We start from the raw sequence: 115,343 nt of genomic DNA on the forward strand, positions 1-115,343 counted from the left end.
AAGGAACCCGTATTCTGTCATACTCCTCGATGAAGTGGAAAAAGCACATCCGGAAGTTTTCAATATCCTTCTGCAAATGCTGGATGATGGACGGGTGACTGATTCTCAGGGCAGAGTGGTCGACTTTAAGAATACCGTGATCATCATGACATCCAATATTGGTTCACATCATTTGCTTGACCGGCCGGATGGCGGTGAAGAAATCTCTTCTGAAACGAGGGATCTAGTGATGGCCCAATTGCGCAGCCATTTCCGCCCGGAATTCCTGAATCGGGTAGATGAAATCATTTTATTCAAGCCTTTAGCGTTGAAGGAAATCAAAATGATTGTCGGAAAGTTAGTGAAGATTTTGCAAGGAAGGCTCGCTGACCAGCAGATCCAGCTGACAATCACGGATGAAGCAAAGGAATTTTTAGCTGAACATGGATTTGATCCGGTTTACGGTGCAAGACCGCTGAAGCGATTTATCCAGAGAAGTGTCGAAACCAAGCTTGCCAGAGAAATCATTGCAGGCAGGATCAAAGAGAAGAGCCAGGTGGAAATTGGCGTCAACGAGGGAGATATCTCATTAAGTGTTATATAATGAATATCTATTTTAATTGATGTTGATTTCATAGTGTTTGGAATATAAACGGAATAACTTCGCTTAAGTTTGCAACGATCTTTATTTTCTTAAAAATAAGGGTCGTTTTTCCGTTTATTTCATCCAAATCGTTGGATTTTGTCTTATTTTAAGCAGTTAACCGGAATATCTCCGCTTATTTCTGCTCAATTAGCGACTCTATATACAATAGCCGGAAATTTTCCGCTTATGAATTCATCCCTACACGAAAATCAAAATGAAAAAAGTCATCCGGCTGGATGACTTTTTTATGTACATTAATGTTGGTGGTTTTCTTCACCATTTGGAAGTACAGCAGGAAACACAAGGAGAATGATTGTTGACACAACTGCCAGGATCGCACTTTGAGCTAAGTCCAGTCCAACGCCGATCATCGCGCCGGCTACGTAATTTAGCATGAGAACCAGGAGGAATGTCCAGAGCAATGTCCAGAAATATTTCACAATTTTCACCTCTTACATTATTAAATCTTTTCTCATCTTACCACAAGCCATCTAAATTATAAATGAATTTCACATAAATTGAAAAGCGTTTTCACAGAACACTTTCTTTTTCTAAAACCTGGTAATATTATATTTGAAGATATGTTGCAGATTGTAGTAAAGAGGAGGGATTAATCCAGAAATTTGGGCAAATCCCCTTTCATTTCCTGTTAAATAACATACAGTAATATGAATAATCTTTAGGGAAAGGGGATGGTAAGATGGAGAGCCGGAACTTTAAACTGGATACCGAATGGAATGTTATCCATTATCCTGAAAGGCCAAATGGTTTCGGTATCCTGACGATTGGTGACGAAAGGCACTTTGTGAACGACAGCAGCAGCTTCTGGAAACAGAATGAAGGTAAACGTTCATTACTGAACATATGGAAAAAAGAAGGGTATACGGTCTTCTATTCAAATTTATATGGAAGGCATTGGGGAAGTGAGAAGGCTGTCGATTTAACGATGAGACTGTGCAGCCATATCGTCCGAAATGAAATTTTGAATCCCTCTTTCCATGTCGTTGCAGAAGGAATGGGCGCACTTGTAGCCTTGAAACTTTTAGCACATAGTGATTTTAAAATCAGAAGCCTGATCTTAATCAACCCAATCCTCTCTTTAAGTAAGCATCTGGAGCAGGAAAAGGAGAATAAGTTTTTTTATAAAAAGCTTGTCGCTGAACTTGAAGCGGCTTATGAAACAGATATTAGCAAACTACTTGAGAGCCTGGACGAAATCTCTTCCAGTCCTGCCTTCAAGAAGGAAACATCGGTCAAAATCATCCATGTATTATCAGGAAACAGAGCCTACAAGCAGTCAAGCATCCTTAATGAACTTTCTGCTGAATGGGAGAAAGATGGCCTTCCGGTAACCGTAAGCTATGTACTTCCAGAAAAAAAGCTCCAAGTAGGAAGCCAAATCGTACATTTTTTTACAAAATATGAGCAAGTCCTATAACTCCCTGCAAATATTTTCACTTTTAGATTCATAGGATACAAGAGAGTATTTTCAGGGAGGCATATAAAATGGAAAGGGCAACGATTCTCGGAATATATGATTTTATAGGTTATAGCTTGTGCCGGTATTTGCTTGATGAAGGTGTTGAGATAAATGGAGTCGATACCGAAGGAAATAGAAAGGATTCTTTTACTGAGGAAAAACGCTTGGAAATCGGCAGGAATGCCAATTTCCTTGAAATCAGTCTGGAAGAATGGGATGCAGAGCAAGCAGAAGGCATTTTGTTTGTGACTTTGTTTGAATCCTTGCAGAGGCGACAAAATACGGATGGTATTTACGAAGTACTCCTTAGTGAATTAGAAAATCGGAATTTGAAAAAGCTGCCGACAGTCGTCATATTGCCGGCATATTTTGCTCAGGAAAAAGCAGAATTGAGAGAGGCAAGAGTGAACTCTTTGATTTACAGCCGTGATTCCAATCTTCTCGCACTCTATTTGCCGACCATTTATGGTCCTTGGCAGCCGGAAGAATGCTTTTTTCAGCAAGTAATGTCTCGGTCCTTATATGAAAATAAGGAGATTCCTGATATCGGGCCAAGGGAATGGACGCATGATTGCCTGTATATAGATGATGCTGTAAAAATGATAAAGGAACTGGCTGAGTCAGGACTTCAAGGACAATATATACTATCTAGCGGAGAACAGGATCGATGGTTTAAGTGTGCAGAAGAGCTGCTGGGCAGTGGTGCTGGATTCCTTAGAAATAAGGCTGCAGCACCTGCAATCAAAAATTCCATCAAGGTCAGCACAGTAGGACAAAATGAGCAGATCAGCAAGGGGTTAAGCAGGCAAAAGGAGCAATTTAACCGGATACAGGACAGCAAGGGATAGGGAATTTCAATAAATGACTTTTCAAAGTAATACTCCAAAGAGTAAAATGGTAAAAGATTCTTTTAATCGGTTCCATTTTAATGTAGCGGGCACTGAAAATGAAAGAGTTTTGCACAGTGGCGCATAAAGGAGATGCATCGGATGCTGAAACGTTTCGGGCTAATATTGTTAAGCCTTCTTTTGCTTGGGGGATGCGGACAACCTCTTTCCACGGACAAGGTGGAGAAAGTAGGCCTCTTGGTGCCTGAAACTATTAATGATCAGGTGTGGGGGACGAAAGGGTATCGGGGACTTCTGCAAATCCAATCCAGTCTGGGAGTGGATGTCTTTTTCAAAGAAGGGATGAATTCTCAGGAAGCCGTTGAGGCTGCAGTGGGGGAGTTCGACCGGCAGGGAGTTAACCTTATATATGGGCATGGAAATGAATACGCTGCCTTTTTCAATAAGATTTCAAGTAAATATCCTGACATTCATTTCATTAGTTTTAACGGAGATGCCAGGGCGAAAAACACAACAAGCCTAAATTTCAAGGCATATGCTATGGGCTTTTTTGGCGGAATGGTCGCCAGCCATATGTCTGAAACGGGTAAGGTCGGAATCATTGCAGCGTATGAATGGCAGCCAGAAGTGGAAGGCTTCTATGATGGTGCGATCTTTGAAAATAAGGATATGAAAGTAGACATTCGCCTTGTTGGCCACTGGGATGACCAAGAAAAGGCACTCGATGTCCTGGACGATGTATTGGATAATGGAGCTGATGTCATTTACCCTGCTGGAGATGGGTATAATGTACCTGTCATTGAAAAGGTGAAGGACCGAGGCTTATACGTGATCGGCTATATTTCCGACCAATCGGATTTCGGGGAGTCCACGGTATTAACGAGTACTGTCCAGCATGTTGATGACTTGTATGAACTGACAGCCGAGAAGTTCAACAATGGGGAGCTTAAGTCTGGAAACCTGTCATTCGACTTCCAGGACGGTGTAATCTCCCTTGGCAAATTCAGTCCTAAAGTCGACTCTAAATTCAGGGAGAGAATAGGAACTTATATTAATTCTTATAAAGAAACCGGTAAATTGCCTAACCAGTAAATAACGTTCAAAGGAGACAATAGACATGCAAACTAATGACAAAACAATGGAGTTCATGCAAATTGCCATGAAATACCTTCCGGAAGCACAGCAAAAACTTCAGGAGGCAGGCATTGAGTTGACAATGGATAACCTGCAGCCGTTTTTCACGCTTTTCACGAATGTAATGAACGAAGCATATGAGCTTGGAAAAGCGGATGCTGCAAAAGAATAGCATACACAGTAAAAGCTGAGGCCTGCCCTCAGCTTTTATTTTTTTCAATGAAGTGGTCAAACAAAGGTCTCACTTTTCCCATGAGGGGTTTGAGCTCGCGGGCTGAAGTGATCAACGTATCTACATGATGCATCACTTCATCTAAATCAATTTTCCCCAAATACTTATTAATCAGAAAGTCATTGTTGACATTTTCCTCAACTTCTTCTATTTCTCTTGACCGGCCGAACATGAAATGGTCGAAATGATCATATCCCTGTTCCCGTTGATCGGAACTCTCATCATGATCCCTCCTGAGCTTAAAACCAAAGAGGTCTCGGGTTCTTTCATCCTCCATCTTCATTCCCACCTTTCTCTATTTCTCTATTTTTTGACACTTTTAATTGTGAAAATTTTTTATGAGTGATTTGAGCAACTGGTTAGAACTGGCTAATTTTAGATCGCTTCAGGTCATCAAAAGCTGACCAGGAAGCATTGTTCTTCCCTATCAGTTTATGATTGATCTGGCCACATGGACTAGGGCATGTGCGGAAATCTAATTTTTAAGTTGCAGAGGAAGAGCAGTTTCTGATAAAATTAGTACCAAGTCATAATAATTGATAATAAATTTAGCTAAATAGACAGAATCCAAGATAAAAGGAGATGGATCCCATGAATGCAGGGATAACTGGGGTTGGGCGGTACTTGCCGGAGGAAGTTGTAACAAACCTTGATCTGGAAAAAAAGATGGATACTTCGGATGAGTGGATCCGGACAAGAACAGGGATTGAAGAAAGAAGAATTGCTGGCGACGATATGGATACATCGGATTTAGCCTATCGTGCTGCTGTCGAAGCCATCAGCAATGCGGGGATTTCAGCAGAGGACCTTGACTTGATTTTAGTGGCGACTGTTACACCTGATCAGCCTTTCCCAACAGTATCGTGCATGCTCCAGGACCAGTTGGGTGCAAAAAAAGCTGCCGCAATGGATTTGAGTGCTGCATGCGCCGGGTTTATGTATGGAATGGTTACAGCCAAACAATTTATTGAGGCGGGCACTTATAAGTATGTTTTAATAGTAGGTGTAGAAAAGCTTTCCAAAATTACGGATTGGAATGACCGTAACACAGCAGTGCTGTTTGGTGATGGAGCCGGAGCGGTTGTCATGGGGCCTGTTTCCGAGAACAGAGGAGTGCTCTCTTTTGAACTGGGGTCTGATGGTTCCGGAGGAAAGCACTTATATCAGGATGATTATATCGTCATGAACGGTCGGGAAGTCTTTAAATTTGCGGTTAGGCAAATGGGGGAAAGCAGTATCAATGTACTTGAAAAAGCCGGTCTCTCAAAAGAAGATGTTGATTTCCTGATTCCCCACCAGGCAAATATCAGGATTATGGAAGCTTCTCGCCAGCGGCTTGAGCTGCCGGTAGAAAAAATGTCAAAGACCGTCCATAAATACGGAAATACATCTGCTGCGTCGATTCCAATCTCGCTTTTTGAGGAATTGGAAGCAGGAAAGATAAAAGATGGAGATGTCGTAGTAATGGTTGGCTTTGGCGGCGGATTGACATGGGGCGCGATCGCCATGCGATGGGGTAAATAAACTGATTATCATATGAACTCTATATAAATTAACAGTACGAATAAAGGAGATGCAATAATGATGGAGAAACGCAGAGTTGTTGTTACAGGGATCGGGGCTGTTACGCCTCTTGGAAATGACGCAGGAACTACCTGGAATAATATCATTGAAGGAGTATCAGGAATCGGTCCGATCACTAGATTGAATGCAGATGACTTCCCTGCAAAAGTGGCGGCAGAAGTAAAAGAATTCAATGTTGAGAACTTTTTAGACAGAAAAGATGCCAGGAAGATGGACCGATTTACTCATTATGCGGTGGCGGCTTCATTGATGGCTGTGAAAGATTCAGGCCTTGAGATCACAGACGAAAATGCTCCTCGTGTCGGTGTATGGATCGGATCAGGAATCGGCGGGATGGAGACATTCGAGCAGCAGCACGAAACGTTCATGAACAGAGGATACCGCAGGGTCAGTCCTTTCTTCGTGCCGATGATGATTCCTGATATGGCAACAGGACAGGTTTCCATCACTCTTGGGGCAAGAGGATTTAATTCTTGTACGGTCACAGCATGTGCAACTGGAACCAACTCTATCGGCGATGCATTTAAGGTCATCCAGCGCGGTGATGCAGACGTTATGGTTACTGGTGGCGCAGAAGCACCAATTACGAAGATGTCTTTCGCAGGTTTCTGTGCAAATACTGCTCTTTCTACGAACCAGGATCCGCAAAAAGCGAGCAGGCCTTTCGACAAAGATCGAGATGGGTTTGTAATGGGTGAGGGAGCTGGAATCGTTGTCCTTGAAGATTTAGAGCACGCATTGGCGCGTGGAGCTAAAATCTATGCTGAAATCGTGGGTTATGGCGCAACTGGTGATGCATACCACATTACCGCTCCAGCACCTGAAGGAGAAGGCGGCGCAAGAGCTATGAAAATGGCCCTTGACGATGCAGGCCTTGCACCAGAAGAAGTTGGGTATATCAATGCACACGGAACAAGCACTGAATATAATGATAAATTCGAAACAATGGCCATCAAGACAGTATTTGGCGAGCATGCATACAAGCTTGCAGTAAGCTCAACCAAATCGATGACAGGCCACTTACTTGGTGCAGCAGGCGGAATCGAAGCGATTTTCACAATCCTCGCTTTGAAAGAAGGAATCTTGCCGCCAACAATCAATCTGGATACACCGGACCCAGATTGTGACCTCGATTATGTGCCGAACGCAGCGCGCAAGCAAGAGGTTAATGCAGCAATCAGCAACTCACTGGGCTTCGGCGGCCACAACGCCACAATTGCTTTCAGAAAATACGAAGTATAATAAGCTTCGAGGTGAGCTCCTCGAAATATTAAAGCAGAAACCCTGATTAATTGGGTTTCTGCTTTTTTATTTAGCAGGCAGGGCATATGGCATTGCCCGAAAATGATCCAGCAATCAAGTTTCGGTAAAAGGAACCCTTCCATAGTCCCCATTTCATTTGACTGTCCATGTGTCCCTCCTCTATAAACTGGATTAAAGCCCCCGAGACTAAACGGAAGAAATACCTAAATCTATTTTCCTGAAAAAGTATTTTTCGTTCAAAATACATATTATTAACAAACGTCCACGGAATATTCTCTTAAAAAAAGTAATGAAAGTGTAATAAAAGAACAGTGTTTCTAATAATTAATAATTATCAGAATCTTCACCTGAGCAGAAAATCATTTCTTTTTATATCAATTCAATTGGATAGGCGGTGTGCAAGAATCGTGACAGCCTTATTGGAGCTAAAGAATCTTAAAACCTATTTTAAAAGGAAAAAGACAGTGATTCCAGCAGTAGATGGAGTGGACCTTGTCATCAATAAAGGGGAAACTGTCGCACTGGTTGGTGAGTCGGGGTCTGGAAAGAGTATTACTTCTCTATCAATCATGCGATTGATTCCCAGTCCACCCGGGGAAATTGTGGACGGGCAGATTCAATTTGATGGCCGGGATCTTGTCAAGGCAAGTGAGGAGGAAATGTGCAGGATTCGCGGCAATGATATTTCGATGATTTTTCAGGAGCCGATGACATCGCTGAATCCTGTGCTTACCATTGGGGAACAGATCACGGAGGTACTGACATACCACCAGGGACTCAATCAGGTGATGGCAAAGAAAAAGGCAATTGAGATGCTTGAACTCGTTGGTTTTTCCCGTGCGAAGGAGATCATCAATGATTATCCACATCGTCTTTCTGGAGGGATGCGGCAGCGAGTGATGATTGCGATGGCGATGAGCTGCAACCCGAAGCTTTTGATTGCAGATGAGCCGACAACAGCATTGGATGTGACCATCCAGGCGCAAATCCTCGACTTGATGAAGGACTTGAGTACGAAATTCAATACATCCATTCTGATTATCACACATGATCTCGGAGTGGTGTCTGAAGTTGCTGACCGAGTCGTCGTCATGTATGCAGGCCAGGTCGTGGAAGAAGCGATGGTGGAGGATTTATTTGAAAATCCCCTCCATCCTTACACGAATGGCCTTATGGGTTCAATTCCATCAATAGACGAGGATCATGAACGGCTTGCCTCCATTGAAGGAAATGTTCCTTCACCCGAGAATTTGCCAAAAGGCTGCCGTTTTGCACCACGATGCCCACATGCTTTTGACCGCTGTTTCAATGAAGCTCCGAGTCTTCTGAGGAAATACAGTACCAGGTCTGTAAGGTGCTTTTTACATGATGGCAAGGAGGTGGAAAAATGATCTCAACAAGTGAATCACCGGAAAATAAAACAATGGAAAATAGCTCTGGAATCTTGCTTGAACTACAGGATTTAAAGAAGCACTTTCCTATCAAATCCGGATTGCTGCAAAAGACAGTTGGTCATATAAAAGCAGTTGATGGAATAAATTTGAAGGTGAATAAGGGAGAAACATTGGGAATCGTCGGAGAATCTGGCTGCGGTAAATCGACTGTCGGAAGAACCATCATCCGACTCTATGAACCTACTGATGGAAAAGTCATCTTCAATGGCAAGGATATCTCCCATCTTTCTGAAAGCGATCTGCGAAAGGATGTACGCAAAAATATCCAGATGATTTTCCAGGATCCTTTTGCTTCCCTCAATCCGAGGAAGACTTTGAGATCGATCATCAGGGAGCCCCTTGATACTCATCATATCTACAGAGGTAAAGAGAGGGACGAACGTGTCGAGAGTCTATTGGAAAAGGTAGGCCTTAATGCTTCTTTTATCAACCGTTATCCACACGAATTTTCCGGAGGACAGCGGCAGAGAATTGGGATAGCCCGGACGCTGGCATTGAATCCGGAAATGATCATAGCAGATGAAGCAGTATCAGCACTGGATGTCTCGATTCAGGCACAAATCATTAATTTGATGGAGGACCTTCAGGAAGAATTCGGTCTTACTTATATCTTTATCTCTCATGACCTGAGTGTTGTCAGGCATATAAGCGACAGAGTAGGGGTTATGTACCTCGGGAAAATGATGGAGCTTGCCTCCAAGAATGAGCTCTATGCGGAACCGCTGCATCCTTATACTCAAGCATTGCTTTCTGCTGTGCCGATTCCAAGAAAGAAAGGTGTCATGAAACGGGAGCGGATCATCCTGAAAGGGGAGCTTCCAAGTCCGTCAAATCCACCCAAAGGGTGTGTATTCCATACAAGGTGCCCTGCTGCATATGACCTTTGCAAACAAGTGAATCCTGACTTTAAAGAAGTCAAGAGCAATCATTTTGTCGCCTGCCATCTATATACATAGGGCGGCTGCAGGATTTGAAGGGAGGAGATAGAAACACCTTTCTGCTTGTCTAGAATACTAGTAAAAAATTTAAGGGGGAAAAAATGTGAAATTAAGAAAAGCTTCCTGGTTGTTAATTAGTCTTACCCTGATCCTGTCGATCTTCCTTACAGCATGTACAGGAAATCAAGCTGAGGATCCAAAAGAAACTCCTGGAGATGATGGCAAGAAAGAAGAAGAACAGGCTTCAGGTCCGCAGCAGGGCGGGGATTTGATCATTGGTTCCACTGGAGCGCCTACCGTTTTCAACCCGCTTTATTCAACAGATACATCTAGCTCTGATATTGAAGGCTTCATTTATGACAGCCTTGTATCATCGGATACCGAGTTCAATCCGACAATGAGCATGGCGGAGTCAATTGATATTTCTGAGGATGGGCTGACATTCACAGCCAAATTGAAAAAGGGAATCAAATGGCATGATGGAGAAGAGTTCACTGCAGATGACGTGGTATTCACATTCAGCATTCCAAAAGATCCAGATTATAATGGTGAGCGCGGATCTGCCTTTGAAGCAATGGAATCTGTTACAAAAGTAGATGATTATACTGTCGAGTTCAAGCTGAGCAAGAAGGATGCTTCCTTCTATCCAGTTTCGTTAAGCTACTATATCCTGCCTGAGCATATCCTTAAGGATGTTCCAGTTGCCGAGCTTGGGGAGCATGAATTCAATACGAAGAGTCCGATTGGGACTGGTCCATTCAAATTCGTTGAATGGAAAGACGGAGAGTATGTAAAAGTAGAAGCATTCGATGATTACTTCAAAGGCCGCCCATACCTGGATACACTAACGTATAAAATTGTACCTGACATGGATGCCATGATTGCACAGATCCAGGCTGGCGATATCCACTTTGCAGCCGGAGTTCCGGGGACAGATATTGAAACGGTCAAATCATTCCCTGGTGTAAAGGTTGAATCGGGTCTAGCACTTTCGTACACATATTTGGGATACAACCAGAAAAATGAGCTGTTCAAAGACAAGAAAGTCCGTCAGGCAATCACTCACGCAATTGACAGGGAAGCAATCGTCAGCTCTGTCATGAACGGAGACGGAAAAGTGGCGCATGTTCCGGAAAGTCCACTATCGTTTGCCTACAATGATGATGTTCCTAAATTTGAATTCGACGTTGAAAAAGCAAAGTCATTACTGGCTGAGGCTGGCTGGAAGGATTCAGATGGTGACGGAATCCTAGACAAGGACGGCAAGAAGTTCTCATTTACGGTAAAAACAAACCAGGGCAACAAAGTAAGGGAAGATATTGTCGTCGTCCTTCAGGAGCAATTGAAGGAAGTCGGAATCGAAGCGAAGCCTGAAATCGTTGAATGGAGCGCGTTCATCGAGCAAATCTCGGCTCCAAACTGGAATTATGACGCCCTTGTCCTTGGCTGGAGCTTGTCTACATTCCCGGATCAGTATGATATTTTCCATACAAGCCAGATGGAAGAAGGCTTGAACTTCGTCTGGTACTCCAATCCGGAGGCAGATAAGCTGATGGAAGAAGCGAAGCAGATTCTTGATCAGGATGAGTATAAAGAAGCATATGCCGACATTTATAAGATGCTGGCAGAAGACCAGCCGTACACTTTCCTTTACTATCCAAATGTCCACAGGGTCATGCCGGCTAATCTCGAAGGCTATGTATTCCATGCGAAGGATGATTTCTTTGAAATCTCCAAGTGGTGGCTGAAACAATAGGATCAGAATGGGAGGGAAGGGAGAATCCCTTCCCTTTCATATTTTCAGTTTTGAGAAAGATAAATTTTCACTTTGAGAATTGTCCAGCTCCTGCGCCTAGCCCCTCGAGACGCATGTCTAGTGTCGCCTCCTAGAAACTCCGAAACTTCAACTCCGCCGGCAGAAGCAAAAAGCGCTTCTTTGTCGGAGTCTCCAGTTTCTGCGTTTCTGTTCAGTCGGCTATACTTTTCGATTTCGGTCCGCCCAATGAAGTCAAAGAACGACTTCACCGGTCGGCCCTCCAGCGCTTGTCGGGACTGACCAAGGCGCATGCGCTTTTCTTATTATCTCTTATTTTTTAAAGGAGAATTGCCATGCTATCTTATATCATTCGCCGAATACTGATGGCCATTCCTTTGCTGCTGGGCATTACCATCGTATCTTTTGCCATCATGAAGCTGGCCCCCGGAGATCCGGCCAGCTTGATGATGGATCCGACGATCAGCCCTGAGGACAAGGCCCGGTTCATGGAAAGGTACGGTCTCAATGATCCGATCCATATCCAGTATTTAAAATGGCTGGGAGCGATGCTGCAAGGGGACTTTGGAACTTCATTGATCCGTAAAGGAGTTCCAGTAATCGAAATGATCATGAACAGGATGCCGAATACTATTTTATTGATGGTTGTTTCGACAGTGCTGGCCTTGTTGATTTCGATTCCATTTGGTGTCATATCGGCTACAAGACCCTATTCAAAGCTTGACTATTCAGTAACCGTTACTTCGTTTCTCGGAGTTGCAACACCAAACTTCTTCCTGGGCTTGATCCTGATCATGGTTTTTGCCGTCCAGAATAACTGGTTCCCGACAGGAGGGGTGGCAACACTGAATGCCCCGTTCAGTCTCTGGGACAGGATCCATCATTTGATCATGCCGGCATTCGTTCTGGCTGCCGCAGACATGGCAGGACTCACGAGGTATACAAGATCGAGCATGATGGAAGTGATCAAGCAGGATTATATGAGGACAGCGAGGGCTAAAGGCTTTAAGGAGAACAAAGTCATCTATAAGCATGGCCTTCGAAATGGACTGATTCCAGTCATCACGATTTTTGGACTGATGATTCCTTCCTTCATTGGCGGGGCCGTCATTGTTGAAAAAATCTTTACTTGGCCAGGGATTGGTTTGTTATTCGTGGATTCTGCGTTCCAGCGCGATTATCCGGTACTGATGGGATTGACTGTCATCTCGGCAGTATTCGTCGTCATCGGAAACTTGATCGCGGACATCCTGTACGCAATATTTGATCCAAGGATCGAGTATTAAAGGGGAGGTAAACATGGCAAAAACAAATCTAGCCGGAAATCAATCTGGCAGCCTTGAATTGCATGGTGTCAACACCTCGCATGACACAATGCTTGGGATCATTGTCAGGAAATTTGCGAAAAATAAACTTGCCGTATTTGGCGGCATTTTCCTGATTATCATCATAACTGCAGCTCTGTTAGCGCCAGTGATTGCCCCATACTCACCTTCCAAGCAGAACCTGCTTTTAAAATTGCAGCCGCCGAACAGTGAGCATTGGCTTGGGACGGACAGGTTTGGCAGGGATGTATTTTCAAGGCTTTTATATGGAGCAAGGATTTCATTATTGGTCGGATTCGCATCGGTTCTGGGCTCCATTACGATTGGCACCTTCCTTGGAGCTGTAGCGGGCTATGTTGGCGGGATTGTTGATGCGATAATTATGAGGTTTGTCGATATCATTCTATCGATTCCATCCATTTTCTTATTGATCACTTTGGTCACGATCTTCAAGCCGGGCGTTGATAAGCTGATTCTGATTTTCGCGCTCCTGGGATGGACAACTACTGCACGACTTGTCAGAGGTGAATTCCTCTCACTAAGGTCGAGAGAATTTGTCCTTGCATCCAAAACGATAGGCACGAAGACGCCTACGATTATTTTCTCTCATATCTTGCCAAACGCGATGGGCCCAATCATCGTATCCGCTACACTGGCAGTAGGCTATGTCATCCTGGCAGAATCAGGATTGAGCTATTTGGGACTGGGAATACAGCCGCCGCACGCAAGCTGGGGAAATATGCTTCAGGATGCACAAAATTTTACGATTCTCTTGAAATCATGGTGGTATCCACTGGCCCCAGGATTGATGATCCTGCTGACTGTCATTTGTTTCAACTTTGTCGGGGATGGACTGAGGGATGCTCTTGACCCGAAGATTAACGAATAAAATTTGGTCTCAGTTTGAGCATGATAGAAAACCTATACAATCAGTGAAAAGCCAGGGTTCTCTCTGGCTTTTATCTTATGTTGGGAAAATTTCTTGGTGTGAAAGACGCTTCCGAACCATTGGCTGCTATTTTCATAAAATGAGTGTAAAAAAGGAAGTCAGTGGAGGGAATGCAATGTGATTGTGAGGACAGACAAATGGCTTGAATCTGATTTTGATAATACAAAGAAGATGTGTGAAAAACTGCTTGACCATTTTCACGGAGCCGATGATCCAAAAAAAGTCTACTCTTATTTAAAGAACTTTGGCATGTACAAGCCGGATCGCAAAAACAAAAGAATTTTCGAGGAGCTGAAAACGGAAGCATACTGGAATCGGATAGGGGTGATTTTTAATAAATACAAACGAAAATGGAATGGACCGGATATTCCGATTTTCATTTTTCCAATGGATCAATCGAATGCCAGGTTAATGAGGGAAGGGAAAGGGAAATCTGGCCTATCCTTCATAGATAAAATGTTCCTCTTTCTGACCCCGATCGATGATGAGAAAGAGCTGGAGGCATTGTTTGTACATGAATACCACCATGTATGCAGGATGAAGGCACAAAAGAAAAACCCTGAAGAATATACTCTTCTCGATTCAATGATCTTAGAGGGCTTAGCTGAGCATACTGTTGCCGAAAATTGCGGTGAAACTTATACAGGGGACTGGAGCAGGCGATATTCGACAAAAAAACTGGCTGATTCTTGGGAAAAAGATATTGAAAACAAGCTTTCAATTACAAGGAAAGACCGTGAACATGATGAAATTCTGTTTGGATTAGGCAGCAGGCCGAGGCTCCTAGGCTATGCGATTGGCTATGAATTAGTAAAACAATATAAACAACATAGAAATTTTACTGAAAAAGCATCATTTAAGATTCCTTCATCTGAATTTACAAAGTTAATAAAATTTTTATAATTTTTAGATATTAAAAAACCCAGTAACCACGGGTTTTTTTGTTGTGTTAGAAAAATTATAAATTTCCCAATTGAAAAAAAAAGTATTGCAAATGTAATAAAACTGTAATAACATTTTATTAAAATATATCGAATTTGCAGAATATTTTATTATTTAAAATGTGAGAAGGTGTCCAAATGAGCAACTATTCAATACATAATGAAGCACCTTTGCTGGAAGTCAAGAACCTTGAGACAGCATTTAATATCGATGGCGAATTTCACAACGCTGTTGACAAGGTAAGCTTTGCTGTCAAACCAAGGCAGATTGTCGGGGTTGTTGGCGAATCAGGGTGCGGGAAATCAGTTATGAGCTTATCGGTCATGCAGCTCCTTCCAAAAGGGGTTGGAAAGATTCGTGGTGGCGAGATTGTTTTCGAAGGAGTTCATCTCGAACAGCTATCCGAAAAGGAAATGAATAAAATCCGCGGACGTGACATTTCAATGATCTTCCAGGAGCCGATGACATCGATGAATCCAGTTTTTACAATAGGATTCCAGCTGCAGGAAGTATTGTTTAACCACACGAAAATCTCTAAAGCCGAAGCAAGGCAGAAAAGCATCGCGCTATTGAAAAGCGTAGGCATTTCTCGTCCTGAGAAAATCGTAGATGAGTATCCGCATCAGCTATCCGGTGGTATGAGACAGAGGGTCATGATTGCGATGGCAATTGCAAACCAGCCGAAGCTTCTTATTGCGGACGAGCCTACAACAGCATTGGATGTAACAGTCCAAGCCCAGATTCTTGACTTGCTTAAGAGTATCCAGGAAGTAAATGATATGTCCGTCATCATGATCACGCATGATCTTGGCGTTGTTGCAGAGATGTGCGATGAAGTCATCGTTATGTATGCAGGCCGGATTGTAGAACGTGCTGATGTTGACACACTTTTCTATAACCCGAAGCATCCTTACACAGAATTGATGATGGGTGCCATTCCTAAGATGGATGAGGATAAAGAAGAATTAAGCTCGATCAAGGGAATCGTCCCGTCGCTAAAAAATATGCCTGCAACTGGCTGCCGTTTCGCAAACCGTTGTCCGAAAGCAATGCCAGAGTGTACAAGTATCACTCCACAGCTTGGAGAAGTCGAGCAAGGACATGAAGTGGCGTGCATTCTATATGAAGCAAGTATGCCAAAAGAAGGGGTTAAGGCATAATGAGCAATACAACTTTAACAGAAAAAGAGAATTTGCTGGAAATTAAGAATCTGAAAACCTATTACCCTGTCAAAGGCGGATTCTTCCGCCGCACAGTTGGGAATGTCAAAGCTGTCGATGATATTTCATTCGAAATCAAAAAGGGTGAAACATTAGGTCTCGTAGGAGAATCAGGCTGCGGCAAATCAACAACTGGTAGAACAATCATCAGATTGTTGAATGCGACAGATGGGGAAATCATTTTTGAAGGCAAGGATATCACTAAGTTAAGAGGCAAGACACTTCAGTCGATTCGCCAGGATATCCAGATGGTCTTCCAGGATCCTTACGCTTCACTTAACCCGATGCAAATGGTCGGTGACATTGTCTCTGAACCTATCCGGAACTTCAAGAATGCTAGTATGAAAGACTTGAAAAATGAAGTGATGGATTTATTAACAAAAGTTGGTCTTCCTGAAGATGCTTACTATAAATATGCCCATGAATTCTCGGGCGGACAGAGACAAAGGATTGGCATTGCCAGAGCGCTTGCGTTGAGACCTAAGCTGATCATAGCTGATGAGCCGGTATCGGCCCTTGACGTATCCGTCCAATCCCAGGTTCTTAATTTATTGAAAGAGCTTCAGAAGGAATTTGACTTAACTTTCTTATTCATCGCTCATGACCTTAGTGTCGTTAAGCATATGAGTGACCGGATCGGCGTAATGTATCTCGGCAATATGGTTGAAATTGCCGATCGCAACAGCATGTATGCTGAGCCGCTCCACCCATATACCCAGGCTTTGATTTCAGCCATTCCAATGCCGGATCCGCGCAGGAAGAAGGAAAGGATCGTACTCGAAGGGGATGTGCCAAGTCCATTGAATCCTCCAACAGGGTGCCCATTCCATCCGCGCTGCCCAGCTGCGATGGCAGAGTGTTCTCAAGTGAAGCCAGCTTTAAAGGAGGTGAAGCCAGGACACCGAGTTGCTTGCCACCTTTACTAGGGCAATAATTTTTGCAAAAAAATACAATAAAAAAACGGGGGGAAAACCATGAAGAAACCATTGCTTTGGCTAGCTATGCTAGTACTGGTTTTATCAACATTCCTTGCTGCGTGCAGCGGAGGAGACAAAGAGAAGACAACAGCTGATCCAAAAGAGGACGACAAAGACAACGCAGCAGAAGAAACAGGACCGCAAGATGGCGGTACATTGACTTACGCTTTAAGCTCTGAGTTCAAAGGCCTTTTGAACTGGAACTTCTACGATGCTGACGGAGACGATGACATCATCGCATTCTTCGACGATGCATTGATCGACTATGATGAGAACCTTAAGGCTGAGCCAAACATCGCTAGCTGGACTACTGATGACAACAAGGTTTTCACTTTCACTTTTGAAAAAGGCGTAAAATGGCACAATGGCGAAGAATTGACAGTTAATGACTGGGTATTCGCTCTTGAAACAATCGCTACTCTTGGTGGAGAACACCAACGCTGGTCTAACGTAAACACAATCGAAGGTGCAAAGGACTTCAACGAAGGAAAGACTGACAAGATCGCTGGTCTTGAAGTTGTTGATGACTATACTTTGAAAATCACTTTTGACAAAGCTCGCGTAAACAACCTTGAGAATGTTTGGGCTTACCCGCTTTCTCGCAAGGAATTTGAAGGAATCGATCCTAAGGATATGGCTGCTTCTGAGCAGGTTCGCACTAAGCCTGTAGGAACTGGTCCATTCAAAGTTGCAAAAGTTATCCCTGGTGAATCAGTAGAGCTTGTTAAAAACGAAAACTACTGGAAAGGTGCTCCGCACTTAGACAAGATCGTTGTTAAAGTTATCGATTCTTCACTTACTACTGGAGAACTTAAGAATGGAACTCTTGACATGACTCCATTCCACCCAACAGTTCTTCCTGAAATCGAAGCACTTGATAACGTTGAAGTTGTGAAATTCCCTGGCTTATCATACTACTACATCGGTTTCAAACTTGGTAAATACGATGGCAAGAAAAACGTAATGGACAAAGATAAGTATGCAAGCAAAGAATTGCGCCAAGCTATGCTTTTCGCAATCAACCGCGAAGAGTGGGTAGATGCGTTCTTCAGTGGATTAGGAAAGCCACTTAACCGTCCTATCCCAACTTCACACTGGATTGCTGCACCTAATGAAGATATGCCGATCCAATATGAATACAACCCAGAAAAAGCGAAAGAAATCCTTGATAAAGCTGGATATGTTGATAAAGACGGAGATGGATTCCGTGAAGATCCAAAGGGAGAAAAGTTCACTGTTAAGTTCTCTCACTATGCAACTGGAAACCCAACTTTCGAAGCACGTGCAAAAGCTATGACTCAGTATTGGGAAGAAGTTGGCTTGAAGTCTGAGCTTCAAATGACAGATGTTAACCTTTACTATGATCAGCTTGAAAAAGATGACCCAGCTCTAGAAGTATTCTATGGCGGATGGGGAACTGGTGCAGATCCGGATCCACTACCACTTTGGGGTATTGAATCTGTATGGAACTACCCACGTTGGGTAAACGAAGATGCTCAAAAGCTTCTTGAAGACGCTGTTGACCTTGAAGTAGTTGGAACTGACGCTGAAAAGCGTGCAAAATTGTATTCTGACTGGCAGAAGATCTTCAACGAAGAAGTACCTGCACTTCCAATCCTTGAACTAGAAGAAGTTATGGCTGTTGCTAAGCGCGTTCAAGGCGTCAAGTACGACGTTTCTGGTTCTAACTCACCTCATGAATGGTGGATCAAGCAATAATCATTAGGTACCACCTATTCAGTTAAGGAGAATGCATATGCTTAAATACAGTTTACGACGCATACTCGGCATGATTCCTATGCTTTTCCTTATCTCTATTGTAGTGTTTTCCCTGGCGAAACTTATGCCAGGGGACTCACTCAGTGGGGAGATCGATCCGAACAATACGGATCCGGCATACATAGAGGAGATGCGCGAGAAGCTCGGTTATAATGACCCAGTACACATTCAATATTTCACATGGATCACAAATTTCATGCAGGGAGACTTCGGTAAATCAACCCGTTATAAAATCCCGGCAAGTGAAATCATTGGCGAACGTCTGCCAAATACAATATTTTTAGGCTTTTCAAGTATTCTAATAACTTATGTTTTAGCGTTTATCATGGGTATTTATGCCGGAAGGAAGCCATATACACTTGGCGATAACGTCATAGGTACCGCCAACTATATTGGATTGGCCCTCCCTTCATTCGTTGCAGGGGTGTTCGCCATCTATTTCTTCTCATTTAATTTAGGCTGGTTCCCTTCAAACGGTTCTGTTGATATTTCAACGACAGAAGGTACAGCTGCATATTGGTTAAGCCGAATTCATCACGTTTTCTTACCAGCACTTGTATTAGGTTTATTGAGTACCGCAAGCTATACGCAATTCCTGCGTAATGACATTATAGAAAACAGCCGTAAGGATTTTGTAAGGACGGCACGTGCTAAAGGCACACCTGAAAAAAAGATTTACAATCAGCACATCTTACGTAATTCAATTATTCCACTGATTACATTCCTTGGATTCGATATCGTTGCATTGGTCGGTGGAGCAATCATCACCGAAACAATCTTTACCTATCCTGGTATCGGTCAATTATTCTTGAACTCTGTCAGCCAGAGAGACTATCCAGTCCTTATGACACTGACAATGATGTTCTCATTCTTGACATTGTTTGGAAACCTGGTTGCAGACATACTATACGGAATCGTAGACCCAAGGATCAGGCTTGATTAAGGAGGATGGCTATGGAAGTTTCTACAGCAAATAATACACAGATTAACCTGAAGCCGGAAAAAGGCTTGTCTCCTTGGGCCATTGCTCGCAGAAAGTTTATTAAAAACAAACTGGCGATGACAAGCTTGATCTTTTTGATCTTCGTAACCGTTGTTTCTTTCCTGGCTCCATATATTACTACCATTGATATTACGAAAATCAATATTGGTTCAATGTCACTTAAGCCATCTGCTGAACACTGGCTTGGAACAGACAAAAATGGACGTGACGTTTTCACGAGATTATTATACGGCGGAAGGGTATCTCTTTTAGTCGGAATTAGCTGTACATTATTCGTTATCTTTTTCGGAACAATTGTAGGGTCAATCGCAGGATACTTCGGAGGAATCGTGGATAGCATGCTCATGCGTTTTACTGATTTCGTTCTGAACTTCCCATTCCTGGTTTTCGTAATCGTATTGGCTACAATTTTCCATGGTAAAGTCAATGGTCTTGTCATCCTGATCATGGTTATCAGCTTGCTGAGCTGGGGCGGGGTAGCAAGGATTGTCCGAAGCAAGATTTTAGCGGAGAAGGAGAACGAATATATCCTTGCTGCAATCTCAATCGGATGTTCACCATTTAAAGTCATCACAAAGCATTTACTACCTAACGTTCTTTCAACAATCATCGTACAAGCAACAATCTTGTTCGCTTCCATGATTGTCGCTGAAACAGGACTAAGCTTCTTGGGATTCGGTGTACCATCCGAAATTCCATCATGGGGTAACATGCTTGCATTCGCAAATGAACCAGACGTATTACAAGGAAAGCCGTGGATCTGGATTCCACCAGCACTTGCTATCACACTAACGATTTTGTCCATCAACTTCGTAGGTGAAGGCCTAAAAGATGCACTGAATCCAAGATCACGCCGTTAAAAAATCTACCATACAAAGGTAGATTTTTTATTTTGCCTATTTTTCGATTTGAGTGCACCTGTTCGGACAAAATGACAGGTCTGAGCGCTCAAAATGTCTGAAGTGGGATTAACTTCGGACAAAATAGCAAGCCCGACGGCCGGAAAATGTCCGAAGTAGCTCCCTAGCAATAAACTAAACAAATCTGTTCAACCTATACTGAATGAATTTAAGTCCTTTTTGAGTACTTCCTAACCAACTTCCTTCATATAAATGATAAAAAATGGACAGGCCGGGGTGAGGTATGTGAGTGATGTGAATAGTTGTTTTAAAGCGAGTAAATTTTATGATTTTTAGGCTTTTTGTTTTGACGATTGGATTTGGCTTGGCGGTTTCTGGTGGGATCAGCGCAATCGCCTATTTAAATATGCTGACAGCGGGCCATGGGTTGGATGAGTATCTTTCCTTTATATCTCGGAGAGTAGAGTGCTATTTCCTTCCAGCAGGAATCGGGATCATTTGGTTAAGCATTTATTGGCCCCATAATGATGATATAAATTGATCTTCCTTTTAAGGAATATTTTTACTAAGTGCTGCCCATACTGATGGACAAACAGTTTCTTGAAGTGAGGGGTTAATAATCATGTTGTATCTTCATGATGTCTGGGTAAACTGGTTCGAAGGGGAAGAGAATGGCTATAATGTCTGCCATTTCCACGAATGGCGGAAGGACGATGGCGTTGAGCTGCTTGACCAGGTGCCGCTTCTGAAAATTGACCATTTGTTATTTAATTACATTGAGAATGATTTATCAGAGCTGCCTCAACAGCTTCTGGATGACATTTACCGTAAGGCCTATTTGCGGAAGAATCATGAACGGACTCAGCTTGATTACTGCTTCGTCGTATCAGATGGAACGGGAATCCTGGCTGTCGACACGATCGGCTATAATATTCCCATTCGAAAAAGCCGGCTCATCCCTCGTCAGGAGCAGCTAGTGTACGAAATGATTGAAAATCAGGATACGATTCAATACGGGTTCAATGATCAAAGTGCATTAAAAGATTTCCATATCCTATCACCTTCTCCCGAATTAATGAGTGGATTGACCCGGAAGGAAAGACAGTTAAAGCAATTATTGTTCATGGCCATGGATCAGCTGAATTCTTCAAAAAATGTAGCTGAAGTCCGATACTGGTTCACTGAATGGAAGCCTGAATTATATGAAGAAATTCAGCGTCGCTCATTCGAAGATGTATGGGAGCAGTTATATGAAGAAACTAAGTTTGGCTGGTCAGATAAGCACGAGAAATTTTGCGAAAACATCATCAAAGGACAGGCCTTTTTCGAAAAACTTTGGGAAATGGAGCACGGACCAAAAGTAAATTGACAAAGCATTTGTATTTGCTTGACTAAAAACGGAGCTGACCTTGTGTCAGCTCCGTTTATTATTATCTGCGTTTACGGCCAAGGCCCATCGCATTTTCCATTTTCTTAAGCATTTTGTTCGCGACGTGGTTTGCTTTTTCAGCACCACGATCAAGAATTTCATCCAGTTCAGCAGAATCGATCAGCTCGTAGTATTTTTTCTGGATTGGTTCGATGACATCGACAACAACCTTAGCAAGGTCACCTTTGAAATCTCCGTACCCTTTACCCTCATAGTCTTTTTCAATTTCCGCAATTTCTTTACCGGTTAAGATAGAATAGATGGATAAGAGGTTTGAAATGCCTGGCTTGTTCTCTTTATCATATTTTACGATGCCTTCAGAGTCGGTTACTGCACTTTTGATTTTCTTTTCGATTTGCTTTGGTTCGTCAAGCATGGAGATGAAAGCCTTGCTGTTAGGGTCCGACTTGCTCATTTTTTTCAGTGAATCCTGTAAGGACATAACTCTTGCTCCGACCTTAGCGATGCGCACCTCTGGAATCGTAAAAATGTCATTGAATTTCTTATTGAAACGTTCAGCTAGATCTCTTGTCAGCTCTAAATGCTGCTTCTGGTCTTCGCCAACTGGTACGAGATTCGTACTATATAGAAGGATATCTGCTGCCATAAGCGGGGGATAGGTTAAAAGACCGGCTGAGACAGCTTCTTTCCCGGTGGATTTATCCTTGAATTGCGTCATCCTTTCAAGCTCGCCTATATAAGCAACGCACTGCATCATCCATCCTGCCTGAGCATGTGCCGGCACTTCCGACTGGATGAATAAAGTTACTTTCTCAGGATCAATTCCTGATGCGATATACAAGGCTGCAAGGCTTTTGATATTCTTGCGAAGCTGCAAGCGGTCCTGCGGTACGGTAATTGCATGTTGATCAACGATACAGAAATAACAATTATATTCTTCCTGAAGTTCTGTGAATTGCTTCATTGCACCGATGTAATTGCCAAGTGTGATGGTGCCGCTTGGCTGGATTCCTGAAAATATAGTTTCCATGATAAATTCCTCCTACGAATATATAGTCTATTCTACTGTCTGTAATCTATAAGATTTACCACAAACAGTCGAAAAAGAACACAAAAAAGACCATTCGCCCCTAATATATAGGGACGAATGGTCCGTGTTGCCACCCTAATTACTCACGAATGAGTCACTCTGCCCATGCCGATGCAGCATGGATTCCTTTAACGCAGGATTACGCCTGGATCTACTATAGTGTTCGAACCAGAAGCTCAAAAGTCCATTCCATCTGCCAGGCTGTTTGTTCCCACCAACCACAAACTCTCTGAAAGCCTTGAACAGATGTACTACTCTTCATCATTGCTCTTTTTGGATTAGATTTATTAACAATGATTATAAGCAAATCCTCAAGGATAAGCAAGGCACCATCAGAATTTTATAAATAATAAACGTACAATGTTGCAAGCATCACGATAAAGTCAAGCAACCCCACCAAAAACAGGGGGTTTGCATTTATGGTCACGAGTTCTGATAATGGCGTCATTTCAGTAAAGGACTTTTTTTTCTCTTCTTTTCCGGCAAATACAGTCCGGAAAGAATATGAAATAGCGTCGAAGAAACCTGAGTTAACTGTAAAGACTATAAGCGAAGTAAAAAGCAGGATGCTAGCAATGTAAAAAGAGATATTTACATAACTGAGCAAGGTAATGCTCTGTTGATAGACAAGTGATAGGATCAAAACCAATAATTGTGAAATGAAAAAACCAAAAAAAATTTTCCCAAATCTATTACGCATTTTTCTAATTCTCCCTTATATTGTTATTTCGTAAAAGTAATTTTGTGTATAACTCCTCGAAAAAAAGCAAATATTACAATATGTTACACGGTGGATTTTGCTTAATAAAGGCTTATAAGTCACCATTATAACACAATGCAAGGAGGAAATTTATTACTATTGTTTCAAAGTTGTAAATTTTTCGCGTAAAAATATTGAACATTTAATTTAATCTATGTATAATAGGGAATGTAAAAAGTTTTCAGAAAACAATAATAAAGAGGGGGCATATCCTTGAAAAAGTCAAAATTTTCATTTCTATTGATTTTGACTCTAGTATTCTCGTTAATCCTGTCTGCATGTAGCGGCGGCGATGACAATGCTGGAGACGAAAAGCCAGAAGATGGCGAAGGCACAACTGGCGAAACTGCTAACGTACCACAAGAATTAAGAATGTTGGATTCTTCTGCGATCCCAACAATGGACACAGTTCTTGCTGAAGGTTCTACAAGTTTCACTTACATAAACAACGTAGGTGAAGGTCTTTACCGCCTTGACCAGAACCACAAGCCAGTTCCTGCACTTGCAGATGGCGAGCCAGAAATCAGTGATGATAACCTGGTTTACACTTTCAAACTAATTGATTCAGAATGGTCTAACGGCGAGCCTGTAACAGCTCACGATTTCGTTTTTGCTTGGCAGCGCGCTATCGACCCTAAGACTGCTTCTCCATATGGTCCATACATGATGGGTGGCAAAATTAAGGGTGCTGAAGCGATCACTGAAGCTGGTTCTAAGGAAGAACCTTACGATGTAACTACACTTGGCGTTAAGGCTATTGACGACAAGACTCTAGAAGTAACTCTTGAAAAGCCAATCGCTTACTGGCAAGACCTTTTCGCTTTCCCAACATTCTATCCTCAAAACCAGAAGTTTGTTGAAGAGAAAGGCGATGCTTACGCAAGCAATGCTGAAAACTTACTTTACAACGGTCCATTCGTAATGGAAACTTGGGAAAGTACTGACGCTGAAGAGTGGGTACTAACTAAGAACCCTAACTACCACAATGCTGACCAAGTTAAACTTGAAAAGATCACTGTAAACGTGGTTAAAGATTCTAACTCTGCTGTAAACGCATTTGAAGCAGGCGAAACAGATATGACTGGATTGCTTTCTTCTGACCTTGTACCTGCATACGAAGGCGACGAGCGCATGCTTAGCTGGATGGAAGCAACTGTATTCTGGATCAAGATGAACCAGAAGAACGAAGCGCTTGCTAACGTTAATATCCGTAAAGCAATCGCAATGGGCTTCAACAAAGAAGACCTTGCAGCTAGCATCCTGAACAACGGTTCTGTTGCTGCTAACTACTTTGTACCAAAAGATTTCGTAACTCTTGATGGTGAAGATTTCCGTGAAAAGCACGGCGACCTGATTGTATTCAATGCTGAAGAAGCTAAGAAATATTGGGAAGCTGGTCTTAAGGAACTTGGCGTAGATAAGTTAGAACTTCGCTACCTTGGTGGAGACACTGAAGCAGCTAAGAAGACTGACGCTTACATCAAGAACCAGTTGGAAACAAACCTTCCTGGTTTGACAATCAATCTTGAAAGTGTTCCTTTCGCAATTCGTCTAGAGCGTGACAACGCTATGGATTATGATCTTCAATTTGCTGGATGGGGTCCTGACTACGGTAACGCATTGTCGTTCACTGACCTTTGGATCACTGACGGTGGAAGCAACAGAATGGGTTACTCAAACGAGAAGTACGATCAGTTGATCAAGGATGCTCAAGGCAAACTTGCTACTGACGAAAAAGCTCAATGGGAAGCACAGCAAGAAGCTGAAAGAATCATGCTTGAAGAAGATGCTGGTCTAGCGCCTGTTTATCAGCGTGCAGCTAACATCCTGCTTAACCCTAATGTAAAAGGGCTTGCAATCTACAACTACGGTCCTGACTACTCATTCCAGTGGGTAACAATCGAAGGCGAAGAATAATAACTGAAGCAATTTCTTATTTCAGAGTGTAATAATTCTGAGGATAGAAAGAGAGTATATCTAGATATACTCTCTTTTTCCCTGTAGAGCAATTGTCGAATAATAGGGAAAATTGAAATTAAATAGGAGGTGCACCCATATGGCAAAATACCTGTTAAAAAGGGTACTTTATATGCTTTTGACTCTTTTCATCATTGCGTCCCTAACATTTTTCTTAATGAAAATCATCCCTGGTACGCCTTTTGCTAGTGCGAACAAATTGAGCCCGGCACAATTGGAAATCATGAAGGCGAAATATGGTCTTGACGAGCCGGTACCTGTGCAGTATGCCAAGTATATTGGAAACCTGCTGCAAGGGGATTTAGGGGTTTCCTTTCAATTCAATAACAGGTCTGTTACAGATATGATTGTTGGCCGTCTTGGCCCTTCCGCTCAGCTTGGTGCACAAGCAATGATTTTAGGTACGATTCTCGGGATCTTACTCGGAATATTTGCGGCACTAAGACAAAATACATGGGTCGACTATAGCTCAACATTTATAGCGGTATTAGGTAAATCCATTCCAAACTTCGTGTTCGCTGGATTACTTCAATATTATATAGGGGTAAAACTGGGCTGGTTCCCGGTACTTTTCTGGCGAGGGTTTGAGTACACAATCCTTCCAACCATAGCTCTGTCCATGCTGCCAATCGCTATCGCTGCCCGATTCATGAGAACGGAAATGATCGAGGTTTTAGGTTCTGACTATATCATGCTGGCAAAAGCTAAAGGTGCGAGTTTCTTTGAAATTGCCTTTAAACATGCTTTAAGGAACGCTCTAATTCCTTTGGTAACAGTTTTAGGACCTTTGGCAATCTCATTGATGACGGGTTCACTAGTAATTGAAAAGATTTTCGCGATTCCTGGTCTTGGGGAGCAGTTCGTAGCTTCTATTACACTTAATGATTACCCTGTTATCATGGGAACAACCATTTTATTTGCTGCATTATTTGTATTTATCATCCTTGTTGTGGATATTCTTTATGGAATTATCGATCCACGCATCAGGCTGTCTGGAGGTAATAAGTAATGGCTGACTTTGAAACGCAAATTCCAAAAGATCGTTTTAGGCCGGCGGAAATCGATACGGCCAAGAGCGAGGAAATTAATAAGCCAAGCTTAACCTTCTGGCAGGATGCTTGGATGCGTGTCCGCAAAAATAAGGGTGCGCTTGTAAGTTTGATCGTTATGGCACTATTGATCATCATGGCATTCCTTGGACCGGTGATCAGTGGCAAGGAATTCGACACACAAAATGTAAGGCATAACAATTTGCCGCCTAAAATCCAGGGATTGGAAAATATCAGCTGGCTTCCTTTTGACGGAGTGAAGGTAAATAAAGCTGGAAAAGAAATCGATATGTATGAAGTCAAAAAAGTAGACGAATATTATTGGTTTGGTACTGATACTTTAGGACGCGACTTATTCACACGTGTCTGGAAGGGTACGCAAATCTCCTTGTATATTGCGCTTTTGGCTGCAGTCATTGATATGATAATTGGCGTTGCTTATGGCGCTGTATCCGGTTATTTCGGCGGAAGGTTGGATAACGTGATGCAGAGGATTACCGAAATCCTAGTAGGTATTCCGACGATGATTGTTGTTATCTTAATGATCCTTGTGTTGAAGCCTGGTATTATATCAATCACTGTTGCCTTGACGATTACAGGGTGGGTAGGAATGGCCCGTGTGGTACGTGCCCAGACGCTGAAGCTTAAGGAACAGGAATTTGTACTCGCTTCTAAAACCCTTGGAAACAGCGATGGCAAAATCATCTCCAAACACTTATTGCCAAACCTTGCTGGTGTCATTATTATCAATACAATGTTCACGATTCCTAATGCGGTATTCTTTGAAGCGTTCCTAAGCTTTATTGGACTTGGTCTTCAGGATCCATATGCATCACTCGGTACATTAATTGATGAAGGTTTTAAAGTGCTAAGATTGCACCCTCATGAGATGATAATTCCAGCTATTATCATCAGTACCATCATGATTACGTTCAATATGCTGGCAGACGGATTGCGCGATGCGCTTGATCCGAAAATGCGCGATTAAGGGGCAGGTGAATGTATTATGGAAAATATTTTAGAAGTTAAAGATTTAAATATCTCCTTCCATACATTCGCGGGCGAAGTTAAAGCGATCCGCGGTGTGAACTTTGAACTGAAAAAGGGAGAAACCCTTGCGATAGTTGGCGAGTCGGGATCAGGTAAATCAGTAACGACTAAAGCAATCATGAAATTGTTGCCTCCTGGCAATTCTGAAATCAAGCAAGGTGAAATTTTGTTTGAAGGCAAAGACTTAGCTAAGTTGAGCGACAAACAAATGCAGAAAATACGTGGTCAGGACATTTCGATGATTTTCCAGGATCCTATGACTTCTTTGAATCCAACAATGACAGTTGGAAAGCAGATCATGGAACCATTGATCAAGCATCAAAATATGAGTAGATCTTCAGCAAGTGAACGTGCAGTACAGCTTTTAAAGCTTGTCGGTATTCCTAAACCTGAGTTGCGAATTAAACAATACCCGCACCAATTCTCTGGTGGTATGAGACAAAGGGTGGTTATCGCGATTGCGCTTGCATGCAATCCGAAGGTTCTAATTGCGGATGAGCCTACAACTGCGTTGGATGTAACGATTCAGGCACAAATATTGGAATTAATGAAAGATTTGCAGAAAAAAATCGATACTTCCATCATTTTCATCACCCATGACCTTGGGGTTGTGGCAAACGTAGCTGACCGTGTAGCAGTTATGTATGGTGGTAAGATTGTCGAAATCGGAACGGTTGATGAAGTTTTCTATAACCCGCAGCATCCATACACTTGGGGATTGATTAGTTCGATGCCAAGCCTTGATGCGAAAGAAGAGGAACTTTACGCAATTCCTGGTACACCGCCAAACTTATTGCATCCGCCAAAAGGAGATGCTTTTGCACCTCGTAATGAATATGCAATGCAAATCGACTTAGAAGAACAGCCTCCAATGTTCAAAGTGTCTGATACACATTATGCTGCTACATGGCTGTTGCATCCAGATGCTCCTAAGGTAGAACCGCCGGAAGCTGTGAAGAGCAGAATGCGCAAATTCATGGGCACTAAATAACTGTAGGAGGAGGACTGGCTGATGGAAAATAGAGAAAAACTTCTTGAAATAAAGAATCTCAAGCAATACTTCAATATGGGTCAACCCAATGAAGTAAGAGCGATTGACGGAATTACTTTTGATATCTTTAAAGGAGAAACTCTTGGATTGGTTGGAGAATCAGGATGTGGTAAATCCACAACTGGCCGAACAATCATCAGGCTTTATGAAGCGACAGATGGAGACGTCCTTTACAAGGGTGAAAACGTACATGGCAAGAAGAGCAAAAAAGATTTAAAGAAGTTCAACAGAAGTATGCAAATGATTTTCCAGGATCCTTATGCTTCCTTGAATCCAAGGATGAAAGTTTCGGATGTTATTGCTGAGGGCATCGATATTCATGGCCTGGCGAAGAGTAAGCAAGAAAGAATGGAAATGGTATATGAACTGCTTGAAACAGTTGGTTTAAACAGAGAACACGCCAACCGTTATCCACATGAGTTCTCAGGTGGACAGAGGCAGCGTATCGGCATTGCACGTGCACTTGCTGTGCAGCCGGAATTTATTATCGCAGACGAACCAATTTCCGCTCTAGATGTTTCCATCCAGGCACAGGTTGTCAACCTGATGAAGAAACTGCAGCGTGAAAAAGGTTTAACATACTTGTTTATCGCACATGATCTTTCGATGGTAAAATATATTAGTGACCGAATTGGTGTAATGTACTTCGGAAAGCTAGTTGAGTTAACTACTGCTGAAGAATTGTACAAGAATCCACTTCACCCTTACACACAATCATTGTTATCAGCGATTCCGCTTCCAGATCCAGAATCTGAGCGCACACGCAGAAGAAAAACTTATGATCCGAATGTACATCAATATGCAGACGGTGAAGAAGTGAAGATGCGCGAAGTGGTACCAGGGCACTATGTCTATTGCTCTGAGAAGGAACTGAAGCAATATCAGCAACAACATGTGAAATAATCTTAACGATCTCTTATTTTGAGATCGTTTTTTTTTTCTTTTTGAAGGGGTAAGAGGTAAAGATCATGCCACGGAAATAAATTCCATATAAAAAATTCACACAATAATATCTAAATCTGTCGAAAGTGGGTAAAATAGACTTATAGATTCATAATATATAAAAATAGCTACTATTTGAGTGGTCGTATGTTTTGAAAGGAGAGGTGTTTGTGCAGTTAAGAAAAATCGCAGCAGCAGCACTATTGGCTGCCTCTTTTTCGCAAGCAGGGGGTACAGTGTTTGCAGAATCGAAAGCGCATGAAACAGAAAGGTTACCGGTCAGGGAGCATCAATCATTGGTCAGGGAGATTCCTGAGCAGATGCCAAGGTTTAAATTTGATTCAGGATACTCTTTTGAATATCCAGATGCTGTAAGAGGAATCTATGTTACTGGAAACTCAGCCGGAGGTGAGAGGTTTAATACTCTGACCAAACTTGTTGATGACACGGACTTAAATGCAATGGTCATTGATATTAAAGAAGACCATGGATATCTTACATATAAACCAGATGAGGATTCCCCTTTTAAAGATATTGGAAAGCCTTATATCAAAGATCCTGAAAAACTATTGAAAACGTTGGAAGAGAAACAAATTTACCCAATTGCAAGAATAGTTGTTTTCAAAGATACAGCTCTGGCAAACAAAAAGCCGGAGTGGTCATACAAGGATGGAAACCAAGTCTGGAAAAATGGCAGAGGTGAATCATTCGTCAATCCATTCGTGAAAGAAGTTTGGGATTATAATGTTCAAATTGCCATCGAGGCGGCAAAAATGGGATTCCAGGAAATCCAATTTGACTATGTTCGTTTTCCAGAGGGATTTGAAAAGAGAGATGCTGAGCTTCAATATTCAATGGGTGACTATAAAGATGTAGAAATGGATAATGTGCAAAAGCGGGTGAAAGCAGTGACCGATTTTGTAGCCTATGCTAGAAAGGAATTAAAGCCATACGATGTTAAAGTATCGGTTGATATCTTTGGTTATACGGCAACCCTTCCTGAAGCTCCGGGAATTGGCCAGAACTTCTCAAAAATATCAGAAAATGTTGATGTCATTTCTTCAATGATTTATCCGAGCCATTGGACTTCTTATTTCGGAATTGCCAAGCCTGACACAGAGCCATACCGTCTGGTTGAAGAATATGCAAAAATGGAAAAACAAAAACTTGCGGAGTTACAGAGCCCACCTTTATCACGTCCATGGCTCCAGGACTTTACAGCATCTTGGTTAGGTAGCGGTAATTACATTGTTTACGGAAAAAAGGAAGTCGAAGATCAAATCAGAGCATTGAAAGATCAGGGAATCAACGAATATTTATTATGGAACGCCAGCAACAGATACTCACCTAACGTTGATTACACCCCGTAAAACAAAAAAAGCCTGGAATGATTAGTTTATCATTCCAGGCTTTTTCATATCATTAGATAATCAATATGAAAATACGTTATAATAACAGATGGGATTAGGATTACTTCTTGCTGCCGCCGACATTTTTCCAGCCAGTTTGCAGACTTGTTGATTGATCGACGAATTCATTTCTTTTATTTCCACTAAAGAATCTGGTTCCTACGCCATTAGTAATGACACCAATTGTCGCGGTGATACCCACAATCAGTAAAGCAACGATAGTTAAATCCATTATGTAACCGCCCATGATAAACCTCCACCTTTTTTTTCACAAAATCGTGATCGTGATTTTGTGATAAATATAATTCATGATCCCCGTACATCTTTATTTTAAAAGAATTGTTCGTGTATTAAAAGCACTTTATAAAGAAAAAATAATACAAGTATTACGATCATGGTTATATAAGAAAAGCTGGGTGCTTATCGGGATGGAATAAAATCAAAAAGGAGATAAGCAATGCATTGGTATGAGAAACTAAATCAGTATTTCCCAATTGAGGAAATGAAATCAAAAGAGCATATGGAAACACTGCTAAAGGAAAGACCAGAGATTTACCATAAGGATGAAGGCCCAGGGCATGTTCTCATGTATGTTGAGACAGATGATTTTGTATTCATTGATTACCTTTTCGTGTCGAAGACGACTCGAGGCCAAGGACTTGGCCATAAATTAATCGAGAAGCTGAAGGAGAAGGCCAAGCCAATTATCCTCGAGGTTGAACCTGTTAATTATGAGGATACTGATACTGAAAAACGCCTGCGTTTTTATAAGAGGGAAGGCTTTGAGCATGCTCGTACGATTGGGTACAGACGCCGGTCGCTCGCTACGAAAGAAATCAATGAGATGGAAATCCTATACTGGTCACCGGACGAAGCGTCAGAGGATTTGGTTTATGAGGCAATGAAGAAAACCTATAATATGATTCATACTTATAAAGACGAAAAGTTTTATGGTGAATCATACCAGCCCGTTGAAGAAGTTTTGACTGTAGAAGACGAACGGGATGATTTACTACAAGATATCTAAGACACTAGCGCAGCCATTGTTTCTACATGGTTGCGTTTTCATTTTTGTGGAATTAATTGAGAATAAAACTTTTTTAAAAAAGTAGGTTTAACCCTGATGTGGCCGGGTAAATATAATTAAATTAGTAAAATGAAAACTAGACGGACACAACTGGCCGGAATTGTACGAATATTTATATAGATTGTACGTAGAAGGTGATGAAAAATATAATTTTCTTGAAACTTTTTTCTATTTCGTTCGTTATATATAGAGAAGAGTAAAAATAACCTTACATAACTACCCGGAATAATTTATCAAAAGGGATACCTTTTATTAAGTCATTGGTGTATAATAATCAATATGAATTATAAAATTAAACTTATTATTATTTAAGAAATGAAAGTTCATTTGAAGCAAATAATATATAAGTAAATCTAAGGGAGTGTGAATTACCAATGGTCACTTTATACACTTCACCAAGTTGTACCTCTTGCAGAAAGGCCAAGTCATGGCTGGAAGAACATGAAATTTCATATACTGAAAGAAACATATTCTCAGAGCCTTTATCTATTGATGAAATAAAGGAAATTCTACGTATGACCGAAGATGGAACGGATGAGATCATTTCTACTCGTTCTAAGACCTTCCAAAAGCTAGATGTGAACCTGGAAACAATGCCTTTACAGGAACTGTTTGAGGTGATCAAGGAAAACCCTGGCTTGCTTCGCCGGCCGATCATCATTGATGAGAAACGCCTGCAAGTTGGATACAATGAAGATGAGATCAGACGATTCCTTCCGCGTAAAGTCCGTACTTTCCAGTTACGAGAAGCTCAGCGTTTAGTAAATTAAACATAATATTTCATAAGGCTCCCATCATTTGGGGGCTTTTATTTGTTTTATGCAAGATAATATTTTCTGCTCGCCTGAACATGCAGGCAAATTGAAATTCAGCCATTTTTCTGTTAAAATGTAAAGAATACTTTAAATTAGTTGTGTTAAATTCCCATTTAAAGTTTGAATCGTCTGCTTGCTTTGCTTGGATCTAAAGGGATGAAAATCCTGTGCTTTAGTCAGCGCACTTGGCGTAATCCCCGCAGCATCCTCAACAGTAAGGCTATTCAGTCGATATCATTCATTAGCCTTTTATAAAAATGGGTGTATATTTTGTTTCCCAAATGGCTTAATATAACATAAAATAAAAGTACAAGATTGTATATTCATTTACACAGTCCCCTTTGTAAATCAAGGTGATTCAGACTTATTTATTAGGGGTATTGATAAAGACTAACTGCTTTTTTTGGGGGTATTTAGTCCCTTCAAATCTTTGCCTGGAAGGGAGAGAAAGCGAATGGAAATTGAGCGTATCAATGAGAATACGGTTAAGTTTTATATTTCATATATGGACATAGAGGAGCGCGGGTTTGACCGGGAAGAAATATGGTATAACCGTGATCGCAGCGAAGAACTATTCTGGGAAATGATGGATGAAGTCCATGCCGAGGAAGAGTTTGCTGTTGAAGGTCCTTTATGGATTCAGGTTCAGGCCCTGGAAAAAGGCCTGGAGGTACTGGTGACAAAGGCACAGCTTTCTAAAGATGGTCCCAAGTTTGAACTGCCGCTTCCAAATGACAAGCTAAAGGATTTGCCTGTTGATGAACGAATTGAGGAATTGCTTGACCATCAATTCAATCCAAAAGGAATTGAGGATGATGATTCGGCATTCGATGACGATTTAGAATTCCTTCTTTATTTCAAGGATTTCGAAGATGTCATAGCCCTTTCAAAAAGGCCAGGGATTGACAGTGTGAAAACCAGCTTATACAGCTATGAAGATAAGTATTATTTGTACATTGAATTTCCTGAGCAGGTTTTTGAAGATGAAGAGGAAATTGACAATATTCTAAGTGTCCTTCTAGAGTACGGTCAGGAATCGACAGTTACGGTTCACCGTTTAGATGAATACGGTAACAAGATTATCGGAGAAGATGTATTTAGTGTTATACGAAAACATTTTTCATGAGAGCAGGCCGATTTCAGAGATGGAATCGGCTTTTTTGATATAATTTTTTATGTATGAATCCCTTTACTTAATAGAAACGTATATATATCTATAGCTCCTAACCTTCGTTACGGGAAAAATCCAGAGAGAGAAAACAGGTGGTAACAATGAAGAACACTGTGCGGATCTTAACGTTTTTATTTATACTTGCTGGCATCTATTATTTGTTTTATGAAAAGCTTGACACGGTTTATCTTGGATATATCAGTATTTTTATGTCACTCACCGTGATTTTTATCAGCTTTGTAATATTCCTTGAGAATCGTCATCCAGCCCAGACACTGACCTGGATTGTCGTTCTTGGCGGTTTTCCGGTCGTTGGTTTTATTTTTTATTTATTATTCGGCAGGAATCATCGGAAGGAAAAAATGTTTCGCCGCAAATACTTTCTTGATAAACAAGCTTTTTCGAGGATAGAAGGGGACAGTGAAAGAGCAAACAAAGCAAGGATGCTGGAAATGGAGGAAGACCATCGCCGGTTATTCAATCTTGCCCAAAAGCTAGGTAACAGCCCTATCTCATTTGCAACTTCGACACAAGTCCTGACAAATGGAGACGAAACCTTTAGCCATATACTTGAAGAACTGAAAAAGGCAACCCACCATATTCACATGGAATATTACATTGTCCGCGATGATGAGATTGGAGAAGAAATTAAGGAGGTATTGATCAGTAAAGCAAGAAAAGGAGTAAAGGTCCGGTTTCTTTTCGATTCTGTTGGATCCTGGAAGCTTTCGAAAAAGTATATTGCTGACTTGAGTGAAGCGGGGGTAGAAGTGGTTGAATTCGGACCTGTCCGCCTGCCGTTCCTTAACAGTAAATTCAACTTCAGGAATCATAGGAAGATCATCGTCATAGATGGGACTGTCGGTTTTGTGGGAGGCTTGAATATCGGTGATGAATACCTTGGCAGGGACGAGGGATTCGGGTTTTGGAGAGATACTCATTTAATGGCGAAAGGAGAAGCGGTGCGGAGCCTGCAGTTGATTTTCCTTCAAGATTGGTATTACATGACGAATAATAGCTTTTTGACATCGGATTATCTATCTCCAGCATTGCAGGCGAACACTCATGGCGGGGTACAGATGATTGCTGGGGGACCGGATAATGAATGGAGTGTCATCAAAAATATCTTCTTTTCAATGATTTCCTCTGCCGATAAGTCTGTTTGGATCGCCTCACCATACTTCATCCCTGATGAAGACATTTTCAGTGCGATTAAAGTTGCCGCTCTCAGTGGCCTGGATGTCAGGCTATTAGTGCCGAAGCGACCAGATAAAAAAATCGTGTTCTTCGCATCGAGGTCGTACTTTCCAGAACTGCTCGAAGCTGGGGTGAAAATATATGAATATGAAAAAGGCTTCATGCACAGCAAAATCGTCATTGTTGACGGAGAGCTCGCTTCCATCGGAACTTCGAACATGGATATGAGAAGCTTCCACTTGAATTTCGAGGTCAATGCCTTTCTGTACAAAACGAGCAGCACGGTGAAGCTTGTAAAAGAATTTGAAAATGACATTCTCGATTCATCAGAGATTGTCATTGATGACTTCAATAAACGCCATATCGGCTACAGGCTTCTGGAATCGACATCTCGGCTACTGTCGCCAATGCTTTAAAACCTGGATCAAGTATCCGGGTTTTTCTTTTTTGTATAGGAAGTTATTCGATTTCGGTCCTGTCAATGAAGTCAAAGAACGACTTCACTGGCAGGTCCTCCAGCGCTTGTCGGGGCTGAACGAGGAACTTGCGCTTTTTGTACTTTGTGAACGTTTTATAAATCTTTTTATAGTAAAAAGGTTTTACCTCGGCTGCCTCGAATATTTCACAGTGGAAGGAGGCGCAAAGAATGTGCTAGTAGCAAATAAGAGCAATGGTGATCGATTATCCCTGGGTGAAAAGTGGCAAAAAAAAGATTTAATAGGCATCCGGTCAAGCGAGAAGTTTCACTGTCCGGAGTGCGGTGAAGAAGTCATCATGAAGTTGGGAAGCAAGAAGAGTTGGCATTTTTCACATTTGGCAGGGGGCAGCTGCGAATATGAGTATGATCGAGAATCTGAATATCATCGATCAGGCAAGCTGGCTCTTTATAACTGGCTAAAGAAACAAGGAATCAATGCAGTGTTAGAGAGTTATGATCCCTTAATGAAGCAAAAACCGGACATTGCCTTTGAATTCCAAAATCAAAAATATGCAATTGAATTCCAATGTTCAGTCATACCTGCTGAGATATTTGAGAAGAGAACAAAAACGTATTTCGGTCATGGGGTAATCCCGATTTGGATTGCTGCCGAGACCCTGATTAAACGGAAGACGAAGAATGTTGTAGGTTTGAATAACTTTCTCTATCTTTTCTTTCGTCTGCATCGGCACAATTGGAATATCCCGGCTTTTTGCCCGATTTCAGGACAATTCATCAACCTTCATGGAGCTATTCCAATTTCCTCAAGAAAAACCATCACTAGTCTTGAAGTGAAGTCTCTTAATCAATCTTCCATTCAGCACCTCATTAGTCCCGCTGCAGAAAGGTTTGCATTTATGAAAGCATGGCAAACAGAGAATCGAAAGTTGAAATCACAGTATCTGCGATCGCCTGGAGCAAGGAAAAACCGATTTCTAAAAGAGTTGTACCGTAACCGTTTGAGCCTTCTCTCTCTTCCTCCAGTTTTCGGTCTTCCAGTACACTCAAGCCCCTATATTGAAACCCCATCTTTCATCTGGCAAACCTATCTTTACCTTGATGTTTTTCGTTATTTTAAAAGAGGAGATATCATCTATTATTCGAGGATTCGTGAGGCTTTTGCCAATCGGGTCGAAAAGGGCGATATCAAGCTCAGGCAGCTCCCAGTTGCCGCCCACAGAGATGTCTGGCACACCCTTGCAGAATATGTTTTTCTTTTAACCAAACTATCGTATCTGGATAAGATTGACTCTGGTACAGTGAGGGTAGTAAAGGATATTGTGATGGCCGCTTCAATCGAAGACCAACTGAAGGCTGAAGCAGAATTTTTTGCTGAACATCAAAATAAAATTGGCCATTTGATTTTTAACTTAACATGAAAATGGGAAAGGAGGCGTAAAATAAGGAAGTTAAGAATGAGAATGTAGATACAAAAAAACTTTTCTGCTTCTTAAAATTAATGAAGGAATTAAGAATCCGTTAGCGAATATGTTACTAGAAAAGTTTTTCGAATTCCGAAATTGTTGTAAGGAGGATCCATATGTCAAATGAATCTGCAGTAAAGAAATTGCCAGCAAGAGACGAGGTTTCCACAGAGAATACGTGGAGACTTGAGGATATTTTCGCAGTTGATGAGCAATGGGAACAAGAATTCAATGAAGTGAAGGGCTTGATTCCTTCTGTCCAGGAGTATCAGGGCAAGCTAGGCGATAGCGCGGACCAACTATATAATGCACTACAGTTGCAGGATAAAATGCTTGAGCGTCTCGGAAGACTCTATACATACGCGCATATGCGCTATGACCAGGACACAACCAATTCCTTTTACCAAGGGATGGATGACCGTATCAAGAATCTTTATTCTCAAGCAGCAAGCGCGCTTGCCTTCATCGTACCAGAAATCCTCGCTGTGGATGAAGAGAAGATCAAGGGCTTTTTGAATGAAAAAGAAGAATTGAAGCTTTATGAGCATGCATTGGAGGAAATCAACCTTCAGCGCCCGCATATTCTTTCCGCTGAAGAGGAAGCACTTCTGGCTCAGGCTTCTGAGGTGATGAGCTCACCTTCAAATACATTTGGAATGCTGAACAATGCCGATCTCGAATTTCCTTCCATTAAGGATGAGAACGGAGAAGATGTGGAAATCACGCACGGCCGTTACATCAGGTTCCTGGAAAGCGAGGATCGCAGGGTTCGTGAGGATGCTTTCAAAGCTGTGTATAAAACATATGGCAGCTTTAAGAATACTTTTGCCAGCACATTGAGCGGCAATATCAAAAAGGATAACTTCAATGCAAGGATCCGCAAATATGACTCTGCGAGACATGCTGCGCTTGCTGCGAACAATATCCCTGAAAGTGTCTATGAAAACCTCGTGAATACGGTGAATGACAATCTGCATCTCCTTCACAGATATGTTAAGCTTCGCAGGAAGGTATTAGGCCTCGAGAAGCTTCATATGTATGATCTGTACACACCGCTTGTCAAGGATGTGAAGATGGAGATTCCTTATGGAGAAGCAAAGGAATATGTCCTAAAAGGTTTGGCACCTCTTGGCGATGAATATAACAATATCCTTCAAGAAGGATTCGAAAACCGCTGGGTGGATGTGTATGAGAACAAAGGGAAGCGCAGCGGAGCCTATTCATCAGGAGCTTATGGTACAAATCCATATATTTTGATGAACTGGCAGGACAATGTAAATAATTTGTTTACGCTAGCACATGAATTCGGACATTCCGTACACAGCTACTACACAAGAAAATCCCAGCCGTATCCTTACGGTAATTACTCAATTTTCGTTGCTGAAGTGGCTTCAACTTGCAACGAAGCATTATTGAATGACTATATGCTAAAAACCATCGATGATGAGCAGAAGCGTCTGTATCTATTGAATCATTACCTCGAAGGCTTCCGTGGAACAGTATTCAGACAAACGATGTTTGCTGAATTTGAACATATGATCCACCAAAAAGCCCAGAATAACGAGGCACTGACAGCTGATTCACTGACAAAGGATTACTACGAGCTAAACAAAAAGTATTTTGGTGAAGAGGATATCATGATTGATGAAGAAATCGGTCTTGAATGGTCAAGAATCCCACACTTCTACTACAATTACTATGTTTATCAGTATGCGACTGGCTTCAGTGCAGCAACGGCGCTCAGCAAACAGATCCTTGAAGAAGGCCAGCCGGCTGTTGACCGCTATATTGACTTCCTGAAATCAGGCAGCTCGGATTATCCAATCGAAGTATTGAAAAAGGCAGGCGTCGATATGACAAGTGCAAAACCAATACAGGAAGCATTGAAGGTCTTTGAAGAAAAGTTAAACGAAATGGAAGCATTGCTTTCATAAATAATGAAACCGGCCGCTCAGTTTATCGCGGCCGGTTTTTTTGATAAGGTCGAATTAAGTATACTGATGAAATTAGCTCGTAGATCTTGAAGGCAGATAGTTAAAAACCTTTGAACTTTTTACGGTTATTTAAATATATCAGTAAAATAAATAAAGACAGAAACAAGATAGGGGAAGTAAGATAAATGGGTAAGAGATGCATTAATCCAAGTATATGAAGAACAAATGAAAAAAGTATGAACAGAGCCATAAAAGAAAGTCCTAGTTTATCCAATTTAATCACTCCGAATCGCTTTATATTTCATTTATATGCGTACGCTCGGGCATTCATGAACTGTATTTGACAATATTGTGAAATAACACACAAGGTTATTGTGATAAAGAGCCAGGATGTGATATATTTATGGCGTGAAGTTGATCACAAGCAAACATTTACCCCTTTGTTTGACCGTGAAAAATTTCTCCCATCCCCTTTGTTCGTATAAAATAGAGAAGAGGCCTTGCAGTTGGAGAGCTGCAAGGCCTTTTTCTGTTCAAATCCTGTGAATCTAGGTAAAAGAATAGGGGGAAATATATATACACCAATTTGGAGCCGTACATCCGCGTTTTGTTATATAACCGTTCACTACTTACAACATATCAGCGGATTTTTAAATATATCGACCACATTATGAATTATATCAGCGGATTTTTAAATATATCGACCACATTCCAAATTAATCGATCCAACCATCTTTTCTAGAGCAATTCCCAAACAAAAGGAAAGCCTATACAAGGCTCAATTAAAAAAACCGTGCAAATGCACGGTCATCCTTCTTGGTAGCGCCAGAAAACCCCGTATTTAGCAGGGATTTGTTCGACTCTTTGTTTTAGCATCAATTTCTTCAATTCCTTCTCGGCCTGTTGGACGGTCATGTCATAGACAACAGCTACTTCCTTCGAGGCGACCATCTTATATTGCTTCAGGAATTGTTCAAGCATCGGCGGCTGTGCACGCTCTGGCTTTTCCTGAAGCATTTCTTCAAGAATCTGTACGTACACCTCATAAGGGTAAAGACCAGTAATCTTGATTCCCTCTTCCTCGACATTAGCATTAAAAAAGACGAAAGTCGGGATTTCCTGGACATCCATTTCATTCGTTATTTTTAAATCGCACTGAAATGCTTTTGCAGCGGTTTCAGAATGAATGTCGGTGACAAATTCCTCTACGTCTAAACCGACGCTTCTAGCGCAACTTTTTAACACCTCGAAGTTAGACACATTCTGTTTTTCAAGAAAAAGGACCTCCTGAAGCTTACGCAGGAATCGAATGCCTTTCTTTCTCCCCTGAAGTTCAGCTGACTTTATCGCAATCGAAGCTAAATATGGGGATGACACGGGGTTTTCAAACCACAAAGATCCGTCACAGGACATACCCGTTCTGCTAGCTGTTTTTTCCCAAAGATCAGCAATCGTTTCATAGCGTTTTTTCCTGCTCATGTTCAGGGTGGCCAGTTTGCCGCTTAATACATGTCGAATGGAAAAATACCTGCCATATTCGATTTGAAGTTTCTTGATGATAGGTTCAAGTGCCCAGCATTCTGGACAGAGCGGATCGACAAATATATAAATTTCAATAGGTTTTTTATCCAGGCTGTGGCAAAACTCTGATGGGTCATAGCTTAAAAGGTTTTCCCGACTCAGTTTCATAGGTTATCACCAGTTTCATCGTCTGGTGTATTAATCATATGCTGGGCGGTCAGGTAAAGTCTTGCGTAAAAGTCCTCCCTCACAGGTCCTTCAAGTCCTACGTCATCCATGGCCTCCGTCATGCAGGCGAGCCAGGCTGTCGCTCTGGTCGGCGTAATTTCGAACGGCAAATGGCGTGCACGGAGCATGGGGTGCCCATGTTCATTGGTATATAAGGGTGGTCCTCCTAAGTATTGAGTTAAGAACTGCTTTTGCTTTCGAGCAGTTTCCGTTAAATCATCAGGGAATATAGGAGCAAGATCAGGATGCATTCCAACTCGGTGGTAAAAAGCATCGACCAGCCGGTGAAGTGTCCTTTCGCCAATGGCTTCGAATGGTAAGGTCTTATTCTCAACCATATTGATAAACTCCTTTAAAATAGATTTTGAAATTTCATTCAGCTTTGATAGTTATGCTATTTATTGTAGCAATGCTAAATTTATATCTCAAACAAATCGTCTTGAATTTTGTAAAAACGGATTTTTTATTGATTGCTTTACTAATTTACACAAAAAGACCGCCTGTTACCACTAACAGACGGTCTAAACTAATGGGAATATTATCCTTTTAAAGCTTCCTTTTATCCGTAAAAGACATCCGTGACGTTCCTAACATAGTTTTGCGTCTCTTTGAATGGCGGGATTCCGCCATATTTATCTACATTTCCGGGTCCGGCATTATAAGCTGCAAGTGCAAGCTCCAGATTATCATCATACCTGTCGAGCATCTGACGAAGATATTTACTTCCAGCAATTATATTTTCCGATGGATCAAATACATTTTTAACTCCAAGACCCCTGGCTGTCGCAGGCATTAATTGCATCAGTCCTGAAGCACCGGCATGGCTGATGGCATTTGGATTGAAATTGGATTCCTTTTGAATGACGGATTTGATGAGCTTGGCTGGAATATTGAACATAGAAGCAGCCTGATCAATTATGCCGTCGAAATCCGCTTTGTTTTTACCTGCCACTTTAGACAGTTGGAATGGAGGAAGCATCTGTGCAATGTTTTGTTTTGGGAAATTGTTAACCGCAGTTTGCGCATTGTCAAATAACTCTTCCAACCTTGTGGCTGTAGCACCAAGAGAGTCGCTTTGATTCATAAGGATGCCGGAAAGCATTTCTTGAAAAAGTCCGTTTCCTGATTGGTTTGTTGGCTGGTTGAAGTTTTGGAGCGCTTGCAATTCAAGCATGACTTTTATCTGGTTAACATTCATCATGATTCTCCTGCCTGGTTCTTTTCTTGTAACAGATTATATTTTTTAGCGTAAAATCTTTTAATTTTATTATCGGTCGGCTTGAGTGAGATTTTTAGTTCTTCGAGTAATTTGGAGAAAACCTTATAACCTTCAGATTCATTCGTCACTTCATATTCTAGCTCATAATCTTCTGTATTTAAATAGTAACTATGGTCCAAAACAAGTAATCCATCTTTATACTCAACCTCAGCCCGCACGGTTGTCAGCGATCCAAAGTAGTTCAGGGAGCTTGAGCTATGCATAAGTTTTGAAACTGCGTGTTTTACTTCACCTTCAGGAAGCTCTCCAGAGGACAAAGCCTTCTGAGCCTGGCTGGCCGTCAAAATCTGGTTTGTTTCCAGCAACCCTTGTTCAGCTGGCTGCTTTAATGTCAATTCAAAACTTGATCCTTTTTCTCTGATCCTTAAGGCAGAACCTTTGTCCTTCAAGGCGAAGGTGTTTGTATCAAAATAATGGTTGATTTGTTTTTTGAATTGCTCTGGCTCTATATTGAAGTGTATCCTAAGTACTTGGAATTCATCTTGAGTCAGCATGTTCTTGAATTCTATTTCAATATTCTGGCTCACATTTCTCCGCCCTTTCCAGTATGTTGTCCTTATTATCTCTTTAAATCGGGTATGCTTCAATCCTTAGTAGAAAATGGTTCGTTATGATAAAATAAAAAAGATTATGGAGGTTGAAAAAATGAGCCAAAGAATTTTAATTACCGACGCGAAAATTGAAAATAATGAATTACATCTCACAGCGAACATAGAGACTGATCTTGCGGCTTTTGCTCCAACAGGGCAAATGCTCGTCGATTCCGATCAATTATCATTTGTTTATATTGTTGATCAAGAAGAAGGATACCGATACGTTACCATTCCTGAAGGCACATGGAGTGTTATTCAGAATGGTATCCAGGCAGGACTTGAAACGTTTTTAACGAATAAGAACGGAAAACTAAAACTGGATGGCTTCCAAAGTGAAATGGAATATTTGATTGAGAATATAACCGGAAACAGCAATTACGGAGAGGAAATGGTTGCGAAAGTGGAACAGGTATTTGCCGCACCCTCGGCTTAGGCTTTCGTGAATAGAACCGGATGAGGTGACTGAAGTGAAACACTGGGATCAATTTTTAGAACCCTATAAGCATGCTGTTGAAGAATTAAAGGTAAAGCTTAAGGGAATCAGGAGCCAGTATGAGCTCCATTCCGACCATTCCCCGATTGAATTCGTCACGGGAAGGGTAAAGCCCATTGCAAGCATACTGGATAAAGCCCATCAAAAAGGAATTTCACTTGATAAGCTTGACTCAGAAATGCAGGATATTGCCGGCCTTAGAATCATGTGCCAGTTTGTAGATGACATCAAGACAGTTGTGGAACTACTGAGAATCCGGAATGATTTTGAGATTGTTGAAGAAAGGGATTACATATCACATAAAAAAGCGAGCGGCTATCGCTCCTATCATGTGGTAATCCGCTATCCTGTCCAGACGATCCGCGGCGAAAGAAAGATACTGGCAGAAATCCAAATCAGGACATTGGCTATGAATTTCTGGGCGACAGTAGAACATTCACTTAATTATAAATATAAGGGGCTTTTTCCGGAGGATATAAAGATCAGGCTGCAGCGCGCAGCAGAAGCCGCATTCCGGCTCGATGAAGAAATGTCGACCATCCGAGGGGAAATTCAGGATGCACAAGCATTTTTTACACGAAAAAAAGAAATGCAACAGGATGGGAAGAATAGTTAAAATCCGAAATGCAGGGGTGTTTGATACATGAAATTTGCGATCACTTCAAAAGGGGATTCCCGGTCCAATACGTTGATGCATAAGATGAAGACGTATCTTTTGGACTTTGATCTACAATATGATGAAGATCAGCCGGATATTTGCATCTCGGTAGGAGGGGATGGCACTCTTTTATATGCCTTCCATCGATATAGCAGCAGGCTGGACAAAACAGCATTCATTGGAGTACATACCGGACACCTGGGCTTTTATGCCGATTGGGTCCCTGAAGAAATCGAAAAACTTGTCATCGCTGTGGCCAAAACGCCATACCAGGTGATTGAATACCCATTGCTGGAGGTTATCATCAGGTACCAGCATGGCGGGAGGGAAACAAGGTATCTAGCCCTGAATGAATCGACCGTCAAATCTGTTGAAGGCACCCTGGTCATGGATGTTGAAATCAGAGGGCAGCATTTTGAACGCTTCCGTGGAGACGGGTTATGCGTATCCACACCCTCAGGGAGTACAGCCTACAATAAAGCTTTGGGCGGAGCCATCCTGCATCCTTCATTAAGGGCAATCCAGGTTGCGGAAATGGCCTCCATCAATAACCGTGTATTCCGGACAGTGGGATCACCGCTGATTCTTCCTGATCACCATACCTGTACATTAAAACCGGTGAATAGGCCAGATTTCCAGGTAACGGTTGACCATTTGACACTTCTGCACAAAGACGTGAAATCGATTCAATTCCGCGTAGCCGATGAGAAAATCCGCTTCGCCCGTTTCCGCCCGTTCCCATTCTGGAAAAGGGTGCATGATTCCTTTATCTCTGATAGTGATTAAGAGGTTTTGGAGATAGGAACCTTATTGGACGTTAAAAACCGAGATTTTATGGACATTTTGAGGGTGATGCCGGTCCAAAATGTCTAAGAAGTAGTGTTTTATAGACATTTCGAGGTAGATGAACTCCCAAAATGTCTAAGAACTGGTGTTTTATGGACATTTCGAGGTTGATGAACTCCCAAAATGTCTAAGAACTGGTGTTTTATGGACATTTCGAGGTGGATGACGGTCCAAAATGTCTAAGAAGTAGTGTTTTATAGACATTTCGAGGTGGATGACGGTCCAAAATGTCTAAGAAGTAGTGTTTTATAGACATTTTGAGGTTAATGAACTCCCAAAATGTCTAAGAACTGGTGTTTTATGGACATTTCGAGGTGGGTGACGGTTCAAAATGTCTAAGAAGTGTGGTTTTATAGACATTTCGAGGTGGATGAACTCCCAAAATGTCTAAGAACTGGTGTTTTATGGACATTTCGAGGTAGTTGGACGTGCAAAATGTCTAAGAAGTAGTGTTTTATAGACATTTCGAGGTTGATGATGGTACAAAATGTCTAAGAAGTAGGCTTTTATAGACATTTCGAGGTGGATGAACTCCCAAAATGTCTAAGAACCTCCTTTTTGAATAATATCTTTAGATAGCTGAGCAACTCCGATTTTGTAGGAAGGTTTCAGAGCTGTTTTATCAATAAAGTAATCAAGCAAGTTAGTACTAATGAATGTAAACGACAGGAGCCGCTGATATGGCAAAAAACTTCACACTTGAATTCACAGCCGCACAAGCTGATCAGGGGATGATGTTAAGGGAATACCTCAAAGAGAAGGAAATTTCAAAATCTGCTCTGACAGACATCAAGTTCAAGGGTGGTTTTATTTCGGTGAATGGCCAAGAAGTGACTGTCAGGTATATTTTGCAATCCGCTGATGTTGTCAAAATTGAATTCCCTCCCGAAATCCCATCTGAGAGGATGAAGGGGGAGGAATTACCGCTTTCAATTGTGTATGAGGATGAATACTTGCTGGTAATCAACAAACCTCCGGGTATGAATACGATTCCTTCCCGGGAGCATCCGATCGGCAGCCTGGCGAGCGGACTGATCGGATATTATGAGAGAAATGGTATTTCCGCTACGACCCATATTGTTACCAGGCTCGACAGGGACACTTCCGGACTCGTTCTGATTGCCAAACATAGTCATGTTCATCATTTATTCAGTAAGCAGCAGCGTTCGGGTGATGTGAAACGGACATATGAAGCTTTTGCTGTAGGGGATGTTGTAAAGGATGAAGGGATGATTGAAGCGCCAATCGCAAGGAAGCCAGACAGCATCATTGAACGGGTAGTGCATCCAGAAGGACAATATGCCTGTACTTTGTTTGAGGTAATCAAACGATATCGAGAGTTCACTCATATGAACATCAGGCTAAAAACAGGCAGAACCCATCAAATCAGGGTTCATATGAGTTACCTTGGCCATCCGCTGATAGGTGATACTTTGTATGGCGGCAACAAAGACTTAATGCAAAGGCAAGCCTTGCATTGCAGGGAACTTACCTTTATCCACCCGTTTTTACATAAACCAATGCATTTTACAGCAAATCTTCCCAACGATATGGAAGAAGTGCTTAATGAAGGCAAGTCGTGCTAAGCACGATTTGCCTTTTTACATTTCTCTCAAATATTTCATCAGATATTTCCGTGAAAAAATCAAATCATAAGGAAGTAATGAATGAAATATGAAGGAGGAAACACCACTTGAACATATATAAACATGGAAAAGTAATGGCAGTATCCGCTGTCATGTTATTAGGGCTTGCAGCATGCAACAATAATGATGAAGCGATGGATTTACGTGACAACAGAATGACCACCCTGGGGAATAACCAGGAAAGCTATTGGGATAACGATGCAAATAGAATCAAGCAGCAAAGGCGAAGAGCAGAAATCAATACAGCAAAAAGAAATACAAATGATCAAAAGCTTAATCAAAAAGGCGGAAATGCAACGAGTGAAATCATGCAAACGCCTGATGGATTTATTACGATAGACCCGAACTCTTATAGTACGGGCATACCGAGCTCTGATTTTCCACACACACAAATGAATGGACAAGGAAGACTTACATTAACAGAAGGGCAACGAGCTGATCTGGATAAAATGCTGGCCGAATTGCAGCGCCGTACAGGTGTTGAACTCCCGCAATTGAATAGGGGAGGAATTCCTGCACCAAAACAAGGAGCAGCACCGACACCACAAGAAAGGGCAATTCCAGCTCCTGGACAAGGAGCAGCACCGGCACCACAAGAAAGGGCAACTCCAGCTCCTGAACAAGAAGCAGCACCGGCACCACAGGAAAGAGCAACTCCAGCCCCAGAACAAGGAGCAGCACCGGCACCACAGGAAAGAGCAACTCCAGTCCCAGAACAAGGAGCAGCACCGGCACCACAGGAAAGAACAGCCCCAGCTCCGCAAAAAGAAGCTGCACCAGCTCCAGAGCAAAAAGCAACACCGTCTGGTACCGAGCTCAGTGCGTTTGAAGCAAAAGTCATTGATCTGACCAACGAACAGCGCAGAAAAAATGGTTTGCCAAATCTGCAGCCCGATACAGCATTAAGCAATGTAGCACAGGAAAAATCCAATGATATGCAGGCAAAGAATTATTTTTCACATACGAGTCCTACTTATGGTTCACCGTTCGATATGATGAGGGACTTTGGGGTATCATACAACTCAGCTGGTGAGAACATCGCGATGGGCCAGCAGAGTGCAGAAGAAGTCGTGAACGCATGGATGAATAGTGAAGGCCATAGGAAAAATATTTTAAGTCCTAACTACACGCATATTGGAGTTGGGCATACAACACAGGGGAACTACTGGACACAAATGTTTATTGGAAAATAAAGCTGAAAAAGCTAACCATCGTATGTATGGTTAGCTTTTTCAATATGGGGTATTATTTTATCTCCCTGAATTTTTCCGGAACAAATGGCAGGGTGGATGGAACGGATACGAGTTCCATCTCTGGATACCGCAAGGCTGTCAAATTACCGCCAAACACAGCTCCTGTATCGATATTATAAGTATTATTGAGAACTCTTGGCTCTCTAACGGGTGTATGCCCATAAACAACGGCTGCTTTTCCTTGATAGTTCTTTGCCCAATCACGGCGGACAGGAGTCCCATCCGGATTGCTTTGCCCTGTGATGTCGCCATAGAGGACAAATGTTTTTACTTTAGAGTTATCTTTCCCTATATAATCTTCACGGATCCCCGCGTGTGCTATCACAAGGCGCCCCTGATCGAGGACATGGTATAGAGGTGCAGATTCATATAACCTGAGGAATTTTTCACGGAAATCATTCTTCACCTCTGGATTCATCGACATATATTCCGAAACAGTTGTCTCAAGTCCATGAGTCGTCTGGACTTTATTTCCTAACAGGTAGCGGTACAATTTATTGCAATGGTTTCCGGGAACATAAAAAGCAGATTTTTTATTTACAACTAAATCCCAAACCAGCTTTGCAGTTCTTATGGATTCTGGTCCGCGGTCAGTCAGATCACCGACAAAAGCAAGGTGACGGCCTTCAGGATGAACAGGAAGGCCAGTGCTCCAGTCGTATCCCATTTTTTTAGTGAGTTCTTCAAATTCAACAAAACAGCCATGGATATCCCCAATAATATCGAGGTACATATGGATTCCTCCTTAATTGTTCGTCTTCACCTCCGGAAAAAAAGACAATTTTACTTCAAAAAAGGGAATGTTAAGAAAAAAGACATACTAAATAATCCTGCATCTCACATATGTTGCCCAATTAATTTTAAATGAAAAAGAGTAGATAAAAGACAAAGAATTTAATAAATGCTAGTATAATGAAATGTACATAAAGGAAAGGGGGTAAGGTGTATGTCTGAAGAACGTCAAGAATCAGCATCTAGACAGCAAATCAATACTGAACTGCTGATGGAAGCACTTTACTCTGAAAAAATTGATGATTTCCGTGCGGAATTTTTAGACTTGCATCCATATGACCAGGCCGAATTTTTCAGTGAGCTTGATGATGAGGATCGTGCGAAAGTATATAATTTCCTTTCACCAGAAGAGATGGCCGACCTATTCGAGAACCTGGAAGCCGATGAAGAGGATTTTAAAGATGTATTGGCCCAGATGAATCCTAATTACGCGGCTGATATGCTTTCAAATATGTATGCGGATGACGCTGTGGATGTATTGAATGAACTTGATAAAGATCAGGTTGCCAGTTATTTGACGATCATGGACGAAGAGGCAGCACAGGAAATCAAGGACTTGCTGCATTATGAAGAATACACAGCCGGAAGTATCATGACAACAGAATTCATTGCGATTTCTGCCAATCAAACGGTGAGATCGGCCATGTATATCCTGAAAAAAGAAGCGCCTCAAGCTGAGACGATCTATTATATTTTCGTTATTGATGAAGATAAAAGGCTCGCTGGTGTTATATCTTTGAGAGACCTGATTGTGGCGGATGATGAAACGATGATTGCAGAGGTCATGAATGATCGCGTTGTATCCGTGTCTGTTGGAGAGGATCAGGAGGAAGTCGCCCGGATGATGAGAGATTATAATTTCCTTGCTCTTCCTGTCGTGGACTTCCAAAATCATCTTCTAGGAATCATAACGGTTGATGACATCATCGACGTAATGGAAGAAGAGGCTTCTGATGATTACTCAAAGCTGGCAGGTATCGCAGATCTTGATACCGTGGACCGAAATCCGTTAACCGCTGCCAAGAAACGTCTGCCATGGCTCATCATTTTGCTTTTTTTAGGCATGTTCACGGCAAGCTTGATTGGTAGATTTGAGGATACTTTGGATAAGGTAGCTATTTTAGCGGTATTCATTCCGCTTATCGCCGGAATGGCGGGGAATACTGGAACCCAGGCACTGGCTGTAGCTGTCAGGGGAATTGCAACTGGGGACCTTGATAAAGAGAGCAAATGGAACATTATCCTGAGAGAAGCGGGAACTGGATTCATTACTGGTGCTGTTTGTGGTGTCCTTGTCACATTTATTGTGTATTTCTGGAAAGGGGAATTATTCCTCGGAGCGTTAGTCGGCATTTCCATCTTCATTACGCTGATCATTGCAACGCTGGCAGGGTCGCTGGTTCCGCTGCTCATGCACAGGTTGAAAATCGACCCTGCTGTCGCATCAGGTCCTTTTATCACCACAATCAACGATATCATCAGTATCTTGATTTATTTTGGAATTGCTACTGCTTTCATGAGCTATCTTACTTGATATCTGAAATTAAAATGAATCCTACTTAACAAAGGAGGGAAGTGGATGGAACATCATGCTTCGATTACCTCACTCGTAATCGTCATCATTGTTGCATTTTTAACACCAATTTTATTACACCGGTTAAAATTGAATTTCATACCAGTAGTCGTTGCCGAAATCATCATGGGCTTGATCATCGGTAAAAGCGGATTTAACATCGTCCATGAAGATGCATGGCTTAGCACCCTTTCAACGCTGGGGTTCTTGTTCCTGATGTTCTTGAGCGGACTTGAGATTGACTTCACCGCATTTTCCGGCAATAAAAAAAATAATAGCAGGAAAGCTAATGAGCAAAAAGAGCCAAATACGTTCGTGCTAGCCACAATCATCTTCATTGGCATCTTTATAGCCTCATTAGGATTATCGTATTTATTCGTCCTTGCAGGCTTTATCGAAAATGTCTTCTTAATGACATTGATCATTTCGACGATTTCACTAGGAGTCGTGGTACCTACCTTGAAGGATGCGCATCTGATGAAAACCAATATTGGTCAGACAATCCTGTTGGTGGCGGTTATTGCCGACCTGGTAACGATGATCCTGCTCGCTGTCTTTGTCTCTCTTTATGATGGAGGGGAAGGGAACACGTGGCTTCTGCTAGTCCTGTTTGCGGCGGGTGTCGGGCTGTATTTTATCGGAAGAAGTTTCAAAAACCGAACCTTCATAAATGCTCTTTCGACAGGAACAACACAGATTGGCACACGTGCCGTTTTCGCCCTGATCATTTTACTGGTTGCGATCTCTGAAACGGTAGGAGCCGAAAATATCCTGGGAGCTTTCCTTGCAGGTGTCCTTGTGTCCCTGCTCGCACCTGATCAGGAAATGGTCCATAAGCTTGATTCTTTTGGCTATGGCTTCTTGATTCCAATCTTCTTCGTAATGGTTGGCGTGGACCTTGATGTCTGGTCATTGTTCAGTGATAAAAAGCTTTTATTGTTAATTCCGTTATTGCTTTTGGCGCTGTTCTTGTCAAAATTAGTCCCGGTCTATTTGCTGAAAAAATGGTATGACACGAAAACAGTCCTTGCAGCTGGTTTCCTGTTGACATCTACTTTGTCGCTTGTCATAGCGGCGGCAACAATTGGTGAAAGAATGGAAATGATTACACCGGAGATGAGCGGAACACTGATTCTTGTAGCAGTCATCTCCAGCGTTCTGGCACCGATTTTATTCAAAAAGCTGTTCCCGCAGGAAAAGAATGAGGAAGTTAAAGTCAAGGTGGTATTCATTGGTGCCAATCAGATGACACTTCCTGTTTCACGTGCTTTGCAATCTTCTCTGTATGAACCTGTTCTTTATCATACAAAACAGGAAAAAGCGGATAAACAAATTGCGGATTCTGTTTTTGATATCATTGAGATGGAGAACTATGATATTGAAACACTTAAAAAACATGAAGTATTTGACGCGGATATCATTGTTATTTCCACAGGCGATCCTGACATGAACGCAACCATTGCTATGAGTGCGAAGGAGCATGGAGTAGAACGTGTCATCGCAAGAATTGAAATTCCGGATTTGGCAGAGAAAGCCCAGGGAGAGGGAGTTGAGGTATTCTCGGTCCTGCGTTCCTCTGAATCATTGCTGCGTGCCATGATTGAATCACCAGGGGTCATGACGATTCTGACCAATCAGGAAAATTCTCTGCATGAAATCAGGATGCTGAATGATCACTTCGACGGTATGACGCTAAGGCGCTTCCCATTCACAGGCGATGTCATATTTGTTCGTATTTTGCGCGAGAACGAATCAATTGTCCCTCATGGAGATACCGAAATGAGGCTGAATGATCGCCTGATCGTAACAGGTTCCAAGGAATATGTCGATGAACTTAAACGTGAGCTTGAATTCTGTTTTTGGTGCTAATAGAAACTAAACCCGCCTTCCCGGCGGGTTTTTCTTTTCAAATGGAGAATTATAGTGTAGAATTAGCACTAGGTACTAATAACTTGTATTAACAGGGGGAATTTTAAAAATGACTCTTTCACTGAACGGTAAAACATATGTAGTAATGGGTGTAGCCAATAAAAGAAGTATCGCCTGGGGTATTGCTCAATCTCTCCACAATGCCGGGGCAAATTTGATTTTTACTTATGCAGGAGAACGCCTTGAGAAAAGTGTGCGAGAACTTGCTGGTTCATTGGATGAGAACTATTTAGTATTGCCATGCGATGTTACGAGCGATGAAGATGTCGCGAAATGCTTCAGCGATGTTAAAAAAGCGGCAGGTACAATCGCAGGTGTTGCTCACTGCATCGCATTCGCGAACAAGGATGAGCTAGTGGGCGACTATATGAATGTATCACGCGAAGGATTCCTGCTGGCACATAATATCAGCGCATACTCATTGACCGCTGTAGCGAAGGAAGCGAAGGAACTGATGGCTGAAGGCGGAAGTATTGTTACATTAACTTACCTTGGCGGCGAACGCGCAATTCCGAACTATAATGTCATGGGTGTTGCAAAAGCATCTCTTGATGCAAGTGTCCGCTACCTTGCCGCAGATTTAGGAAAGAATAATATCCGAGTAAACTCGATTTCAGCAGGACCAATCCGTACCCTGTCTGCTAAAGGGGTAAGCGACTTCAATTCTATTTTGAGAGAAATTGAAGAAAAAGCTCCGCTTCGACGCAACACGACTCCTGAAGAAGTAGGCGACACAGCGGTATTCTTGTTCAGCGACATGTCACGAGGAATTACTGGCGAGAATATCCATGTCGATTCAGGGTTCCATATTTTATAAAGCTTCTCTGCCAAAACAAAGTCCGCTTGGATCTCAAGCGGGCTTTTTTTATTGGATAAGAAAGTATAAATTTATCCACTTAGATTAGTGTCAAGCTCCAGCGCCTAGCCCCTCGAGACGTTTCGATCCGCCCAATGAAGTCAAAGAGCGACTTCACCGGTCGGCCCTCCAACGCTTGTCGGGGCTAACCAAGTCGCTTGCGCTTTTCTTATGTATATAGGCAGTTTCCTTCAAAAAGTTTTAACCCTGGGTGAATGTCCAGCATAAACATAAAGAGACTAATGATTCGACCCGGGAGGTTTGGAAATGGCCCGCAGAAAAAAACGCTTGAATCCTTTGTTATACATTGACCAGCGGACATATCAAGATGTTTCAACCAGTATGCAGGATAAATTTATTTTCAATGATCAAGTGCAAGCTGAAGAGAATGATGTGCAACTGCCTGAGGAAGCTGCAGGAGATAGCAAAGTAGCGGTTGATTTGGCAGATACCAGTACGGAGGAAAGCGCATTGGAAAGCGATGGGAGAGTTGAAGAAACGGAAAAAAAGCCTTTCAAGGAAATGACCATTCAGGAAAAAATCGAGTATCTGGCACAATTTCCCGCATCGATCGTAAAAATTCAATACAGTTTCATAACCACGGAAAATAAGATTGTAGGATATTTTATTTCAAAGGAAGATGATTACATCCAAGTTTTTCCAAGGAATAAAAGAAAGCCAGTAAAGATAATGATCGATGAAGTCCAGGACATTAGAATCAGCGGTTTATAAAGGAAAAGGGCTACCTTTTTGGCAGCCCCTTATCCTTACAGGTCTTCGGTAGCTACTGGATCCAGGCAAACCACTGCACAGAAGCAGTCAAGGTCTACAGTCATACAGATGCCAGTTCTGAAGAAAGTAGTTTCTCCATTGATTTGGCTGCAAGGGTCTGAACATTTGCTTAAGCCGTTTGGATCTTCTGTTGTTGTCAGCAACTCAAGCTTAGCGCAATTGTCATCTACTTTTGACACCCTGAAGAAGAAAGATTCAATGCAGCGTAATGTTTGAGTGGTTCCGTTTGTTCTTTGAAGCAGCTGCACTCCTGTACCAAGGAATGGTTCACATCCACAGTACAAGATTAGCGGAATTGTATCGAAAGTTGTAGGCGTAGTTGCTCCCGCAAGAAGATCCTGGATGGATCTATGGCAGCTTACATCACAATCACCTTCATCGTTGTCAACTTCGTCTTGAGCGTCTGCAACTCGCTTTAAAATATCCGCTACACAACTATCTGTGTCAAATTTTCTTTTTCCACAAGACATATAATTCATCTCCTTTTAGTTGATATGACCTATTGTCCTTAATAGAATATGAATCGCCTCTCTAATGGTGTGGGTGTTTGTCTAATTTTCATCAGGTTTCCTATAAAAAATGATGACAGGAGCGGACAGGCACAAGCCTATACATAGGGGTTTGCCTCACGTAAACTGTAGTATCTAGAATTAATACTGGTGGTGAAGTGGATGGACAATTGGATGGATCTATTCCTTCTTGTATTTGCAAGCTTCCGTTTGACCAGGCTGATCGTGTACGATACAATCACTGAATTTATTCGTGAACCATTTCATGAAACGGTGGTTGAGACCCAGGAGGATGGCAGCACGGAAACATATATTGAAATAAAAGGAGAAGGGCTGAGGTATTGGATCGGTGAGCTGTTAAGCTGCCATTGGTGCACGGGAGTCTGGTCAGCTGCAGTACTGTATGCTGGCTACGTTTTACTGCCGCAGCTATCAATGCCAGTCATCATAGTGCTGGCGATTGCCGGAATTGCATCGGTAATCCAGCATCATTTCATTAAAGACTGATAAGATAAATTAGTGAGTACGTCCAGAACCCCTTTGAAACCTTGTTCATAAACTGTTTTATGGACTCTTTAAAAAAGGGGTTGAAGTAAATGGAAGAAGAACAAAAAGCTCAAAGCAGCAACGATTCAAAGGTTTCCAAGAAAAATGTGACAGCCCGCCGTGTGCGAAAAAAACGTGGCTGTGGCTGTGGGAAAAAGAAAAAACAATCGTAAAAGGAGCGTCTGCCAAATATTCTGGCAGACGTTTTTTTAATGAAGATTTTGCTGATTGGGGAATTCTATAAAAGATGTGGTTAAGTTTATTAACACATGTTCTAAAGTTCATTAACCGCCAAACATATTGTTCTAAAATGGCTCAAATCAACCGTTTACATTACTTGGAAATAAAACCTGTGCTGAAAAATTCATAAATTGGGTTTTAGACGTGGAAAATAATTTTATCAGATGAACCTAGGAAGGGATTTAGGATGACTATGAAAAAGGCAGTAAATATTTTGGCAATATTAATCATGCTCGGAGCTGGAACAACTGGCTGTTCTTCTTTTGGAAAAACCTCACCAGAAAGCAGAGCATCCATGATTCAATCAGTTAATCCTGACCCAGGAGCGACAAATGATCTGGATGAGAAGAATCTCGAGCTGGCTAAAAAGGTTAAGAAAGATATTGCGGCACTAGATGCTATATATGATGTGGCCGTCATTGCAGGGAAAAAAGAAGTATTAGTCGCATACAAGGTCAAGCATATGAAGAGATTTGGCATGAAGCAGATCGAGAAAGAAATCAATAAGAAATTGGAAAAAAACTATCCTGATGAAGACTTCATTGTATCCAGCGACTATAAAATTTTCATTGAAGCTGTCGAGCTTCGGGAGAGAATGAAGGATCCGTCCTTTCCGGATAAGAAAGCAGAGGAGCAATTGCAGCGGATTATCTCGTTGAAAAAAGAATTAACATAAGAAAGGATGGGTGTGATGGGGGATAAAAAAAAGCAAAAAATGACACCTGAGCAGCAGCAGTATCAGCAGTTGGAACAAAAACATGAAATTAAACGACCTGTTGTGAAAAATTGCATTAAAGCATTTCTGGTTGGTGGATTGATTTGTACAATTGGCCAAGCAATTACCTATTTTTATATCTACTTTTTTAATTTCACCGAACAAACAGCCGGAAATCCCACAGTTGCGACAATGATTTTCCTTTCCATGCTGTTGACCGGTTTTGGTGTATATGACCATATCGGACAGTTTGCAGGAGCGGGCAGTGCAGTACCGGTAACTGGCTTTGGGAACTCCGTTATCTCGGCAGCGATTGAACACCGTACTGAAGGATTTGTCCTTGGTGTCGGTGGAAATATGTTTAAACTGGCAGGGTCAGTCATCCTGTTTGGTGTCTTTGCTGCTTTTGTAGTAGCACTCGTAAAAACTTTGCTGACCATGATGGGGGTGCTGTAAATGTTGGTTGGAAAGCAGTCATGGCAATTTTCGAACCGGCCTGTCATCGAATCATGGGGCTCATCAGGAGGACCGTTTGAAGCAGAGGGGAAACTCGCTGCAGACTTTGATGTCCTTCATGATGATTTGTGGATGGGGGAAGAATCATACGAGAAGGCTCATAGAGTTCTACTTGAAGAGGCAATCAAATCAGCGTTGCAGAAGGGAAATTTCAACAAAGAGGACATGCAATTCATGCTGGCAGGGGATTTGATCAATCAAATTACACCGACCAGCTTTGCGGCAAGAACGATGGCAATTCCTTATTTTGGCCTTTTCGGCGCTTGCTCTACCTCAATGGAGGGTCTTGCACTGGCATCGTTTATCGTCAACTACCAGGGAGCAAAGAAGGTTGTAACAGGTGCTTCAAGCCACAATTCAGCTGCAGAAAAGCAATTCCGCTATCCTACAGAATATGGCGGGCAAAAACCCCCGACTGCCCAGTGGACCGTAACTGGAGCAGGAGCGGCAGTTATTACAGACAGTTCGGATAAACAAGGAAAAATTGTTACGACTTCCGCCACAATCGGTAAAGTAGTGGATATGGGGATTTCTGATCCATTTAATATGGGTGGTGCAATGGCACCTGCAGCCGCGGATACGATCATTTCCCACTTTAAGGATTTAGCTCGGGAACCATCTTATTATGATTTGGTCGTGACGGGGGATCTTGGAAGGATAGGACAAGCTGCTACCTACGATCTATTACAGCAGTCTGGACTTGAGATAACGAAGGAACAATTTCAGGATTGCGGCCTGATGATTTATAACGAAGACCAGCCGGTTCAATCTGGAGGGAGCGGAGCAGGGTGTTCTGCATCCGTCTTATATGGACATTTACTTAACCAGATGAATAGTGGGGTATATAAGAAAATCCTTGTTGTTGCAACAGGAGCCCTGTTATCACCACTGTCATTCCAGCAAAAAGAAACAATACCCTGCATTGCCCACGCTGTTTCAATTGAACTGAACTAGGAAGGAGGAATCGCTTTGCTACCAATGTTTTTCTGGGCATTTGTTGTCGGAGGCTTGATCTGTGTATTCGGCCAATTGATGTTTGATATTGTAAAATTGACACCAGGTCACACGATGAGCCTGCTCGTGGTGATAGGGGCTGTCCTTGATGGTTTTGGATTATATGAGCCCTTGATTGATTTTGCCGGAGCGGGTGCTACGATTCCAATCACAAGCTTTGGAAATTCGCTCGTACACGGAGCGCTTCAAGAAGCAGAGCAGCACGGGCTCGTTGGGGTCCTGACAGGAATGTTTGAGATCACCAGTTCAGGTATCTCGGCTGCTGTTATCTTTGGCTTTATCGGCGCACTTATTTTTAAACCAAAAGGTTGATTTTTGGCACAAGGGATGATTAAATGCCGGATATTCTTAGAACAATCATACGTTCCATTATGCTTATCATTGGCTTATTCATCATCACAAAGCTTCTTGGGAAAAAGCAGCTATCGAGTCTGTCATTTTTTGAATACATTGTAGGGATCACGGTGGGCGATATTGCCGGTACATTATCGATGGATCCTGACTTGAGCTTAAGGGATGGGATTGCCAGCTTGGTTGTCTGGTCATTCGTTCCCTTGGCGATTTCAACAATTTCCTTAAGGAGCAGAGTGTTTCGCAGAATAGTGGAGGGGAAATCAACGACCTTCATCGAAAATGGAAATATTATAGAGAAAAATATGCGAAAAGAAAGATACAGTATTGACGAGCTGCTGGAGCAACTCCGCAAGAAAAGTGTATTCAAAGTAGCTGATGTTGAATTTGCGTCTCTTGATTCGAACGGTGAATTGAGTGTCTTATTGAAAAAAGCAAAACAGCCGGTAAAATACGAAGACCTCGCAACTGAATGGGAAGAAGAATCGGCCACGGTTCCCGTTTTGATAGACGGTAAAATCATTGAGGAAAACCTTAGTCGAACAGGGCTGGGTTGTAATGGATTGAAAGCAAAAATCCAGGATAAGGGATATCAACTGCAGCAGGTTTTTTATGCGGAAGTGGACACAAAAGGAGAGCTTAATGTAGATCTATATGATGAATACATATCCAGCCATTTTCCGGATTTTGATCATATTTGACCACCCTTTCATAAATGGGTGGGGGCTCGCCCATACAAAATCCACAAACCTCACATATATTGCTATTGAGTAATAAAAAGTGAGGTGAAGAAGAATGGGCTACGGTTATGGTGGCTTTTGCGGCGGCGGCTACGGATACGGCGGTGGCGGTTATTACGGTTCCACTTTCGTATTGATCGTCGTGTTGTTCATTTTGTTGATTATTGTAGGAGCAAGCTTCTACAACTAAGAGTAAAGAAGAAAAGCTGTTCCATTCGGGACAGCTTTTTCTGCTTTTTCTGCATGAACTTATGCTCATATTACGAAGCTCCCTTTCACCTTTTTTTGCTTCCTTCATACTATAGAGTAGTTAAAGAAGGAGGCGTGATTCATATGGATAATAATTTCTTCAAGAATATAGAAAAAAAGACTGGCGTAAATATGAATGATGTATTTGAGCTAGCGAATTCATTACAAAATGCGAACTTTAAAGATGAGCAAACAGTAAGAGGCGTGATCCGACGTGTGTCAAAAATGGCTAACAAGCCTGTAAGTAAAGAAATGGAAGATAAGATTGTGGAATCCATTGTCAAGGATGGAAAGCAGCTTGACTTTGGGCAAATTTCCAAAATGATCAACAAGAAGTGATTTTCTTGAATGCCAAATCAGGACCTGAGTTAAATTCCCAGGTCCTGATTTGGCATTTTTCGTTTTATGTTGGACAAGAAACGGGATGGGTTGGCTTTCCTTCCTCGTCTCTTTTGGGGAACGGATATGAACAGGTTTTTCTCTGCCCTTGTCACTGCTACATAGAGTAGACGACGTTCTTCTTCAAGGGGCAGCTGGTCTCCATTACGATAAGCATCCAAAGCGTAATCATGAGGAATGCTGCCGTCAACTGTTCCAATAATATAGACATTTCCATATTCCAGCCCCTTTGAACGATGGATGGTGCTGAGAGTGATGGCGTCAGTAAGCTTTTTGCTGCTTCGTTTAATTTCGGCGTTCATGGCTGTCATGTGTTCAGCATGATCAAGGAATTCTCCGATGGTTTTAAAATTGCGCGCAGCCACCCTTAAATCCCGGATATCATCAGAGCCCTTTTCAAGCTGGTTGCCTTCATTCCCACGCTTTTTGATGAAGTCCTGATAACCCAGATCTTTTTCAACTATATCTATTGCCGCAATGGGGGATAGCGAAGACAGAGAGCGGACAATTGGGATAAGTCTTTTTAGTTTCTGTTCCTGGAAGGCAAAACCGGTTTTTACATAGGTGAGTGCTTCAAGCATGGAACAATCATTCAGGATACTATTTGCCTGTAAATCACGGAAAATCGACTGCTTCAAAAATAGGGATGGAAGAATATTTTTGATCGCCTCCGGGTCATCCGGGTTTATGCTAAGTCGAAGGAATGCCAGCATTCCTTTCACGATGAAACGCTCATAAAATGATTCAATATCCTGATCAAGCCGGAATGGCAAGCTTGAAGTTGCAAGCCTCTCGAAAACGGAGCGGCTTGCTGCATTCGTCCTGAACAGGATAGCGAAATCACGGGGGCGTTCACCTTGTTCAATCCGTTCTTTTATGTCTGTCAAAATCATCGTCGCCTCTTCTTCTTCATCATACGGATGGAAGATGACCGGAGAACACTCTCCGGAAAACTGGGCCCGCATTTCTTTTTCATGGCGAGTGAGATTGGCTGATATTAACGTGTTAGCTGTCTCGACAATCTCATGCGGCGAACGGTAGTTTTGGTTCAAGATGATTAGTTTGGTATTCTGGAAGTCTGTTTTGAATTTGAACAGATAGGCAGGATCACTGCCCCGGAATGAGTAGATTGATTGGTCGTCATCGCCGACAGCGCAAACATTCCCGTGTTTGGCAGATAGCATTTTCATCAGTTCGTACTGGACTTTATTAATATCCTGAAACTCATCAATTAAAAAATGGTGAAAACGATTTTGATAGTTTTGCAGTATATCGGGCTTGTCCTTGAAAAGCTGATAACAGCCGAGAAGCATATCATCAAAATCGAATAAACTTTGCCTCTCTTTAGCTGTTTCATAGTCTTTATACAGCAAAGCTACCTTTTCTTCCCAAGGGGATTCAGCTTTAACCTGATGTGGCATGATCATCGTATTTTTCCACAAACCGATTTGCTGTAGTGCTAAATCATAGGCAAACTCTTTTTCATCAAGCTGTAGCTTCCTTCCAGCTTCCTTAAGAATTTGTTCCCGTTGCCACTCTTTTTTCATCAGCTTGTCAGATGACCATTTTTCACGCTCGTGAAAACAAAGGATTCGATAGAAGATGCTATGGAAGGTGCCGGCGATCAGCTGATTGACCTTAGCGGGCGACATTCCCGGATAATCGGCAATCCGTTTCTTCATCTCAGCTGCAGCCTTCGCGGTGAAGGTAACAAGCATGATTGAACTAGGGTCAATTTTCTTTTCTTCAATCATGAAGGCGGTTCTCGCGGTCAGCACTCTTGTCTTTCCACTCCCGGCACCTGCCAAGATCAATAATGGCCCCTCTGTTGAAACAACAGCTTTCTCCTGGTTGCCATCAAAGTGGACCCCAGCTTCTTTTAGCTGTTTTAAATAGTTTAACTTTACCCCTGGCTTCACAGGTGGGAGGGGAGTAAAAGTTGATGGAATCTTAACTTCACGTGGATAGAGGAATTTTTCTTCTCTTTCCGCTTCAGCTGTAATGGAACGGGACTTCGGAATACGGAATCCGTTTCGTTCGGTATATTCTGCTTCCTCGGTAGACTGAAGGGCTGGGAAGGATTCATTCTGATCGATACAGCCTTCCTTTGCTGAAAGGTGATGGTAGAAGTGAGGCTTTTCTTTAATACCTAAATAAAGACGTACAGGTTCTCCGCATACACTACATGTAAGCATCCCTTTTTTACCATCATCATAAAGCTTTTGGTAATCCTCACGGTTATAGTGTTCAAGGCTTATGATTTGTTGATTATACTTGGCTGTTTTCATGTTTTCCCTCATCTCCGACCAAAAATAGCACAATCTTTATCATATCAGAATAAGATTTTTAACAAAAGGTGTTTTCTGAACCCTTTACCACTTTGTATTTCATTATGGATTCAAAGAAGAGTTTTCCATTTTTAGTTTACTACGGTCATAAACAGGGAAATGGAAAAGAAGAATATAGTGAGAGTATAAATAATATTGCTTGGGGGGTATCAAAATGGGGTACATTCTTCCAGTGACAAATTATCAATATATACAATATGCTGAGCGGGAAATAGGAACAGACTATGATCCATTTATGATTCAAAAGGTTAGCAGGGTCCGCAAAGAAGATCCGGTAGAAAAGGGCCAGGAACAACAAGAGCAAGCCGTTGTCCCTATGCAAAAACGGAAGGATCATCAGCCTGTCGCGAGAATGCAGCTAGCAGCCTCTGATATAAGGTACTCTAATACAGATCGGATGTATAAGAAAAAGGTGAATCCTTCAGTGGTCAGCAAGGCATATGCAGAATTAACAGGAAAAGGGAGGCACTACAGCGAGTCAGTCTAAACTCAGCTGCAGTGCTTTTTATTTATATGTAGGGAAACAGACAAAAGCGAAACTCCACTCAGATGAGTGGAGTTTCATTTCATTGGATAAGAAAGTATGAATTTTGCACTTAGATTAGTGTCTAGCTCCAGCGCCTAGCCAGTTTTCATCCATGAAATAGCTTCCTCGAGTATCTTGCGAGAAGCGATAGCTTTGAGCAGCTCGGGACGTTTCGATCCGCCCAATGAAGTCAAAGAGCGACTTCATTGGGCGGTCCTTCAACGCTTGTCGGGGCTGACCAAGGCGCTTGCGCTTTTCTTATTCATATGGATTTTTTCATCGATTTATGTGGGATTCCGGCATCCATGAATTCTTCTGATACCGTTTCATATCCTAGCTTGCTGTAAAATGGGATGGCATGTGTTTGCGCGTTCAGTTTTAAGGTAGAGATGCCTTGTGACTTGGCATGTTCCTCGATCTTATCCATGACAGCGACACCAGCACCGGTTTTGCGGTTTTCTTTTAAGACACAGATTCTTTCAACCTTGCCGATTCCGTCCAATACACGGAATCTTCCGGCTCCGGCAGGTTTTCCATGATCATCATATAACACAAAATGCACAGAATCGGATTCAAACTGATCAATTTCTTCTTCCTCAGGGACCTGTTGCTCATGAATGAAAACAGTCTTGCGCACCTCGAATGCGTCTGCTAATTCTTGTTCGTTCGTTACAATTTTTACTTCCACGTCCATTTATTCCTTTCCAAGCCTGAATGTCTCATATACTGTCCATGAACCATTATCCAGCTGGTACAGTAAGTGTATCCTGTCGGCAGTATCTTCATAATGAACTTTTGTCATACGCAGTGAACCATATACATCGGAATGTTCATCGTCGGACATTTTTTGCCCGATGGTAATATGGGGCACAAAGTTATACTCCTGATCCCCACCATCAAATGTTGCATTCAGCTCATTATGAAGCTTTTCCAGCTCTTCCGGTGATTCGACCTTCAAGTAAATGACGTTGTTGACGGGCTTGAAGGAACCAATCTTAGTGACTTGTATATTGATTGGTTTGAAATTCCTGGCGATTGTATCGAGTTTATTCGCGATTTCCTTGATTTCTTCCTCCGTTGCTTCAAAAGAGGACTTAAGAGTCACATGAGGAGGGATTAACGCATAATGAGGATCATAGCGCCTTCTCATGGAATTTGCAAAATCCTGGATTTTCTTCGATGGAAAAATGACAATACCGAACTTCATCTCAGATACCCCCGTTTCATTAATGTGGTGCACATGGATTAACTAAGAATACATTAAATATGATTTACCATTCATTATAACAAATTTTCTAAATATATAATATAAAGAAGCATATTTTATGAAAACACTTGTTTTATAGCCCTTTTAAGGTCAGGCTGCCAATAAGTCCATGTGTGATCCCCGCTGAACTCATCGTAAAAATAGCCAAACCCTTTTTTCTTGAATATCTTTGAAAGCTCCCTGTTGGGTGTAAGGAAGTCTTTATTTTTGGATGAACTAGTCTTTACGTCTGTTTCTTGCTCTCCGACAGTGTGGTAAATGTTAAGCAATTCGGGTTGACGGAAATCCTCAACGGCCGAAAATACATCTTCATTTACATATGGAGACTGAAGGAGTACTCTTCCAAATGTGTGCGGATACTGTAGTGCTGCGAGCAACGAAACGGTAGCTGCGAGGGAATCACCAATCAATGCGCGGCCCATGCCCATTTGGTAGGTGGGATATTGTTCATCCAAATAAGGTACAAGCTCATGAGCCAGAAAACGGATATAGGCTTGATGCTGCTCTCCTTTTGGGTGATATTTGCGCCGCCTGTCCTCAACCGATTCATACGGAATCCCTACGATGATGACGTTTTCAATTTCCTTTTTGCCAAGGAGTTCGTCTGCAATCCTTCCGATGCGTCCTAACTGGAAATAGTCCCGGCCATCCTGTGCAATCAGCAATGAATATTTATATAAGGGAGAATAGTTGGCAGGCAAGTAAACCAGCATGGTCACTTCTTCTCCGAGTTCCTTGCTTTTAAATACGATTTCTTCTATTTTGCCCATTGGAAAATCCATTCATTTACCTCCAAACAACAATGATCTAGTGTTTCATCACTAAGATTTTAGCATATGTATTTTAAAAAAGCTTTTTTGGCAATCTACTTTTAGCGTGAAAGAAATATAGTAAGCAAGTAACATGTTTGACAATTGTGTGAAGTCTTATGTTAAGATTATGTTGAACAATTCTATTTCTATAAGGGGGAATTCTGATGAAAAAAAGAAAGTTTCTTTTATTCTCTGCATTGATGCTGGTCCTTTCAATGGTCCTGGCTGCATGTGGCGGCGGAGGCGGCTCTGACGAAGAGGGCGACGGAGAAGGAAAATCAGAAGAAAAGCCAAAATACATGAGCATCCTTACTGGTGGTACGGGTGGTACATACTTCCCGTTGGGCGGATCATTTGCCAAGATTGTATCTGACGCAACAGGGGTTAGCACAAATGCTGAAACAACAGGAGCTTCTGCAGAGAATATGCAGAGCATTAAAGACAATAAAGGTGAAATCGCCTTCACACAAACTGACATCGCTTCCTACGCAACGGAAGGTAAACTGATGTTTGACGGAAATAAAATTGATAACATCAAGGCAATCGGTACACTTTACCCTGAAACGATTCAAATCGTTACAACTGAAAAATCAGGGATTAAATCTGTAGCGGACCTTAAAGGCAAAAAAGTCTCAATTGGTGCACCAGGTTCTGGTACAGCAGCGAATGCTGAACAAATCCTTGAAGTTTATGGACTATCACTTGATGATATTGAAAAGCAGGACTTAAGCTTTGATGAGTCTGTTAACGGAATCAAAGATGGCAACATCGATGCTGCTTTCGTAACAGCTGGAACACCTACAGCTGCTGTTGAAGAATTATCTGCAACAGAAAAGGTTGTTATTGTCCCAGTTGAAGCTGACAAAGCTGAAGAGTTAATTGAAAAGTACCCATACTACGCTAAAGAAGTTGTACCTTCTGGAACTTACAAGCTAGATTCTGAAGTGCCGACAGTGGCAGTTCTTGCGATGCTCGTAGTAAAAGCAGACCTTTCTGAGGATCTTGTATATGACATCACAAAGTCAATTTTCGAAAATCTTGATCAGGTGACACACGCGAAAGCTAAGCAAATTAAGCCTGAAAATGCACTTAACGGTGTTGGTATCGAAGTCCACCAAGGTGCACAGAAATACTATGATGAAAAAGGTATAAAAGCAGCTGAGTAAGAGTAAGAAAGAAATTGGCCGGACCGTGTCCTAGGGGCATAGTCCGGTCACTTCATCTTAAAGAAGGCTTTTTACAAGAAGGCCACATGGGTGACAACCCAGGCAGGATAGACCGAACTTCCAACCGGTCTATTTTTTACTGTAATAACGAAAGAACTCCATTGGAGACAATGGACAGGCGAGGCTAGTGATATGAAAAAAAACGGGAATAAACTAAAAATCTTCGTTCTGTCTGCCCTCATCATTTTTATTTTTATCTCAATCAATATCCCATACAAAAAAGCTCTAGTTTTTCTTGCACCAGAAAGTAATGATATACTCTGCTATGTACCGATTGATGCAGGGGAAACCTTTAAAATAAAGTATACGCATTCGATTCATCTGTCAGATGTGATAGAAAGCTATAAAGTTACCGAAAGCGATAAAATCAGACAATATGAACTCGAGTATGAAGATTTTGCAATTGGTATGCCATCTGAAATTGCGGATGGTGAGAACTTTGAAATGAAGGATGGCAAATATTATATTACAAATATGGCCAGGGAATTCTCTCATTTCGATATGCGGCTTGGCCAAGTCCGGGCAAACCACACCCTGATTTATGAAGACATAACATATCCTTTGTCGAAGGCGATTGAGCCTGGATCCAGGGTACGGATAAAGATTGAGAAAATTAGTTTATTGAAGCAATTGGAAGGAGTGAATATCCTTGACGACAAATGAAGAAATGGTATCTCAAGAAAAACAACAAGAGCTTTTGGAAAAGTATGATCCGGAGGCCGCAACTAGAAAATTGGCAGGTAAGATGGGATGGATTGTCTTCTTCGGACTTCTGGCTTTCTCGTTATTCCAGCTGTACACCTCGATATTTGGTGTTTTGACTGCCCAGCTCCAGCGTTCAATCCACCTGGGATTCGCTCTAGCGCTTATTTTCTTGCTGTTCCCGGCAAGGAAGAAGAACCTCAAGGTGAAAAAAGTAGCATGGTATGACTTGCTATTGGCAGTGATTGCGGTTGCTGTCGGTGCTTATTGGCCAATGATGATCGATGACCTCGTAAACCGTGTCGGCCGTTTGACACCAATGGACTTCTACATTGGGATCGCTGCGATCCTGCTGGTTCTTGAAGCGACACGAAGGACGGTTGGCTTGCCGATTACCATTATCGCAGCTTTATTTATGGCTTATGCCCTTTATGGACCTTATATGCCAGGTTTCTTAGCCCACAGGGGACTGGATTTGGAATCTCTTGTCCAGACAATGTTCTTTACGACGGAAGGTATTCTGGGAACTCCGCTGGGGGTTTCATCAACATTTATTTTCTTATTTCTATTGTTCGGTGCATTCCTCGTAAAGACAGGGGTAGGACAATATTTCAATGATCTTGCTGTTGCCGTTGCAGGTAAAAGTACTGGTGGACCAGCCAAGGTTGCGATTTTCTCCAGCGCCCTGCAGGGAACAATCAGCGGAAGCTCAGTGGCTAACGTTGTTACTTCCGGTTCATTTACGATTCCAATGATGAAAAAGCTTGGCTACCGCAAAGAATTTGCCGGTGCTGTCGAAGCAGCGGCATCAACTGGTGGGCAGCTCATGCCGCCAATCATGGGAGCGGCTGCGTTCCTCATGGTTGAATTCATCGGTGGCGGAATTACTTATTGGGAAATTGCCAAAGCAGCAACCATTCCGGCATTATTATATTTTACTGGAATCTGGATCATGACACACTTCGAAGCAAAGAGAATTGGGCTGCGCGGTTTAAGTGACGAAGAAATGCCCGACAGAAAAGAAGTGCTTAAAAAGATTTATCTTCTTTTGCCAATCTTGATTGTCATTCTTTTGATGGTAAGCGGTATGAGTATCATGCGTGCTGCCCTTTGGTCAATCCTATCGACAATTATCGTCAGTGCTTTTAGCAAAGAGACGAGAATCGGTTTTAAAGATGCGATTGATGCGCTTGTCGACGGTGCGAGGACAGCATTGGGAGTTGCGGCTGCTACAGCAGCTGCAGGTATCATTGTTGGTGTCGTAACGAAGACAGGACTTGGATTGAAGCTTGCAAATGGCTTACTTGACCTTTCAGGCGGTTACTTGATTCCGACCTTGATGTTTACGATGCTTGCAGCAATTGTTCTGGGGATGGGTTCGCCAACGACGGCCAACTATGTTATTACATCGACAATTGCCGCACCTGCGATCATCCTTTTGGGTATCCCAGATTTGTCTGCTCACTTATTTGTTTTCTATTTCGGTATCATTGCCGATATCACGCCTCCGGTTGCGCTGGCAGCATTTGCAGCTGCGGGAGTGTCGGGCGGAGAACCACTGCGTACCGGTGTGAATTCTGCTAAGCTGGCAATTGCCGCTTTCATCATACCTTATATGTTCGTGTTGTCTCCTGAACTTCTTATGATCGATACAACCTGGACGTACTTGATCTGGGTCGTGTTTACCGCCATTTCAGGTATGCTGGCAATTGGTGCCGGTATTATCGGTTACTGGCTGAGGAAATTATTCTGGTGGGAAAGAGTGCTTGGATTGGTAGCAGGTATTATGCTGATCTATCCAGAAGGTATGACAGATATGATTGGTCTTGGTCTATTCATACTCCTTGTTGCACTACAAGTGATCATCAAGGATAAAGAATCAGTGAAACAAAAGACCGCAAATTAATGAAGATAAAAAGGAGTCCTAGCTAAAGGGCTTCTTTTTTTAGCTTGATTTAAGCAATTTTCCCCTTTCGAGCATAACCGACAAGATGTTTTCCTTTTTGAAAAGGCGGTCAGCATTTCTAAGAAAACAGAAAGCTTTAAAATAATGTTCGTGCATTTCTTTTACGATTATTCTGCGTTGGGTAATTTCGTTATTTGCTGCAAGATAAATCATCTCCACAGCAAGTTTTTCCTTAAGCGATCTTTCAAGCAGGCTTTTCATATGCTCTCGCTCCTTATAATTTATATATCCATTATACCCGAACACAAGTTCTTTATTCAACCATTTTTAGAACGCTTGTTCGTATAATATTAATGGTATAATTTACTCGGAGGTGGAATCATGGAAAAAGAACTGCTTAAGACATTTGATGAAAATGGGAACGCAAGAGGAACCGCCACTAGAGCGGAAGTACATAGAGAAGGGCATTGGCATGAGACCTTTCATTGCTGGTTTACTGAGAAGATCGGAGATGAGCACTTTATTTTTTTTCAAGTCCGCAGCTCAGACAAAAAAGATTATCCCAATTTGTTGGATATTACTGCAGCGGGTCACATTCTTGCAGAGGAAACCTATTTGGATGGTTTAAGAGAAGTGAAAGAGGAACTTGGGATTGAATTGTCCCTGGAGGATCTGAAGTCATTAGGAGTAATCAAAGATTCATTGAAAAGTCCCGGATTTCTTGATAATGAATTATGCCATGTGTTTTTATATGACAAGCATATCCCATTCGATCATTACGACCTGCAAAGGGAAGAGGTCTCGGGCATTATGATGACAAGCATGTCTGAATTCATAAATCTATGGTCTGGTAAGAAGCAGAAAATAAAAGCAGAAGGTTTTCTGTCCAGTGGGGAACAAGAAAAGAAACAAAGTAGTTTGCTTGTTACAAAGAGAGACTTTGTACCCCATGAAGATTCGTACATTTATAGAGTTATAGAGGCAATGAAAAATTCGTAAAACAGTTTTTTTATGCAATATATTATTGACAATCCCATCATTTCAGTATATATTAGTAAATGTCCTCACTAAACAGGACAAACACAATAGGATTCCTTAGCTCAGCTGGGAGAGCGCTACCTTGACAGGGTAGAGGTCGCTGGTTCGAACCCAGTAGGAATCATACTAAAAAGCTTCAATCCTTTTTTAAGGATTGAAGCTTTTTTTGCATTCACCAACTTTTTTTAGATTAAGTTTGGCGGGATCTGCTCAGTGTGTAAAACAGCAGGAGGTGTATTGAAAACATAAGGTGGTGCTGGTTTTAGCTTTGGTTTTGGACCAAATGGAGCCGGATTCTGGACATATTGGAATGCGCCCAGGCCATCCATACTCGTTCCGCTTGCCCATCTGCCAGCAGCACTTTCGTCTCCCTCTGAAAGGTTAAATAGCACATAGGAAACTTCCTGTTTTTCTAGGTGTTTCGGGAAGGTGCTCGGTACCACTACATTTTCCTTTGCTTCCAATTCTTTTATTGCTGCGATCCACTGATTTTGGTGCATAGTATCCCTTGCCAGCAGCCAGGATAGCATATCCCTTACTCCTCGGTCTGTCGTTTCATAATATAGTCTGGCAACCTGGAGCCTTCCCTGGGACTCAGCATTCAGATTAGCCCTGAAGTCAGCAAGAAGGTTGCCGCTCGCGGCGATGTAAGCTGCAGTCCACCGGTTTCCGACACTGTCAGCAGGCATAGCGCCTAATCCTGATACGATGATATGTTGCGGATTCATTCCTCCTAAAATCGCTTTCATCATCGGATCCTTTGCCGCTTCCTCTTGTGCTCCAACAGGTGCCCCATCCAAGAGCCTGGCGATCATGGTGGATAGCATTTCGATATGGGCCAATTCTTCTGTTCCGGTATCCATTAAAAGATCCCGATACTTTCCATCTCCCCGCGTATTCCACCCTTGAAAAAGATATTGCATAGCCACCGAAATTTCCCCGAACTGTCCACCGAGCACTTCTTGAAGTTTTCTGGCATAAACAGGATCAGGCCGATCTGGTTTTGCTTGATATTGTAACTCTTTTACATGGTAAAACATCCTATTCCTCCCTAAAGAAAAATGCATTCCGCATTTATCATATGGGCAATTAGGGTTTAAGGAACTTGGATTAGTAAGAGGCCGAGGATTATCGGGAATCTTCGAGCAAAGCATTGTACGTTGACTGGTTATTATCAGAAATATTCCTTCATATTCTTATACTAAAATAACCGGTTGAAAAGGGGGAATGGATCATTTCCTTTTTAAAAAAAAGAATAAAGTCACCAATTGAAGTAATCAAGGGTAATTTACAAAAAAGGCAGAAGGTGAAGCAGGTAAGGAACCCTACTGCAGAAGAGAAAAAAATCATTATTGAAATAAAGAGGAAGACCAAACAACTAAATGGAAATAATATCACAAGAACGAAAGCATATTTGGACTTTTATTTGAAGCATCCGGAAATTCACTGGGCATTCCTGGCCCATATGGTTTCACGGAATGGTGGATGGAGCATGACTGATTTAAAAGCTGAGCTTTTAAAAAGACTTTTATCCAAAGGCGAAAAGGAATCCTACTTCTTAGTCCTTGAACGAGGGAATTGGCTGATCTTCCAGGATGCCTATCCACAGCTTCTGCTCTATGAGGAAAGTCTGAAGAGGAAAGAACCGCTGTTCAGTCTCCTTTCACACCTGAATGTTTCTTTTTTTATGGAAGCGATTTGGGATCACTTCTGGAAATCTTCCAATCCATCTTTGCTCACAATCGGCTTGATCATCAATGAACAGCATTATATAGAAAATAGAATCATTCGGGATCAAAAATATATCAAAGAGGTATTTAATACCCTTGAGTTTGAATTACAGGATGTTTTGTCCTTCAATCAAATTCTTTTCCCATACAATGATTATGGTGTTATTAAATTGGCTGGCCAGACAGTGAACCAATTCGAGTCATTGCGTGAAAGAATCCAATTGGGTAAGAGACTTTATGCCGTTCTATTTGATGATGAACTACTGAAAAAGGTGGAAGAGTGGGCAAGGTTGCATCCGCATACTGGTTCAAGAAAAGATTACTGGCCTCATATCTTCAATGATATACATGAAGGAAGCCCAGGACTTAAATATGAAATTAAATTGCGTTCATGCATGCTAAAACCAGGTGCAAGAAGGATTTATAGTCCCTCATTGCAAAATGTATGGAAAAACCTCCTGCATCCAGAGGCAGAGGCAGGAGAATGGTTTGATGATATTAAAGTCGTAGAATATCTTAGGGAGATAGAGGCACCATCTGTTGGAAACATAGAATTTGAGTATTGCCAAACACTTGAAAAGCTTGAACTAGCTGCTTTTGCTAAAAAGATAGTTTCTATTCTTGATTAGTCTATGGTCCTTAGCATGGAACAAGTCAAAAGCTTTAGGGAGAGCTGTTATTGTGACAGGTTTCAGGTTGTGGAAGTCAAGGCTGTCAAGAAAACGTGGTTATTGTGACAAGTTCCAGGTTGAAGAGCCCAAAGCTGTCAAGAAAATGCGGTAATTATGACAGGTTCAAGCTTAAAGAGACTAAAGCTGTCAAAAAATGCAGTAATGATGGTGGTTTAGAATTGTTGAACAGCATATTAGTTTTTCTCTTATAAAGATTCGCTATCAGGAGAATTTCACATGAAAGAAACGGTTGTTTCCAACCGTTTCTTTCTTAAGGGTGATGTTTGTGTTCCTGTTGAGGCGTACTTCCCTTTAGGGTTTCGATCCAAGTGTGTCCAAGTTGGCTGCCCGAATAGAGATAGAATACCAGGAATATGAAAATGAGGAATGGTTTCATATAATATCTTTTGGATGTGATGGCTGTTTCAGTTTTTGGTAGTATTTTAAAAAGGAATAGGGCTGCAAGTGTTACTGTCAAGAAGATGTTAATGAAGATTAGGGATTTTTCAGGCTGAAGCATTTCTCCAAGCATGGCCCCCATCATTCCGCCCATTATGCCGGACATTAGACCTTCGATTGCAGCAGCAGAACTGAATGAAGCGCCAGTTATCGTGCCAGCTGCTGCTCCTATCAACATTGATAAAATGGTAGAAAGAAATAGGTCACCGCGAAAAACAGTTCCCAGCAAAAGTCCACTAGTCAATCCAATATTCATGCCGATAAACATTGGAATAATCATCCCGGTCATGCCTGCCATGTCAGCCTTTTGACGAAGAGCCAGGATGATGGAAATCAGAATAACGGCAGATAGCGTGAAAAAGACAAAAGCATTGTACAATAACATGGATAGCCCCCTTTTTACCATCATATGAAAATAGAGGACAAACCATTCCCGAAGTTGACCCCATTAACATTTAACGTATAATTCATCAAAATTCACAAAATATAAAGGGTGTTAAATGATATTAGGAGGAATAAGTGATATGGGAATATTGTCAGCGTCGCCATCTCAAATGGACAACTGTATTGATGCATGTGTGAAATGTGCAAGGGCGTGTGAGGAGTGCCTGTCTGCCTGTCTTCAGGAGCCTGATGTCCAGGCACGGATCATGTGCATTCAGACCTTGAATGACTGTGCAGAAATATGCCTTCAGGCTGTGGCTTATATGGCAAGAAACAGCCAGTTTGCCAAGCAGCACTGCCAGCTGTGTGCAGATATTTGTGATGCATGTGCAATGCATTGTGAAAAGTTTCAGGATGCACATTGCCAGGAATGTGCAAAAATTTGCCGTCAATGTGCAGAAGCATGCAGAAACATGGCTTCATAAGTATGCTTTAAGACTAAATCCTTGCATTTGAAATGCAGGGTTTTTTTATTGGTCAATAGCAATTAATACGACATTATATCAATGAATTAGGCACACGAAGATTTCCTCTTACACATATAATGCTAATATACTTGCCATTTTTAGGAGTGATCAGATGCCTGTAATAATTGGCGGTATTAAGATTGGCGGTGTTCAATCGGGAGCATCAATGAACAACGGTGAGATTTTGTTCACCTCTACTCACAGTAAAATGAACATGCAGGCACAAGCTGGTTCATTTACCGTAGGGGATGCAAATTTGATCAATAATGCTGGCAGCGGGAATTTCTCCGTACCACAAGTGAATGATCCCGATATAGCAGAGGTAGGAAACTAAGGGGTGCAAGCGGTGAATAATTACTTTTACCATTTAATTCATTCAGAAAAAGAATATTGGAAACAGCTTGCCCTCTCTTACCAAACTAGAATAAGAGAACTCGAAGAAAAAGTAGAATTAATGAAATCTGAACAAAACGGTGAGCTCCAGTCAGAGATCATTAACGATACAACCGGTAAAATTTCCATTCAAAATGTTAAAGTGAACCAAATACAATCCGGTGCTGCCTTTAATATTGCTGAGATGATATATAGTACTACCAAAAGCGATATGGACATGGATTTGGGGCCGAATTCTATGAATATTGGTGACCATAATAGAATGGAGCATCAAGAGGGATATAGTGAAGTTGGGGCCAGTACAAGGGATGTAAATTTATATACTAGCTTTGTACGGGCCAGCTTTCAACCTGTGAACTGAGTTGCAGTTACGTTTACCCTAAATTAAAAAGGGTACGAACATAATAGAGGGTCATCAAAACTCAATCACAGGAGGTAGATCTTATGGATAAAAATAAAGCTCCTAACAAAGGGTTGAATACTGATCAGAACAACGGTCTGACTGATACTCAGGAGGTGCTTTACGCAAAGGACTTCACTCGTGCAGTAAAGGCTGAAAATAAGTACAGAGAAGAGAAGGGAAACAAAGGTAAATAGATAGACAAAAAGATGGCTTTTAAGCCATCTTTTTTATTTCCATATTTAATGGAAATGACTCTATGTTTAGGCAGAAATGTGACGGGTATTGGTTCTATGTAGGCACAATCACACAATTTTTATAATGGTAAATAGTTGTATTGGCATATATGTCTTAGTTTTGAGAATCTCAACTTTTAGACATTGGATGCCGCAACAGAAACCATTACGCTCAATCAGTTAAATATTTTAATTCGAATGAGCGCAAAAAACTAGAACGGAGGTAATAGTCTATGGAAAAGACAATCGTAGGTGGAGTATTCAGGGACTCAGACGAAGCAATTGGTGCAATTAGAAGACTTAAGGAAATGGGCTTTGATACGAACGATTTATCAATCTTCGCAAAGGACGATGATAAATTGGAGAACATTGAAGACCAGACGGATGTAGATGTAATTGAAAATGATTCTGGCCGAGGGAAAAATGCTGGCAAGGGTGCCGGTATTGGTGCTGGAACCGGTGGAGTTCTTGGAGGCATCGCTGGCCTGATAGCTGAAATCGGTCTGCTCTCAATCCCTGGTATTGGTGTACTTGCTGCAGCAGGTCCGCTTGCAACGACTTTGAGCGGTGCAGCAATTGGCGCTACAGGAGGCGGAATCGTCGGTGCCTTGACAGGTGCCGGAGTAACAGAAGATGACGCCAAAGAATACGAGAGATACTTGAAGGAAGGAAATATCCTGGTGTTAGTCGAAGTGGATGAGGAAAGAAGAGAGGAAATCCATACCACTTTTAGAGACTCCAATTCATTAAACACTGATATGTATGTGACTTCCTAAGCTGGAGGGCAAGAGGCATTCCTTTGGATAGGAATGCCTCTTTTTTATGGATATAGGGATTACTTCTGTATTAAAAAAACGTATCTGTTCCAGTAGGACAGGCATTGCTTATGATGAGACCTATCCGGTAAGCTTAGGCCATTTTTTATGACGCAGGACTTGGTAAATGGCCAGGCCATCACTATAATTGCCATTTCCGTAATCGACTGGAATTAATGAAAAGGTTGCCAGCCAGACAGAAAAATAGGAATAACGGACAAATATAGGATTAGGTTCTAAAAAGCCCTGTGAGATGAGGATGTTTAACACAAGCACAGACCCAAGATTAAAGATGATGCCACCGGCATGGACAAGGAAATGGGTTAAACGATTATTCCATTTAAGGTGCTCATACTCGCTAAAGGCATCCAAAAAATACATGCTGTTTAAACTGAATGGTCCCTTTTTGAAGATCCTTTTTCCGCGCCCAAGGGAGAAACTGAATTCTCCTCCAAATATCCATGCAAAGAAGGAATGCCCTAACTCATGAATTAGTGAAACTACTGGATAAATAAATAACAGTGCCAGAAGAAAGCCAACAAAGTCTGAAAAGCCGAACATGAATAGAGACCTCCTATCTTAAAAATGTTTTTTATAATCAATGTACAGATTTTACCCATGGCCAAGTAACCTAAACGAACATATAAGTTGAAAATATTTCACATTTCCTTATTATTTTCAACTATTTACACAAATAGACAACTTAACCAAATTATAAGCTGGAAAGGACAGGTGAAAAATGGATAATCGTAAAAAGAATAATTTTAAGTCTTTGTTTTTGACAGGGATTGCTGGAATAGTCGTTGGAGCGATTCTTATCTTCTTGCTTGGTCCGTTTTCGTCTGAAAAAGATTTATTGTCTACAGCCAAGAACGATTCAGAGGGAAAGTTTACTGCAAAAGTCAGTGCTGATGAGGGTGAAGAGGATCCCACTATAAAGGAAGCGGTAAACAAAAGTATGGATACGGTTGTCAGCGTGGTGAAATACGAAGGCGGAAGTATGTGGGAAGGAACTGAGCCGCAAAAAGCCGGATCTGGTTCAGGAGTCATTTATAAAAAAGAGGGTAGCAAAGCATATGTAGCAACTAATCACCATGTGATTGCCGGTGCAAGTCAGATTGAAATTAGCCTCGGCAACGAAAAGAAGCTTCCGGCTAAGCTCTTAGGCTCCGATCCATTACTTGACCTTGCCGTATTGGAGGTAAATGGTGAAGAGATTAATGATGTTATTGAACTTGGCAAATCGGAAAAACTGGAGCCAGGGGAAACTGCGATAGCGATTGGAAATCCGCTAGGCTTCTTGCATGGTACTATAACGGCCGGTGTAATCAGCGCTCCAGATCGAGTGATGCCTGTCGATATAGATCAGGATGGAAGCATTGATTGGCAGTCAGAAGTAGTCCAAACCGATGCGTCCATTAATCCAGGTAACAGTGGGGGGGCATTGATCAATATTCAAGGAGAACTGATTGGCATCAATTCATCTAAAATAGCCCAAGAGGCTGTTGAGGGGATAGGATTTGCCATTCCAGTTGATGTAGCAATGCCAATTTTGAAAGATTTAGAAGAATATGGGGAAGTAATGAGGCCATATATAGGAATTGTTCCGATTTCACTGGCCGATATTCCATCACAATATTACAGTGAGACGTTAAACTTGCCAGCTGGAGTGGAAAATGGAGTCGTCATCAAGGAAGTAGTATCCACGTCACCTGCAGGAAGGGCTGGCTTAAACGAGTACGATGTCATTACAAAACTTGATGACACAGAAGTGAAAACCGCAGGTGAACTCCGTAAATATTTATACACCGAGAAAGAGGTTGGCGATGAAGTAATAGTGACATTCTACCGGGATGGGAAAGAGGAAACTGCAACATTGAACCTGGTCGAAGATTTGTCACAAAGCAATTAATCTATAGCCGTATGAACTGCACTGAAATTGTTGGACGCAAAACTAACAATGGAGGTGCAGTTTTTATATTGCCTTTTTCATTGTTTATTTAGTTGATTAAAATTAAAAACGCCTATACCCTTCCTGGAAGAGCGAATAGGATAATACAGAATAATTAAATGTAGGAGGGGAAAATATGTCACGTGAAAAAGGAAAGGTTATTCATGTAGATAAGCTTACCATTCATGCAAAAGAAGTTGAGATCATTCAGGAAAGTCCAAGAAGACACCACAAGGATAGAAGGCATCCATTGGATTTCTTTGGTCATGGAAGAAGAGGAAGGCATGAAACAGAAGAAGGCAGACACATTGAGGAAGAAAGCAGTTCGGATGAGAGAAGGAAAGAAGAACACAGAGGACCAAGGTGGTTTTAGAAAGCAAACGACTTGAAAAATCCAATATTCATTAATACAGAAAAGGTTATTTAAAATGGCTTTCCTGTTTCTTTGTTAAAAGAAAAAAATCTAAGTACAACCAGAAACTTCATTATTATATAAAACCAGCTTGCAGACGTTAAAACCTGCAAGCTGGTTTATTGATTGTTAAGCTGGGGAGTCAAGTTCATCATCTTCAATGCGTTTTTCGTGGTGTTCGACGTCTTTTCTGGCATTGAAGCGATCGGCTTTTTCCAGTGTTACTGTGATGTTGTAGTCTGGGATTCCGGCGTACTTTTCATAGCGGCCCCTTGGCAGAAGGAAGTTTCCTTCTGGGAAATGAACCTGGACATTGCCCCGTGAAATGTCTACGAATTTCGCTCTTCCTTGGAAAACACCAAAGCCGTTGTATAGAACAATTCCTTCGCCTTCAGCAATGCTAAGGTCCTGTGCGTCTTCTGCATTCATCAGGACATCATAGCGTCCAGCGCCGTTGAGCGGATCGACTTCATTGTAGACCATGGAGTTGAATTGCTTTCCTCGACGGGAAGTAACGATGAATTGTCCTTCTTTCTTACCGAGTTCAGGGATATCAACTGAAATCAGATTTCCTTTTCCATCTGAAGTAGGGCAGATTCCATCTTCACATAACCAGGCTCCGCCCCACTGGAACACATCTCCTGCTTTTTTAAGATGTTGTACTCCATCATAATTAGGGTTTGCCAGTGCGATTTCATTCCGAATCTCCTGTGCATCTTTAAAATCAACCAAATGTGCAGTCTCAGGCTTGATACGCTTAGCCAAATCAATGTAGATTTTCCACTCTGCACGAGCTTCTTCAACCTGATTCTTATTGCCTTCGATTTCAGGGCTGAAATATACCATACGCTCTGTTGAAGTGGATGTTCCGCCGCCTTCCTGCTCATAACGAGTCTTCGCCGGAAGAACGATGACGGCTTCCTTTGCATCAACAAGGGTAGACGTATTCAGGATGATATCCTGATGGACGCGGATGTCCAATTCAGACAATGCTTTCTCCACAAAGTTGGGGTCCGGCATTGTTTCAAGGAAATTGCCGCCCGACAGATAGTACATCTTAATCTTGCGTTCATGTTCCTCAGGAAGCAAAATATTCTCGAGAGTCACTCCGACGATGTCGCCTTGCCAATCCGGAAGTTCGAATCCCCATAGCTCCTCAATTCGCTTAATATTTTCTCCATAAAAATCCCCGCCTGAGAGAACGAAAGGATCTGCACCCATTTCGCCGCTGCCCTGGACAGAAGAGTGTCCACGGAAAGGCATCAGACCTGCGTGCTTTCGGCCAAGGTGTCCCCTGAGCAATGCAAGGTTCGCCACTTGTGAAATATTATCTGTTGCAAATGAATGCATCGTCAAACCAAGTGCCCATGCATAAACCGCATTCTTGCTATTAGCGAGAAGTTCAGCCAACTCGATAATGCGTTCTTTAGAAATGCCAGAAGATGCGATAATATCGTCCCATTTTTGCTCCTGGACTTTGGCTTTTAATTCTTCATAGCCATTTACATGTGCGTTGACAAACTCATGATTGATGGCCGAACCGTGATGGCTCTCCTCCATTTCAAACCAATGCTTCATGATTCCATGCATAAAGGCAATATCTCCGCCGATGTTCACCTGGTAGAAATCATCCGCAATTTTCGTGCCGAAGAGAGCGGATTCTGGATTTGAAGGAATCCAGTATTCATCCATAGCCGGTTCCTTATATGGATTGACGACAATGATTTTTGTTCCCTTTTTCTTTGCCTCCAACATATATTTCGAAGAAACCGGTGAACTGTTTGATGCTACGCTGCCCCAGAACAACAATACATCAGTGCCAATCCAGTCCTGATAATTAGAAGTAGAAGCTCCAACGCCAATGGATCGTTTTAGCGCTGTTTTAGAAGGTGAATGACAAATCCGGCTTGCATTGTCAATATTGTTGGTACCCAGAAAGCGGGAGACTTTACCTGCTACATAGTACGATTCATTTGTAATTCCTCGGCTTGTCAGGTAAAAAGCGTACTGTTTCGGATCCAGCTTTTTCGCTTTCTCTGCAATCATATCCATTGCATCATCCCAGGTAATGCGGGAGAACTTCCGCTCACCCTTCCTGCGGATCATTGGATAGGGGATACGTCCTAGTTTGCGAAGCTGGGTGCTATCATATTTCCTGAGGTCATCAATATCGGAGTGGAGAATTTCCGGTTTAATAGCACCGGCAGTATTCAGCCTAAGGACATTCAGTCTTGTTGTACAGATGTGGGGACCGGTTAACGTCTGGTCATTGAGACCTGATACACCCAGCGCACATCCGTCACAAACCCCTTTAGTCAGGATGTTGGTCGCGTACCCAAAGTTATCCCTGTTGTCCCAAAGTGTTTTCATAGTATCTCTAATATGCTTAGGTTTCACTTTGCCAAGCCCAAAGGGAATCGGGCTGACCCAGTGTTTAGGTGCAGGCATTGCTGCTTTTTTCTGTGGTCCTGGATGTTTTGTTTTTCCCAATTGAAACACTCCCATTTATTACGATCTTTAAGTCAAAAAAAGGTTGTTATCACCATGATTTTGTTGTTTTTTGTCCTGTTCAAAAATCGCTTTAAAAAGGTGTTAGGGGCTCTTTTCAAAGATCCTTCTAATAAAGACTGCTTAAGGACACGTAAAACTTTTGGTTGAGAAAGCAACAAAGTTTACGAAAGAGCCTTATAAAAAAAACCACCGTTAGCCTGAGAATGATGCTTCAGGTGTTAACGGTGGTTAGTCTTTAGCAGGTTCGCTGCCAAGTGCCATACCTTTTCATTCACTGAATTTCGCTTGGATATCTTCATCGAAAACAAAGATGGACATTCCAAAATCACGATCGATATCTATATCTACAAAAAGTTCTACCAACTTGCAGCCGAGAAAATCTTCCATCTCCATTGGAGGATTCTTTCGGTACATTTCTTTAACCATTTCCGTTCTTGCAGCTCTCAGTGCCTGTTTCCCTTCATTTGCGGAAGCAATGAACTTCTCAACAGGTGAAAGGTTTCCCTCCATCTCGCAGATGGCCCATTTTTTACAGAAGGTAGTGGTTATTTTGCTTGGCCCTTTCCCCATATGCTTTTTGCGAAAGGAACGGACTAGATTACTGAATTCCGCCTCGTATTTATTCATATGATCCTCCTGTCATCAATACAGGTTATAAGACGATTGGTATTTTACCATATAAAGAGGCGATTACAAAGCATTAACCAGCGAGTCTTTCACTCGCTTCATTTTGTTTTCGCAGTTTATTAATGTCACGGCGAATTAAAATGGATACTGCCAGTGCAACAACGAACAGTCCGCTGAAGAACGTTAGGCTTGTTGCATAGCTTCCAGTAGTGTCTTTCATCCAGGCTGCGAACATTGGTCCTGCCAATCCGGCAGCGGCCCATGCAGTCAGGATATAGCCGTGAATCGCGCCTAGTTGTTTTGTTCCAAATATGTCACCGATGAAAGCAGGGATCGCAGCAAAACCGCCTCCATACATTGTGTAAACCACCGCAAGCATAACCTGGAATAAGAAAGCTTCTTTTGTATGCGGCAGTAACATAAATAATACAATCTGTGAGGCAAAGAAAATGGTGTAAGTATTTGGACGGCCGATATAGTCTGATATCGACGCCCAGGCAATACGGCCGAAGCCGTTGAATAGACCTAAAACACCAACAAGTGCAGCAGCCTCAGCTGTAGTCAGACCAATACTTTCTTCTGCCAAAGGTTTTGCGGCCGAAAGAATGGCGATCCCGCAAGTGACGTTGATGAAGAGCATCACCCACAGATAGTAAAATCGGGAAGTTTTTATAGCTTCATTGGCAGTGAGCTGGGAAAGGTCTTTCTTCACTTTCACTTTACCCGAATCAGCTTTTTCCTTAAAGCCTTTTGGAGCCCAATCAGCTGGCGGTCTTTCCAGGTACAATGATGATAGTGTCATGATGATAAAATAGGCTGCACCAAGAATGTAAAACGTATTTGCCGTTCCTACAGATTTAATCAAAGAGTCCATAACAGGACTGCTGATTGCTGCAGCAAATCCAAATCCCATGATCGCAAGTCCTGTTGCCAGACCGCGTCTGTCAGGGAACCATTTTACTAAAGTCGAAACAGGGGCTATATAACCCACTCCCAGTCCTATGCCGCCTAAAACTCCATAAGTAATATACAATAATGGCAATGATCCAAGGTTTACTGCAAGGCCTGACCCTAAAATTCCTGCTCCAAAAAAGCCTGCTGCAAGAAGCCCAGCTTTTCTGGGTCCATGTTTCTCTACAAAATGTCCAAGGAATGCAGCTGATAGTCCTAAAAATAGGATTGCCAGGCTGAAGGTAAATTGTACTTGCTTGGAAGTCCACCCAAATTCTTCGATTAATGGGTTTGTAAAATTGCTCCAGGCGTACACTGAACCAATAGATATATGGATTCCCACTGCAGACGCTGCAATAAGCCATCGGTTCTTCGTCTTTTTCATGCTTTTTCCCCCTTACTTAAATTTCTCCATAAAACAATTGCTATGACATTGAAGTTGATGGAATCTATTAAACTGCTGATTAGCTGATTCCAAGCTCGATATGTATACTGTTGTACTTCACTGTTCTCTCTCAAGAAACAGAAAACCGCCAATCTTTCCAAGCCCGCCAGAAAGAGGCGGACATTGACAGAAAAATTGACGGTTAGTAATAAGCAGGTATCGCTACTTATGGACCAACAGTTAATCGCTTACATTTCCATTACACTTTAACCGACGACAGGATCGCTATCTCGAAATCAAAATGTGACAGAATAGTGAACTTCGGGAAAATTTTATCATCTTAGAACTGTAGATGCAATACATTTTATGTTGCTAAATCAATTTTACACTATTGGTGTGTTGTAAATTTTTCTTGTGAAAAAGAAAAGAGTGTGTTTAGATTTTAAGTATTCTCAAAATCTTAAAACTCAGGTGACGACTATGTTAGAAAATATGAGTGATAAATATACCATAACAAAATATCAGGATGGACAATTCCTGGACGTAGAGGATGTCATCGTCAATGAATTTCCATTGACAATCTATGTAAACGATATGGAGTTCGCAACCATGGTTTGCACTCCTACACATTTTGAGGAAATGGTTGTCGGTTTTCTGGCATCCGAAGGGGTTATCCGCTCCTACAATGACATCCATTCACTTAGCATCGATGAAAGCAGAGGTTATGCTTACGTTATGCTAAAAGTGAATATGACAACAAACCAGGAGTATTATTCAAAACGCTTTATCGGATCCTGCTGCGGAAAGAGCCGTCAATTCTATTTTCACAATGATGCCAAGACAGCAAAAACCTCGATGTCCAATACAACCATATCAGCGACCCAGAGCATTGCGTTAATGAACCAGATGCAGAGCAGCTCCCAGGTGTTCCTTGAAACAGGTGGAGTTCATAATGCAGCTCTTTGTTCACCGGATGAAATGATTGCGGTGCGCACGGATATTGGGCGTCATAATGCATTGGATAAACTATACGGATATAGTATTTTGAACCGAGTCCCTGTAAGAAATAAAATCATTGTTTTTAGCGGCAGAATATCTTCGGAAGTGCTATTGAAGGCTGCAAAGATTGGGGTGGGGATTGTTTTGTCAAAATCAGCTCCGACAGATCTTGCTATCAAACTGGCTAAGGATTTAAACATAACGGCAGTAGGTTTTATACGTGGAAAATCTTTTAATGTGTATTCCTGTCCAGAAAGAATTATAGATTAATTTGCTTTAATGAATGATAAAAATTTTATAGCACAAATGAACTAAAAGCCAGGGACCGTATTCGGATTCTGGCTTTTCTTAGTATAATGAATTTTTTTCGGGAAATATGTCGGACAAGAAAGAATCCGGAGGATATCGGAGGATATAGAGGGAAAAGGGAGACTCTGCTGGCTCATTTAAGGAGAACAAAGAATATCAAAAGATACGAAGAATTATCAGATAATTTGGATTTTGATTGAATATTACAGAATTGTTACAATTATCTTCGTAAAGGTATGGCAAGCCCAAGTCATCATATTCATTGAATTAGGAAAAATGAATCAAATCCGATAATAGTAGTTTACTATAATCGAGAACTGGGTATAAAGATTCATAGGGTGAATGTTGCGGTTTTTTATATTTGAGGTATAAGGACCGTTTAACAGAATAAATTTTAAAAATATAGATTTTTGAGGGGGAGTTTTAAACAGTGAAGAAAATATTAACATTATTTACTCTTATGGTGACCATAATCGGTCTCCTGGCTGCTTGTGGCAGCGATGAAAAGGCATCCGGTGACGGCGGCATGAAGTTGGCCGAGGATGGCAAGTTCACTTTTGCCTCATCTGGTGAATTCAAGCCATTCAGCGTAACGGATGGAGAAGGCAAGATGAGTGGATTTGACATCGATGTTGCCGAAGCGGTGGCAAAGGAACTTGGCCTGGAACCAAACCAGAAAAAATTCAAGTTTGCAAGTATCGTAGAAGGTGTTAAGTCAGGCCGCTTCGATGCAGCTGTTGCCAGCCATACCATTAATGATGATCGCAAAAAGCATGTAAATTTTTCTACTCCATACTACTACTCTGGACCGCAAATTTTTGTACGACCTGACAGCGATATTGAGAAACTTGCGGATTTAGACGGATTGGAAATCGCCGTTTCAAAAGGTTCTACCTATGCAAAGACTGCTGAAGATGTGACAGATAATATTGTGCTTTATGACAGTGACGTAACTGCTCTAGAAGCGTTAGCCAACGGAAGGCACGACGCTGTTATAACGGACTTTATTACAGGGAAAGAAGCGATTGGTGCTGGCCTTGAAATTGAAGGCAAAGAGCTCCTTGGACGAAGCGAGCAGGCAATTGCCATAGCCCAAGACAACGATGAATTGCTGGAGAAAGTCAACGAGGCATTGGAAACTCTAAGAGAAAATGGAACGTTGAAAGAAATCAGTGAAAAATATTTCGGTGAAGACATCACAGTTAAACCGGAGTAATAAGTTGTCATCTGAAGCGAATGTGCGGTATAACTGCACATTCGTTTCTGCTTAAAAATGAATATTAGTGAAGAATAATAGAGCCCACAGGGAGTTGAATGAATTTGCCAAGTCTATCGCATGTTATAGAAGTCTTTTTTGACACGTATGATATATTCCTCAAAGGCATGCTACTCACATTGCAAGTTACAGCAGTATCGATTTTGATTGCTATTTTCATAGGATTGTTTTTTGCCTTTCTTAAAATCTCTGGTATTAAAGTATTGGAATGGATTGCAAATGCCTATATTTATTTAGTCAGAGGAACCCCGCTAATCGTCCAAATCTTCATCTTCTACTTTGGAATGACTAATCTGAACATTTCTGCTTTTTGGTCTGTTGCACTAGGACTAGCATTCCATAACGGTGCCTATATTGCGGAAATCTTCAGGGGAACGATCCAATCTATTGACAAGGGACAAATGGAAGCTGGCCGTTCACTGGGAATGAGCAGAGTCCTGACAATGCGGAGAATCATCCTTCCACAAGCTTTCCGCCGCGCACTTCCGCCGCTAGGGAATCAGTTCATCATTGGCCTCAAGGATTCATCTTTGGCAGCTTTTATCGGAATGTATGAATTATTCAATGTCGCGACAACAAAAGGTGCAAACGATTTTGACAACATGACGTATTTGCTCATTGTTGCTGTGTACTATTTATTCCTTGTTTACTTGATATCTGCTTTGGTTGGACTGCTTGAGAAGAAACTTTCGGTAAGTGATTAAGGGGGAATTCGTTTTGGACGGAAGAGATATGATCAATGTGAAAAAACTGAATAAATCATTTGGTGATCTTCATGTACTGAAGGACGTTGATATAACAGTAAAAGAAAGTGATGTAGTTTGTTTGATTGGAGCCAGTGGATCTGGTAAAAGTACATTGCTGCGCTGCCTGAACTTCCTGGAAATCAAGGATGATGGACAAATCATCGTTGAAGGGGAAGAAATAAACGCAGGTTCTCATGATCTGAACGAAGTGCGTCAGAAAATCGGCATGGTTTTTCAGCATTTTAATCTATTTCCACACAAAAATGTGATTGAAAATATTATTGAGGCACCAATACACGTAAAAGGAATCAGCAGGTCCCAAGCCATAAAGGAAGCAAGGGAACTGTTAGGGAAGGTGGGCCTTGCCGATAAAGAAAAAGTCTATCCATCGAAACTTTCCGGCGGACAGAAGCAGCGTGTAGCAATTGCTAGAGCACTGGCGATGAAGCCTGACATCATGTTGTTTGATGAACCAACATCTGCACTGGATCCAGAGTTGGTAGGAGAAGTGCTTGCAACGATGAAAGAGCTGGCGGAAGAAGGAATGACCATGGTAGTCGTCACACATGAGATGGGCTTTGCTCGTGAGGTAGCTGATTGGGTTGTCTATATGCACGGGGGACGGATCGTAGAAGTAGGTCACCCTGAAGAAATTTTTGAAAATCCAGTCGAGGAACGTACTCGTGAGTTTTTAAGCAAAACATTTTAAAGGGATGGACGCTTAGAGCACTCTAAGCGTTCATTTTTTCTTTGGTAATGTAAAACGAACGATCTCGCTTAATTATCAGGTGATAAACATGAATGGCATAGATGGTATGTGAAAATAAAGTTTCACAGTGGATAATTAAGGGAAAAAGATTACAGAATAATTACATGGCAGCAGGCATCTTGCTGTTTATTTGTATGAGGTTATACATAACTGAAACTACATATTTCTTGGAGGCTGACATGCTTAAGAAATTATTATCAAATCTTGTTTTTACTGTGTCAGCTGCGGTGATATTGCTGTTCGTCGTAGTTGGTGCTATTGTACCGAAGAAGTTTGGTGCAATAGCTGGAGAACTTTTTAGTTTTACAACTTTTAATTTTGGCTGGTTCTATTTGCTGGCAGTGTTTATTATTGTTTTATTCTTGGTTGGACTGGCTGTTAGTAAATACGGAGCCATCCGGCTAGGCGGTGAAGGAGAGCGCCCTGAGTTTTCTTTCTTTACTTGGATCGGCATGCTTTTCTCAGCCGGTTTTGGAGCCGGGCTCGTTTTCTGGGGAATTGCTGAACCAATGAGCCACTTCTTTAATACGCCATTTGCCAATATAGAAGGAGAATCCAGGAATGCGGCCAGAGTCGCAATGGGCTACTCATTCTTTCACTGGGGAGTCAGCCAATGGTCCGTTTTTGCGATTGTTGGTTTAGTAATCGGGTTTCTTCAGTTCCGCAAACAAAGAAACGGGCTGGTTTCTACTGCCCTTGAGCCGATTACCGGCACAAAACCTGCTGTGAAAAATACAATTGATACACTTGCTGTCGTAGCTACTGTAATGGGGATTGCCACGTCTGTCGGGCTTGGCGTCCTGCAAATGAATGGCGGCCTGAACGCTGTGTTTGATACAGGAAACTCCATCGGTATACAAATGATCATTATTTTAGTCATTTTCATTGCTTATATGATTTCGTCTTCAACCGGACTTGATAAAGGGATTGCGATGCTCAGCAACTTGAATCTAGGGATTGCAATCGTACTTTTGGTATTCGTTTTGATAGCTGGTCCTACAGTTTTTATCATGGAAAGCTTTACACTGGCAATTGGTGACTACTTCGCGAATTTCATCCAGTATAGCCTGAGGCTGCAGCCCTACCAGGAAGGAACCTGGACAAGGGATTGGACAATCTTCTATTGGGCTTGGGCGATTGCCTGGTCTCCATTTGTTGGAGCGTTCGTAGCACGTGTTTCAAAGGGAAGGACAATCAGGGAGTATATTTTTGGGGTCATGGTGATTCCACCTGTAATTGCTTGTCTTTGGATTGCAGCTTTCGGTGGTACTGCTTTATGGAATGACCTGAATTACGATACGGGGATCGCGGCAGCTGTAAACGAAGATTTAACTTCTGCTTTATTTAAAACATTTGAAGTGCTGCCAATGACGTCAGTTTTATCGGTATTATCGATCATTTTGATTTTCACCTTCTTGGTCACATCAGCTGATTCGGCTACCTATATCCTGGCAAGTATGACGACATCTGGAAGTTTGAACCCTCCAAGATTCGCAAAAATCGTATGGGGTTCATTAATGGCGGCTATATCTGCCGTGCTGCTATACGCTGGCGGACTTGAAGCATTGCAGACTGCTTCATTGATTGCCGCACTTCCATTTACAGTCTTGCTGCTACTGCTGATGTTCGCAATTCTTAAACTGCTGAAAAAAGAACCACTGCCGATCAGGCCAGCAGATTTAAGACGATTCCGCAGATTAGAGAAAGCGGCAAGCAAAGAGCCAGAGAAACATAAAAAATGAACTAAGCATTTCTAAAATAGCTGGACACTAAGTGACAGACTGCAGACAGACTCGATTCGGGTTTGTCCACAGTCTGTTTTTTTATGTTGAGATGCGATTTGGCCATTGTGCTAAATTGATAAGAGTGACACACTAAAACATGTTGGAAAATAAACCAATCTGGAATGGGGAACTTTTTTAAAAAGTGGAGAAGGAACTTCATTTAAAACCACTTAAATAAATGGGGCGCTAGCCGATATAATTACCATGTAATCAGCGTGAAAATACAGCTAAGGGATGTTTGCCAAGAATGTTTATAACTCATAAACCTGAAAATATTGTTATTTTACAAGGAGAATATTCTCCGTCTATTGTATTTCTTTCGGTAGTCATCGCGTTTCTCGCTTCCTTTACTGCCCTTTCGATGAATGAGAGGATCAGAAAGAATGGTTTTTTTAGCAGGAATCTTTGGCTGGTCCTCGCGTCTATTGCTATGGGAATGGGGATTTGGGCGATGCATTTCATCGGAATGAGTGCTTTCAGGCTTCCGGTGACCATGGAATATAATCTTCCAGCCACTATATTGTCTGTTTTTCCTGCGGTAATGGCTTCGTACCTGGCTTTTTATATCTCAAATCGGACCAACCTAACTCCATGGCCTAAAATACTTGCCGGCATCATTATGGGAATCGGAATTGCTTCGATGCATTATATTGGAATGTCTGCGATGGAAATGGAAATTGAATATGCTTATCGGCCAGTTCTATTCATTCTATCCATCCTGATTGCCATTCTTGTTTCCTATGTTGCTCTATACATATTTACCAGCCTGCAAAAGTTCATGGGAAACTTTTTTCTCAAGCTAATCACATCCTTATTGATGGGGATCGCTGTCGCGAGCATGCATTATATAGGCATGGAGGCGATTGTTTTTTATACGGAGGGAAATCAGCTGCCACCAACCTCTCATACGCATCACATGAATTTGCAAATGCTCATTGTTTCTGTGACATTGGGCATTGGAGTGATCTTGGGACTTTCTGGTCTATCAAGCTTGCTCGATCGGTATGTCGATTTTCGTTTAAATCATTTCGATGCTTTGACAGGGATGCCAAATAGACGGCAGTTTGAAAAATTGCTCAATGTCTCTTCGCCAGCAAGTTTGGCCATCATCCACATACATGGACTGGAAAAATGGAATAGACGATATGGCTATGAAGTTGGTGATGATGTCATTAAGACTATCAGCGAAATTCTTGTCAAGCTCAAGCCAGCGTTCTGTATGTTGTACAGGATAGAAGGCAATCGCTTTGCCCTGGTCTTAGAGAATGAACCTGACACTGCGAAATTGAAAATTTCCCTGGAAAGAATCATGGCTTTTTTGAGTAAACCGTTAGTTATTAATGAAAAGAAATTGCCGATTGAAATGGTCTGTGCAGTGGCTTCTGCTGAAGCGAATGGCCGTCCAGAACTATTCTCGAATACGATGGCAGTACTTCAATATTCTAACACCGGTTTTAATCATGCAGTGATTGAATATGACCCGAAAATCCATACCTTCGCTTTTGAGCGGAATCTGATTCAGGACATAGACAGGGCGATGCAGGAAGATGAACTTTTTGTTTTATACCAGCCTAAAGTATGTTCCAAGACTCGGGTCGTGTTTGGAGTTGAAGCTTTGCTTCGTTGGAAGCATTCCATACATGGTGTGATTTCACCAGGTATTTTTATACCGATTCTTGAAGAAAACGGGAAAATGCACGAAGTTACAGATTGGCTCATTGATCATGTTTGCAAGCAAATCAGCGCTTGGAACAGCCATGAACTGCCAATTTTCAAGGTAGCGATCAATATACCAGGATCCTACTTTACATCACCACACTTAATGGAAACATTGAAGCAGAGCGTTTCGAAGTATGGGATCGAAAGCAATTATCTTGAGCTTGAAATTACAGAGACGAGTGTGATTGATCAGATCGAAGATGCAATCAGGGCAGTGGGGGATTTCAAAGAATTTGGTTTTACGGTCGCCCTAGATGATTTTGGGACGGGCGTATCATCATTATCTTATTTAAAACGGCTGCCGATTTCGACCATGAAAATAGACAAATCCTTTGTGGATGATGTCCCTCAATCAGAAAAAGATTCTGCGATCATGAAAGCCATCATCAGTCTCGGACATTCATTGAAATTAAAAGTGGTGATTGAAGGAGTGGAAAATGAAGAACAAATGAATTTCCTTTCCTCCAATTCCGAAAATCCAATTATTCAGGGTTATTATTACTCTAAACCGCTTGATGCAGATGAGCTTGTTAGTTGGATCGATAATTTTAATGAGATTGCTGTCTGAGAAAATATTCTATGAAACTTTTAATTTTTTCAAAATATACATGAGGTATCTTCATTTTTATGACGATACATCTAAAACAAAGGAGAAAACTAGATGAATTTAACGATTTCACAGATCAAAAAGAAATCCCTTGCCACTTTAAAAGGAAAGTGGGGCCTTGGTGTCGCTCTTACTTTTATCGTTTTTCTGATCACGACGTTCGTGCCCACGATTGTAGAGATCTTGTTAAGTGGTGGATTTTCTCAGTGGTTTAATCAAACCGAAACGCCAGTAATTGCAGATATGGTTAATCTATTGATTTCTTTTTTATTCATTCCGCTGACCGTTGCCAGCTACTGGTTCTATTTAAGCATTGCCAGGTGGAATGACCCGAAAATCTCTGATGTATTTGCGGTATATAAAGAATGGGAGCTTTCGCTTAAGCTAATCGGGACCTCCATCCTCGTCGGAATCTTTACGCTTCTATGGTCTTTATTATTAATTATCCCGGGCATTATCAAAGGGCTATCCTATTCTCAAGTATTCTTCCTGCTTAGAGATAACCCGGAACTCTCGGCTCTTGAAGCGATTACGGAAAGTAAAGTCAGGATGAAAGGCTATAAGTGGAAATATTTCCTGATGAATCTTAGTTTTATAGGTTGGGCATTCATTGCCATCTTTACCTTTGGAATTGGTTTCCTTTGGCTGACTCCATACATCAGTACAGCCAATGCAACCTTCTATAATGAATTGATCGCGCCGCAAGGCCATGAAGAACCGGAGTCAACTGATTTGGAAAGCTAACATGAAAACGTCCAGCTACTTGTAGCTGGGCTTTTTTACGGACTTCCTTTTATAAAGGAGTGGCTGTTTTGCCATGTTTGTGTTCATGTAAAGCAGGCAGTCCAAAACATACTCAAAAAATATTGAAGGATAATTGTGGAAACTGCCGAATAGTAATAGTTCACGAAACTTAAGAAATGAGGGGAATTATGGGAGTAGACAGATCTCAACTGTTTTTAATCGATCAGAAGGATGGGTTCAAACCTACTTTCGGTCACCTGGTGTCTATGATGAATTATGTACGTTCCACCACCCTTGAAGAGGTAGAAGGCCTCACAATAGAGGAACTGGATTTCCTAATCCATGATGAAGCAAATTCAATTGGCATGCTGCTTGCCCACATGGCGGCAGTAGAAAGAATCTATCAGATTGTGACTTTTGAGAAAAGGGATCCAACTCCGGAAGAGGAAGAAGCCCTTGCGGCAGGCCTCGCACTTGGGGAAAAAGGAAAGGCCTCATTCAAAGGATTTCCTCTGGAACATTATCTGGCTGATCTCGAGGCTGCACGGGAAGATACGTACAATAAGTTCCGGATTCTTTCTGACGAGTGGCTGTTTGAGCAGACGAACTGGTGGTGGAACGAGCCAGGAAACAATTACTTTAAATGGTTCCATGTGTTTGAAGATGAGATTAACCACCGAGGGCAGATTAGGATGATTAAGAAGATTTATAGTATGCAAAAAGAACATTCAGCTAAATAGATTATGGAGCAGAATCCGTGGAGCATTCACGGATTCTTTTTTAAAAAAATCAAATGCAGCTAATTTTCTACAAATTTTTAAAACTTTTGAAACTAATCTTCGTGACAATCGTATTACATATCAAGAAATAAATGGAATAAGGAGGGTGCTTGTTCGATTTTAGCAAGGGGTGAGTAAAAATGGAGCTGTTTGGCATACCATTAGAAACGATTTATTTTTACGGGTTGGTCATTTCGGGTGGTGTCACAATCATTTATTTATTTTTTGGGGATGCCCTTGAGGGACTGACAGAAGCTATTCCTTTTGTGAATCCAACTTTAATTTTTTCTTTTGTTGCGATTTTTTCAGCAGGCGGGTATTTAGGCGAAGTTTTTACAAAGCTACACAGCGTTCTGATTGCTGCTGCTTCTGCAATTATTGCTCTTATTCTAGTCACTTTGCTGAATGTATTTGTGCTGATCCCACTATCCAATGCCGAAGAGTCTCTCGTGTATAAAGAGAGTGACTTAAGAGGGAGGATTGGGACTGTCATAACAGGAATTCCGGTCGACGGCTATGGAGAGGTCATGATTGAGAATATCAGCGGCCGCATCTCTAAGCCAGCTGTCAGCTTTACAAAAACTGAAATTCCATATGGAAAAAAAGTATTGATCATCGATATTGAAAATGGAGTCCTGCAAGTCAAGATGTACGAAGAGTTAGAGACTTATATTTAGGGGGAAAAGGTATGGATCTTATGTTTATTGTTATTGGCTTTGTTGTTTTCCTTGTTATCGCAATGGTTGCCGTATTCATCACCAAATATAAAACGGCTGGGCCTGACGAAGCCTTGATTGTTACGGGCAGCTTCTTGGGAAGCCGGAATGTGCACACGGATGAATCGAATAATAAAATAAAAATAATCAGAGGCGGCGGTACGTTCATCTTCCCTGTATTCCAGCAATCCCGCCCGTTAAGCCTGCTCTCGAGCAAGCTTGAAGTAACCACTCCGGAAGTTTACACAGAGCAAGGCGTGCCAGTAATGGCGGATGGAACGGCTATCATCAAGATTGGCGGATCCATCAGTGAAATCGCAACTGCCGCTGAGCAGTTTCTTGGAAAAACGAAAGAAGATCGGGAGAATGAAGCGAAGGAAGTTTTAGAAGGGCATTTGCGTTCCATTCTAGGATCGATGACTGTAGAAGAAATCTATAAGAACCGTGATAAGTTCTCTCAGGAAGTCCAGCGTGTTGCTTCACAGGACCTTGCAAAAATGGGACTTATCATTGTTTCATTCACAATCAAGGATGTACGTGATAAAAACGGGTACCTCGACTCCCTTGGTAAACCTCGTATTGCCCAAGTAAAACGAGATGCGGACATCGCGACGGCTGATGCGGAAAAAGAAACACGCATCAAGAAAGCGGAAGCGGATAAAGAAGCGAAGAAGGCCGAATTCGAACGGGCGACTGAAATTGCCGAAGCTGAAAAAATCAATGGCCTGAAAATGGCGGAATTCCGCCGTGAGCAGGACATTGCCAAGGCACGTGCCGACCAGGCATATGATTTGGAAAATGCAAGAGCTCAGCAAGAGGTAACAGAGCAGGAAATGCAGGTCAAGATCATCGAGCGCCAAAAGCAAATTGAGCTCGAAGAAAAAGAAATTCTGCGCCGTGAACGCCAGTACGATTCAGAGGTCAAGAAAAAGGCTGATGCTGACCGCTATGCTGTCGAACAATCCGCAGCAGCAGATAAGGCCAAGCAAATCGCTGAAGCAGATGCGAATAAGTACCGTATTGAAGCAATGGCTAAAGCGGAGGCAGAAAAAGTCCGTATGGATGGTATGGCAAAAGCAGAAGCCGAGCGCGCACAGGGTGAATCAGAAGCTGAAATTATCCGCCTGAAAGGTCTCGCAGAAGCAGAAGCAAAAGAGAAGATCGCTGAAGCATTCGAACAGTTCGGCCAGGCTGCAATCCTCGACATGATCCTGAAAATGCTTCCTGAATACGCGAAGCAAGTTGCAGCGCCACTTGGAAACATTGACAAGATCACTGTTGTCGACACAGGAGGCAGTGACTCCAATGGCGGAGCGAACAAGGTAACGGGCTATGCCACCAATTTAATGGCAACACTTCAAGAGTCCCTTAAAGCTTCGTCAGGAATCGATGTCAAAGACCTGATCGAAAACTTCTCAGGAAAAGCGAATGTAAGACACAGTATTGATGCATTGACAGATGAAATTCGCGATACCAAGACCGAAAACCGAATTGAATCAGCGCTAAAGCAGGAAGAATAGAAGGAAAAACCCGCCTGGACACCGATTTCAGGCGGGTTTTTAATTGTGAAGGTACTATTATATAGTGATGAAAATCCATTTTATAGAGAAAATGTTATTTCTATATCCGAAAACAATTTTTTATAGCGACATATTCGATAATATAGCGACTTTTACAATTATATAGCGACTTTTTCGGTTTTATAGCGAACTGGAAAAAATCACTCGTTTTTTCCAGTTGCATTACAATAAAAATCGCCTGAACTCACTAAAACAAGCTCAGGCAAAAACAAGAACTATTCTTTTACCTCAGGTTTCAGCCATCCCTTGAAATATCCTTTTGCCTGTGGATGGCCTGCTTTTTCAAAGAGTGTGATTACATCGTGTCCAGATGCGTTTTTATTTGTATAGTCGTGGACATAAGTTTTCATAGCTTTGTTTACTTTTCCGGCCTTCACTAAATAGTCCAGTTCAGCATACATATTGTACCCTTGTATACCCATCATGACGGCGTAGTCATTGATATTTTTATAATCGCTTAATGGGCTGCTTAAATACTGGCCTTCTTTTTGAATTCTGGCGATTTCTTCTTGTTGTTTCATTTGTTCTTCTACAGAGCTTCTAACCAAGTAGCCTTTTTCACCCATATAAGTTTTCAGGGAATAGCTCACGAGACTTTCGTTTACCCACGGTTCTTTATATCCATGACTGCCGACCAAACCTGAAAGCCATTGACGAATCACGCCATCTGTCATGCTTAGGGATGTATAGCTGTTATCAGAAAAATTATATCCAGCTGAGAAAATCATCCCCTGGTAAGCCATTTGTGGGTTGCCTTCTCCGGTACGGATAATATCCAGTTCTTTATAAGGTAAAGTTGAATCAAAAAACTCCTCGAAATATTCGATCGATTGACCAGCGCCCATTGCATTCCTGTTTGCTGTTTCTTGTTTGTCAATGGTAGGACGGTACCAAACATTCACGAGTGTTTCATTACTAGTCATGAATCTTTCCGTTTGATAATACTGAGTATCCAATAAGACGATAGAAAAATCGCGGACACCCTCTACCTTAGCACTATATTTCTTGTTTTCACCTTCGATTTCTGTTGTTGCATTTGCTTCTTCTCCATTCGAAAGAATCTCGTATTTAGCAGGGGCGTTAATGGCTACATCATAGTTAGCTGTTTCGCTATAAAAAGGAGATCCCAATGGTGAATAAGGATCCAGATTCCAGCCGTTTTTATCATGTACAGCCTGTATGGGCAGGAAACTGCCAAGCCATACTGCGGCATAATCATAACTAGCATTGCTGTAATTCGAAGGGAGCTGGAACTTAAATTGGATGTCCAGTTCTGCGGCAGAATTGACTTTCCACTCATCCATTTGTATTTCTAATATCGTGCCTTCAACTTTAAAATCAGCTTTTTGCTTATTCACTTTGATGTCTTCGATCTCAATCCAGCCTGGTGTCGGTGAAGGGCCTCTGACGAATTCCCAGTCCGGACCATCAATCGGTTCCTTAAACTGGTTAGGGTACAGGTGAAAATAGACTTTTTCCTGTACGGCACCGGTAGTATTAGTAGTTGTAACATGCAGAGTTCCCTGCAATGTGGCATCAGCATCCAGATAGGTCAATTCGGCCTTATAATTGACCGGCTCATGCTCCTTATTGGTAAAGCTGTAACTAAATAAGTCTTTAGCCTCTTTGGGTTCAGTTGATGCACCAACACTTTTTTCCTCTTTCTTCGTATGATCCTCTGCGAAAAACTCCGCATACGAAAATACACCCGCCCATAACACGAAGGCTACCGTCAATAATGCGGTAAATGCAGACTTAGGGTATTCCGAAATATGTTTAGAAGCCATTATGACTAGCTTGTCAATAAATCGATAAACTCTAAAGCTGCTAAAATACCTGCGGGCTATCGTGAGTTTTTCTCTCACCATGTCACTGACATATTTCTTCTTTTCATACTCTGTCTTAGCTTGTTCGGGGACGCCTACTAGCACAAAATTTTTGGATACGGAGGTGTCTGTTATTCTAACCTGATCGACTGCTGCTTTCACCCTGTTTTTGGCAGGTACGACTCCGGCTAAATTGTCCTCAATCCCTTTTTTCATCCAGTTGACGATGATGGCAATAAAAGCAATGATTAACATCGGACTGTAAGCCATCCACGGAGCTCTTCTGATCAGCCAGAAGTTCTGTCCGGCCATACCGGCAAGCTCGTTGGTGATCGAACGGTAAATCAGCCTTGGTGTATCAGTCAAAGGAGTCGGATGCGGCCCGCCTAAATACAATGAAAAGATTCCTAGAAACGTCAACAGCTGCAATATTGATAAAATTTGCTGTGTTGTCAATAAAAGAAAATGAGATTTGACGTTCGGCCATACATGCTTTTTCAACATGTGAAATTTGCTTGCCCCCATCAGTGTTGAGCTTAGCACATAAGGCTGTTTCTCAATTTCATCCATCATATCAAGAATGTAATTATAGACGCCGGGAAGTCCGACCAGCAGCATGATGATCAATTGATATTCCAGTATGACCATTGCTGAAATCCCGGTTGGGGATGAAGCTACCGGAAGCATCAAAATAATCCCGACGAGCAATTGGGGAATATACCGGAATGGCCAAAAGAAAGCTGAGAAATATCGTCTAAAGCTCGGATACAGTAATTTCGTTACAAGTGCCAGTAATGTCCCAATCAATAATCGAGCAAGTGTTATCCCCATTACAGCACCGAGAGTATACTTTACTCCTACGAGCACCAAGTTAACCATGCTTCTTGCGCCCAAATCTGTCCCGAGCGGGAAGGTCAGTGAAGGGGGAGCAGGCGGAGCCGCGACAAACTTCCCATTTTCATCGAATATCAACGGTTCATTGCTCTCAGGCATCAGTTCTGTGTTCCAGCTAATCAGGAACAAAGTGAACAATATTGTTGAACCAACCAGGAGATTCCGATGTTTATGTTGATTAATATATGAACTTATTTTCACGATCATCCTTAGAAAAGCTTTAAAAAAAAGAGATAATCCCCTTCTTGCTTTTTGCCTATTCAGTTCTTTTGTATTCTTGATAAGCCAATTCAAATCCGACCTTGCTTTATTAACAACCGACGAAATCCCAGCCGGTAGAAATCTCTTAATTCTTCTCATATATCCAGCCCCCGGAAGCTTCCGAACTTTTTGCCAATCAAAGAAACGATTCTTTCAACAATAATGATAGGAAGCATGAAAACTCCCACGTAAAAAAAGATGCTTACTGGTGATGTGCTTCGCATCTGAAGCAGTTTATGGAGCTCCTTTATATATCCATTTAGGACAAACATATGTTCAACTAGGACAAGTGTGGTTAAAACCATAAAGATAATGGTCTTAAAATGGATCGAGACAACCGGAACGATATTCCTGGTTAAATGCGAGAAAAGCAGATGAAGTCTAGATAACCCTTTTGCCTGGCCAAGTAGAATATAATGTTTTTCGAATTCTTCTTCCATAACCTTGATCAAGTATTGAGCGAAAAATAACGAAGGAAGGAGAGAGTTAATGATCATTGGGAAGATGATTGGTTCTTTGCCTGCCAGTCCGTACATGGTGACAAGGCGGATCTGGAACTCTCTGTAGAGCATGAACAAAAACAGTTGAATCATGAAAATGACCAGCAAATCCGGAAGCCCTTCAAAAAAGTTCAAGACATTCTTCACTCTTAAACGGTGTTTATACGGAAGATTCATAAATAAATAAGCAATCACACTTCCTATGAAAATAGTGAACAACAGACTGAAGAAAATAAGTTCAAGAGAATATGTATAGCGATCAAGAACACTTTCCGTGTTCCAGTTCTCAAAAAATTGCCAGCTGGAAGACTTGAAAAATTGCATGAAAGTATCCCTGATTACTTTTAAAAAGGATAACAAATTGACTCCAAGGTGTTCACTGTCAGGTTCCCGGAAGGTAAAAAGCCTTGGAAAGGCCATGAAAAATAAAAGACCTGCGATAGAGGTCAGAAATAAAAATGGGTAATGAATGATTTTTTTCATACAATCTCCTTTGGAAAAAATTTCTTTTTTTGTTTTGACGTAGTTAATTCATGAAAGGTTGCAAATTTTTAAAATTTTAATTAATAATTTTGTGATAATTGAAAAAATATTGTAATATGAATTATAATAAACCGACTGGATAGTTTATTTAGTTATCTTATCAACGCAAATTAGCTAGAATTCCAGGGGGAAATTCACTCAATCAGAAAGTGGGGAGATTGGCATGGAAGCAAAGGTAATGAATCAATCAATCATGTCTGCGCTCAAAAAGTTCAATGAATTAGATGAGAAGATTTCGCATTTTAATAGTATTTTAGGTTTGTTAAGCTGGGATCAAAAGGTCATCTCACCAAAAAAAGGCCGTTCCATTTTTGCAAATGCTAACGGAACACTGAGAACGGAAGCGTTCAAGCTTACTGTATCAGAAGAAATGGGAGAGCTTCTAAGTACACTCAGTACACCTGAAGCGGAGGAGTACCTTGATGATACTGCAAAGGCAAAGGTACGAGAACGGCTAAGTTTTTATAAACGTTCAAACAGGATTCCGGCTGAAATGATTAAAGATTTCTCAGTGCTTACATCAAAAGCGAATGATGCCTGGGAAGAAGCCAGGGAGAATAATGATTTTGATAGATATCTTCCGTACCTTGAGAAGATTGTAGATTTTAAAAGGAAAGCCGTAGAAATTTACGGTTATGAAAACCATCCATATGATGCGCTCCTTGATGAATTTGAGCCTGGTCTGACAGTTGAAAAGCTCGATCCATTGTTCCGTAAACTAAGAGAATCAAGTACGGATTTGCTAAAAAGAATTCAAGCGTCTTCTGACAAGCCGTCAGTCGAAATATTCGAGCAGTCATATCCGGTAGAGAAGCAAAAAGAATTCAATCGGTATATTTTGCCGCTAATCGGCTTTGATATGGAAGCAGGAAGGCTGGATGAAACGGTCCATCCATTTGCACAAACTGTGAATACAGGGGATGTCAGGATTACGACGAGGTATCTTGAACATAATGTCCGATCGGCTATATTTGGAACAATTCACGAAGCTGGGCATGGTATTTATGAACAAAATATCAATCCAGAGTTCCAGGATTCAGTTTTACAGGAAGGAGCTTCATTTGGTATTCATGAATCTCAATCCCGATTCCTGGAAAATATGGTGGGACGAAGCGAGGAATTCTGGAAGTACTTCTATCCGAAGCTGCAGGAACATTTTTCGGAGCAATTAGGGGATGTGGAATTGGACGATTTCTATCGTGCCACCAATGCTGTCCAGCCATCCTTCATCAGAGTGGAGGCAGATGAGCTCACCTATAATCTTCATATCATGGTTCGCTATGAAATTGAGAAAGCATTGATTGCCGGGGAAATAGAGGCAAAGGACCTGCCTGGAATCTGGAATGAAAAAATGAAGGATTATCTCGGCATCACACCATCCACTGACAGTGAAGGCGTCCTTCAGGATATCCACTGGTCATTTGGAGGGCTGGGATACTTCCCATCGTACTCTCTTGGTAATCTATATGCTGCACAAATCTTGAATAAGATCAAGAAAGATGTACCAGGTTTCTATGAAAGTATCGAGCAGGGGAATTTTGCAGTGATTCAGGACTGGTTGAAAGAAAATATCCATCAGTACGGAATGCTGTATACTCCAAATGAACTGATCGTCAAAGCCACCGGTGAAGAATTGAATGCGGATTATCTGGTACAGTACCTGGAAGAGAAGTATAGTAAGGTATATAAACTTTAATCATCGCGAAAAAATGAGGTAAATGAAATGACGCCAATTGTTTCAGAGGAATATAAGGAAAGGAAGCGTCAGGAGATCTTGCAGAGTGCCCATGTTTGCTTTGCCGAAAAGGGATTTGAAGCTTCGACAGTCGATGATATTGTGTCCCGTTCCGGACTGAGCAAGGGGGCAATTTACAATTACTTCAAAAGTAAAGATGAGATTTATCTTGCTTTGATGGAAGGTCAAACAAATGACTCGGGAAGTAAATTTGCCAAAGCCATTGCGGAGCGTGAGACATCATTGGAAAAACTCAATTACCTGATTGAGGCCTACTTGAACAATGACCCCAATGATGAAGAGAATATCGGACATGCGATTGTCCATTACGAGTTCAGATTGTACTCGACGCGGAACCCGAAGTTAAAGGGAATGTTGACTGAACGATACAGGGACTTCTTTGTCTCACTGCTGACAGGGATCATTAAAGAAGGTCAAACAGCTGGTGAATTCAACAAAGAGCTTGATCCACAGACATATGCGGATATATTTTGGGCGATTGTTAATGGGGCCACATTACAGGCTACCATACTTGAAGATTACCAATATAAACATATATTAAGAGAAATGCAGACGATATTCTTGGAAAAACTAAGCTTAAAATGATTAAAAACCAGTGAGGATTCTCACTGGTTTTTAGTTTGCTGTTAGCGAACCGCATTTAATTAAGATCTAGCGTATCTTGTTGATATTTTGCTTTTTCCTTCAAAAGCTTCTTCAGTTTCGGTTTGTTCTTCCTCCCTGAAAGGATGTAGAGGAAATCACCTGCCATGATGACAGTATTGCCGGTAGGTGCAATCAGTTTGCCGTGGCGGATAATCGCATTCACAAGTGTTCCTTCAGGAAAGTGGATATCCATCAACGTTTTACCGACAATCGCACTATCACTTTCCATTTCATATTCAATCATCTCGGCATCTGCTTTTCCAAGTGAAATCAGCTCAAGTGACTGCATCGGAATTGTTTTCTTAGGACCGTTCAATCCCAGCTTGTTAGCTAGCATTGGAATAGTAGCCCCCTGGATCAGTGCGCTTGTCAGCACGACGAAGAAGACAACATTGAAGATTTGATGGCTGTCCTCAATTCCTGCTAGTAAAGGGAAGGTAGCGAGGATGATAGGGACGGCACCTTTTAATCCTGCCCATGAAAGGAAAATACGCTCTTTTTGGGAGTAATCCATTTTTATTGTTGAAATAAACACAGCTGCAGGTCTTGCCACCATCATCAGGATCATGGATATCAATATGCCCTGAATCAAAATAGCCAGATTGAAAAGTTCTGATGGAAAGACAAGGAGTCCAAGAATGACAAACATTAGAATCTGCATCATCCAGGCGAAACCTTCGGTAAAACGGAAAATAGAATGCCGATATGCAATCTCAGCGTTTCCAATGGTAATCGCCGCAATGTATACGGCCAAAAGACCGCTTCCATTCAAGAACGTAGTTACTCCATAAGTCAGCAAAGCAAATGCGGTCGCGAAAACCGGATAAAGGCCACTGGAATCAAGGTTTATCGAATTCAATGATTTGACAGCGACCTTTCCAAAAATCACACCCAGTATCAGGCCAAGTCCCATTTGCAAAAAGAAGTCTGCAATCAACTTTAGGATACTTGCATCAGGAATCGTGATAAGTTCAATCATTGCTACTGTCAAGAATACTGCCATCGGATCATTGGATCCAGACTCTGCTTCGAGAGTAGAACCGAGTTTTGGTGAAATATTATGGCCTTTCAAGACTGCAAAAACAGCTGCGGCATCCGTGGAGCCAACAATTGCCCCAAATAAAATGGCTTCTAACCAATCAAGGCCCAAAATCATTTTCGCAGCGACGGCAACAATTCCAGAGGTGATTAGAACTCCAACCGTTGCAAGTGATAAAGAAGGGATAATCACTGGCCTGACATCTTTCAAATCAGTTTGCAGGCCGCCTTCAAACAGGATTATGACTAGGGCGATAACACCGATCATCTGAGCCAGTCCTGCATTATCAAAATATATGATGCCAAGAACATCACTGCCCATGACCATACCGACCATGATAAAGAAAATCAAAGAAGGAACCCCAAGTCTGGTTGAAAATCTCGTGGTTAAAACTCCTACAATGAATAAAAATGCTAAAAGCAGGATAAAAGAGTCTGTACTAATTATATGTTCAGGCAATAAAAACTCCCCCTTTATAAATTGATATCAATCTTAACCGGTACTGCTTCCACGTCCACTCCAATAAAGTGCTTCGTTTCGGAAGGTGAGGCATGCTGTAGTCTCTTTTGGATCAGTGAAATGGCAACGCCCTGGGAGTAGGCATGGTAGCCAAATGTTTTTCTGAGGGTGATCATGCCTACCGGTTCATCAATACCGGCATTTTTTGCTGCGGCATTGATAATCCGGTAGGCTTGTTGCCTTGTGATAGGGTTAGAAGTTTTTCGCGATTTAAAAAGATAGTCTGAATCAATCAAAGTATTTTCGGATAAATACTTCTCTAGGGAACTCCTGATAGGAGCATTTAAGTAAACAGGGGGATTGCTATAGGAAGGAATAGAAAGCACATTTGCTGCTTTTCCGTCCTGCTGGCACACATCGTGTACACGCAGGCTAAGTAAATCTTGCAGTTTGATTCCAGTATTGATCCCAAGTAAAAATAAACAAAAATCCCTGGTTGAGTGATTTTCGAGGAAATCTTTCATGTGCTTAATCTTATTTTTCGATTTAATTGGACTTACCGTCTGCATCGAATCACTCCTTACGTAACTTAATTATATAATAAATCAACTTATGTAACATATAAAATGCTTGTGAATTTTTTTGTTAAGTTGATATCAAATGTTATAATGAACAGTATCGAAAAAATAGGATTAATCAGGAGGCAATTATGCTGACTTTTGAACAAAAACTTGCAATCATTGAATCATTCCCTGAACTCGAACGGAAAAATGTCTCTTTAGGCCGTGTGAACTTTCATTTTGCGGAAAGTATTTATGACAAGAAAAATGTTGTGTATCATCTTCATCCGAATGGAAATGGCTTTGTCTATGGAGAGTTTTTAGATGGCTATGATGTCGATCCGAAGGGCTTGGTAAATATCCGGGATTTTACTGAGAAAGAATTGAAAAACATCATTGAACAATCGATTCAATCACTGTCAGTCAACAGTACCGTTGAATCTGCCATCATTGAGGACAATGAGGAGGAGCGTTGGATCAATTCAGAAAACCATACATTGATTCTTGTTCATGAAGATGAAATGTGGAATGTGTATGCAGGCCTGAATCTTGACGGTACATTCCTTTCGTATAATGAGGCCAAACAGTATTTAGAAGAAGAAGGATTCAGAAAAAGGTAAAAAGGATGCCCGCGGGCATCCTTTTTCTATTGTACCTGGATAAGACTAGTGTCTAGCTCCAGCGCCTAGCCAGTTTTCATCCCCGAGATTGCTTCCTCGATTATCTTGCGAGAAGCGTTAGCTTTGAGCAGCTCGAGACGTTTCCGTCCTGCCAATGAAGTCAAAGAGCGACTTCACTGTCAAGCCCTCCAACGCTTGTCGGGGCTGACCAAGGCGCTTGCGCTTTTCTAACTATAACTTAAAATTACCTGTCAATTTTTCTAACTCCAATGCTGTGCGTTGAAGGATTTTTGCACTCTCGTTTACATTCTCAGCAATCCTGAGCTGCTCCTGTGTGGACTGGTCTGTCTGGCCGGTACCCGCAGCAATTTGCTGGGATGCCTGAGAGACTGTATCAAGAGAGTTGGTGATTTGTTCAAATGCGATGACCTGCTGCTCAATGGCAGTTGCAATGTTATTGGAGTTATCCTCGATCTCCAGTGTTGTTTCATATATTTGATTTAATGTATCTTTTGCCTTTACAGAAAGGTCTTTATTATATTGCACTGCTTCTCTCGTCTTCGTGATGTAATTGACTGCCGTACGAGTGTTTTGGACATTGTCGTTAACGATGGAAATAATGGTCGAAGCTGATTTTGCACTTTCCTCTGCAAGCTTGCGGACCTCGTTAGCGACTACAGCAAATCCTTTTCCATGTTCTCCAGCCCTGGCAGCTTCAATTGTTGCATTCAATGCCAGCAGGTTTGTCTGATCAGAAATGGTATTGATGATCTTGACGAATTGTGTGATTTTGTCTGATTGCTTTTCCAGAATCGTGATAATCTCAGCCAACTGGTTTGTATTTTCATCCACTCCTTCAAGTCCAGCAAGCATTTCGTCAATTCTTACTGTCCCTTCTTTGGATGTAAGGGTTGAATTTTTTGCGATGTAGCTTGCCTGCTGTGCAGAAGCATTGATTTCTTCAATCCCTGCATTGATTTCTTCCAATGTTGCCTGCATTTCTTCAATATTGGCGTTCTGCTCCTGTGTACTGGCAGCCGCTTGCTGGTTGGCTGAGGTCAATTCCCTGATTGCTTCAACTGAACTCGAGGCTACTTTGGTTAAGCCAACTGTTTCACTCGAAACTTCGCTTGAAGTTGTCTGTACCTGGGAAACCAGCGTTCTAAGTGATGCAGCCATCGTATTGATACTGTCAGCCAGTGCTCCGACTTCATCCCTTGATTTGACGATAATATCTTCCTGTGACAAGTCACCTTTAGCGATGTTTGCTGTCAGTACCTTGATTTTATTAAGCGGTTTGATGAGCCTGGACACAAGGAAATACATCGCGGCGCTAGAGAGTCCCAGGATGATGAGGGAGAGGATCCAAATCCCGGCAACCTCAGCATTGATTTTTTTATTAACCTGTGAAACGTCAAATTCGACACCATACAAGGCGATCGTTTTTCCGGACATATCGGTGATTGGCGCGAAGCCAGTTATTTTTTCTCCGTTTTGCGATTTGTATATATCAGTCGTTGTCCTTTTATTTTTCTTAAAAGCTTCGAGTGCGGCTTTATCAAATTCTTTTCCTCCCGAATAACTTGACCCGTATGTGAGATCCTTTGACATCATGGCAGAGCTCATTGTTGGGATGATGAATTGATCTCCATCCATCGTAATTAAGTAAAGATTATGTATCAACGGATTTTCCTTAAGTATTTGGTCCATTTGTTTTTGCATTGAGGTGGTTCCAGGGTTATTTTTTGAAGGATTCGCAATGATCGTTTGTGCCTTGCCTGCAGAAACCTGGTCCGATAACAGGCTTGAAATTGTATTCAACTCAGCTTCCAATGACTCTAGATTGCTTGATTTGATCGTGTATTGAGCATAAGCAGTTGTCGCCAAAGCAAGGACCAGCATCGATATGATGCTCAAAGATACAATCTTTATTTTTAGGCTCATATTTCTTTTGAAGTATTTTCTATTCGTTTTCTTTTTTGGTTCAGAAATTTTCCCCATGTTTTTTTTCTTTTTGAAAAGCAATTTGTCCACTCCCTCTGATCTTCGTAGGCATTAAATAGTATTCACGAACAAAATCTCCTTCACCTTAAAAAATTGAAAGCTAGGATTTTGTTCTCACATTATTGTTATTTTCGGCAATTTTCAAAATTAGTTAAGCTAAATGGATGAGAATTAGTTGTTTCTTTTTAATTGAATGCAGTACAACGGAGGATGCCACACATCTGTGTCTAAGACCAAAAATATTGTCCATCAGTTTTTCTTGAGGCATTGCCTGAAAACTTGAAGTGCAGTCAGATGACAGGAAACAGCTTTTATTTAAAATAAATTATTGTCTGATGACCAATAATAAAAACGGTTTGATTCACGTTTTTCCTCTATTATGCGTTAGCTGTTTAGTATAAGGGTATAATTTAAAAAATGGCCAAAAGGAAGTAAAGGAAGATCCTTTTGCACAACATCCATTTTAAATGCAGGAAATGTTTTTAGGAGGTGACTGCCTTACTGTTGTAGGGCTTGCCCATTGGTTATTACTAATTTGCTACTAGTGGTTTTATTGATTGCATTGACTGGTTTTTTCGTAGCGACAGAGTTTGCCATCGTTAAAGTCAGGAGTTCAAGAATTGACCAGCTGATATCAGAAGGAAGAAAAGGAGCTCAATCGGCAAAGCATGTCGTCACACATCTCGATGAATATCTCTCTGCCTGCCAGCTCGGCATTACCATTACAGCTTTAGGTCTTGGGTGGCTGGGGGAGCCGACGGTTGAAGAAATGCTTCATCCTGTTTTTGAGAGCTTTCACATAAATTCGTCCTTAGCTGGAATATTGTCGTTTGGAATCGCCTTTGTTTCAATTACTTTTTTGCATGTAGTAGTTGGGGAACTGGCTCCAAAAACGGTCGCAATTCAAAAAGCTGAAGCCATCACCCTTGCTTTTTCCAAACCAATCATCTGGTTTTATAAAATTATGTACCCTTTTATATGGTTATTAAATGGTTCAGCTAGGCTTCTAGTCGGGCTGTTCGGGTTAAAGTCTGCTTCTGAGCATGAAATAGCCCATTCTGAAGAAGAGCTGCGGATTCTTCTATCAGAGAGCTATGAAAGTGGAGAAATCAATCAAAATGAACTGAACTATGTGAATAATATATTTGAGTTTGATGAACGAATTGCCAAAGAAATTATGGTGCCCAGGACGGAAATTGTTACCTTAGATATTTCAGATGATATTGATACGATTATCGATGTAATTCAAAAAGAGAAATATACACGGTATCCAGTAATTGATGGAGAGAAGGATAATGTTGTCGGGATGATCAATATCAAGGAAATCCTAACTGCAAAATTAACACAAAAGGATCTCAAAAAAGAATCGATTCTGTCTTCATTCATTAAACCTGTCATTCGAGTAATTGAAACAATCCCTATTCATGATTTGCTTGTTAAAATGCAGAAGGAGCGTATCCATATGGCCATCTTGATTGATGAATATGGCGGAACCTCTGGACTGGTAACTGTAGAGGATATAATAGAAGAAATTGTTGGAGACATCCGCGATGAGTTTGATGTTGATGAAATTGCTGAGATCAGAAAAGTGAAAGAAAACCATTATCTGTTCAGTTCCAGAGTACTGATCGACGAAGTCAACGACCTATTAGGCATCCATATATCGGAAGAAGACGTCGATACCATAGGCGGATGGTTCATGACTAAGAATATTGATGCCCAAATTGGTGATGAAATTGAAGAGGAAGGTTATGTATTCAAGATTATCGAAATCGATGAGTATCATATTGCCTATCTAGAAGTAATGAATATTGACGAAGAGGAAAAGCCGGACTAAATGCGGCTTTTTTTTTGCATAGTTATTGTGGCTAATATTGGAAAGCCCAGGATAGTTTGAAGCCCTGTCCATGGCGGGTAAGAATACACTACCGGTGCAACCGGATGAACGATAAAATGAATGGAGGAATTTGAAATGGCTAAAAAAGTAGTTGGAGTATATGATAATCAAACAGAACTGATCGAAGCAATTGAAGAATATAAAAACAACGGCTATGCCGTTCAGGATTTCTCAATCATCGGAGATACGAATGATGTTACCACTGCACTTCAAAGCAGAACGGGTGTAACAACAGAAAATATTAGTTCTGATACAGAGGACCACAGGGAAGGCGGTTTTTGGCAAAGCCTGATGACAGCATTTGACGCGGACAGAAATCTGGGTGGCAATGAGCCTTCCATTACTGACCGTTTAGTGGGAGTCGGATTAACAGATGATGCTGCAAGAGAATATGAAGAGGATGTCCGAAATGGACGAATCATTCTCTTGGCTGAAACAACTGGATCTGGACTAGATGTAGAGGATACTGGGTATGTTACCGACACATCCGTAACAGGTACTGGTGTTCAAGGAAACTACGAAACAGACAATTATGATCGAAACAACCTTGAAAGTAATTCTTACAGCAACGATGAACAAAGGTTGGAGTTAAGGGAAGAACAATTGGATGTTTCAAAGGAAAGAGTCCAGGCAGGTGAAGTAGAAGTACACAAGGAAGTAGTCGAAGAACAGCAGAAGGTCAACATCCCAGTCACACGTGAGGAAGTTTACGTGGAAAGACGTGATGTGAATGAGACTGCGTCAGGTACGGATGCTGCAATGGATGACGACGAAACAATCCGTGTACCAATCATGGAAGAAAAGGTAGAGGTTACAAAGAAACCGGTTGTTTCTGAAGAGCTTGTCATCGGCAAGCGAGAAGTGACAGATACCGAACAAGTTGTGGAAAGTGTTAAACACGAAGAAGCTCATATGGAAGCTGATGACGATCGTATGGTCAATGAAGCAGACCTTGATGGCAATCGCGATTCACTCAAGAACAATTCAGATTTAGACCGTGATGGCTATAACAATCCATCAAGTATGTACCGTGACGATTACAAGGATAGAAAATAAATCCTGAAATAATAAGAAAAGACGCCCAAAAGGCGTCTTTTCTGCGTATTGAGGCGACTGACTGCACGCCACATCGTGCATTTCCATAAAGGAGTGTCTGTCGGCTTACACAATTCAGCTCATCGCTTGATAAATATAACACGATAGTGAAGTATAAGCAAGAGGAAGTTTATTGGTGAATTCTTCATGTTTCGTGTTCAACTCATGCCGGGTAAAAAGGGATAAAGAATTAGAGTAGGAGCACATCATGAAGAAAAATACATTACTAATGTCATCGTTTATCGTAATATTCATCTTGCTGTCTGCTTTCAGTGTTCTCCATTTTGAAAAAGAGAAAGAAGACAGGCTCGTAGTAGCATTTGGCGATTCACTCACTTATGGATATGGAGACCAGAAAGGTTCCGGTTATATCGATACCCTGCAATCTAGCTTGAACAGCCATAATAAGGAAAATTACAAATTTGATAATGAAGCTATTTATGGTCTTGAATCCTCGGGAATCCTCAGCCAATTATCGGACATAAGTATCAGAGGAAAACTGGATGAAGCAGATTATTTTATCCTTTTTATCGGCACGAATGATTTAATCAATAGCAATGGCGAGAATTTAGAGAATCTGAAGCACGAAAAAATAAAGAAAGGGCAGGCAGTTTATTTGAAAAACCTCGATGTCATCCTCAAGATCTTGTCGGATAAAAACGAGAAGGCACCGATCTTGCTGCTGGGCCTATATAATCCTTACCCTGACAGCAGAGCTATTGAAGTAGTAATTGATGATTGGAATAAGAAAATCATGAAAGAGGCTGAAAATGAAAAACAGGTCGTGTTCATCCCAACCAATGACCTTTTCAAAGGAAAAGATAAATCACAGTACTTCAGTGACTCTCTCCATTTAAATGACAAAGGCTACAATCTGATCGCTGCTCGTATTTTAAATAGGTACACATTCGAATAGTTTCGTGATTAAGAAATTCTGCCTGGCAAGATTAATTGCCAGGTTTTATTGATTTCAAAAACCTTCCATGAAACCATTTATGCAGGAAATTCGTAATATAATAGATTAGAAGAAAAAGCTGAAAGGAATTTTATTTGTGAAAAAAAAGCTATTTGGGAACGCATCCATCACGTTTCTGCTCATTTCTGCTGCGCTCCTCCTATATTATCAATTCCTTACAAAACCTGAATTGAATGAAAATGTACCATTGCCTCAGGGTTTGCATCCAGTGGTCGAAAAGAACAAGGATGTTCTGGTCCAGACGGCAGCAGAGAAAGGAATAAGAGTCTTGGTGACTGATGGGTTCCGGAGTTTTGAAGAACAGAATCAGTTATATGACAAGGGTAGAACGACAGAAGGCCAAATAGTCACTCATGCAAAAGCAGGAGAGTCCTACCATAATTTTGGTTTGGCAATTGATTTCGCTTTATTGAATAAACAAGGAAAGGCCCTGTGGGACACTGCTTATGACGGGAATGACAATGGAAAGTCCGACTGGATGGAAGTGGTGGAAATGGCCAAAGAGCTTGGATTTACGTGGGGGGGAGACTGGAAACACTTTAAGGATTATCCTCATTTAGAGATGCGTTTTGGCCTAACGATCAATGACTTGAAACGAGGGAAGCGCCCGCCGGGTGATGCACTTACCGCCTCACAAAATTGAAAAAGCATCAGTCTGATGCTTTTTCAGGAGGCTCAGTTAAGTCTAATTACTTTTGTTTAGAGACAGCCAGCTCTGTGTGTGGCTTTCCAGCCTTAAATAGTTGCTTGATGACCAGTCCAGGTCCGCCAAGTACGAAGAGGTAACGCGCTTCAATCACTTGTTTCATTAAGGCAGCGAATAGACCGCTGATTTTCAAACCGAAGACCTTGCCAACGGCTGCTTTGTTCCCAATGGAAGCGACTGTACCTTTATGGTGATATTCAAATGCTTTAAGCTGTTGTCCTCTTAAAATCGCCACTAAATTTGGTCCGCACACCTCTGCCTGTTGGATCGCCACCTGCGCGGTTGGAGGAAGTGGGTTTCCATCATTTTTCATAAACAATGCTGCATCACCGATACAAAAAACATTGTCCATTCCTTTTACTCGTAAAAACTTATCAATCATGATGCGTCCCTTAGAAATTGGCAGATCCAATTTTTCAAGAAGTGTGTTGCCGCGGACTCCTCCAGACCAGATCAGTGTCCTGGATGGAAGTTCTTCACCATTGTCCAAAGTTATGGATGTTGGAGAGCATTCTAGTATCTTCGTAGAAGTCATCAGCTCAACGCCATTCTTACTTAAGTACCCTGCAGTAAAATCAATGGCCTTTTGATCAAAACCTGGGAGAACAGTTTCAGAGGCTTCTATATTGATAATTCGGGTGTCTGATACAGGTATACCATATTTGCGGCAAAGCTTAGGCATTGCTTCAATAAGTTCACCAATCATTTCAATTCCGGTAAAGCCGGCACCAGCAACGGCAAAAGTCAATCTTGAAGGGTCGTGGTCTTCCTTATAGGCAGCGAACTGTCTGAGCATATGATTGTGAATTGTTTTTGTGCTCCTAAAGCTTTTGATTTTAAAGGCATTTTCTTCCACACCAGGGATTCCGAACGTACTCACATCAAAACCAAGGCCAATCATCAGGTAGTCATAATCAATAAATTCACCAGACTCTAGCTTTACTTTTTTTGCAGTGAAATTTACATCTTCTACAGTTCCTTTTTTGAAACGGATTTTGTCTGTTTTAAGAAGCTCTGGTATATGTAAGGTGATTTTTTCGTCCGGAGCTGTCCCAGCACCTGTCTTATGCAGTTGTGTAGAAATATAGTGATAGTCATGTTTATTGATCAAAGTTATTTCCGCTTCGCCGTTCTTAAGTGTTTTTTCCAACTGTCGGCTAGTGATGAGTCCGCCATATCCAGCACCTAAAATAACAATTTTGGGAGTTTGCATCTTAATTTCCTTCTTTCTGGCTGTTTTATTGTGAAAGTATTCACATGATAATGCAAAAAAATAAGTTGTTTACCTAAATTTATAATTTTTTTGTGAATAATTTTACATGAAATGGTCTACCAATAGATTACGATAATAATAATTTGATATCAATATGAAATGGTTTGATAAATTCAACAAAAGTTTGACAAATGGTTAAATTAAAGTTCAATGGAGAGGAGATGGGGGTTCCATCTCCTCTAAGTATTTATAAATTCAATGTTTCAGGCTCACCGTGATCATTCATCAGGCGAATCGTTTCAGGACTGATTTCAAGAATAATATAATCAGGATCTTTTGGGCTCTCGATCCATTTTTCCATCTTATTATTCCAGAATTTTTCCTTGAGAGACTGATCTTCGCGAATGGATGCCTTACCCTGGACTTCAATATAGGCATCACCCATTCCTTCTCCTTCATATCCAAGAAGGATATGCACATACGGGTTCTTTTCAATCTCTTCCGCTTTATACGTTTCTTTGCTTGTTGGTGTATACAAGGTCAAATCTTCATTGAAGAAGGTCATATAGCGGGAGTGCGGCTTATTGCCGACAACAGTTGCCAGCGTCCCAACCTTTGATTCACCAAGGACCTGAGTGATTTTATCCTTCAAATTTTGATTATCCATTCTGATTCCTCCTTTTATTTATACCTATTTATAATTTTCCATTGTAGGTCATTATAAACGAAAAACTGCCCTGGACTTACCAGAGCAAGTCATTATAATTCATTGTCGATGTCGACATTGTACTTTTTTTCACTTGAAGAAGAATCCTTTGAGTGATGGCCATCCTTTTCTTCATGTTGTTCCTGCTTAAGGTCTTCCATCGGAATTGGATCGACTGTCAATTCATCTTTGAATTTGTCATGAAGACTTTTCGTCCTGGTTTCATATTGTTCTGGGTTGTCCATGTTTTGAGTATTATCGATTGGAATGTTCTTTTTATTTTCTTTTCCCAAGGTGATCACCTCTCCGTTAAATTTACAAGCATGATTGTTTATTTATTCGTTTCCGGTTCTTCCTGGGGTTTCACTGGATCCCTTTGAGGCTCAATATCCTTGTTGTTTTCCTGTTTCTTCTCCTGTTCAACCGAACCATCGTTCTTATCATGGGTGTTCTCCGGCATAATTAAAGCCTCCTTGTCTTTGTGATTATTATGAAAATACCCTTTTAAGGGGAAGCGAAACAAAATACTTGTTGGCATTAAACGCCAGTTAAGCAGTCAAAGGAATGTGCTTAGCATTTAACAATCCTGTCCCATGTCTTTTAAGCCCATTACCTTCATATAGTTAGAATGTATGCGTATCTAAAGGGATATGGAGGGGGAGAGTGATGATAATCATCAGGTTTCCAGATGGTTCCAGCGCACAAAAACTGCAGAATCTATCTGGAAAACAGAAGGAAATATATGACCATCTAGACAATAGCCTGACGATGTTTGAGTATGACACAACATTTCAGCTTCTTTTTGAAATAAATCTTCGGGAAAATATCATTGATGCCGCATTGAAACTTAAGGATGCTTCACCAGCCTTCACCTCCTACAAGTATTCAAGATTCAATCCAAGATACTGGACGAAAGGACCCAGAGGCTATTTGTTGAATCCGACTGTCCTGCCTTCTTACGCCATCAATGATATATATGAAAATGGGCAGGAGTATGCTTTTGAATGCTCCACGGCAATGGTTGTCATTTTTTACAAGGCTGTTCTCGATTCAATTAGAGTGACGGATTTCAATTACTTATTCAGGGGATTGCTGGTTTGGAATTGGAACCATGATCCCGATTTAGCTATTATCACCCTGGAAGGAAGTGAGTTTATTCCCGGCGATGTGGTCTATTTCATGAATCCTGACTTTGACAAGCCTATCTGGAGAGGAGAAAACGCTGTCGTCCTTGGGAATGGGTTATATTATGGACATGGTATAGGAATTGGAACAGCAGAAGAAATGATTAATGCATTAAATACTCTTCGAAAAAAAGGCTCAACAACTTCAGCATATATGCTTCAACAGCATAGCAGGCTGAATTTCAAATATTTATCCCAGTTCTCCAAGTGAAAACCGGAAAAATAGTAAAAGGCTGGCTAAATTGCCGGTCTTTTTTTCTATTTCCTTTTGCTCATTTTTTTTAAAAGGAAAACTTGTATCATTTACGAGGCATAGTTTTAAAAAACGGGGGAATATAAAAAAAGACATATTATATACATTTCTAATTCCGGATGTGGAATCTTTAGGCATGTTAAAAAGGGAGTTTTGGAAATGAGATTAACCAAGGTGCTAGAAGCACTCGGCGGCAGTGTGAAAAGATATAAGAATGATACAGATCCTGTCTTGACTGGAATTCAGATGGATTCACGTAAAGTGAAGCCCGGAGATTTATTTGTCGCGATTAAAGGTTTTCAGATAGATGGCCACAAGTTTATTACTCAAGCTATGGACAATGGGGCTAGAGCAGTCATAGGGGAAAATGAGCTTGAACTTGAAGTCCCTTATATCCAGGTTTTTGACAGCAGGCAAGCACTAGGAAGGGCAGCGAGTGAATTTTATGATCACCCGTCGAGAAATCATACAGTAATCGGAGTTACAGGTACAAACGGAAAAACGACCGTATCATACATTTTAAGACATATTCTGGAGAGTGCAGGAAAAAGCTGCTCATTGCTAGGCACAGTATCTTATATTATTAATAATGAAGTGTACAAGCCCTCAAATACAACCCCGGATGCTTTGCAGATCCAGGAATTGATTTCGAAGAGCAAGGATGAGTTTGTAGTGCTGGAAGTGTCGTCACATGCACTGAAACAATACAGGATTGAAGGCCTGGAACTGGACTATGGCTTATTTACCAACCTATCACATGATCATCTAGATTACCATCCGACCATCGAGGATTATTTCGAAGCAAAAACATTGATGTACAATTACATGAAAAAAGAGGGTTCAGCCGTCGTCAGCAGATTGGGCGAGTGGGGAGACAAACTTTCGAGTATTTTAAACGCTAAAGATATCCCTGTATATTCACTCGGCTATGACGATTCCCATGACTTGAAAATAGAGGATATAAAATTGAATGGCCAAACCAGGTTTGACATCAAGATGGGAGGAATCACCTATCCGCTGACTTTCCCATCACCTGGTCTTCACAATGTCTACAATGCAGCATTGGCCTTTTTGACAGCAGTGAAAATCGGTATCAGTCCTGATGTGATTACAGAGGCGCTTAAATCCTTTCCAGGAGTCCCGGGTAGGTTCGAAATGATTTCCCATCCTGAAGGCGCTACTTTCATCGTCGATTATGCACATACAAAGGATGCGATTGAATACTGTCTGCAAGCAGCTCAAGAGCATGAGGCAGTAAAAATAAAGCATATATTCGGCTTCCGTGGAGAGCGAGATGAGACAAAAAGAGAACATATGGTCAAAGCTTCGGCTGCAATGAGTGATGAGTTCACCTTGACCTTCGATGATTTGAACGGCATATCTGAAGAAGAAATGGCCAAAGAATTACAGGATTTGAATGTACGATTTGGCAAGAATAAAGGGAAAGTCATTACCGACAGGACCATGGCAATCCGGAATGCATGGGAAAACGCCCAGAGCGGGGAGTGGATTCTCATCACTGGAAAAGGACCAGAGGAGTATCAAGCAATGTATGAACTTCCAACGTCGACAGATAAAGAAACGCTGTTATATTTAAAAAAGATGAACAAGGAAAAGGTAATTGGTTGAATCTTTCCGCAGGCTGATTAAAAAATCAGCCTGTTTTTTTAGAATGTAATCCCCTTAGAGTAAACTGACACAAATTTTTCTTCAAAAATTGACAATAATATGAAACGTGAAGTCCAGCACTCCATTATTTTTCCACCATCCTTTATGATAAAAGCAAGCAAGGCGCATGACCTGACTGTAGCGGGAGGAGGTCCTCAATGTGGATAAAAAAGAAATTTATAAAATGCTTGCAGAGGTAGAAGAACCGATGCTTGGAGTCGATATTGTGAACCTTGGCCTCGTCTATGAAGTCAGTGTCAAGGATGATCATGATGTCGAAATCGTTATGACCACGAGAAATGAAGACTGCATGCTTGCCGATTATATTGCTCTCTCTGCACGTGAACACCTGGCTGGACATATAGGGAACCCCGATCATATCGATATTAAAATGGTCTCAGCTCCCAAGTGGACAAAAGAGCGCATGTCCCAGTACGCTAAATATCTACTGGATCTATAAATATTCATTCTGGAAAGATTGCGCTTATCGCAATCTTTTTTTATTGTTCGAAAAACTAAGGGAAAATGAAGCGGCGATTTGACCGAACTCTTATTGGGCTTTGAGACAAAACATTTATCCAAAAGATTTTGTCCGAAGTCGTACTAGGTTCAGACAAAACCCTGTCTTGTCCTGTTGATTTTGTCCGAAGTCACCCCAAGTTCAGACAAAAAACAGGTTCTGCTTGATGATTTTGTCTGAAGCCGCACCAGGTCCAATAAAAAACAGTGCAAATGCCAAAAACAACCTTTGGAATTTTTCCCATACCCTAATATAATCTTACATTCATTCGAATTGTCTTTTAGAATAAGAGTTGGGGGAAAACTGGAGGCAATAAGAATGATTTATAAAAAAATAGCTGGTATCAGCATGTGGCAATTGAACAGGAACTTGAAAAAGCTGGCTTTCGCAAGAATGGAACTGGAAAAGCAGATGCGGAAGGAATTGATTGTGGTCCTGCTCGAGCCGAAAAAAGAAAAAGTCCTTGCGACTGCGGAAGAGACAAAAGAAATCGAGGAAGCAGTCCAGGAATTAAGTGGGTTTGAAACATTGAGGCTTTGCCTTCTTGAAGACTGCAAGCCAGTGTATAAAGAAAAAGTAACTAATAATGGTGTAACAAGATGGCTGGAGATACCGGTCAAACCTTTGATTACATATGAGTTTTTATATGAAACCCAAGAGGATCAAGTGAAAATCGGATAGGTACTACTGCGAAAAAGAGGACCAAACAAGGTCCTCTTTTTCTTGTCCTTCTTCTGAATTTAATTGGGCTAGTATTTTTTTGG

Annotated in this window: 117 protein-coding genes, 1 tRNA gene and 1 other annotated feature (1 of these 119 cut by a window edge); of the genes, 85 read left to right on the plus strand and 33 right to left on the minus strand. The window is 41.6% G+C overall.

Features of this window, described 5'->3' with window-relative positions; genetic code table 11:
- Nucleotides 1-583: the 3' end of an ATP-dependent chaperone ClpB gene (gene clpB, locus AB5I83_RS14455; RefSeq protein ID WP_448976149.1), read on the plus strand. The gene continues 2,018 nt to the left of window position 1, outside the view; 583 of the gene's 2,601 nt are visible here — the last part of the coding sequence; the start codon falls outside the window, past its left edge; its stop codon occupies nucleotides 581-583.
- A 296-nt stretch (nucleotides 584-879) separates the two neighbouring features.
- On the opposite strand, the gene AB5I83_RS14460 is transcribed toward clpB, so the two are convergent.
- Nucleotides 880-1,065 (minus strand): YjzD family protein, encoded by a 186-nt coding sequence (locus tag AB5I83_RS14460; RefSeq protein WP_167832178.1) that lies wholly within the window; start codon nucleotides 1,063-1,065, stop codon nucleotides 880-882.
- Nucleotides 1,066-1,325: 260 nt separating this feature from the next.
- On the opposite strand from AB5I83_RS14460, the gene AB5I83_RS14465 reads away from it, so the two are divergent.
- From AB5I83_RS14465 to AB5I83_RS14480, 4 genes are all read left to right on the plus strand, one after another.
- Entirely contained in the window at nucleotides 1,326-2,063 is a 738-nt protein-coding gene (locus AB5I83_RS14465; protein WP_448976150.1) for a hydrolase, read from the plus strand.
- Nucleotides 2,064-2,131: 68 nt separating this feature from the next.
- On the plus strand, nucleotides 2,132-2,953 hold the full coding sequence (locus AB5I83_RS14470) for a hypothetical protein (RefSeq protein WP_448976151.1): 822 nt from the start codon (nucleotides 2,132-2,134) through the stop codon (nucleotides 2,951-2,953).
- A gap of 141 nt (nucleotides 2,954-3,094) precedes the next feature.
- Nucleotides 3,095-4,045 carry a BMP family ABC transporter substrate-binding protein gene (locus tag AB5I83_RS14475; protein ID WP_448976152.1) on the plus strand — a complete coding sequence of 317 codons (951 nt, stop codon included), beginning with the start codon at nucleotides 3,095-3,097 and terminating at the stop codon, nucleotides 4,043-4,045.
- Between the two features lie 25 nt (nucleotides 4,046-4,070).
- Nucleotides 4,071-4,259, plus strand: a complete 189-nt coding sequence (locus AB5I83_RS14480) for a ComZ family protein (protein ID WP_167832182.1) — start codon at nucleotides 4,071-4,073, stop codon at nucleotides 4,257-4,259.
- Between the two features lie 28 nt (nucleotides 4,260-4,287).
- Here AB5I83_RS14480 and AB5I83_RS14485 read toward each other — a convergent pair whose 3' ends face one another.
- Nucleotides 4,288-4,596 (minus strand): hypothetical protein, encoded by a 309-nt coding sequence (locus AB5I83_RS14485; protein ID WP_448976153.1) that lies wholly within the window; start codon nucleotides 4,594-4,596, stop codon nucleotides 4,288-4,290.
- Between the two features lie 314 nt (nucleotides 4,597-4,910).
- On the opposite strand from AB5I83_RS14485, the gene AB5I83_RS14490 reads away from it, so the two are divergent.
- From AB5I83_RS14490 to AB5I83_RS14510, 5 genes are all read left to right on the plus strand, one after another.
- On the plus strand, nucleotides 4,911-5,843 hold the full coding sequence (locus AB5I83_RS14490) for a beta-ketoacyl-ACP synthase III (RefSeq protein WP_448976154.1): 933 nt from the start codon (nucleotides 4,911-4,913) through the stop codon (nucleotides 5,841-5,843).
- A 60-nt stretch (nucleotides 5,844-5,903) separates the two neighbouring features.
- On the plus strand, nucleotides 5,904-7,145 hold the full coding sequence (gene fabF, locus AB5I83_RS14495) for a beta-ketoacyl-ACP synthase II (protein ID WP_448976463.1): 1,242 nt from the start codon (nucleotides 5,904-5,906) through the stop codon (nucleotides 7,143-7,145).
- 428 nt (nucleotides 7,146-7,573) lie between these two features.
- Nucleotides 7,574-8,557: an oligopeptide/dipeptide ABC transporter ATP-binding protein gene (locus tag AB5I83_RS14500; protein WP_167832184.1), complete on the plus strand. Its 984-nt coding sequence runs from the start codon at nucleotides 7,574-7,576 to the stop codon at nucleotides 8,555-8,557.
- Nucleotides 8,554-9,576 (plus strand): ABC transporter ATP-binding protein, encoded by a 1,023-nt coding sequence (locus tag AB5I83_RS14505; protein ID WP_448976155.1) that lies wholly within the window; start codon nucleotides 8,554-8,556, stop codon nucleotides 9,574-9,576. The genes AB5I83_RS14500 and AB5I83_RS14505 overlap by 4 nt, the downstream gene beginning before the upstream one ends.
- A gap of 85 nt (nucleotides 9,577-9,661) precedes the next feature.
- Nucleotides 9,662-11,314 carry a peptide-binding protein gene (locus tag AB5I83_RS14510; protein ID WP_448976156.1) on the plus strand — a complete coding sequence of 551 codons (1,653 nt, stop codon included), beginning with the start codon at nucleotides 9,662-9,664 and terminating at the stop codon, nucleotides 11,312-11,314.
- Between the two features lie 44 nt (nucleotides 11,315-11,358).
- On the opposite strand, the gene AB5I83_RS14515 is transcribed toward AB5I83_RS14510, so the two are convergent.
- Nucleotides 11,359-11,583 carry a hypothetical protein gene (locus AB5I83_RS14515; protein WP_448976157.1) on the minus strand — a complete coding sequence of 75 codons (225 nt, stop codon included), beginning with the start codon at nucleotides 11,581-11,583 and terminating at the stop codon, nucleotides 11,359-11,361.
- An 84-nt stretch (nucleotides 11,584-11,667) separates the two neighbouring features.
- Here AB5I83_RS14515 and AB5I83_RS14520 point away from each other — a divergent pair, with 84 nt between their 5' ends.
- From AB5I83_RS14520 to AB5I83_RS14565, 10 genes are all read left to right on the plus strand, one after another.
- Nucleotides 11,668-12,618, plus strand: a complete 951-nt coding sequence (locus AB5I83_RS14520) for an ABC transporter permease (RefSeq protein WP_448976158.1) — start codon at nucleotides 11,668-11,670, stop codon at nucleotides 12,616-12,618.
- Nucleotides 12,619-12,706: 88 nt separating this feature from the next.
- The gene (gene opp4C / locus AB5I83_RS14525; protein ID WP_448976465.1) at nucleotides 12,707-13,546 is read left to right on the plus strand and encodes an oligopeptide ABC transporter permease; all 840 of its coding nucleotides are present in this window, start codon (nucleotides 12,707-12,709) and stop codon (nucleotides 13,544-13,546) included.
- Nucleotides 13,547-13,723: 177 nt separating this feature from the next.
- Nucleotides 13,724-14,509 (plus strand): DUF2268 domain-containing protein, encoded by a 786-nt coding sequence (locus AB5I83_RS14530; protein ID WP_448976159.1) that lies wholly within the window; start codon nucleotides 13,724-13,726, stop codon nucleotides 14,507-14,509.
- A 176-nt stretch (nucleotides 14,510-14,685) separates the two neighbouring features.
- A complete protein-coding gene (locus tag AB5I83_RS14535; RefSeq protein ID WP_448976160.1) occupies nucleotides 14,686-15,708 on the plus strand; it encodes an ABC transporter ATP-binding protein in 1,023 nt (340 codons plus the stop codon).
- Nucleotides 15,708-16,694: an ABC transporter ATP-binding protein gene (locus AB5I83_RS14540; protein WP_167832190.1), complete on the plus strand. Its 987-nt coding sequence runs from the start codon at nucleotides 15,708-15,710 to the stop codon at nucleotides 16,692-16,694. The genes AB5I83_RS14535 and AB5I83_RS14540 overlap by 1 nt, the downstream gene beginning before the upstream one ends.
- A 48-nt stretch (nucleotides 16,695-16,742) precedes the next feature.
- On the plus strand, nucleotides 16,743-18,464 hold the full coding sequence (opp4A, locus tag AB5I83_RS14545; protein ID WP_448976161.1) for an oligopeptide ABC transporter substrate-binding protein: 1,722 nt from the start codon (nucleotides 16,743-16,745) through the stop codon (nucleotides 18,462-18,464).
- Nucleotides 18,465-18,501: 37 nt separating this feature from the next.
- Entirely contained in the window at nucleotides 18,502-19,467 is a 966-nt protein-coding gene (gene opp4B, locus AB5I83_RS14550) for an oligopeptide ABC transporter permease (protein WP_226644593.1), read from the plus strand.
- 11 nt (nucleotides 19,468-19,478) lie between these two features.
- Complete coding sequence (gene opp4C, locus AB5I83_RS14555; RefSeq protein WP_226644590.1) at nucleotides 19,479-20,387, plus strand: oligopeptide ABC transporter permease; 909 nt, start codon at nucleotides 19,479-19,481, stop codon at nucleotides 20,385-20,387.
- 325 nt (nucleotides 20,388-20,712) lie between these two features.
- Complete coding sequence (locus AB5I83_RS14560; protein ID WP_448976162.1) at nucleotides 20,713-20,928, plus strand: hypothetical protein; 216 nt, start codon at nucleotides 20,713-20,715, stop codon at nucleotides 20,926-20,928.
- An 81-nt stretch (nucleotides 20,929-21,009) separates the two neighbouring features.
- On the plus strand, nucleotides 21,010-21,756 hold the full coding sequence (locus tag AB5I83_RS14565; protein WP_448976163.1) for a DUF3603 family protein: 747 nt from the start codon (nucleotides 21,010-21,012) through the stop codon (nucleotides 21,754-21,756).
- A gap of 61 nt (nucleotides 21,757-21,817) precedes the next feature.
- Here the strand turns inward: AB5I83_RS14565 and trpS are convergent, their stop codons facing one another.
- Both trpS and AB5I83_RS14575 read right to left on the minus strand, forming a co-directional pair.
- Complete coding sequence (trpS, locus tag AB5I83_RS14570) at nucleotides 21,818-22,810, minus strand: tryptophan--tRNA ligase (RefSeq protein WP_448976466.1); 993 nt, start codon at nucleotides 22,808-22,810, stop codon at nucleotides 21,818-21,820.
- Between the two features lie 103 nt (nucleotides 22,811-22,913).
- Nucleotides 22,914-23,141, minus strand: a binding site (T-box leader).
- A gap of 66 nt (nucleotides 23,142-23,207) precedes the next feature.
- On the minus strand, nucleotides 23,208-23,567 hold the full coding sequence (locus AB5I83_RS14575) for a DUF3899 domain-containing protein (RefSeq protein ID WP_167833825.1): 360 nt from the start codon (nucleotides 23,565-23,567) through the stop codon (nucleotides 23,208-23,210).
- 273 nt (nucleotides 23,568-23,840) lie between these two features.
- On the opposite strand from AB5I83_RS14575, the gene AB5I83_RS14580 reads away from it, so the two are divergent.
- From AB5I83_RS14580 to AB5I83_RS14605, 6 genes are all read left to right on the plus strand, one after another.
- Nucleotides 23,841-25,544, plus strand: coding sequence for a peptide ABC transporter substrate-binding protein (locus AB5I83_RS14580; protein ID WP_448976165.1), 1,704 nt, complete (start codon nucleotides 23,841-23,843; stop codon nucleotides 25,542-25,544).
- Nucleotides 25,545-25,683: 139 nt separating this feature from the next.
- Nucleotides 25,684-26,613 carry an oligopeptide ABC transporter permease gene (gene opp3b, locus AB5I83_RS14585; protein ID WP_448976167.1) on the plus strand — a complete coding sequence of 310 codons (930 nt, stop codon included), beginning with the start codon at nucleotides 25,684-25,686 and terminating at the stop codon, nucleotides 26,611-26,613.
- Entirely contained in the window at nucleotides 26,613-27,641 is a 1,029-nt protein-coding gene (opp3C, locus tag AB5I83_RS14590) for an oligopeptide ABC transporter permease (protein ID WP_448976169.1), read from the plus strand. Before opp3b ends, opp3C begins: the two co-directional genes overlap by 1 nt.
- Before the next feature lie 18 nt (nucleotides 27,642-27,659).
- The gene (locus AB5I83_RS14595) at nucleotides 27,660-28,694 is read left to right on the plus strand and encodes an ABC transporter ATP-binding protein (RefSeq protein WP_226644581.1); all 1,035 of its coding nucleotides are present in this window, start codon (nucleotides 27,660-27,662) and stop codon (nucleotides 28,692-28,694) included.
- Between the two features lie 21 nt (nucleotides 28,695-28,715).
- Entirely contained in the window at nucleotides 28,716-29,657 is a 942-nt protein-coding gene (locus tag AB5I83_RS14600) for an ABC transporter ATP-binding protein (RefSeq protein WP_226644578.1), read from the plus strand.
- 275 nt (nucleotides 29,658-29,932) lie between these two features.
- Nucleotides 29,933-31,066, plus strand: coding sequence for a putative glycoside hydrolase (locus AB5I83_RS14605; RefSeq protein WP_448976468.1), 1,134 nt, complete (start codon nucleotides 29,933-29,935; stop codon nucleotides 31,064-31,066).
- 100 nt (nucleotides 31,067-31,166) lie between these two features.
- On the opposite strand, the gene AB5I83_RS14610 is transcribed toward AB5I83_RS14605, so the two are convergent.
- A complete protein-coding gene (locus tag AB5I83_RS14610) occupies nucleotides 31,167-31,352 on the minus strand; it encodes a hypothetical protein (RefSeq protein ID WP_041968165.1) in 186 nt (61 codons plus the stop codon).
- A gap of 210 nt (nucleotides 31,353-31,562) precedes the next feature.
- Between AB5I83_RS14610 and AB5I83_RS14615 the strand changes: the two genes are divergently transcribed.
- The 6 genes from AB5I83_RS14615 to pepF all read left to right on the plus strand — a co-directional run bounded on the left by AB5I83_RS14615 (nucleotide 31,563) and on the right by pepF (nucleotide 39,211).
- Nucleotides 31,563-32,132: a GNAT family N-acetyltransferase gene (locus AB5I83_RS14615; protein WP_448976172.1), complete on the plus strand. Its 570-nt coding sequence runs from the start codon at nucleotides 31,563-31,565 to the stop codon at nucleotides 32,130-32,132.
- A gap of 434 nt (nucleotides 32,133-32,566) precedes the next feature.
- A complete protein-coding gene (gene spxA / locus AB5I83_RS14620; protein ID WP_167833817.1) occupies nucleotides 32,567-32,962 on the plus strand; it encodes a transcriptional regulator SpxA in 396 nt (131 codons plus the stop codon).
- Between the two features lie 499 nt (nucleotides 32,963-33,461).
- The gene (mecA, locus tag AB5I83_RS14625) at nucleotides 33,462-34,133 is read left to right on the plus strand and encodes an adaptor protein MecA (RefSeq protein ID WP_448976174.1); all 672 of its coding nucleotides are present in this window, start codon (nucleotides 33,462-33,464) and stop codon (nucleotides 34,131-34,133) included.
- A 146-nt stretch (nucleotides 34,134-34,279) separates the two neighbouring features.
- Nucleotides 34,280-35,791 (plus strand): cardiolipin synthase, encoded by a 1,512-nt coding sequence (gene cls / locus AB5I83_RS14630; RefSeq protein ID WP_448976176.1) that lies wholly within the window; start codon nucleotides 34,280-34,282, stop codon nucleotides 35,789-35,791.
- 232 nt (nucleotides 35,792-36,023) lie between these two features.
- On the plus strand, nucleotides 36,024-37,232 hold the full coding sequence (locus AB5I83_RS14635; RefSeq protein ID WP_448976178.1) for a competence protein CoiA: 1,209 nt from the start codon (nucleotides 36,024-36,026) through the stop codon (nucleotides 37,230-37,232).
- Between the two features lie 161 nt (nucleotides 37,233-37,393).
- Nucleotides 37,394-39,211, plus strand: a complete 1,818-nt coding sequence (gene pepF / locus AB5I83_RS14640; protein WP_448976180.1) for an oligoendopeptidase F — start codon at nucleotides 37,394-37,396, stop codon at nucleotides 39,209-39,211.
- Between the two features lie 807 nt (nucleotides 39,212-40,018).
- Here pepF and AB5I83_RS14645 read toward each other — a convergent pair.
- From AB5I83_RS14645 to AB5I83_RS14660, 4 genes are all read right to left on the minus strand, one after another.
- Nucleotides 40,019-40,900, minus strand: a complete 882-nt coding sequence (locus AB5I83_RS14645; RefSeq protein WP_448976182.1) for a ClpXP adapter SpxH family protein — start codon at nucleotides 40,898-40,900, stop codon at nucleotides 40,019-40,021.
- Entirely contained in the window at nucleotides 40,897-41,298 is a 402-nt protein-coding gene (locus AB5I83_RS14650; RefSeq protein WP_167833811.1) for a globin domain-containing protein, read from the minus strand. The genes AB5I83_RS14645 and AB5I83_RS14650 overlap by 4 nt, the downstream gene beginning before the upstream one ends.
- A gap of 221 nt (nucleotides 41,299-41,519) precedes the next feature.
- Nucleotides 41,520-42,158: a lytic transglycosylase domain-containing protein gene (locus AB5I83_RS14655; protein ID WP_448976470.1), complete on the minus strand. Its 639-nt coding sequence runs from the start codon at nucleotides 42,156-42,158 to the stop codon at nucleotides 41,520-41,522.
- Complete coding sequence (locus AB5I83_RS14660; protein ID WP_448976185.1) at nucleotides 42,158-42,766, minus strand: CYTH domain-containing protein; 609 nt, start codon at nucleotides 42,764-42,766, stop codon at nucleotides 42,158-42,160. The genes AB5I83_RS14655 and AB5I83_RS14660 overlap by 1 nt, the downstream gene beginning before the upstream one ends.
- Nucleotides 42,767-42,884: 118 nt before the next feature.
- On the opposite strand from AB5I83_RS14660, the gene AB5I83_RS14665 reads away from it, so the two are divergent.
- From AB5I83_RS14665 to AB5I83_RS14685, 5 genes are all read left to right on the plus strand, one after another.
- On the plus strand, nucleotides 42,885-43,265 hold the full coding sequence (locus AB5I83_RS14665) for a UPF0738 family protein (RefSeq protein ID WP_448976187.1): 381 nt from the start codon (nucleotides 42,885-42,887) through the stop codon (nucleotides 43,263-43,265).
- 34 nt (nucleotides 43,266-43,299) lie between these two features.
- Nucleotides 43,300-43,941 (plus strand): GTP pyrophosphokinase, encoded by a 642-nt coding sequence (locus AB5I83_RS14670; RefSeq protein WP_448976189.1) that lies wholly within the window; start codon nucleotides 43,300-43,302, stop codon nucleotides 43,939-43,941.
- Nucleotides 43,942-43,968: 27 nt separating this feature from the next.
- A complete protein-coding gene (locus AB5I83_RS14675) occupies nucleotides 43,969-44,769 on the plus strand; it encodes an NAD kinase (protein WP_167833807.1) in 801 nt (266 codons plus the stop codon).
- Between the two features lie 740 nt (nucleotides 44,770-45,509).
- Nucleotides 45,510-46,415, plus strand: a complete 906-nt coding sequence (locus AB5I83_RS14680; protein ID WP_448976191.1) for an RluA family pseudouridine synthase — start codon at nucleotides 45,510-45,512, stop codon at nucleotides 46,413-46,415.
- A gap of 107 nt (nucleotides 46,416-46,522) precedes the next feature.
- Complete coding sequence (locus tag AB5I83_RS14685; protein ID WP_448976193.1) at nucleotides 46,523-47,668, plus strand: CAP domain-containing protein; 1,146 nt, start codon at nucleotides 46,523-46,525, stop codon at nucleotides 47,666-47,668.
- 52 nt (nucleotides 47,669-47,720) lie between these two features.
- Here the strand turns inward: AB5I83_RS14685 and prpE are convergent, their stop codons facing one another.
- Complete coding sequence (prpE, locus tag AB5I83_RS14690) at nucleotides 47,721-48,461, minus strand: bis(5'-nucleosyl)-tetraphosphatase PrpE (RefSeq protein WP_448976195.1); 741 nt, start codon at nucleotides 48,459-48,461, stop codon at nucleotides 47,721-47,723.
- A gap of 270 nt (nucleotides 48,462-48,731) precedes the next feature.
- Here prpE and mgtE point away from each other — a divergent pair, with 270 nt between their 5' ends.
- From mgtE to AB5I83_RS14710, 4 genes are all read left to right on the plus strand, one after another.
- Nucleotides 48,732-50,054, plus strand: coding sequence for a magnesium transporter (mgtE, locus tag AB5I83_RS14695; RefSeq protein WP_448976472.1), 1,323 nt, complete (start codon nucleotides 48,732-48,734; stop codon nucleotides 50,052-50,054).
- Nucleotides 50,055-50,099: 45 nt separating this feature from the next.
- On the plus strand, nucleotides 50,100-51,962 hold the full coding sequence (locus AB5I83_RS14700; protein ID WP_448976197.1) for a monovalent cation:proton antiporter family protein: 1,863 nt from the start codon (nucleotides 50,100-50,102) through the stop codon (nucleotides 51,960-51,962).
- A gap of 109 nt (nucleotides 51,963-52,071) precedes the next feature.
- The gene (fabI, locus tag AB5I83_RS14705; RefSeq protein WP_167833802.1) at nucleotides 52,072-52,839 is read left to right on the plus strand and encodes an enoyl-ACP reductase FabI; all 768 of its coding nucleotides are present in this window, start codon (nucleotides 52,072-52,074) and stop codon (nucleotides 52,837-52,839) included.
- Between the two features lie 306 nt (nucleotides 52,840-53,145).
- On the plus strand, nucleotides 53,146-53,610 hold the full coding sequence (locus tag AB5I83_RS14710; RefSeq protein ID WP_448976199.1) for a CotO family spore coat protein: 465 nt from the start codon (nucleotides 53,146-53,148) through the stop codon (nucleotides 53,608-53,610).
- 35 nt (nucleotides 53,611-53,645) lie between these two features.
- On the opposite strand, the gene AB5I83_RS14715 is transcribed toward AB5I83_RS14710, so the two are convergent.
- Entirely contained in the window at nucleotides 53,646-54,140 is a 495-nt protein-coding gene (locus AB5I83_RS14715; protein WP_226644496.1) for a CotY/CotZ family spore coat protein, read from the minus strand.
- Between the two features lie 201 nt (nucleotides 54,141-54,341).
- Here AB5I83_RS14715 and AB5I83_RS14720 point away from each other — a divergent pair, with 201 nt between their 5' ends.
- The 9 genes from AB5I83_RS14720 to AB5I83_RS14760 all read left to right on the plus strand — a co-directional run bounded on the left by AB5I83_RS14720 (nucleotide 54,342) and on the right by AB5I83_RS14760 (nucleotide 58,889).
- On the plus strand, nucleotides 54,342-54,686 hold the full coding sequence (locus tag AB5I83_RS14720) for a DUF1360 domain-containing protein (RefSeq protein ID WP_448976201.1): 345 nt from the start codon (nucleotides 54,342-54,344) through the stop codon (nucleotides 54,684-54,686).
- A gap of 89 nt (nucleotides 54,687-54,775) precedes the next feature.
- Entirely contained in the window at nucleotides 54,776-54,898 is a 123-nt protein-coding gene (locus AB5I83_RS14725; protein ID WP_448976203.1) for a hypothetical protein, read from the plus strand.
- 254 nt (nucleotides 54,899-55,152) lie between these two features.
- Nucleotides 55,153-55,641 carry a YhcN/YlaJ family sporulation lipoprotein gene (locus AB5I83_RS14730; protein ID WP_448976205.1) on the plus strand — a complete coding sequence of 163 codons (489 nt, stop codon included), beginning with the start codon at nucleotides 55,153-55,155 and terminating at the stop codon, nucleotides 55,639-55,641.
- Nucleotides 55,642-55,656: 15 nt separating this feature from the next.
- Nucleotides 55,657-56,136, plus strand: a complete 480-nt coding sequence (gene spoVAC, locus AB5I83_RS14735; protein WP_167833798.1) for a stage V sporulation protein AC — start codon at nucleotides 55,657-55,659, stop codon at nucleotides 56,134-56,136.
- Nucleotides 56,137-57,150 carry a stage V sporulation protein AD gene (gene spoVAD, locus AB5I83_RS14740; protein ID WP_448976207.1) on the plus strand — a complete coding sequence of 338 codons (1,014 nt, stop codon included), beginning with the start codon at nucleotides 56,137-56,139 and terminating at the stop codon, nucleotides 57,148-57,150.
- 15 nt (nucleotides 57,151-57,165) lie between these two features.
- Entirely contained in the window at nucleotides 57,166-57,522 is a 357-nt protein-coding gene (gene spoVAE, locus AB5I83_RS14745; protein WP_167833796.1) for a stage V sporulation protein AE, read from the plus strand.
- 23 nt (nucleotides 57,523-57,545) lie between these two features.
- Nucleotides 57,546-58,262: a DUF421 domain-containing protein gene (locus tag AB5I83_RS14750; RefSeq protein ID WP_448976209.1), complete on the plus strand. Its 717-nt coding sequence runs from the start codon at nucleotides 57,546-57,548 to the stop codon at nucleotides 58,260-58,262.
- A 94-nt stretch (nucleotides 58,263-58,356) separates the two neighbouring features.
- On the plus strand, nucleotides 58,357-58,491 hold the full coding sequence (locus AB5I83_RS14755) for a YjcZ family sporulation protein (RefSeq protein WP_167833794.1): 135 nt from the start codon (nucleotides 58,357-58,359) through the stop codon (nucleotides 58,489-58,491).
- Between the two features lie 143 nt (nucleotides 58,492-58,634).
- Entirely contained in the window at nucleotides 58,635-58,889 is a 255-nt protein-coding gene (locus tag AB5I83_RS14760) for a stage VI sporulation protein F (RefSeq protein ID WP_023615234.1), read from the plus strand.
- Nucleotides 58,890-58,918: 29 nt separating this feature from the next.
- On the opposite strand, the gene AB5I83_RS14765 is transcribed toward AB5I83_RS14760, so the two are convergent.
- Nucleotides 58,919-61,237 (minus strand): UvrD-helicase domain-containing protein, encoded by a 2,319-nt coding sequence (locus AB5I83_RS14765; protein ID WP_448976211.1) that lies wholly within the window; start codon nucleotides 61,235-61,237, stop codon nucleotides 58,919-58,921.
- A 214-nt stretch (nucleotides 61,238-61,451) separates the two neighbouring features.
- On the opposite strand from AB5I83_RS14765, the gene AB5I83_RS14770 reads away from it, so the two are divergent.
- On the plus strand, nucleotides 61,452-61,784 hold the full coding sequence (locus AB5I83_RS14770) for a hypothetical protein (protein ID WP_226087191.1): 333 nt from the start codon (nucleotides 61,452-61,454) through the stop codon (nucleotides 61,782-61,784).
- A gap of 114 nt (nucleotides 61,785-61,898) precedes the next feature.
- On the opposite strand, the gene AB5I83_RS14775 is transcribed toward AB5I83_RS14770, so the two are convergent.
- The 4 genes from AB5I83_RS14775 to AB5I83_RS14790 form a co-directional block, all read right to left on the minus strand.
- Nucleotides 61,899-62,030, minus strand: coding sequence for a hypothetical protein (locus tag AB5I83_RS14775; RefSeq protein ID WP_448976213.1), 132 nt, complete (start codon nucleotides 62,028-62,030; stop codon nucleotides 61,899-61,901).
- Between the two features lie 55 nt (nucleotides 62,031-62,085).
- Nucleotides 62,086-62,511, minus strand: a complete 426-nt coding sequence (locus tag AB5I83_RS14780) for a GNAT family N-acetyltransferase (protein ID WP_448976215.1) — start codon at nucleotides 62,509-62,511, stop codon at nucleotides 62,086-62,088.
- Nucleotides 62,512-62,517: 6 nt separating this feature from the next.
- On the minus strand, nucleotides 62,518-63,030 hold the full coding sequence (locus AB5I83_RS14785; protein WP_448976217.1) for a YjcG family protein: 513 nt from the start codon (nucleotides 63,028-63,030) through the stop codon (nucleotides 62,518-62,520).
- 116 nt (nucleotides 63,031-63,146) lie between these two features.
- On the minus strand, nucleotides 63,147-63,872 hold the full coding sequence (locus tag AB5I83_RS14790; RefSeq protein ID WP_448976219.1) for an alpha/beta hydrolase: 726 nt from the start codon (nucleotides 63,870-63,872) through the stop codon (nucleotides 63,147-63,149).
- Nucleotides 63,873-64,066: 194 nt separating this feature from the next.
- Here AB5I83_RS14790 and AB5I83_RS14795 point away from each other — a divergent pair, with 194 nt between their 5' ends.
- From AB5I83_RS14795 to AB5I83_RS14805, 3 genes are all read left to right on the plus strand, one after another.
- On the plus strand, nucleotides 64,067-65,068 hold the full coding sequence (locus AB5I83_RS14795) for a TAXI family TRAP transporter solute-binding subunit (protein WP_448976221.1): 1,002 nt from the start codon (nucleotides 64,067-64,069) through the stop codon (nucleotides 65,066-65,068).
- 192 nt (nucleotides 65,069-65,260) lie between these two features.
- On the plus strand, nucleotides 65,261-65,791 hold the full coding sequence (locus AB5I83_RS14800) for a DUF1850 domain-containing protein (protein ID WP_448976223.1): 531 nt from the start codon (nucleotides 65,261-65,263) through the stop codon (nucleotides 65,789-65,791).
- 4 nt (nucleotides 65,792-65,795) lie between these two features.
- A complete protein-coding gene (locus tag AB5I83_RS14805; RefSeq protein ID WP_448976474.1) occupies nucleotides 65,796-67,736 on the plus strand; it encodes a TRAP transporter permease in 1,941 nt (646 codons plus the stop codon).
- A gap of 39 nt (nucleotides 67,737-67,775) precedes the next feature.
- Here AB5I83_RS14805 and AB5I83_RS14810 read toward each other — a convergent pair whose 3' ends face one another.
- Nucleotides 67,776-67,997 (minus strand): hypothetical protein, encoded by a 222-nt coding sequence (locus AB5I83_RS14810; protein WP_448976225.1) that lies wholly within the window; start codon nucleotides 67,995-67,997, stop codon nucleotides 67,776-67,778.
- A 120-nt stretch (nucleotides 67,998-68,117) separates the two neighbouring features.
- Here AB5I83_RS14810 and AB5I83_RS14815 point away from each other — a divergent pair, with 120 nt between their 5' ends.
- Together AB5I83_RS14815 and AB5I83_RS14820 are read left to right on the plus strand one after the other, a co-directional pair.
- The gene (locus AB5I83_RS14815) at nucleotides 68,118-68,735 is read left to right on the plus strand and encodes an NUDIX hydrolase (RefSeq protein ID WP_448976227.1); all 618 of its coding nucleotides are present in this window, start codon (nucleotides 68,118-68,120) and stop codon (nucleotides 68,733-68,735) included.
- A 90-nt stretch (nucleotides 68,736-68,825) separates the two neighbouring features.
- Nucleotides 68,826-68,898: transfer RNA gene (locus AB5I83_RS14820), tRNA-Val, on the plus strand.
- Nucleotides 68,899-68,959: 61 nt separating this feature from the next.
- On the opposite strand, the gene AB5I83_RS14825 is transcribed toward AB5I83_RS14820, so the two are convergent.
- On the minus strand, nucleotides 68,960-69,814 hold the full coding sequence (locus tag AB5I83_RS14825) for a manganese catalase family protein (RefSeq protein ID WP_448976229.1): 855 nt from the start codon (nucleotides 69,812-69,814) through the stop codon (nucleotides 68,960-68,962).
- Nucleotides 69,815-70,080: 266 nt separating this feature from the next.
- Between AB5I83_RS14825 and AB5I83_RS14830 the strand changes: the two genes are divergently transcribed.
- Nucleotides 70,081-71,133, plus strand: coding sequence for a DUF2515 domain-containing protein (locus AB5I83_RS14830; protein WP_448976231.1), 1,053 nt, complete (start codon nucleotides 70,081-70,083; stop codon nucleotides 71,131-71,133).
- 313 nt (nucleotides 71,134-71,446) lie between these two features.
- Here AB5I83_RS14830 and AB5I83_RS14835 read toward each other — a convergent pair whose 3' ends face one another.
- Nucleotides 71,447-72,019 carry a hypothetical protein gene (locus AB5I83_RS14835; protein ID WP_448976233.1) on the minus strand — a complete coding sequence of 191 codons (573 nt, stop codon included), beginning with the start codon at nucleotides 72,017-72,019 and terminating at the stop codon, nucleotides 71,447-71,449.
- A 139-nt stretch (nucleotides 72,020-72,158) separates the two neighbouring features.
- On the opposite strand from AB5I83_RS14835, the gene AB5I83_RS14840 reads away from it, so the two are divergent.
- From AB5I83_RS14840 to AB5I83_RS14860, 5 genes are all read left to right on the plus strand, one after another.
- Nucleotides 72,159-72,503 (plus strand): four-helix bundle copper-binding protein, encoded by a 345-nt coding sequence (locus AB5I83_RS14840; protein WP_448976235.1) that lies wholly within the window; start codon nucleotides 72,159-72,161, stop codon nucleotides 72,501-72,503.
- 154 nt (nucleotides 72,504-72,657) lie between these two features.
- Nucleotides 72,658-72,879 (plus strand): spore germination protein, encoded by a 222-nt coding sequence (locus AB5I83_RS14845; protein WP_448976237.1) that lies wholly within the window; start codon nucleotides 72,658-72,660, stop codon nucleotides 72,877-72,879.
- Nucleotides 72,880-72,891: 12 nt separating this feature from the next.
- Entirely contained in the window at nucleotides 72,892-73,299 is a 408-nt protein-coding gene (locus AB5I83_RS14850; RefSeq protein WP_448976239.1) for a hypothetical protein, read from the plus strand.
- Between the two features lie 83 nt (nucleotides 73,300-73,382).
- Nucleotides 73,383-73,535: a YfhE family protein gene (locus AB5I83_RS14855; RefSeq protein ID WP_448976241.1), complete on the plus strand. Its 153-nt coding sequence runs from the start codon at nucleotides 73,383-73,385 to the stop codon at nucleotides 73,533-73,535.
- A 272-nt stretch (nucleotides 73,536-73,807) separates the two neighbouring features.
- On the plus strand, nucleotides 73,808-74,350 hold the full coding sequence (locus AB5I83_RS14860; protein ID WP_448976243.1) for a general stress protein: 543 nt from the start codon (nucleotides 73,808-73,810) through the stop codon (nucleotides 74,348-74,350).
- A gap of 120 nt (nucleotides 74,351-74,470) precedes the next feature.
- Here the strand turns inward: AB5I83_RS14860 and AB5I83_RS14865 are convergent, their stop codons facing one another.
- Complete coding sequence (locus AB5I83_RS14865) at nucleotides 74,471-74,950, minus strand: hypothetical protein (protein ID WP_448976245.1); 480 nt, start codon at nucleotides 74,948-74,950, stop codon at nucleotides 74,471-74,473.
- Nucleotides 74,951-75,128: 178 nt separating this feature from the next.
- Here AB5I83_RS14865 and AB5I83_RS14870 point away from each other — a divergent pair, with 178 nt between their 5' ends.
- Complete coding sequence (locus tag AB5I83_RS14870; RefSeq protein WP_448976247.1) at nucleotides 75,129-76,301, plus strand: S1C family serine protease; 1,173 nt, start codon at nucleotides 75,129-75,131, stop codon at nucleotides 76,299-76,301.
- 175 nt (nucleotides 76,302-76,476) lie between these two features.
- Complete coding sequence (locus AB5I83_RS14875) at nucleotides 76,477-76,713, plus strand: hypothetical protein (protein ID WP_448976249.1); 237 nt, start codon at nucleotides 76,477-76,479, stop codon at nucleotides 76,711-76,713.
- A gap of 168 nt (nucleotides 76,714-76,881) precedes the next feature.
- On the opposite strand, the gene AB5I83_RS14880 is transcribed toward AB5I83_RS14875, so the two are convergent.
- From AB5I83_RS14880 to AB5I83_RS14890, 3 genes are all read right to left on the minus strand, one after another.
- Nucleotides 76,882-79,242, minus strand: a complete 2,361-nt coding sequence (locus AB5I83_RS14880; RefSeq protein WP_448976251.1) for an FdhF/YdeP family oxidoreductase — start codon at nucleotides 79,240-79,242, stop codon at nucleotides 76,882-76,884.
- A gap of 288 nt (nucleotides 79,243-79,530) precedes the next feature.
- The gene (locus AB5I83_RS14885; protein WP_226644419.1) at nucleotides 79,531-79,890 is read right to left on the minus strand and encodes a DUF2294 domain-containing protein; all 360 of its coding nucleotides are present in this window, start codon (nucleotides 79,888-79,890) and stop codon (nucleotides 79,531-79,533) included.
- Between the two features lie 73 nt (nucleotides 79,891-79,963).
- Entirely contained in the window at nucleotides 79,964-81,226 is a 1,263-nt protein-coding gene (locus AB5I83_RS14890; protein WP_167833770.1) for an L-lactate MFS transporter, read from the minus strand.
- Between the two features lie 480 nt (nucleotides 81,227-81,706).
- On the opposite strand from AB5I83_RS14890, the gene fdhD reads away from it, so the two are divergent.
- The 10 genes from fdhD to AB5I83_RS14940 all read left to right on the plus strand — a co-directional run bounded on the left by fdhD (nucleotide 81,707) and on the right by AB5I83_RS14940 (nucleotide 93,194).
- Nucleotides 81,707-82,495, plus strand: a complete 789-nt coding sequence (gene fdhD, locus AB5I83_RS14895) for a formate dehydrogenase accessory sulfurtransferase FdhD (RefSeq protein WP_448976254.1) — start codon at nucleotides 81,707-81,709, stop codon at nucleotides 82,493-82,495.
- A 499-nt stretch (nucleotides 82,496-82,994) separates the two neighbouring features.
- On the plus strand, nucleotides 82,995-83,750 hold the full coding sequence (locus tag AB5I83_RS14900) for a transporter substrate-binding domain-containing protein (protein ID WP_448976476.1): 756 nt from the start codon (nucleotides 82,995-82,997) through the stop codon (nucleotides 83,748-83,750).
- 98 nt (nucleotides 83,751-83,848) lie between these two features.
- Entirely contained in the window at nucleotides 83,849-84,514 is a 666-nt protein-coding gene (locus tag AB5I83_RS14905; RefSeq protein WP_167833768.1) for an amino acid ABC transporter permease, read from the plus strand.
- 28 nt (nucleotides 84,515-84,542) lie between these two features.
- Nucleotides 84,543-85,265, plus strand: coding sequence for an amino acid ABC transporter ATP-binding protein (locus AB5I83_RS14910; protein WP_448976478.1), 723 nt, complete (start codon nucleotides 84,543-84,545; stop codon nucleotides 85,263-85,265).
- A gap of 239 nt (nucleotides 85,266-85,504) precedes the next feature.
- A complete protein-coding gene (locus tag AB5I83_RS14915) occupies nucleotides 85,505-87,067 on the plus strand; it encodes a BCCT family transporter (protein WP_448976256.1) in 1,563 nt (520 codons plus the stop codon).
- A 289-nt stretch (nucleotides 87,068-87,356) separates the two neighbouring features.
- Nucleotides 87,357-89,396: a bifunctional diguanylate cyclase/phosphodiesterase gene (locus tag AB5I83_RS14920; protein ID WP_448976258.1), complete on the plus strand. Its 2,040-nt coding sequence runs from the start codon at nucleotides 87,357-87,359 to the stop codon at nucleotides 89,394-89,396.
- A 93-nt stretch (nucleotides 89,397-89,489) separates the two neighbouring features.
- Complete coding sequence (locus AB5I83_RS14925) at nucleotides 89,490-90,179, plus strand: DUF975 family protein (RefSeq protein WP_448976260.1); 690 nt, start codon at nucleotides 89,490-89,492, stop codon at nucleotides 90,177-90,179.
- Nucleotides 90,180-90,367: 188 nt separating this feature from the next.
- On the plus strand, nucleotides 90,368-90,919 hold the full coding sequence (locus tag AB5I83_RS14930; protein WP_448976262.1) for a DinB family protein: 552 nt from the start codon (nucleotides 90,368-90,370) through the stop codon (nucleotides 90,917-90,919).
- Between the two features lie 179 nt (nucleotides 90,920-91,098).
- Complete coding sequence (locus AB5I83_RS14935; protein ID WP_226087214.1) at nucleotides 91,099-91,635, plus strand: hypothetical protein; 537 nt, start codon at nucleotides 91,099-91,101, stop codon at nucleotides 91,633-91,635.
- Nucleotides 91,636-91,646: 11 nt separating this feature from the next.
- Nucleotides 91,647-93,194 carry an SPFH domain-containing protein gene (locus AB5I83_RS14940; protein WP_448976264.1) on the plus strand — a complete coding sequence of 516 codons (1,548 nt, stop codon included), beginning with the start codon at nucleotides 91,647-91,649 and terminating at the stop codon, nucleotides 93,192-93,194.
- Between the two features lie 275 nt (nucleotides 93,195-93,469).
- Here the strand turns inward: AB5I83_RS14940 and AB5I83_RS14945 are convergent, their stop codons facing one another.
- Both AB5I83_RS14945 and AB5I83_RS14950 read right to left on the minus strand, forming a co-directional pair.
- Nucleotides 93,470-96,334, minus strand: coding sequence for a hypothetical protein (locus AB5I83_RS14945; protein ID WP_448976266.1), 2,865 nt, complete (start codon nucleotides 96,332-96,334; stop codon nucleotides 93,470-93,472).
- Complete coding sequence (locus AB5I83_RS14950) at nucleotides 96,331-97,218, minus strand: ABC transporter permease subunit (protein ID WP_448976268.1); 888 nt, start codon at nucleotides 97,216-97,218, stop codon at nucleotides 96,331-96,333. Before AB5I83_RS14950 ends, AB5I83_RS14945 begins: the two co-directional genes overlap by 4 nt.
- A gap of 223 nt (nucleotides 97,219-97,441) precedes the next feature.
- On the opposite strand from AB5I83_RS14950, the gene AB5I83_RS14955 reads away from it, so the two are divergent.
- Both AB5I83_RS14955 and AB5I83_RS14960 read left to right on the plus strand, forming a co-directional pair.
- The gene (locus AB5I83_RS14955; protein WP_448976270.1) at nucleotides 97,442-98,974 is read left to right on the plus strand and encodes a carboxypeptidase M32; all 1,533 of its coding nucleotides are present in this window, start codon (nucleotides 97,442-97,444) and stop codon (nucleotides 98,972-98,974) included.
- Between the two features lie 27 nt (nucleotides 98,975-99,001).
- Nucleotides 99,002-99,619, plus strand: coding sequence for a TetR/AcrR family transcriptional regulator (locus AB5I83_RS14960; RefSeq protein ID WP_448976272.1), 618 nt, complete (start codon nucleotides 99,002-99,004; stop codon nucleotides 99,617-99,619).
- 55 nt (nucleotides 99,620-99,674) lie between these two features.
- Here AB5I83_RS14960 and AB5I83_RS14965 read toward each other — a convergent pair whose 3' ends face one another.
- Together AB5I83_RS14965 and AB5I83_RS14970 are read right to left on the minus strand one after the other, a co-directional pair.
- Nucleotides 99,675-101,177 (minus strand): potassium/proton antiporter, encoded by a 1,503-nt coding sequence (locus AB5I83_RS14965; RefSeq protein ID WP_448976274.1) that lies wholly within the window; start codon nucleotides 101,175-101,177, stop codon nucleotides 99,675-99,677.
- 14 nt (nucleotides 101,178-101,191) lie between these two features.
- Entirely contained in the window at nucleotides 101,192-101,746 is a 555-nt protein-coding gene (locus AB5I83_RS14970; protein ID WP_448976275.1) for a tyrosine-type recombinase/integrase, read from the minus strand.
- A 140-nt stretch (nucleotides 101,747-101,886) separates the two neighbouring features.
- Here AB5I83_RS14970 and AB5I83_RS14975 point away from each other — a divergent pair, with 140 nt between their 5' ends.
- Entirely contained in the window at nucleotides 101,887-102,357 is a 471-nt protein-coding gene (locus tag AB5I83_RS14975; RefSeq protein ID WP_448976277.1) for a hypothetical protein, read from the plus strand.
- A gap of 231 nt (nucleotides 102,358-102,588) precedes the next feature.
- On the opposite strand, the gene AB5I83_RS14980 is transcribed toward AB5I83_RS14975, so the two are convergent.
- Nucleotides 102,589-104,382 carry a methyl-accepting chemotaxis protein gene (locus AB5I83_RS14980; protein WP_448976278.1) on the minus strand — a complete coding sequence of 598 codons (1,794 nt, stop codon included), beginning with the start codon at nucleotides 104,380-104,382 and terminating at the stop codon, nucleotides 102,589-102,591.
- Nucleotides 104,383-104,881: 499 nt separating this feature from the next.
- Here AB5I83_RS14980 and AB5I83_RS14985 point away from each other — a divergent pair, with 499 nt between their 5' ends.
- The 4 genes from AB5I83_RS14985 to AB5I83_RS15000 all read left to right on the plus strand — a co-directional run bounded on the left by AB5I83_RS14985 (nucleotide 104,882) and on the right by AB5I83_RS15000 (nucleotide 108,972).
- Nucleotides 104,882-106,198 carry a hemolysin family protein gene (locus AB5I83_RS14985; protein ID WP_448976280.1) on the plus strand — a complete coding sequence of 439 codons (1,317 nt, stop codon included), beginning with the start codon at nucleotides 104,882-104,884 and terminating at the stop codon, nucleotides 106,196-106,198.
- A gap of 135 nt (nucleotides 106,199-106,333) precedes the next feature.
- Nucleotides 106,334-107,314, plus strand: coding sequence for a YsnF/AvaK domain-containing protein (locus AB5I83_RS14990; protein WP_448976281.1), 981 nt, complete (start codon nucleotides 106,334-106,336; stop codon nucleotides 107,312-107,314).
- Nucleotides 107,315-107,561: 247 nt separating this feature from the next.
- Nucleotides 107,562-108,269 carry a GDSL-type esterase/lipase family protein gene (locus AB5I83_RS14995; protein WP_448976283.1) on the plus strand — a complete coding sequence of 236 codons (708 nt, stop codon included), beginning with the start codon at nucleotides 107,562-107,564 and terminating at the stop codon, nucleotides 108,267-108,269.
- Between the two features lie 136 nt (nucleotides 108,270-108,405).
- Nucleotides 108,406-108,972, plus strand: a complete 567-nt coding sequence (locus AB5I83_RS15000) for a M15 family metallopeptidase (protein WP_448976285.1) — start codon at nucleotides 108,406-108,408, stop codon at nucleotides 108,970-108,972.
- Nucleotides 108,973-109,018: 46 nt separating this feature from the next.
- On the opposite strand, the gene AB5I83_RS15005 is transcribed toward AB5I83_RS15000, so the two are convergent.
- From AB5I83_RS15005 to AB5I83_RS15020, 4 genes are all read right to left on the minus strand, one after another.
- Nucleotides 109,019-110,248 (minus strand): NAD(P)/FAD-dependent oxidoreductase, encoded by a 1,230-nt coding sequence (locus AB5I83_RS15005; protein WP_448976287.1) that lies wholly within the window; start codon nucleotides 110,246-110,248, stop codon nucleotides 109,019-109,021.
- 247 nt (nucleotides 110,249-110,495) lie between these two features.
- The gene (locus tag AB5I83_RS15010) at nucleotides 110,496-110,915 is read right to left on the minus strand and encodes a pyridoxamine 5'-phosphate oxidase family protein (protein WP_226087226.1); all 420 of its coding nucleotides are present in this window, start codon (nucleotides 110,913-110,915) and stop codon (nucleotides 110,496-110,498) included.
- A gap of 92 nt (nucleotides 110,916-111,007) precedes the next feature.
- Nucleotides 111,008-111,247, minus strand: a complete 240-nt coding sequence (locus AB5I83_RS15015; protein WP_448976289.1) for a hypothetical protein — start codon at nucleotides 111,245-111,247, stop codon at nucleotides 111,008-111,010.
- 38 nt (nucleotides 111,248-111,285) lie between these two features.
- The gene (locus tag AB5I83_RS15020; protein WP_448976291.1) at nucleotides 111,286-111,414 is read right to left on the minus strand and encodes a 3-methyladenine DNA glycosylase; all 129 of its coding nucleotides are present in this window, start codon (nucleotides 111,412-111,414) and stop codon (nucleotides 111,286-111,288) included.
- A gap of 206 nt (nucleotides 111,415-111,620) precedes the next feature.
- On the opposite strand from AB5I83_RS15020, the gene AB5I83_RS15025 reads away from it, so the two are divergent.
- From AB5I83_RS15025 to AB5I83_RS15040, 4 genes are all read left to right on the plus strand, one after another.
- Complete coding sequence (locus tag AB5I83_RS15025; RefSeq protein WP_448976293.1) at nucleotides 111,621-112,349, plus strand: protein-glutamine gamma-glutamyltransferase; 729 nt, start codon at nucleotides 111,621-111,623, stop codon at nucleotides 112,347-112,349.
- Nucleotides 112,350-112,550: 201 nt separating this feature from the next.
- A complete protein-coding gene (locus AB5I83_RS15030; protein WP_448976295.1) occupies nucleotides 112,551-114,020 on the plus strand; it encodes a UDP-N-acetylmuramoyl-L-alanyl-D-glutamate--2,6-diaminopimelate ligase in 1,470 nt (489 codons plus the stop codon).
- A gap of 199 nt (nucleotides 114,021-114,219) precedes the next feature.
- Nucleotides 114,220-114,519 (plus strand): metal-sulfur cluster assembly factor, encoded by a 300-nt coding sequence (locus AB5I83_RS15035; protein WP_448976297.1) that lies wholly within the window; start codon nucleotides 114,220-114,222, stop codon nucleotides 114,517-114,519.
- Nucleotides 114,520-114,897: 378 nt separating this feature from the next.
- Nucleotides 114,898-115,260: a hypothetical protein gene (locus tag AB5I83_RS15040; RefSeq protein WP_448976299.1), complete on the plus strand. Its 363-nt coding sequence runs from the start codon at nucleotides 114,898-114,900 to the stop codon at nucleotides 115,258-115,260.
- Nucleotides 115,261-115,343: the final 83 nt, after the last annotated feature.

It is taken from the genome of Mesobacillus sp. LC4, from assembly GCF_053543455.1.

Bases quoted from the DNA above. Each gene is read 5' to 3' on its own strand.
- spxA (WP_167833817.1), top strand. From the start codon at position 32,567: ATGGTCACTTTATACACTTCACCAAGTTGTACCTCTTGCAGAAAGGCC.
- AB5I83_RS14565 (WP_448976163.1), top strand. From the start codon at position 21,010: ATGTTGTATCTTCATGATGTCTGGGTAAACTGGTTCGAAGGGGAAGAG.
- fdhD (WP_448976254.1), top strand. From the start codon at position 81,707: ATGTTAGAAAATATGAGTGATAAATATACCATAACAAAATATCAGGAT.
- AB5I83_RS14600 (WP_226644578.1), top strand. From the start codon at position 28,716: ATGGAAAATAGAGAAAAACTTCTTGAAATAAAGAATCTCAAGCAATAC.
- AB5I83_RS14855 (WP_448976241.1), top strand. From the start codon at position 73,383: ATGGATAAAAATAAAGCTCCTAACAAAGGGTTGAATACTGATCAGAAC.
- AB5I83_RS15005 (WP_448976287.1), bottom strand. From the start codon at position 110,248: ATGCAAACTCCCAAAATTGTTATTTTAGGTGCTGGATATGGCGGACTC.
- AB5I83_RS14935 (WP_226087214.1), top strand. From the start codon at position 91,099: ATGGAGCTGTTTGGCATACCATTAGAAACGATTTATTTTTACGGGTTG.
- AB5I83_RS14915 (WP_448976256.1), top strand. From the start codon at position 85,505: ATGCTTAAGAAATTATTATCAAATCTTGTTTTTACTGTGTCAGCTGCG.
- AB5I83_RS14810 (WP_448976225.1), bottom strand. From the start codon at position 67,997: ATGAAAAGCCTGCTTGAAAGATCGCTTAAGGAAAAACTTGCTGTGGAG.
- AB5I83_RS15025 (WP_448976293.1), top strand. From the start codon at position 111,621: ATGATAATCATCAGGTTTCCAGATGGTTCCAGCGCACAAAAACTGCAG.
- AB5I83_RS14505 (WP_448976155.1), top strand. From the start codon at position 8,554: ATGATCTCAACAAGTGAATCACCGGAAAATAAAACAATGGAAAATAGC.
- AB5I83_RS14755 (WP_167833794.1), top strand. From the start codon at position 58,357: ATGGGCTACGGTTATGGTGGCTTTTGCGGCGGCGGCTACGGATACGGC.
- AB5I83_RS14955 (WP_448976270.1), top strand. From the start codon at position 97,442: ATGGAAGCAAAGGTAATGAATCAATCAATCATGTCTGCGCTCAAAAAG.
- AB5I83_RS14975 (WP_448976277.1), top strand. From the start codon at position 101,887: ATGCTGACTTTTGAACAAAAACTTGCAATCATTGAATCATTCCCTGAA.
- AB5I83_RS14725 (WP_448976203.1), top strand. From the start codon at position 54,776: ATGGAAGAAGAACAAAAAGCTCAAAGCAGCAACGATTCAAAGGTTTCC.
- AB5I83_RS14970 (WP_448976275.1), bottom strand. From the start codon at position 101,746: ATGCAGACGGTAAGTCCAATTAAATCGAAAAATAAGATTAAGCACATG.
- AB5I83_RS14900 (WP_448976476.1), top strand. From the start codon at position 82,995: ATGGTGACCATAATCGGTCTCCTGGCTGCTTGTGGCAGCGATGAAAAG.
- opp4C (WP_226644590.1), top strand. From the start codon at position 19,479: ATGGAAGTTTCTACAGCAAATAATACACAGATTAACCTGAAGCCGGAA.
- AB5I83_RS14650 (WP_167833811.1), bottom strand. From the start codon at position 41,298: ATGGTTGAGAATAAGACCTTACCATTCGAAGCCATTGGCGAAAGGACA.
- AB5I83_RS14920 (WP_448976258.1), top strand. From the start codon at position 87,357: ATGTTTATAACTCATAAACCTGAAAATATTGTTATTTTACAAGGAGAA.
- AB5I83_RS14485 (WP_448976153.1), bottom strand. From the start codon at position 4,596: ATGGAGGATGAAAGAACCCGAGACCTCTTTGGTTTTAAGCTCAGGAGG.
- AB5I83_RS14760 (WP_023615234.1), top strand. From the start codon at position 58,635: ATGGATAATAATTTCTTCAAGAATATAGAAAAAAAGACTGGCGTAAAT.
- AB5I83_RS14540 (WP_167832190.1), top strand. From the start codon at position 15,708: ATGAGCAATACAACTTTAACAGAAAAAGAGAATTTGCTGGAAATTAAG.
- AB5I83_RS14700 (WP_448976197.1), top strand. From the start codon at position 50,100: ATGGAACATCATGCTTCGATTACCTCACTCGTAATCGTCATCATTGTT.
- AB5I83_RS15030 (WP_448976295.1), top strand. From the start codon at position 112,551: ATGAGATTAACCAAGGTGCTAGAAGCACTCGGCGGCAGTGTGAAAAGA.
- AB5I83_RS14785 (WP_448976217.1), bottom strand. From the start codon at position 63,030: ATGAAGTTCGGTATTGTCATTTTTCCATCGAAGAAAATCCAGGATTTT.
- fabI (WP_167833802.1), top strand. From the start codon at position 52,072: ATGACTCTTTCACTGAACGGTAAAACATATGTAGTAATGGGTGTAGCC.
- AB5I83_RS14665 (WP_448976187.1), top strand. From the start codon at position 42,885: ATGAGCCAAAGAATTTTAATTACCGACGCGAAAATTGAAAATAATGAA.
- AB5I83_RS14470 (WP_448976151.1), top strand. From the start codon at position 2,132: ATGGAAAGGGCAACGATTCTCGGAATATATGATTTTATAGGTTATAGC.
- AB5I83_RS14870 (WP_448976247.1), top strand. From the start codon at position 75,129: ATGGATAATCGTAAAAAGAATAATTTTAAGTCTTTGTTTTTGACAGGG.
- AB5I83_RS14885 (WP_226644419.1), bottom strand. From the start codon at position 79,890: ATGAATAAATACGAGGCGGAATTCAGTAATCTAGTCCGTTCCTTTCGC.
- opp4B (WP_226644593.1), top strand. From the start codon at position 18,502: ATGCTTAAATACAGTTTACGACGCATACTCGGCATGATTCCTATGCTT.
- AB5I83_RS14465 (WP_448976150.1), top strand. From the start codon at position 1,326: ATGGAGAGCCGGAACTTTAAACTGGATACCGAATGGAATGTTATCCAT.
- opp4C (WP_448976465.1), top strand. From the start codon at position 12,707: ATGCTTGGGATCATTGTCAGGAAATTTGCGAAAAATAAACTTGCCGTA.
- spoVAC (WP_167833798.1), top strand. From the start codon at position 55,657: ATGGGGGATAAAAAAAAGCAAAAAATGACACCTGAGCAGCAGCAGTAT.
- AB5I83_RS14795 (WP_448976221.1), top strand. From the start codon at position 64,067: ATGAAAAAAAGAAAGTTTCTTTTATTCTCTGCATTGATGCTGGTCCTT.
- AB5I83_RS14960 (WP_448976272.1), top strand. From the start codon at position 99,002: ATGACGCCAATTGTTTCAGAGGAATATAAGGAAAGGAAGCGTCAGGAG.
- AB5I83_RS14925 (WP_448976260.1), top strand. From the start codon at position 89,490: ATGAATTTAACGATTTCACAGATCAAAAAGAAATCCCTTGCCACTTTA.
- AB5I83_RS14680 (WP_448976191.1), top strand. From the start codon at position 45,510: ATGGCAAAAAACTTCACACTTGAATTCACAGCCGCACAAGCTGATCAG.
- AB5I83_RS14840 (WP_448976235.1), top strand. From the start codon at position 72,159: ATGGGAATATTGTCAGCGTCGCCATCTCAAATGGACAACTGTATTGAT.
- AB5I83_RS14750 (WP_448976209.1), top strand. From the start codon at position 57,546: ATGCCGGATATTCTTAGAACAATCATACGTTCCATTATGCTTATCATT.
- AB5I83_RS14905 (WP_167833768.1), top strand. From the start codon at position 83,849: ATGAATTTGCCAAGTCTATCGCATGTTATAGAAGTCTTTTTTGACACG.
- AB5I83_RS14655 (WP_448976470.1), bottom strand. From the start codon at position 42,158: ATGAATGTTAACCAGATAAAAGTCATGCTTGAATTGCAAGCGCTCCAA.
- opp3C (WP_448976169.1), top strand. From the start codon at position 26,613: ATGGCTGACTTTGAAACGCAAATTCCAAAAGATCGTTTTAGGCCGGCG.
- AB5I83_RS15040 (WP_448976299.1), top strand. From the start codon at position 114,898: ATGATTTATAAAAAAATAGCTGGTATCAGCATGTGGCAATTGAACAGG.
- AB5I83_RS14990 (WP_448976281.1), top strand. From the start codon at position 106,334: ATGGCTAAAAAAGTAGTTGGAGTATATGATAATCAAACAGAACTGATC.
- AB5I83_RS14595 (WP_226644581.1), top strand. From the start codon at position 27,660: ATGGAAAATATTTTAGAAGTTAAAGATTTAAATATCTCCTTCCATACA.
- AB5I83_RS14710 (WP_448976199.1), top strand. From the start codon at position 53,146: ATGGCCCGCAGAAAAAAACGCTTGAATCCTTTGTTATACATTGACCAG.
- AB5I83_RS14875 (WP_448976249.1), top strand. From the start codon at position 76,477: ATGTCACGTGAAAAAGGAAAGGTTATTCATGTAGATAAGCTTACCATT.
- AB5I83_RS14945 (WP_448976266.1), bottom strand. From the start codon at position 96,334: ATGAGAAGAATTAAGAGATTTCTACCGGCTGGGATTTCGTCGGTTGTT.
- AB5I83_RS14720 (WP_448976201.1), top strand. From the start codon at position 54,342: ATGGACAATTGGATGGATCTATTCCTTCTTGTATTTGCAAGCTTCCGT.
- AB5I83_RS14800 (WP_448976223.1), top strand. From the start codon at position 65,261: ATGAAAAAAAACGGGAATAAACTAAAAATCTTCGTTCTGTCTGCCCTC.
- AB5I83_RS14730 (WP_448976205.1), top strand. From the start codon at position 55,153: ATGACTATGAAAAAGGCAGTAAATATTTTGGCAATATTAATCATGCTC.
- AB5I83_RS14715 (WP_226644496.1), bottom strand. From the start codon at position 54,140: ATGTCTTGTGGAAAAAGAAAATTTGACACAGATAGTTGTGTAGCGGAT.
- AB5I83_RS14890 (WP_167833770.1), bottom strand. From the start codon at position 81,226: ATGAAAAAGACGAAGAACCGATGGCTTATTGCAGCGTCTGCAGTGGGA.
- AB5I83_RS14805 (WP_448976474.1), top strand. From the start codon at position 65,796: ATGGTATCTCAAGAAAAACAACAAGAGCTTTTGGAAAAGTATGATCCG.
- AB5I83_RS14775 (WP_448976213.1), bottom strand. From the start codon at position 62,030: ATGAAGTCGCTCTTTGACTTCATTGGGCGGATCGAAACGTCCCGAGCT.
- cls (WP_448976176.1), top strand. From the start codon at position 34,280: ATGAAGAACACTGTGCGGATCTTAACGTTTTTATTTATACTTGCTGGC.
- AB5I83_RS14995 (WP_448976283.1), top strand. From the start codon at position 107,562: ATGAAGAAAAATACATTACTAATGTCATCGTTTATCGTAATATTCATC.
- AB5I83_RS14845 (WP_448976237.1), top strand. From the start codon at position 72,658: ATGCCTGTAATAATTGGCGGTATTAAGATTGGCGGTGTTCAATCGGGA.
- AB5I83_RS14825 (WP_448976229.1), bottom strand. From the start codon at position 69,814: ATGTTTTACCATGTAAAAGAGTTACAATATCAAGCAAAACCAGATCGG.
- opp3b (WP_448976167.1), top strand. From the start codon at position 25,684: ATGGCAAAATACCTGTTAAAAAGGGTACTTTATATGCTTTTGACTCTT.
- AB5I83_RS14770 (WP_226087191.1), top strand. From the start codon at position 61,452: ATGGGGTACATTCTTCCAGTGACAAATTATCAATATATACAATATGCT.
- AB5I83_RS14930 (WP_448976262.1), top strand. From the start codon at position 90,368: ATGGGAGTAGACAGATCTCAACTGTTTTTAATCGATCAGAAGGATGGG.
- AB5I83_RS14560 (WP_448976162.1), top strand. From the start codon at position 20,713: ATGATTTTTAGGCTTTTTGTTTTGACGATTGGATTTGGCTTGGCGGTT.
- mecA (WP_448976174.1), top strand. From the start codon at position 33,462: ATGGAAATTGAGCGTATCAATGAGAATACGGTTAAGTTTTATATTTCA.
- AB5I83_RS14765 (WP_448976211.1), bottom strand. From the start codon at position 61,237: ATGAAAACAGCCAAGTATAATCAACAAATCATAAGCCTTGAACACTAT.
- AB5I83_RS14610 (WP_041968165.1), bottom strand. From the start codon at position 31,352: ATGGGCGGTTACATAATGGATTTAACTATCGTTGCTTTACTGATTGTG.
- AB5I83_RS14645 (WP_448976182.1), bottom strand. From the start codon at position 40,900: ATGAAACTGAGTCGGGAAAACCTTTTAAGCTATGACCCATCAGAGTTT.
- AB5I83_RS14675 (WP_167833807.1), top strand. From the start codon at position 43,969: ATGAAATTTGCGATCACTTCAAAAGGGGATTCCCGGTCCAATACGTTG.
- AB5I83_RS14815 (WP_448976227.1), top strand. From the start codon at position 68,118: ATGGAAAAAGAACTGCTTAAGACATTTGATGAAAATGGGAACGCAAGA.
- AB5I83_RS14950 (WP_448976268.1), bottom strand. From the start codon at position 97,218: ATGAAAAAAATCATTCATTACCCATTTTTATTTCTGACCTCTATCGCA.
- AB5I83_RS14490 (WP_448976154.1), top strand. From the start codon at position 4,911: ATGAATGCAGGGATAACTGGGGTTGGGCGGTACTTGCCGGAGGAAGTT.
- AB5I83_RS15020 (WP_448976291.1), bottom strand. From the start codon at position 111,414: ATGCCGGAGAACACCCATGATAAGAACGATGGTTCGGTTGAACAGGAG.
- opp4A (WP_448976161.1), top strand. From the start codon at position 16,743: ATGAAGAAACCATTGCTTTGGCTAGCTATGCTAGTACTGGTTTTATCA.
- AB5I83_RS15010 (WP_226087226.1), bottom strand. From the start codon at position 110,915: ATGGATAATCAAAATTTGAAGGATAAAATCACTCAGGTCCTTGGTGAA.
- AB5I83_RS14575 (WP_167833825.1), bottom strand. From the start codon at position 23,567: ATGCGTAATAGATTTGGGAAAATTTTTTTTGGTTTTTTCATTTCACAA.
- spoVAD (WP_448976207.1), top strand. From the start codon at position 56,137: ATGTTGGTTGGAAAGCAGTCATGGCAATTTTCGAACCGGCCTGTCATC.
- AB5I83_RS14475 (WP_448976152.1), top strand. From the start codon at position 3,095: ATGCTGAAACGTTTCGGGCTAATATTGTTAAGCCTTCTTTTGCTTGGG.
- fabF (WP_448976463.1), top strand. From the start codon at position 5,904: ATGGAGAAACGCAGAGTTGTTGTTACAGGGATCGGGGCTGTTACGCCT.
- AB5I83_RS14860 (WP_448976243.1), top strand. From the start codon at position 73,808: ATGGAAAAGACAATCGTAGGTGGAGTATTCAGGGACTCAGACGAAGCA.
- AB5I83_RS14790 (WP_448976219.1), bottom strand. From the start codon at position 63,872: ATGGATTTTCCAATGGGCAAAATAGAAGAAATCGTATTTAAAAGCAAG.
- AB5I83_RS14480 (WP_167832182.1), top strand. From the start codon at position 4,071: ATGCAAACTAATGACAAAACAATGGAGTTCATGCAAATTGCCATGAAA.
- AB5I83_RS14940 (WP_448976264.1), top strand. From the start codon at position 91,647: ATGGATCTTATGTTTATTGTTATTGGCTTTGTTGTTTTCCTTGTTATC.
- AB5I83_RS14535 (WP_448976160.1), top strand. From the start codon at position 14,686: ATGAGCAACTATTCAATACATAATGAAGCACCTTTGCTGGAAGTCAAG.
- prpE (WP_448976195.1), bottom strand. From the start codon at position 48,461: ATGTACCTCGATATTATTGGGGATATCCATGGCTGTTTTGTTGAATTT.
- AB5I83_RS14835 (WP_448976233.1), bottom strand. From the start codon at position 72,019: ATGTTATTGTACAATGCTTTTGTCTTTTTCACGCTATCTGCCGTTATT.
- AB5I83_RS14910 (WP_448976478.1), top strand. From the start codon at position 84,543: ATGATCAATGTGAAAAAACTGAATAAATCATTTGGTGATCTTCATGTA.
- AB5I83_RS14520 (WP_448976158.1), top strand. From the start codon at position 11,668: ATGCTATCTTATATCATTCGCCGAATACTGATGGCCATTCCTTTGCTG.
- AB5I83_RS14615 (WP_448976172.1), top strand. From the start codon at position 31,563: ATGCATTGGTATGAGAAACTAAATCAGTATTTCCCAATTGAGGAAATG.
- mgtE (WP_448976472.1), top strand. From the start codon at position 48,732: ATGGAAGCACTTTACTCTGAAAAAATTGATGATTTCCGTGCGGAATTT.
- pepF (WP_448976180.1), top strand. From the start codon at position 37,394: ATGTCAAATGAATCTGCAGTAAAGAAATTGCCAGCAAGAGACGAGGTT.
- AB5I83_RS14865 (WP_448976245.1), bottom strand. From the start codon at position 74,950: ATGTTCGGCTTTTCAGACTTTGTTGGCTTTCTTCTGGCACTGTTATTT.